Raw genomic sequence first — 115,343 nt, forward strand, 5'->3', positions numbered from 1 at the left:
AGGCGAAGCGGTTTTAATTTTTCCGGGAGGAGGATATGGTATCTTAGCTTATGATTGGGAAGGAACAGATATTGCAAAATTCTTCAATAGTAAGGGTATTGCCGGTATAGTGGTGAAGTATCGTTTACCTTCAGATGTTTCTCAGAAAGATAAAAAATATGTACCGTTAATAGATGCTCAAAGAGCGATACGCTTAGTTCGTAGTAATGCTGAGCAGTTTAATTTAAAATCAAATAAAATAGGAATAATTGGTTTCTCTGCTGGCGGACATTTAGCATCTACTTTAGGAACACATTTTAATGAAAAAGTGTATAAAGCTGTTGATGATATTGATAATGAAAGTGCTCGACCAGATTTTATGGCATTGGGGTACCCTGTAATATCATTTGGAGAATTGACACACCAAGGATCAAAAAGGAATTTAATAGGGAAGAACGCATCGATTCATATAGTCGATTACTTTTCGAATGAAAAACAGGTTACAGAACAAACACCACCAACATTTTTACTTCATGCCACCGATGATACGGTAGTACCTGTAGAAAATAGCTTGTTATTTTATAAGGCAGTAAAGGAAAAAGGGGTTTCGGCAACCATGCATATTTACCCAAAAGGTGGTCACGGATTCGGATTAGGTTTGCATGATGAGCATTTGAAGGATTGGAGTGATCTACTGATAGATTGGATGGTTTCCTTGAGATAGTATTTCAAATTTTGATAAAAGATAGAATCTAATTAATAGAACTTCTCTATTTTTGCAATCGGAATTTTCGGGATGTAGCCCTTCAACTACGCTTAAGCTAAACTTCATTGCAGGGAATCTTAAGTAGCTGAAAAACTATATAAAATTAGGGAGATATTATTCCATTAATATTTCGGGATGTAGCGCAGTCCGGTAGCGCACTCGGCTGGGGGTCGAGTGGTCGCAGGTTCAAATCCTGTCATCCCGACTGAATAAGAAAATGAACTGTGAGAACAGTTCATTTTTTGTTTCCAAAAGCGTCATAAACATAGTTTATGAAAGCAGTTGGGAACAAAAAATGAGAAGGCGTTAGCCTTCATTTAGTTATTTGCACCGAGGGTTCATTAGGATTATCCAAATCCCTTTTTGTCTTGCTTTTGTAAGTGATTGGGAATCAAAAAAGTTAAAAGGCGATAGCCTTAATTTAGTTATTTGCACTGAGCGTTCATAAGGATTATCCAAATCCCACTTTAATTCATGAAAGCCTTAAAAAGGGAGTATTTGTCTTGAATAGTATTTTATTTCCCTACTAGTTGCTATAATTTTATTTTAAAAAATGACTTTTTGAGACTTTGAAGATAAAATATTTTTAAACGGAACGTATTTTGAGGCGAAAGTTGAATTTTGTTTGGCTGCCGAAAAGTACTCTCGTGTTTCTGGAAAAGAAAAGGTTTTAGCATTCAAAATAAGACGTTTTTACAATTATTTCGTAAGGAAAGATAAAATCTAAAACAACGAACAGCCTTTGCACTCCTGCAATTTTATTATGTTAAGAAGTTATAATTCTGATTATCAATACAAATAATTTTTTTAGGGTTGATATATATGTGATCTTCAAGTACCTGATTTTATAAAAAAACCCCCAGGTTTTAACTGAGGGTTTGCTTAATTTGCTAAAACACTATTTTTAATTTGCTCTAAAAATTTGAACTTGATTCTTGTTGCTGTAATAAATATCTTCATTAACACCATCAATATCATATACAGGTTTATTATTGACCATTAAAATATTGTCAACTTCTTCACCTGTTTGTTTGTTAACCTTTACTAGTTGTTTTTCTCCTGATTCACTTTTAGAAAAGATGATAGAAAAGTCATCAGTTTCTTGCATTGCCAAATAACGATCTTTAACAAACTGAGAACCTATAGTTCCTGTTAAATAACCAGCTTCGCCTATAGCCTGTGCCTTTTTACCAAAAACGGCAACATTACCTACTTCTTGCTCCTTTAAATTACCTTCACTATCTCGGTATTGAGTATAAACAGTAACTTGTGCAGCAGCAACTGCACCACCAATTTGCGACGCAATTGCCGCTCCCTTAAGCATTTTTCTACCAAACTCGCCAGGTTGCTTATAGGTATTATGAAATTTTAACTCACCAGCTCTACTTACCCCTAACACTTCATTTTGTCCGGTTATAGAAATAACTTCTGGGTATAATTGCATAGAACTTATAGTTTTTTCATCCTTTAATTTCAGCTTAGCAAAATACTCTGGACGCTCATTATCATTTTCGTTGAATTTGTATAATTTTTCGTCATTATAGATAACAAAATTACCCGATTTTTCGTCGTAATCTGACATGGTAGGGCGTTTTTCGTTTAATTTCAAATTCTTTTTCCAAATTTTTTCACCGGTACTATAATCTACTAAATTGGCGTAAGTTGCAGTAATATAAAGTACACGACCGTTGTTAGTTTTTTCTAAAAAGAAAATTGGGTCTTCGTCGTTATCAGAAATCTCAACATCTTTTTTCCAAGTTTTTCACCATTTTTGTCAAGCAACATCATTTCATTATCATATACATATAAAAAGTCCTTACCAATAGGAATAACAGATTTAATACCTTTACCTTTAGGGTCTTTAGACCATAATTTTTCGCCTGTTTTATAGCTATAAAAATTAAATCCTTTATAATGGGCTAATAACATTTTATCTTCCCAGTCCTCAAAAAGAACTAAGTATTTTGTTACTAATGCTTTATCCCAAACTTTTTTACCATTTGCAGCTTCAAATAAATCAAATTCACTTTTTGTTCCTAAAAAACCTCCAGAAGTAATACTTACTACATAATCGCCATTTAACGATCGTCTAAAGTCTTTAATATTTTCCTCTTCTAATTTCCATAATAATTCACCACTATCCTTGTTTAAGGCGTAAAATTTATTTTTAATAAGTGCAAATATTTTGTCATCAGAATATTCTAATTTATCATATACACCTTCTTTACCAGCACCGGCTAATTTACCTAAACTTGACATAAAATCACCAAATGTGGTAGAAACGGTTGTTTTCCATACCATTTCTTTACTTCCAAGACTGTATTTTGCTATGATTAAATTTTTATCTTCTTTACCTCGTAATAAAAAAGCATTCTCGTCAAATAAATACGATGCTTCAAAAAACCGCTCTTTACCCTCGTTTGTAAAAAGTAACTCTCCGTTTGTACTATTAAAAACATACATACTATCGTCAAAAAACTTCTGAACAAATGGCGTATCCTCAATAGCCATAAAATCAGCAGTTGCACCTGGTATTCCTCCCGTCATATTAATTTCGGATATTACATTAAGAGAAGTACGCTTTGGAGCGTCTGCAGACCAAATAATTTTGTTGTCTAATGGACTATAACCGTGAATTTTATCACCTTCAGTGATTACGGCAATACCTGTTGTCGGTACTACCAACAGATCCTTTACAGGATTATCAAATGTCAATACCTCGTCCGCTTCTCTTTGAGCTACTGTCGAAAAAGTTATAGTCAAAGCAAATGCTAATAAAATAATTTTCATAAAAATAAATTAAGGGTTTGTAAAACTTATGTATCCTTAACTATTAAAAGTTCATTTTAGTACTTACACGAAGCAATAAGTATTGAAAATGATTAACTAATTGAGCTCTAAGAAATGAAAAATTAGTTAAGAATTATACAGCTGATTTTAAATTCCCCTATTGTTTTATAGACTAAGGTAAAGTGCATTTTTTTCTAGTATTCCAAGTTTCTATCCATTTAATACATGGATAATTTGGATTCTCCCCAAAGGTTTAAATTATAGCTTTATACCCAAGACTTATAAATTTAATATCAATAGCATTTTTTAATCAATGCGAGCTAAAACTAACATGACCATTGTCGATAAGTAGTAAATCTTTAGTGTTGCCAGAAAGTATAAATTTACTTTTAAGGGTAACAAAACGTCTTAAGTCTTGCAGCCATCTCACTTTGGTGTCTTTCATTTATTTTGGACTTGAATATTTATAAAGCTTAGTAATAGCTTTTAATTCAGCGATACCAGTCGTTTAATATTTTAAATAGAAAGCATTTTGGGTACTCAAATATAATTGATTCTATTTGAAAATAGTTTGAGTAGTGTAATATTTAGGTTACACTATTAGGAATAAAATGGCATAGATAAAAATTAAGCTTACTTTACATCAATGGCAGATAAATATGGATGTAATTTGACTACCTCAATTCGAAATCACAGCATATAGCACACCAATTATAATAATACCCGCAAAAGTATAGCCTACTAATTTACCGGTGACTTTAGAACCTTTAAATACCGTAATACCTAATTTAACCAGCATATTACTCATGACTGCGGTAACAATTACCGACGATGCAAGCTTTATTTTTTCTGTGTCCGTAGCTAATTTTGCTAGGCTAATAGTAATAGCATCGGTATCTGCCAAACCGGCAATGAGCGCTGAATAATATAATCCGCTTTCTCCAAAGAATTGATTGCTGTAAAAAACAGCAAAAAGAATAGCTACATAAATAACACCGAACCCAATGGCATTAAGAAGGTTCATAGGGTTGCCAAGGTTAATATTGGTGTCCGGTTTATTGGTATCTTCTTTAATTAGGGTAAGAGATACAATAAGGCATATAACAGAGAATACAGCAAAAGGTATGGCTACGTACGTGAACAGCTCACTATTAAATATAAAAGTCAATAATGCGAGTCGCGGAAACATAATCGCCGAGGCAATGATAATACCGGCGGCATATTTTCTAGATAATTCTGGCGATTCAATGCTGCGCGATGCATAGCTCCAGGTTACCGCGGTACTTGAAATGAGTCCGCCAAGAATTGCTGTTAATAGAATTCCTTTTTTAGAGCCTACAAATTTGACCAAGAAATAACCAATGAAGTTTAAGAAAGATACAATGACAATGATTGATCCTATCTCAAACGGATTAATTAATTCATTTGGACCAAAATTTTTATTGGGTAAAAAGGGTAAAATCAGTAAAGCGATAATAGAAAATTTTATCAATGCAAAAAGCTCGTCAGAAGTAATGTTTCTAATAACAGTATGAAAACGAGTCTTTAGCGAAAGTAAGGTCACAATAATTACTGCTGTAGCAACAGCATTTCTATACTGTTCTGCAGAAACCATTAAGCCCAATATTAGGGTAGCAATTAAAGCTATGTTAGTTGTAAAGCTTCGTTCATATTCAACAGTCTCTTTATACAAATGATTGAAGCCTAAAAAGAAAATGAAGGCACCTAAGCCAATAATTGTCAACCAGGTCGAGTAGGTTTCGGTAAGTCTACCCAAGGTAAAACCTAAAATAGCCACAATAGGGAAAGCGCGTATACCTGCAAACCCTTTATCTTCTTTTAAGTTGTTATATTCTCGCTCAAGTCCGAGAATAAGACCAATGCCCAAACTAATAAGCACCCCTAAAATATAAGGGTCCAATACTTTTATTATTTTATCAACTTCGTCCATGTATTTACCGTTTAAAATTGATCATTTCTGAAGATAGAAATGATAATATAAAAACCTAAAATAGCAGAAAGTACAAACCCAATAGCACCCAAAAGAGGTATGCCATTTATTAACGGTGGCATTTTTGCCATTACCAATAATGACGATCCTATTGAAAGCGTAGCGATGATCACTGCGAAAACCAAACGGTTTACAGCCTTGCTCGTAGCAGTCTGAAACTCTTTAAGACCTTTGTGTTCGTGTATAATTTCTAACTTGCCATCTTTTATTTTTTTTACGATGGTGTTTATATCATCGGGTAGGGTATCTGCTAAGGCATTGATATCTTTTAAACGGTTTAGGTTCTTTTTAAACAGGTATTTTAAACTAAATCTCTTTCGTAAAATCTTTGCTGTATACGGTTCTAAATTTTTGGTAATATTAAATTCGGAATCAAGTTTAAGACCGACACCTTCAATAAGAACAATACCTCTTATGAGCATGTATAGGTAATGCGGAATTATAATTTTATTCTCATATAACACAATTTTAAACTGCGATAAGGTATCGCCAAGTTTTATGTTTTGAATAGCAGTATTGCTAATACCTTCCAATAATTGATAAAGGTCTTGTTCTAGTTTTTTATAATCGGGTATGTTCGTTCTAATGGCGATTTTCTCTAGTAAAGTGATTATTTTTTTAACGTCTTTACTTAAAAAATAGAGTAATAAATCATTTATAGATTCTTTTTCATTGGGTAGAATAGTACCCATCATTCCGAAATCTAAAAAACATATTTTTCCGCTTTCCGGAAGTATAAAAATGTTACCAGGATGCGGGTCTGCATGAAAAAAACCAAAATCTAATATTTGTTCTATATAAAGGTCCACCCCAATTTTTGCAACCGCTTTGGGGTCTATGTTAGCTGCAATCAATGCTTCTACATTAGAAACCTTAATACCATCTATAAACTCCATACAAATAATCTTATCTGTAGAAAGTTCTTTATAGACTTCTGGAACATGAATAAACTCATTACTCGCAAAATTTTTGGCAAAACGCTCGGTGTTGTCTATTTCTCTTGCAAACTGAAGTTCTTCTTTTATACTGCGTTCAAAAGATTCTATAATACGAATCGGCTGATAAGCTTGTGCCTGTGAGCTATATTTCTCTAGACTATCTGCCACCTGTTTCATGACCATAAGGTCAGCTTCAATAATCTCGGTGATATTTGGTCTTTGAATTTTTAAAATTACCTCTTCGCCATTTATGAGCTGCGCTCGATGTACCTGTGCTAATGATGCAGCAGCTAATGGCTCTAATTCAATAGTAGCAAAATACTTGAATTTTTCAATACCTAATTCTTCTTCAACAGTAGTTAAAACATCGAAGTCTTTAAGTTTGGGTACATGATCTTGTAACTTTTCTAGTTCGTTTATTAGCTCAAGCGGAAGCATATCTTCACGAGTACTAAAAATCTGCCCGAGTTTTATATAGGTAGGTCCTAATTCCTCTAAAACCATTCTAATGCGTTCATATTTAGAAAGGGAAAGATTTGTTTTCGTTTCCGGATGTTTTTCTAAATATTTTTTAGGAATTATTTTAAGAATGGGACTATGCGATAACACATCTTCAAAACCGTATTTAAACAGTACATTGAATAGGGTAGCGTACCGATTTATTTCTTTTTGAGTTGGAATTCTTAATATGGCCATGATATTTGGTATATGATGCTTTTTTAATTCAAATTAAGCATTTAGAGGAATAGGAAATTTTGGTAGAGATAACATTTGAAAATAAGATAACTAGACATTCAAACTCTTATGCTCCTTTAAATAATGATATAACATTTGTTTTAAACTTTCTAAATATTCTTGCATAACAACCTTGTCCATATGTGGATGCTGACTTACAGGTAAGGTCATGGGGTTCTCGTCTAACGAACGATACAGTTCTGGATAGTCGGTTTCTATATTCGTAGTAAATTCTGTAATTTCATTTAAGACTTTATGTAATTCCTTCATATTTAATAAAACTTTAATTCTTCATTATAAACAGTCATATCTGATTTCTAATGTGCGGCTAATACAAAAAGCGATTTCCAGTCAGCTTCATGAATATAATTGTCTTTTAGTCTAATTCTAAAATTACTCATGTCCACACTTAATTAAAGTATAAAGTTATCACCTCAAGGGTTGAAAACTTATGACCAAAATCATGAATGGTTAAAGTTGGCATGAATGTTACGTTATTACTATTAGCATAATTTTAATTAGTCTTAGGCTTTTTGTATAAGAGCGAAATTGTAACGCAAATCATCTAGTAGAATTTGACTAGTAAAAGTTTAATACTACTTTTAGAACACAAAGAATAAAAATGATTATGGCTTTAGAAAATAATAATGAGGTAGCGGATAAAAAGCCAATATTAGAAGTAAATACAACTGTTAAACAGGACTGCACAACCATTGTAGACGCCATAGAAAATCTAGAGGCAGAATTTCAAAATGAGATAGTGCAAAAAAATATCAAAAACAAAAACAATAAGAAAAAGGCAGCTTCTGTAAAGAAGAAACAAATAAAGAGGAATGCTAACTCAAGTAATTTTAAATTAAGTAAAAAGATGAAAACAGCGATTAAACAAGTTACGAAATCAGCTAAAAAAGTAGATGATTTAAAGAACAAGTTGAAGAAAGCTAAAAAGAAAAACGCAAAGAAAAGTAAGATAAAAAAAATAAAAAGCAAGCTAAGCACCTCAGTTAAAAGACTGAAAAGTAAGCTGAAAAAACTTAGAAAAGCTTTAAAATAAATTAGATAAACCGAGATGAAAATCTCGGTTTTTTTATGCTTTGAACTCGCCAAATTTAGTTGAATTTAAAGTGAATACTATTTGAGTGTTCATTTCATTTGCCTTCAATACTTAGTTGCGTTTTTATATAGATATTTTCAAGCATGATTTTACTCATATATTACCTAAAAGATTTCCTGTTATTTTGAATTATAATAATCTATAATTCATGCGATATCTGAACATTAGTCTACTGTTTCTATTATTTCTTTCTTGTGGAGAGAAACAAGAAAAGGTACTTCCGCAAAAATCTCAATTGATATCTTCAGTATATGCGTCTGCCACTATACAGCCAGATAGTATATACCAAGTTTATGCTGTTGTAGCCGGTATTTTAGACGATAATCTTGTAGAAGAAGGAGATTTGGTTAAGAAAGGAGACGCTATTTTACAGGTGTATAACCGCACTCCTAAATTAAATTCAGAAAATGCATACTTGACCTTACAGCAGTCCAAAGAGAATTTTCAAGGTAATGCTGCCATTTTAAAAAGTATTGAAGACGATATTTATGCTGCACAACTAAAATTCAATAATGATTCGGTAAATTTTGCGAGGCAGAAACGACTTTGGGATCAGAATATAGGATCAAAAGCAGAGTTTGATACTCAAAAGTTAGCCTATGAGCTTTCAAGAAATCAACTACGTCAGCAAAAGTCTAGCTATGACAGAACAAAGAATGATTTAGAGACTGCTTTGCAGCAGGCTAAGAATAGTTATTCATCCTCAAAAATCATAGCTGAAGATTATACCATTAATAGCAAAATCAACGGAAAGGTTTATGCCTTGTTTAAAGAACCTGGTGAGCTAATTAATACGTTAGAACCGTTAGGGGCAATTGGCAGCGCTACCGACTTTAAAATAGAAATGTTGATAGATGAGGTCGATATCATTAAAATTAAGTTGGGTCAGAAAACATTAATAACTTTAGATGCTTACCCCATGGAAGTGTTTACGGCTACGGTGAGCAAAATATATCCACAAAAAGACGAAACATCACAAACATTCAAGGTTGAGGCATTATTTAAGAGTCCGCCTAAGGTATTATATCCTGGTCTTGCCGGCGAGGGTAATATTGTAATTTCAGAGAAAGAAGATGCACTTACCATACCTAGAGAATATTTAGTCGATGGTAATAAAGTAATAACAGAAGAAGGTACGGTAACGGTAGAAGTCGGAGCAGAAAATTTAGAAAGGGTCGAGATTATTTCGGGTATAACCGAAAATGATATGATTTTAAAGCCAGTTAAATAATGAATTGGCCCGTTATACTAAATATCGCCAAAACACATCTTTTGACCAAGATGAAATCTACCGCAACGGCAGCGTTGGGGGTTACTTTTGGTATAGGTGCTTACATTACCATGGTAAGTTTTATGACCGGTCTAAACGATATGTTAGATGACTTGGTGTTGAACCAAACACCACATATTCATTTGTATAATGAAATAGAGCCCACCATAGATCAGCCAGTTTCGCTGTATGAGCAGTTTAATAACTCTGTTCATATGATCAGTTCCATAAAACCGAAAAACGGACAGAAGAAAATCCATAATGCCCTTCCTATTTTAAATCATTTAAAACAAATGGATGAGGTAAAAGGAGCAACGGCACAAGTACGTGCACAGATATTTTATTTATCAGGTTCTATAGAATTATCGGGTAATTTAATAGGTGTAGATATTATGGAAGAAACACGGCTTTCTAATATGCGCGACTATATCATTGAAGGTGCTCCGGAAGCTTTGAATACTATGGATAACGGAATTCTGTTAGGTTCGGGTCTTGCCAGTAAAATGTCTTTGAAAATAGGTGATAGGGTACAGGTAAGTACTGCCCGAGGAGCTGTTTTTCCATTGAAAATTGTGGGTATATATCAAAGCGGCGTAGCAGATATCGATAACTCTCAAAGCTATTGTAACTTAAAAACGGTACAACGAATTTTAGGAGAGGCACAAAACTATATCACAGACATCAATATAAAACTAAACAATATTGAAAATGCCCCAATATTGGCCAAGGGTTTCGAAAAACAATTTGATGTTACGGCGACCGATATTAATGAAGCAAATGCCCAATTTGAAACCGGCACCAACATTCGTAATTTAATAACCTATGCGGTTTCAATTACTCTTTTAATAGTAGCAGGCTTCGGAATATATAATATTCTAAATATGCTTATTTATGAAAAAATGAAAGATATCGCGATTTTAAAAGCTACAGGTTTTTCAGGTAAAGATGTACAGTACATATTTATGAGTCAGGCAATGATAATTGGTGTTGTGGGTGGCGTTTTAGGTTTAGTTTTAGGTTTTATTCTATCTGTTCTAATTGATGGAGTTCCTTTTAAAACGGAAGCCTTGCCAACGATGACAACGTATCCTGTTCATTTTAGCGCTATGTATTATGTAATAGGTATTGTCTTTGCGTTAATATCAACTTTTATAGCAGGTTGGTTACCCTCTATCAAAGCAAAACATATTGATCCGGTAAAAATTATAAGGGGTACTTAATAAATAGTAAATGGATATTGTATTAGAAGCAAAAGGTATAAATAAGCACTTTCATAAGCCTAAAGATTTTCATGTTTTAAAAGATATTTCATTTAAAATATTTAATGGAGAATTTGCTTCTATAATGGGTAAATCTGGTTCAGGAAAATCTACGTTGTTATATATTTTATCAACGATGGATACCGAGTATACTGGCGAATTATTATTGAACAACAAGTTAGTAACTGGTTTAACTGCAACCGAATTATCACTTATCAGAAACGAAAACATAGGCTTTGTATTTCAGTTTCATTACTTATTATCTGAATTTAGTGTAGTTGAAAATGTAATGTTGCCGGCAAAAAAGTTAGCTCGTAAAAGCCACCAAGAGATAGAACATGATGCTATGCAGAAATTAAAAATGTTGGGTATAGAATCTTTAGCGTTACAAAAAGCATCTCGAATTTCAGGAGGGGAAAAACAACGTGTAGCGATCGCTAGGGCGCTTATAAATAATCCGTCAATACTTATGGGTGACGAACCCACCGGAAATTTAGATAGTTACAACTCTGATAATGTTTTTAATATCTTCAAACAATTGAAGGAAGAAGAAGGCTTGTCATTACTTATTGTTACGCATGATGAGGACTTTGCCAAACGAACAGATTACATCATTCAAATGGAAGATGGCCGTATTGTTGGTAAATCTAGTAACTTGTAACAAATCACATTTAAAATATTTTAATTAAATAGCACTAGAGTCTAAAGTGATTTCTAGAATACGAACCTTATGTGGACTTCAATTTTTATTGGTATTTATGTATTAATAGCATTGTCTATCGTGTTGTCTATTTTATTATACGGAGCAAAGCCTACAAAAAGTCTGGCTTGGCTTTTAACCATTTTTGCACTACCTGTGGGTGGTATTTTCCTTTATTTATTATTAGGTCGAAATAGAAGAAGGTACAAGCTTATTCAGAATCAAAAAGACTTGTTTAAAAAGTTACCTAAGCCAAATACAGAACAGATCAACGTTTTTGAGGGTAAGTATGGTAAATTAATGACGCTTAGTTATAAGAATTCTCATTTTCCGCCAACTTCAGGCAATGATTTAAAAATACTGAAAGACGGCAGAACAACTTTTGAAACTATATTCGAGGCCTTAGAAGGAGCAAAGGTTAGAATACATATTCAGTATTATATTTATGAAGACGGAGATTTAGCCAATAGACTACTAGCGTTATTTGAAGAAAAAATAGCGCACGGTGTTGCGGTACGAATGATTTATGATGGTATTGGTAGTTTCTCATTAAGCAAGAAATACTTAAAGAAACTAATAGAAATTGGTGTAGAAGTATATTCTTTTCTGCCATTTAAATTTGGTAGGTATTTTTATTCATTGAATTTTAGAAACCATCGAAAAATCATCGTTGTAGATGGTAACGTCGCTTTTACCGGCGGTATCAATGTTTCAGACAAATATTTAAAAGGTCAAGTTGGGTTGGGTAAATGGCATGATATGCATTTAAGACTAATAGGTGCTGCTGCTACACAGCTAGATCAAGTTTTCTTGACAGATTGGTATTTGGTAAGTACGCAATTACTAGAAGCTATAAAACTACCACTGCCTGCTGAACCAGATCCTAACCCAAATGAGTTGGTGCAAATTGTAGCTGGCGGTCCAGATGATGATTTTCCTGTACTAGAGCAAACGTACTTTTCAATGATAAATATGGCCAAGAACTATATTTATATCACCAACCCATATATTATACCAGGGCAGGCATTGGTAAGAGCGTTACAGACTGCAGCGTTGAGTGGAGTAGATGTTAGGTTGCTTGTTTCAGAAAAGGCAGATAACCAAGTGGTAAGTTGGTCGGTACATTCTTATTTTGAGTTGTTTTTAAAAGCAGGTATAAAAATATATCTTTTCCCAGACGGATTTCTACATAGTAAAATAATGGTGAGCGACGATGCCATATCTTCTATAGGTACAGCAAATTTAGATGATCGTAGTTTTGAGCAGAACTATGAGGTAAATGCCATAATGTATCACAAACAGATGGCCAAACAATTGAAAGAAGACTTTCTAAACGATTGCCTTATTAGTAATGAATTGACCTATGGTGAATTTATAAAAAGACCTTGGAGCAAAAAGCTGAAAGAAGGTGTCGGCAAAGTACTGAGTCCGTTGTTTTAGAATTACTTATTCAACTTGAGAAGTAAATACCAAATCTTGATCTTCCATGGCAACTATAATCATTTTCACGTAATCTTTAATCGCTTTTTTGATGTCGTCAGGCTCTGTAATTTCGATGATTCCCCTCCAAATCATAGCTCTTTCTTTACCTTCACAAATACAATATAGTGTTGTCTCTGCGTGGTAAATTGTATATTTTTCGTAGTAGTTGTCGTCGTAATAAATACCTTGGTGCTCTAAATAATCATCATTAAATCGAGACTGGTGATCATCCCATCTAGAGATAGATTTTACAAAGCTTTCACGATTTTCAGATCCTATTATTTTAGTAAGTAAAATGGCATCAAAATCTTTGTCTAAAAGGCTTTGTTCGACATCGTCTAGTTCTTTATCGGTCTTGCGAGAATCGGTCAGCGAAAGGTCAAAAATATCTACGCTACGCCATGCTTCTACATCTCTACTAGTAAATTCTTTTTGAAGTTTGCTTTCAAAGTCTTCTCGTGTATCATCATTTTGTGCCATACCTACAATCAAAACTTTGTTGGCATTGAATATTACGATATCTGGGTTTTTCCAGTTTTCTACTAAACTAATAGAAGAACAACCCATTAACATCAATGATAATATTACAATTAACTTTTTCATAAGGCAGGTGTATTTATTACTAATATTTTTCGAAGATACTATATAGTAAATGCACAAGATATGACGATTGTCAGTTCGCTTTAAGGGTACGAGAAGTTGAAAATTCGGACTATATCAGTAAATCTATCGTTTCTTCTAACTTCGGTATATGACAGTCCCACCCTTTGGTATCTCTTATTTTTACTTTAAAAGCATCTAAGGCACCTGGTTCGCCGTGAATTAAAAATACATTTTCAGGTGTGTTTTTAATACCGTCAATAAAATGAAGAAGCTCAGCTTGGTCTGCATGTGCAGAAAGGCTTTCGATAAAATGAATACTTGCTTTTACGGGATAATATTTTCCGAATAACTTAAGTTCATGCGTGCCCTCTAACAATTGTCTACCTCGTGTACCTTCTGCTTGGTAACCGACTAACAAAACTCTAGTTTTTGGCTCATCTATTAATTGTTTTAAATAAGTGAGTACACGCCCGCCTGTAACCATACCACTACCTGCAATTACAATTTTAGGTCTTGGGTCATCTATAGTTTTCCAGGTATCTGCGTATGATGATATAATGGTAAAGTGATTGCACATGGCATTGAAATCGCTTTGGCTAAGCTTGTGCCAATCTGTATATTGTTCAAATACATCTAGAACATTACTGCCCATTGGGCTATCTATAAAAATGGGTATGTTGGGTATTTTGTTCTTTTTATAAAGATCCCAAAATAAGAACATGAGCAATTGTAATCTTTCAACGGCAAAAGAAGGTATGATTAGCGTACCACGGTCATTAATGGTTTTTTGAACCAAATCGCTTAAAATAGCTGTAATATTTTCTTTAGGATGTAGTTTATTGCCATAAGTACTTTCTAAAAATAAATAGTCTGCCCATTCGGGTCTTTCTGGAGGCATTAATAGCTCGTCATTCAGTCTGCCTATATCGCCAGAGAAGACGAACATTTTTCCAAATATCTCCAATTCAATAAAAGTAGAACCAATGATATGTCCGTTATATCTATATTTAAAGCGAATGTTTTCTGAAAGCTGAATCCATTCATCTCTTTTTCTTCCTGAGAATAATTTAATGGTTTTTTCAGCTTCTAAAATATTATAAAAAGGAAGCGCTTTCGGGTGTTTAGAAAAGCCTTCTTCATTTGCCTTTTTCGCTTGCTCTTCTTGTATTTTAGCACTGTCCAATAAAATAACACGAGCAACGGATAAGGTGGGGTAGGTACCTATAATGTCTCCTTTAAAACCTTCTTTTACCAATCGTGGTAAGTAGCCAGTGTGGTCTAGGTGACCATGTGTTAATAATACGACATCTACTTTACTAGCATCGATAGTTAAGGGCTCCCAGTTTTTTTTACGTAACTCTTTAAGACCTTGAAACATGCCACAATCTATCATGATGTTCAGTTCGGGAGTTTCTAAATAAAACTTAGAACCGGTAACCGTACCAGAAGCGCCTAAAAATTTAATGCTAACTTTTTTCATACTATTAAGCTTTACAGAGTTGTGAGATTTCGTCTAAAATTTTTGATTTTCGTTCGTTAGAAATACCAAGGTGATCCAAGTAAAATTTGTCTTCTACGAGTTGCCGGCACAGTACTATATTTCTACTAAGAAGAAATTGTTTTTCTCTTTTAGATAATAAGCTAGAGACTGTAATGGGGTAGAGCCCAAGCCTATCAATTCTATCTTTTAATCCGTCGTTTTCTGGAAAATCCCAACTTAAAAGATAGAGGTCTGCACATTTACCATAGGTTAGGGCATCTTGGGTAAACCTAGTATTGGTAACCACCCAGCCTTTATTTAATGGTTTGTTATTTTTGTTTGTAACCCAATGTGCTTTTACATCATTATATCTAGAATGTATGTATAGCGGAATTTTAACGTTGCAATTACGACCTTCTTCATTATGAAATTTACACTCTATAAGAGTAGCCGTATCATTTTTTTCGGCAATAACATCTATTTCATGAGTAACGCAGGCACCATTTACTACGATGTCTACTTCAACTTCATAACCTGAATATTGCAATATTGCGGCTATAAAACGTTCAAAGGGAAAACCAGTCGGTCCCAATTCATAGATAGCCTTCTTGAGTTTGTATTTAGAGGCAAATACAGATTTGTTCTTTTTTAGCAACGAATACGCCCTATTGTAGATTTCATTAGAGGTAATGCCTTCGAATAGCTCATCATATACTTTACTAACAATTTCTTCTACTAGTTCATGATTTGCACCACTATGCTTAAGAGAGTTACGAAGTTTGTCTAACGAGAACTTCATTTTCTGCCCAGAAGATTTTATAATGTCAATAGATTCTTTAGTGTCCATATTACTTTTTTAGATTAACATCAAGTGGTGGTACCTCTAGTAATTGTAATGTTGTAGAAGCCAATGTAACCTTACCATCTGTTTTCGAAATAGCTTGTTCGATATGTTGAAATAGCGTGTGTTTTGTATTTCTTCTTCTTTTGTAATCTGTTATATATCTTAGATTTAATTGAATCCAATTATCGGTAAGGTTCATGGCTATCGTAGGTTCGATCGTTGCATCTTCTATATAATAATGAGCTACCATTTGTTGCCATTTGGCTTTTGATTTTTCAGTATAATCAGACAAAAATTCAGTAGCTGTATTGAGCATAATGGTTTTGGCAAGTTCGGCATCAGAACCATAGGTGATGAGAATGTTCAGTTCGTCCCAAACGAAAGGAAAATCCATCGAGTAATTCTTTATCGGACCTTTAAAAACAAAGGCATTACTAATTTTTACAATTCTACCAGAATAGTTATCGCTGCTAACCCATTCTCCCATTTCCATAATGGTGGTGTAAATACTGTCAATATCAATAACATCGCCTTTTATATTATTAATCTCAATACGGTCACCAGGTTTATATACGCGCACGAAAAAGATATAAAAAGAGCCTGCAATACTTAATATTAGTTCTTGTAAGGTGAAGGTAATACCAGCAGTAAATAAGCCAATTATTATGGTGTAATCTTTTATGCTGTCGACAGTAAATGCCATTAGAACTAAGAAAATTATAAGTACATAGCCAACAATTTCAACACCTTTTTGTGCTTTGTATCTAATAGAAATATCTTCAATTCTCTTTTTAAGTGTTTTTCTTACAAAGCTGATAATGAAAACAATAAAGAGTATCCACGCAAATAACTTAAGCATTTTAATTAGCGTTGTATTCTCTAATAAACTCGAAAATGTATCCATATGAATTATTTAAAAAAACCGCCAATGAAGCGAATTCTTTGACGGTTTAACTTTAGACATCAACCAACCAAAGATGTCTAAAATGTTTTATGAATTTTACTTGCTGGTACTCATCAATTCTATTAACAAATTAATGCAAAGCTAGAATAGGTACATCGCTATCATAACCAATTTCCTTAATTAGAGGTCTAGAAAAAACATTACCAAAAAAGAAATGTTTACGGTTAATGAAAGACACCATATCACTTTCTCTACTTTCAATAAATGTCTGAATACCTTTACCCAAATTCTTTTCTGTAAGTGAGTGAAATTGGTGTGCAGTCTCACTTAAGATAGATGATAATAATTTTTTATTGCTTAATTGGGTTTCAGTAAGTTCTTTATTCTTTTCTAAATGTAATATGGCAATTTCAGCATTATGCATTTTAGCCAATTCTATAAGGTATCTAAACTCCGATCGTTTATAAGCGTCTTTAAAATCTGTCGGAAAAACAATCTCTTTAGGTGACATAAAAGATACATGTTCGGGTATAGCCAATACAGGGCATTCCCTTATTTTTTCCATAGCCATAACTGTATTACTACCAAATAGTACCCCTTTTAATCCTGTAGCACCTTTGGTCCCCATGGCAACTAAATCGATATCTTTTTCTGCTATAAGTTTTTTAATAGCTTCTGATAGAAAATTGGAAGAAGATACGGTGTAATAATTGTGTTTAGGGTTGTCTATATGTAAAGCAAGCGTATCTATTAACTTAACAAAGTTCTTTTCAGAATCTTGTTTTGCTTGTTCAAATTCAGCACTGCCTTCTTCGGGTATATTTAGACTATTAGTAGTGTACTTTTCAAAACTAAAAACATTTAAAAGATAGAAGTCACAGTTTAATTTTGCGTATAAATCAATAGTATATCTAATTGCGTTCAATGCATTCTTAGAAAAATCGGTAGGTATTAGAATACGCTTATTCATTGTTTAATGATTTAGATTGTTCTATAAAAATATAATCTTAGCAATTGATGTACTATGATAAATATCAGTCTTGTACCGGTAGAATTAAAAACGGAATAGTGGCATAAATACTTAAATCCATGATTACGGGTTCATGTAAAAAACGCTCAAAGAATTTTCTTCTATGATACGCCATTGCCAATATGCTAATCTCTCTTTCAGCTATAAAATCTTGAATAACATTTGCCTTATCGGCATAGTTCCAGATCTCATCATAGCTATGCGGTGTATTCAGTAAGCAAGTATCTAATAGTTTTTGGTTAGACACTTGTTTAGAGGTCATTACTTCTTCTTCATTAATGTGCAGCACAGCAACAGATGCATCTGAAATTGATGCGATCTCTAAAAGCATAGGAATAGAGCTTTTAGTACATCCTTTTTTATAATCGGTAACAAAAGCGATTTCTTCAATAGGTTTAAAGGCTATTTCTCTAGGTATGGCCAGAATAGGACAGGTTGTAATAGTATTTGCAATTTGTATGGTATTACTGCCCATAAATAATTCTTTGGCGCCCGTTTTACCTTTGTTGCCCATAACTACCAAATCGATATCATGAGTATCTATCGTATTAGAAATTACACTAGCAAGACTACCTTTACTAGAAATAGTATTGAATTTGTGTATCTCTTTACCAGTATCAAGCACAATTTTATGCGCTGTTTTTGTTAAGTTTTCTTGAGACAGATTCTGTAAATGTTCCATCTCTTTCTGCCCTTTTAATAATGCATTTTTTGCACTCAAGACAATATCATCATAAGCATGAACTATATGAAATGTGCATGCTGTTGATGCAAAAATTTGGGTAGCATAAAAAAGGGCGTTATACGCTTCATTAGAAAAGTCTGTTGCTACAAGTATGTTTTTAATGTTCATATTTTTTATTGAGGAATTACTAAAAATGGTACTGTTACATGAAAACCGATTTTCTTAATTACGGGCTCAATAAACAAGCGTTCTAAAAAGGTATGCTTGTTTTGTACCATGACTAATAAGTTTATTTTTTGCTTAATTTGAAATTCATTTATTGCCGCTATAGTCTCATTACTACTTACTTCATGAAAAAATCCGCTTTCAGATAATACTTTAGCTAATTGTTGTTTATTTTTTTCTTGAACAGGTGTAAGGTCGTTACCTGTATATACATGCATAACATTTACCTGCGATACATGAGAATTGGTGATTTTAAGCAATTGTGCCAAGCTTTTTTTATCTAGTGATACTTCAAAATCATTAGGAAAAAGAATCTGCTCTGGTGCTTCAAATTCAAAACCAGATGGAATGACCAAAACAGGGCATTTGGCATTTTTAATAATATGAACGGTATTAGTACCCAATAAAATTTCTTTTGCACCTGTTGCGCCTTGCGTACCCATTACCACAATATCTATACCTTCAGCCTCTACGGTTCTGGTAACCTCGCTAGAAAGTACATTTAGAGCAGAATGCGTAATAAAAGTATGTAAAGGATTTTCAAATTCTTTTTGTAATTTTTCTTTCAGGTTTTCAAGGTTGTCTTGAGAATTCTGTTGAACGATATCTCCAAGACCTATTTGCGCAGGGCTCCCCATTAAATATTCGGTATGGTAAACTGGTGGCATATAACTATTAAGAAGATAAAAAGTACATTTTATATCTTTATATAAGGTGAGTCCGTAACGTATTGCAGTTAAAGAGTTTTTAGAAAAATCTGTGGGTAATAAAATACGTGTCATAGTACTGTCATTTGATGAATTAAAATTAGGCACTGTAGATCACAAATAGTATGATATTCGTCATTACCAATCTTTTTATTAATACCTATTATTAAGGAGTAAATACAAATTGATGAAAATGAAATTTAGAAAGACTATAGGTTCTGCCACCCCTACGTTAGTTTATTTTTATGCGACTTGGTGTGTACCCTGTAAATTATTAAGACCTCTGGTAGACGAGGTGGTGGGGGAGTTGGGTGAAGTAATAAACAGCATTGAGGTAGATGTAGAAATTAAGAAGGGAATTGTAAAAAGATATAAAATAAAAGGTGTACCGACTTTAATACTATTTAAGAGCGGTACACCCCTTTGGCGACATACTGGTGTTATGCCAGTTGAAGATATAAGAATAGCCATTAAAGAACATTTGTGATACTTTTATTCAAGCTAATCAATACTATTCGTGTATCACTAAAAATGGAACTTTCGTATGATAGCTAATTTTTTCAACGGTCGGTCTAAATAGAATACGCTCTAAAAAATTAAGGTTTTTGGCGACCATAATGAGCATATCTAAATTTCTACTTTCGGTAAAACATTGTACGGACTCATCTATATGTTTTCCGGTAACTTCATGAAAGGTGCATTCCATTTCCTTATAATAATCAAGCAATAAATTTTTAATTTTTAGTTGATTGGCATTTAGCTCTTCACCTTTACTAGAAACATATAACAATCGTAAAGCAGACTTTTTTAGTAGAATGATATCTTTGATGGTATCAAGTATTCGAACGTCGTAGGATAAATTTAAATCGGACGGAAAACCTATTTCTTCAACTTTTTCATAAGTAGCATCTTCAGGCACAGCCATTAATGTGCATGGTACTTTTGTAATAACATTACCAGTATTGCTGCCCATGGATACAGATTTAAGACCAGATGCCCCTTTTGTGCCCATTATTATAAGTTCAATATTCTTTTTTTTGACCAAATCTTTAAGCTGATCCGTTAGAAAACCATAGATAGCTTTAAAATGAAATTCATGCTTAACGTTTAATGGTAACTGCTCTATTTTTTTGCTAAGCGCTTTAAGTTGCTCTTTACTTTCGGCTAATATCGTTTCCTCAAGAATATCTGGGGCAATGAACATGGCGGCTTCTCCACTAACATTGGTATCAATGGCATTAACATGTACAATATGAAAAGTGCAGTGCGTTTTCTGGTAAAAAGAAATTCCGTACACCAATGCATTCCAAGCGTTATCTGAGAAATCTGTAGGGATTAGTATATTTTTCATTGTAGTAGTTTAAATATTAGAAAAGATGATGTGTTATTGGGGTAAGAATATTACCGGAATTTTAGAATGAAAAGCTATTTTTTTAACGACAGGTTCGCCTATAACATTCTCCCAAAAAGTATGCTGATGGCGTAGTATGGTCAAGAAGCTTGCCTTTTTCTCTTCAGCATACTGGTCAATACTCTTAGAGATATTGATTTCAAAAGGTATGTTCTTAAATTTAATATCGAACCCAGATAACCGTTCCTTTAAAACTTCTTTATGTGCCTCTTGATGAACATTTAAATTGAATTCTATAGCAACGTGTACTATTTCAATATTGGCACTCCAAAGCTTACTAAGCTCGATAATGGGGTTAAATAAATTTTTCGTGTAGGGTGCGCTAAAATCAGTCGCAAAAAGTATCGATTGAAGACTTTGAAAGTTAAAACCGGTCGGTACCACAAGAATGGGAATACTTTTTATAAGATTCAATACTTTTACAGTATTGCTACCTAAGAAAACTTCTTTGGCACCAGTGGCACCTTGGGTACCCATAATCAAAATATCGATATCGTTCTCTGTAAGAACAGATTCCACTGCATGTTCTAAATTTCCTGGTTTTGATATCGTCGTAAATTGGTGCTTTGCATTTTTGTGGTTTATTCTAAGATATGAAAGTACTTCCTCTAACTCTTTTACCGAGTATTTAGAAAGCGAATCATAGATAACACCAAGTCTCTGTTGGGTTTTAGAACCCATCATGTTTAATGGCGAAGGTTCAAAAGCGTGCAATAAGTAAAAATGACAATCTACTTCAGAGTATATTTTTAATGCTGTAAAAATGGCGTTCCAGGCATTATCAGAGAAATCTGTAGTAATCAATATCTTTTTCATAGCAGTATATTTTTAATTAACGGGGTAGATTTTGCATTACCAAAAACGGAATAGTAGGTGAAAGACCAATTTTATCAATAGTTGATTGGTACAGTAAATCTTCTAAAAAAGAATGTCTTGAGTTGACCATCACTAGTAAATCGATATCGTTCTCCTTAATATATTCAGTAATCGCATTTGCCCTATTATGAACACCAGTTCTTACAAATGACAACCTAGCATTTGGCAAAGATTCTTCTAAGAATTTTTTGTTATCTAGCTGTCTAAGACTTAAGTCTTCAAAATCAGAGATGTACAAGCTCAGAACTTCTGCTTTGAATTCTCCTGCCATAATATCTAGCAGTTTCAATTCTCGACGTTTATAAGGAAGCATATAGTTACTAGGGAAAAGTATTTTCTTAGGTTGACTATAATCATATTGATCAGGTACAGCCAAAACGGGACATTTCACATACTTGAACACTTGTACAGTATTGCTGCCAAAGGTTATTTTAGAACTGGCTGTTTTACCTTTGGTACCCATTATTATTAAGTCAATATTTTTTGAATCTGCAAAATCATTAATAGCATCGACTAAAGATTCGAAAGAAGAAATTCCTTCGTATTTATGAAGTGGATTGTGCGTTTTTGTTTGTGTATCAATAACAAGCTTGTTTAATTTTTTCTCAGATTCATCGGCAATACTATTCTTTTGTTTGTCGAATGTTTCCTTATCTACATTGTGGTAAGGTCCATAAACTTCATCTGCATAGGCATGTATAAAATAGAAATTGGTGCGTTCACATTTAAAAACATTAAGGGCATAAGCAATCGCGTGATATGCATTGCTCGAGAAGTCTGTGGGAATGAGAATATTTTTCATGGCTTTCGTTTATTGATACTTTAAAAGTATTGGAGAGGGCGAAAAAAACCTATGATAAATATCATGAAGGATAAATACACAAACCCTGTATATCTATTTAGTCGCTCTCCAGGTTACTATTTTTTTTACGCTACCGGCAATCGTTTCGCCATAGAATGGTTAATGAATTAGGTATAGAACTGATTTTAAAAAAGCGCACTTGTTCAATAAATTTTTATAAGCTGAGATTTAGATATGGATGATATTTGTCATAGTAAAAGCCTGCTCAACTAAGTACATTAGTGAAACATTTTAAGAAATAGAAACCAAAAATACGTAGCGATGAATAGATTAAAAGATAAAGTAGCCGTTATTACAGGTGGTACAGGTGGTATTGGTTTGGCAACTGCCAAACTATTTTTAGAACAAGGAGCTAAAGTTGTTTTAGTAGATATTAATGCAGCTGCTATTGAAGAATCTCGAGCTAAATTTAATAATAAAAACGTTTCTTTTTTTCAGGCAGATGTTTCTAAAAAAGAGGACACTTTAAAATTCCTGAACCATGCAATAGCCACTTTTGGCAAAATAGATATTTTCTTTGCCAATGCCGGTATTGAAGGCACACCAACTTCGATAGCGGAATATCCAGAAGAGGTATTCGATAACGTAATTGCTGTAAACTTAAAAGGGGTTTGGCTGGGTTGCCAATATATAATTCCTAAAATGGAAGAGGGTGGTAGTGTCATTATAACATCTTCAGTTGCCGGCTTAAAAGGGTTTACAGGTTTAGGTGCGTATTGTGCTACAAAACATGCAGTTGTAGGTATAATGAGAGTAGCCGCTAATGAAAATGCTAGTAGAAAAATACGAGTAAATACCATACACCCTGGTCCGGTTGATAATGATATGATGCGTAGATTAGAAAGCGGTATGGCTCCCGATAATCCAGATGCTGTAAAAGACGGATTTACGGCGACAGTCCCTTTTGGGCGTTACGCTACTTCAAAAGAAATAGGAGAATATGCCTTGTTTTTGGCTTCTGATGACAGTAAATATATTACCGGATGTACACATCGAATTGATGGTGGTATGTTAAGTGCATAAGCACTAAAAGAATAAGATTGAAAATAGTGAAACTTGAATATAAAAATGGTAACATTGATATGTTTAAGTTTTTTATTTTAAAATAGTACCTTAGAATTAAATACAACACTCATGATCATTCATAATTTAGGCGACGAAAATTCAATACTAAATACTTTTATTTCAGAAATACGAGATAAGCACATTCAAAAAGATGCCATGCGTTTTCGAAGAAATATAGAACGAATAGGAGAGGTGTTAGGTTACGAAGTAAGTAAAGAATTAGAATACACCGTTAAAAATGTTACTACTCCGCTTGGTCACAAATCCATGAATTTAAGTCAAGATCAGGTAGTTATATGCTCTATCTTAAGAGCAGGTTTACCCTTACACCAAGGACTTTTAAATTACTTCGATAATGCTGAAAACGGATTCATATCTGCATTTAGAAAGCATGAAGGCGATGAAGATGATTTTGAGGTGATTGTCGACTATTTTGCGGCACCATCTTTAGAAGGTAAAGTACTTATACTTACAGATCCTATGTTAGCAACAGGCAGAACTTTAGAAAATGTTCTAGAGGGATTAAAAAAGCACGGAACACCCAAGCAAATTCATATCGTGTCGGTGATAGGATCCCAACAAGGCATTGATTTTATTGAGAACATTTTCCCTCAGAACACACATTTATGGATCTCTGCAATTGACCCAGAATTAAATGCTAGAGGTTATATTATACCAGGTATCGGCGATGCTGGTGATTTGGCATATGGACAGAAATTATGATGATATGTTCTTTTTAGAACGCTTTATCCCTTTTACAAATTCATACCAAAGTACAGAAACAGCACCTATAAGAATAGTTGTACCTAACTGAGCTATGGATAAAGGTTCAAACTCAAAAAAACGCGTTAATACGGGGACATACATTAATGCTAAAGAAAGTATGATGGTAAGACCTATAATCAACGGAACCAAATTATTCTTGTATTTCAAGGTTGTAAATATCGAATAATAAAAAGATCGGTTTACCAAAGTCAAAAAAATATTGGCTACAATTAAAACCATAAATATCATGGTTCTAGTAGCATTCTCAGAGAAGCCGACAGCCACTGTATATTGATAAATTACTAATGCGCCAATAGTTATCGCTAAACCCTGTAAAACACTTGTCGTTAGTTCTTTGTAATTGAAAAAAGTAGTAGAAAAAGGTCTCGGTTTTTTAAACATAAGGTTCTTTTCTAAAGGTTCGTTTTCAAAAATTATAGAGCATGTTGGTCCCATAATTAACTCTAAAATAATGACATGAGATGGTGAGAATATATTCGGATAAATCCACCGTAATGCTAGTGGAATAAATACCGTAAGGATGATTGGTATGTGTATAGAAATGATATACTGAATTGCCTTTTTCAAGTTGGTGTATATTTTTCTGCCCATGGCAACGGCATCAACCATTCTTGATAAGTCATCATCAACCAAAATCAATGAAGCCGCTTGTTTTGCAATTTCAGTACCTTTTTTACCCATGGCAATGCCAATATGCGATGCTTTTAAAGCCGGACCGTCATTTACGCCATCGCCCGTCATGGCAACCACCTCATTATTTTTCTTTAATGCATTTACAATTCTCAGTTTCGCATCGGGAAACATTCTAGAGAATACGTTGATGTCTTTTACTTTCTCTTGTAATTCGGCATCTGTAAGTTGCATTAACTCATCTCCAGAAATACATTTTTCGAATCCTTTAAAATTAATCTGTTTGGCGATTGCCATAGCGGTATTTGCATTATCACCGGTAACCAGTTTTACTTGTATACCTGCATTGTCAAAGTCTTGCAGTACTTGTGAAATATTATCTTTTGGAGGATCGTAGAAAGCGATAATTCCCTTAAAATCAAATTTAAAATCTTGCTGCTCTTTCGGGTAATTTTCTCCTTCAAATATCGCTCTACCTACCGCAAGCATTCTATAGCCATCTTTACCTAATGCTGTAAGTGTGTTTTGAATGATTTCAATTTCAGAAGTAGTCAAATTCGATACCGCTATAATAGCTTCAGGGGCACCTTTGGCGGCAATAATTTGGTTACCTTCTTTATTCTGAAAAACATGGGTCATCATGGGCGGCTTACCACTTAAGGGGTATTCATGAACCATTTTATAATTGGGGCGTTCATCGTTGTCGGTTAACCTACCGTATTCATTATGAATGGCAATTTCCATAGGGTCAAACGGTATAGGTTCACTCGCCCACATAGAAGTTGTTATAAGCTCTTTTTCATTGCCGCCTAATATATCTTTAGTGTCTACTATGTTACCAGTCTTTAAGGTAAACAGTTTGGCTAAAGCCATTTTGTTCTGTGTAATAGTACCTGTTTTATCAGTACAAATAACAGTTGCACTGCCTAAGGTTTCAACTGTCTTCATCTGCTTTACCACAATACCCATTTTCATTAATCGCCAGGCGCCTAATGCCATAAAAGTGGTAAATGCAACAGGAATTTCTTCGGGTAAAATACTCATGGCTAAGGTCAATGCCTTTAGTAAACTGTCGAGTATAATGCCCGAACGCAGATAGTTTATTCCCCAAACCAATAGAAATATAACTCCGCCCCAGATGGACATTAATTTTACGAAATTGAAGATTTTAAGTTCCAAAGGTGTTTTTTCTTCGGTGATATCTTCAAGGCTTTTTCCTATTTTTCCGAGTTTGGTTAAGTTTCCTATTGCGGTAATTTGAGCAATGGCTAATCCGCTGGCTACGGTACTCCCTGTGAAAATTAAATTATCAGTACTTGTAGCATCCTTATATACAGAAAGAGATTCTCCGGTTAATATCGATTCATTTACAGAAAAATCATTTGAGTGAACTATAACACCATCCGCAGAAATGGTAGTGCCTTCTTCAACCATTAGATAATCACCAACAACAATATCTTGACTATCAATTTCAACAACTACACCGTTGCGTATGACCTTACTTTTAGGGTGGGTAAGATTTTCGAGATTCTCTAAAGCCTTTCTACTTCTAGAATCTTGGTATAATGATATGGAGCCCACAAGAACAATGGCAGAAGCTAAGAAAACGCCATCACCATAATTACCAGTTATAAAATATATAGAAGAGGCAATTAGTAGTAAAATAACCATGGGCTCCTTAGCAATGCTTTTTAAGGCATCTAAAAAGCTATTTTCTTTCTTATAATTAAAAGAATTTAAGCCATGTTCTTTTTTAGAAGCTTCAACCTGTTGGTCTGTGAGTCCGGTAATTCCAAAATCTTTAGGGTTGATCATGTGCTAGTTTTGGTTCCATTGAAATTAATAACTACTAAAGTATCTGAAATCTTTAGGTAACTCCCTGATATTTATCATATGTTTTGCGGCTATAAGTTTGCAATTTTATAGTATAATAATCTTAAAAGTAAACTATAATGGAAACTGCCATGAGTGATATAAAAATAATAATGAAAGAAACATACTCTAAGTTAGTTACGTTTAAGCGTAAAGAGAATAGAGAATCATTTAATAAAGAATTATTAAAAGTGTTGCCTCAAATTTACCGGTACGTTTCTAAAAGATTGAATAGTGCTGTAGCCAATGGCAAGCTGAATAAAGGTATGTTTAACCCGAGCGATTTTACCGATCAACTGTTTATTGAGGTATATGATAATATCGATGATATAAAAAGTGAAAACGAGTTACATGTTTTTCTATTTAAAAAAGTAGATGAGTTATTAGAAGATAGTTTGGTAGAAGAGGAGTTTGATCATGTCTTTTTTGATAATATAGATACCTATTCTAAACCAGAATGGGATGCTATGGAAGAAAATTATACGCAAGATGGAGATGGCGATTTTTTACTATTAGAAGAATTGGATGACAGTTCTTTAGACAAAACGAATTATACCCTTAATCATGTCTTTATAACTGATGAAGAAAAAAAATTGGCAGATAAGCTAGATGCATCTTTAGATAAAGAACGTATCTATAACCATATACAGCTAGTGTTAGATAAAATGAACTTACCAATGAGAACGGTATTTGAACTCTTTACAAACGAAGGTTTAACGACCGAAGAAATAGCTGATATTCGTAAAACAACATTAGATCAAGTAGAAGAACTATTAGCTTCGGCAAGGCTGTTGCTTAAAAATAGTTTTGAAAAACGATTTCTTATAGATAGCAATTAGTGACAAAAAAAAGCTCTCATTTTAATGAGAGCTTTTTTAATACATTTATATGATATATTATTATTTATAATTCTGTTACTCTAATTTTTCCGGTTATCTCGTTGATGTTAATTCTAAAAACAATAGAAGCATCTTCTGCATCAATTTTAGCGGAAAATTCACTTATACATTTTGGATGTTCTCCGTAATTATCAGCTAATACTTTTTTAACTCCCTCAGAAAACTCATGAAGCATATGCTTGGCGTCAATTCTAGAAAGTTCTTCAAAAGTACCTTGAACCAATACAGATTTCCAATTAGAAATGGAAGCAATCTCATCTATAGACAGACAAACTGCAGTGTTTTTTCTCATTTCTTGAATCTTATGTCCTTCAGAAGAATAGCTTGTTATGGTATTGGTTTCTGAATCGTAGAAATACGTAATAGGTACAATATGTGGGCATCCACCAGAAATATAGGCCAGTCTACCAATGTAGTTTTGCTTCAGTAATGTAGCACATTCTTTTTCATTTAAATTTCTTCTCATGACCTATTGTTGTTTGTTGATTTGATAAAAGTATAAATCATTGAATTAGTGGCACATGATATTCGTCAGTAGTTGAAAAACTTTGGTGGACAACGAATTCTAGTTCAACCCCAACGAATACTAAAAGGTACCCATTTTACAAGTAGTTCGCAGTTAGATTTGACTTCAAATAATAATAATCTAAAATTACGATCATGAAACTACTTTACACATTTTTACTGTGTTGCACCATCTTCTCAGGCTTTTCTCAAGATAATGATAGTCCGTATTTATTGGTATCTACAGAAGATGCGGTCATACCCTTAAAATCTTCAAAAACAGAAGTTGAAATATCTGGTACTATTGCTCATGTTCGGGTGACACAGTTATATCAAAATAAAGGGGCAGGGGCAATAGAAGCTACATATGTTTTTCCTCTTTCTACTCAAGCAGCGGTTCATAAAATGCAGATGACTATTGGCAACCGTATTGTAAATGCTAAAATATTTGAAAAGCAAGAAGCCCAAGAAGTTTATGAAACCGCTTTGAGCGAAGGCAAGCGAGCAGCGAAGTTAGACCAAGACAGACCCAATGTGTTTAAAATGAACGTAGGTAATATTATGCCTGGCGATGAAATTGCTATAGATATCTATTACACAGAAATATTGGTGCCTGTAAATGGGGAATATCAATTTGTAGCACCAGGTGTTGTTGGTCCTAGGTTTACTAGCGAGAGCACTCTAAACGAAGAGAGTTTCAATATGCCATACACGGCAAAGGGTATTGCAGATAGTTTTGATTTTGATATGACAGTGACCTTAAATGCGGGTATGATCATTCAGAATATAAACAGTACAAGTCATAAAGTAACTGTAAAGCATCCTGATGCGAAAACAGCAGAAGTCTTTTTATCCGAAGAAAATGAGAATCCTTCGAACAGAGATTTCATATTGAATTACAACTTAAGAGGAAATCAAATACAAACAGGGTTATTGATGTATGAAGGGGAAGATGAGAGCTTTTTTACTTATCAAATGGAGCCAAGTAAGAATGTAGAATTAGATGATATTCCGTCACGAGAGTACTTGTTTATTGTAGACGTATCTGGTTCAATGAACGGATACCCATTAGAAGTATCAAGACAATTAATGCGAAACCTACTTTGCAATTTACAAATGAGCGACACCTTCAATGTTCAGTTATTCGCTTCTAGTTCAACTGTTTTCAGTGCCACACCGGTAGAATCGACTGAACAGAATATTGAAGCTGCCATTCGTTTTCTGTCTGATGGTCAAGGCGGTGGTGGTACCGAATTATTGAGTGCATTGCATGAAGCATACAGATTACCAAGAAAAGATTTGGGCAGTGCCCGTTCAATGGTCATTATTACCGATGGCTATGTAAGTGTTGAAAAAGAAGCTTTTGAGCTGATCAGTACTAATCTAGACAAAGCCAATGTATTTACCTTCGGTATAGGTTCTAGCGTCAATAGATATTTAATAGAAGGTATGGCTAAAGTGTCGAACAGCGAATCGTTTATTGCAACGACATCAGAAGAAGCGGCAGAAGTAGCTAAAGACTTTGCAGAATATATTTCTACGCCATTATTAACACGAGTAAAAATTGAATCGAAAGGCTTTGATATGTATGACCTTGCTCAAAAGAGTATACCAGATGTATTTGCTGCTAGACCGGTAATTATTCACGGCAAATATAGAGGCAAGGCTGAGGGTAAAATTATTGTAACCGGGTATCAAGGTAAAAAACGATTTAGAGAAGTGTATAATGTATCTGACGGGCACTTAAGCAAGTCGAATAAAGCATTACGTTACTTATGGGCAAGAAAGAAAATAGGGGAGTTAGATGATTATAGTAACCTATTTAATGAAGACGTAAAAGCACAAGTAATTGAATTGGGATTGAAATACAACTTACTTACCAACTACACCTCTTTTGTAGCTGTGGATGAAGCCATAGTAAATGAAGATGGCACATTTACTAAAGTAAAGCAACCATTGCCAATGCCTAATAATGTAAATAATTCAGCCGTAGGTGCAGAAGCTGAGGTCAAAGAAACTAGTAAATTCAAACGCACTTTTACCATAGATTTTGAAAACGAAATAGAGAAGATTGTAAAAAGACAATTAACGATGGAGTTCAAAGTAATGTATAGCAAACTGGTAACTGAGTACTTAGAAAAGTATGAAAGCCTTCGTATAAAATTCAATGCAGAAGGTAAGGTGATACGTGTAGAAAAATTAGAGAATGGAAGCTGGACAGTTGATGAAACCATTCAATTAGAATTGGAGAAAATCAGTTTAAGGTCTCTTAAAAAAGAAATGACCATAACTCTGAAAGGATAGGTAGTTAGTTTTTGTTAGTTGGTTCTCCGGAGGGAGAAGAAGACCTGTGAGATTTGTAAAATCTTGCAGGTTTTTCTTTTGTAATAAACTCAATAAAGAACAGGTTGAGAATAAATAATTACAGCATGTTCAACGAATACTAGATGAGGTACTACGAATACTAGAAGACCCACTTAAAAGCCCTGTCTCTACTGTAATTTAGTAGTGTAGAAAGAAAACAACTTAAATAAATATCATGAAAAAATTAATCCTAATCGCCTTTTTATTCAGCACTTGTATCACCAATGCGCAGCAGTTCGAATTAACCGATACCTATGATATCACAAACCAAAGAAGTAGTGGTCAAGAAGACGAAGACACTTGGTTGGTAGATGTAGTAGCATCACAAAATCCAGAAAGACATGTGGCGACATTGGCCATTGCCGATTTCGGTTTGTTAGATGAAATACGCATCTCGGTTTTAAGCAATCCGGATTTAGAAGATATCAATGAAATTTTAAAAGTAACACTAGCGTATAACGCCTGCTGTTCAAGCACAGAAGAATTCTATTATTTGGTAAGTAATGACAATGACTTTATCGCGCTGCCAAGTATTAAAAACGAGTATGCCTACGAACCTATTTCAGACATACACTACATTTTTCCTAACCAGTCATTTGGTAAAGAAGGAACCATATTAAGAGCAGCATTGGAATACACAGAAACAGCTACAATTAAAGATATTAAAGTACTTAGAAGCATTGCCTGGAACGACGATGATTTTGATACTGAAGACGCTATAACAGCAATTAATTATTAATAACCCTTAAAATTTAGAATTATGAAAAATTTAAAGAAAAGTGCCTTATTCCTATGCTTATTTGCATTTGTAAACATGTTCGCCCAAAGTGTAGAACAAGTAGAATTTGAAGTAATGGATAAAGATATTCCTGCCGAAGAACTAACGTATGAGTATTTATTGGCTCACAAAGTATTTCTTCGCGAAAAGCCATCTATTAGAAGTAAAAAAGTAACACTTCTAGATATCGGAACTAAAATGGTATTGTGGGAAAAAAGCATGTACTCTAAAGAAATAGATGGCATCAATAGCCACTGGTACCGAGTAACCACAGAAAACGAAACCGGATGGGTTTGGGGAGGGATGATTGCTCAAAAATCTTTCGGGAGTATTGCAGACAACCAAGTAAAGTTTGTTTATGGGTTTGAAAGTAGTGCTAAAAACGAATCGGGAGTTACAGAGACAAAATTCCAGTTACGTGCCTTTAAAAACGGACAACAATTAGATAAAATGGTGTTGGATAGTCTTGCTGCGATTCCGGTTCATATTGAAAACCACGGTAGTTTAGGTTTGTTCAATGTTGAAGATGTTATCACGGTAGATTTAGCAGATAAAGATACAGGTTACCAAGTAGGTAAGAGCTACTTGTTCTGGAACAATGGTAGATTCAAGAAAGTGGCAAGTTTAATAGACTATGCAGATACTAATTATTTAAAGACCGAGTCTTTTGTTTTTCCGTCTGATATGCAAGGTGTTAAGAGTACTATTTTGTTGAAAACGACCATTACAAAAAATATTAAAACCTTAGATGATGCTTTGGCTCAGAATAATGTTGAATTCATCACCACGAAGTATGTATGGAACGGGTCTAAGTTGACTAAAAAAGAAGAAGTTCGTGAAATTAAAGATGATGCTGTAGTAAGTATAGAATTTTAAAAAACAACTATGAACAAGTGTTTAATTATAGTATTGGTTAGTGTGCTAATGCTTAGTAGTAAGAAGCCGTTTTCGCAACAGTCGGAGGCGGCACTTACTTCACCTGCCAAAAAAGAAAAGGTACAAGAATCCATCGTTTTTATTGCTGGTTTTGATGAAGGTGATAACACCTATTACAGCAATGCGACCCAGTATTTTGAGAACCAAAATTTACAAGTTGTAGACAGTTTATATACTATTGATGAAATCATAAATTATATAAACAGAGCAGGGGTACAGCACCTAAAGTTTAAAGAAATACATATTGTAAGTCACAGTAATGCCTGGTTGGGCATGTCAATGAAGACTACAGAAACTGGTGAGCGTATTACCGTAAAAAGTTTACAACAAGCAATGCGTGCCAATAACATCGAAACCATCTGTGATGGTGTTACGAGCAATTCTAAAATTATTTTTCATTCCTGCGGATTAGGAGAAAATCAACCATTACTTCAAGAGTTGAAAAATACCTTTAAAGCTGATGAGGTTGTAGCATCGCCCTATTTCAATGTATTCGGCGGCAAGTATGCAGAACATTATTTGGCAAAACCTTATTATGGTTACTACCCAACAGCAGAATCTTTAGGTCCGGCGCATTTATCCAAAGAGTTCAAGCAAGCGTATCCAACGGTTAATATCGATTGGTTTACCGCACTAAAAACAAGACACGAATCTTCGTTTGGTAAAGCCTATAGTTTCAAATTTAATATTCCGGTAGATTGGGAGTTTACTTTTGATTCCGCTAGCGATATACTTACTTTAGAAGGCAAAGAAGAAATAATGGATTGGATTTCAGAATCCCCAGAAATGGCTGAGGTATTATTTAAATTGAATATTCCGATAGAAAAATTTAGATGGAGAAGTACTGTCCAAGGAAATAAACTAATAATAAAAGGAAAAACAACCGTACTCTGCGTATTGGCACCTATTTTGCAGGCTAATGATACCACTGAGTACCAAAACACAAACATACAAGACCCATTATTATATCAAATATTATAGACTTAACAACGTTAGATAATTACTTAAAATAGAACACATATTTGAATCTGCTTAGTAAATACTTCTTATTGGTATTTTGTTTCTTTGGAACAATGTACGTAGCTGCGCAAAACAGTCAGCTACGCGCATATACCATTGCAGATGGTTTGCCACAATCTCAAGTTTATGATGTGTTGCAAGATGAAATGGGCTACCTATGGTTAGGAACCCAAGGTGGCGGATTAGCAAATTTTGACGGAGAAACCTTTGAAGTATGGAACGAAAGTGACGGATTACTGTCTAATTATATTGACGCCTTACATACCGGAAACGATTCCCTTTTTGTGGGAACCAGAAAAGGACTTTCTATAAAAGTAAAGAACAACTTCGTAAATTTTAATTCTCCACAAATTCTTCAATTCTACACTGCTGAAAATGTGCTGTATGTGGGTACTAAAAAGGGACTCTATAGTTATTCTAAAAATAAAGAATTAAGTAAGGTTAGTATTAATCCTGAAATAGATTCCAGCGAAATTAATTCCATTCTGTTTGATGGAAATTACTATTGGCTAGCTACTAATAACGGACTGTGGAAATTGAATGCATTGAGTGAATCAGCTGCTGAAAAGACTAAGGTTGAGGTAAATAACTTTAAGTCTGTCATTCAACATAATAACAAAATACTGGCAGCGACTTTTGATGATGGCGTTTTTATAATGGACAGCGAGAATACTGATAATCAGTTTCTAATGCCAGAGCCTTCTCGTATAAATTCAATGTCCATTCAAAATACAGATGAGCTTTGGATAGCCACTGATAATGATGGTATTACGGTGGTAGAAACCAATAAATTCTCTGAGCTAAAACGACTAAATAAATCTAGCGGATTAGCGACTCCCCATATCAGAAAAATCATAAATGATGACAATGGCAATCTTTGGATTGCGACTTCTGGTGGCGGACTCTTCAAATACTTTCAAAACAACTTTAAGCATTACGACCAAAGAACCGGTTTAAAAGGAAATCGTATTTATGCGGTACATAATGCCCCAGACGGATTATGGTTTTCATCCTCAGAAGCAGGGTTAACGAAAATAGATTCTTTGGGTATTCAACCCTTACCAAATGAAGGTTCGTTTTTCGATGTAAAAATTAAAACAATCGATAGCGATGCAAAAGGGAATATCTGGGCAGGTTCAGATAATAGGGGACTCCTATTTCGGGAGACCAAAATGGTAGATAGTTTGGTGTTCTCATCAAGTGAAAATTATCTCATTCATATTGATACGGTGTCCATTGAAAGAACCGCCAATCATATCATAGATGAAAGCAAAGGTTTTCCGTCAGATTGGGTACGCATCGTAATTGCAGAAGAAGATTTTATATGGGCAGCGACCTATGCTCACGGTATCGTAAAATTCAACTACTATTCGGACAACGATAGTTTAGTTGTCAGAAAGACTTTTTCCAAGCGAAATGGCATTACAGATATGCTGATAAAAGGCATGGTTAAAGGTCCTGATGGTAAACTCTGGTACTCCACACAAAATGGTCATTTGGGCTATATAGAAAATAATAAGGTGACCAGTATCGAGACAGGCTTAGAACAACAAACCGCAATCGGTACTATTTTGTTCCATGACGATACCATGTATTTGGGTACATCGGGTAAAGGTATTTGGTATGCGAACAGTAGCAATCCCGTAAATTTTCAACAGTTGCAGGGCGCTAAAAAATTATCTTCAAATAATATCTATCAGCTCATTTTTGATGACCAAGGTTTTCTGTGGGCAGGTTCAGAAAGGGGAGTCGATAAAATAGAATTAAACAAAGCCAATGAAATTGCCGACGTATATCACTTTGGTAGAAATGACGGATTCTTAGGCATAGAAACCTGCTTAAATGCTGTTGATATAGATACTAATGGCAATATTTGGTTTGGTGCTATTTACGGGCTAACCAAACATATACCTAGCGATGGTAAAAAAGCTTCAACAGCACCAAAAGTTTATTTTACAGGTGTAGAGGAGCGTTATAAAAGTATAGATTCCATTGTTCTAAAAGACTGGACGAATAGTAACAAAATACTGCAATTAACTCCTGAGCAAACGCAATTAGGTTTTTCGTTCAGAACAGTAGATGTTGACCACCCTAATGAAGTAGAATACAGAACAAAATTAGATGATACCGATTGGAGTCCGTGGGTGAAGGAGAACAAGCAAAATTTCGCCGGACTCGCATATGGTGCACATACCTTTTCCGCGCAATCTAGAAATTACAGATGGCAAGAAAGTGAGCCTATCAAATTCAGCTTTTTCATTGATAGTCCGTTATACAAAAAAGATTGGTTTCAATGGTCGGTTTTAGCATTGGCGATATTGGTGTTATTGGGTATTGGTTTGTTTTATATCCGTAAGATAAAAGCAAAAAACAAAGCAGCCCAAGAGCATTTAAAAACTCAGAATTACCTATTGACTTTAGAGCAGAAAGCACTGCAATTACAGATGAATCCGCATTTTATATTCAATGTATTGAATGGGGTAAAAGCAATGGCTGGCAACAAGCCAGAAAAAATGGATGCCACCATCAACAGCTTTGCCATATTATTGAGAGAAACATTACAGAATTCTAGAAAAGAACACATAAGTTTAGACCAAGAAATAAAGGCATTACGACATTATGTAGAGGTAGAGCAATTGATGGCTCAGCAGCCTTTTGAATGTTCTTTTAATATAGACACCAATCCCGATGCAGAAGAGATATTGATTCCGCCAATGTTAATTCAACCTTTTGTAGAAAATGCAATTCGCCACGGAATATTAAAAGGAGATAAAGCAGGAAAACTTGAAATAGGTTTCACGACCACAAAAACACATTTACAGTGTAGTATAATTGATAACGGATTAGGTATTTTTAAATCGCAAAATGAAAAGCCAAAAACAGACCATCAATCAATGGCATTGACAGTGACCAAAGAACGATTAGAATCAATAGCAGGAAAGAATACCCTGCACATAAGTGAAATCCAGAATGAAGACGGTAGCATTGATGGTACCAAGATTACCTTTAAAATTCCCTTACTAACAGATTATTAAAGACCTATGCATACAGCGATAATAGTAGAAGACATGATTGACGCCTTAACCCTTTTAAAGAAGGATATAGAGACGCAACATCCAGATATTGAAATTATCGCCACGGCACAGAGTGTAGTGGAAGCAGCGAAAGTGTTACGCAAAAATCAGCCCGATATTCTGTTTTTGGATATTATGTTAGGCGATGGTACAGGCTTTGATATTCTAGAGATTTTTCCCGATTTAAAATCCAAGATCATATTTGTAACTGCAAGTGATGAGTTTGCGATCAGGGCTTTCAAATTCGCAGCTATCGATTATGTGTTAAAACCGTATTCTAATGACGATTTAAGCTTAGCAATAGCTCGCGCAAAAGAGCAGTTGCAGCCTAATAAAGAGCGTTTGCAGATTTTAAAGGAAACTATAGCAGCACCAGAGAAAAAGCCAGATAAAATATCGCTGCATACGCTAGATCAAATTATCATCGTGAGTTTAGATGATATTATTCGGTGTGAATCGGATAGTAATAACACCATTTTTCACCTTCAAGACAAACGCAAGATATTCGTAACAAAGACCCTAAAGTACTTTGCAGATTTATTAAGTAGTCACGATTTTGTGCGCGTACATCAAAGTCATTTGGTCAACCTGCAATGCATCAGTGCCTATATAAAAACCGATGGAGGTTATTTAATGTTGAAAAATGGGGAAAATGTGCCAGTATCTGTCCGTAAAAAAACTGAGATTATTGATATTTTGGATAAGATGCATAGGTAAGGGAATAGAATATGATGATTACTTTAAAACTCATAAACATTTAAACTAATTTTTAGAATTGACAGAAACTCTACATTTAATTTCCGAGAGACTAAGAGTTGATATAATCATTGCATTCGGGTTTTATACTATAGTATTCATTTTGATTGTGGGTATAATACATCTATTACTTAGCTGGGTAAAAAACGAACTAAAAAAATGAGAGAGATAGATATACTCTTTGTGGATTGGGGTTTTTCAAAAAATGATATTTCCAAAATTATTTCTGAAACTAAGAACCTACAAATATTTAATATTCAAAACATTATTAGAAAAGAGTCTCAGGATAAAAGTGAAATAGGCAACGAAATTCTGAAAATTATAAGTAATGGAGAACTACTTAACAATAAGCTCATTGAAAAGTTAATAACCAAAAATTTAAGAGAATCTACTGAAAATTTATTATTGATATTTTATCCTAACGTCGTTGAACAGTTTCATGAATTACAAAGAATAATTGTTAAAGAAAAAATAGTCTTAAACAAGATTTGGTACTTTAGGCATAGTGATTACTTGGAATTTATGAAAAATCATTTCGAGTTGCCAATGAATAAAAAGTACCTAGATAAATTCGGTAATAAGTTAACGGACGAATGGATAAAAATGTTTCAAAAAAGAAGAGAAAATATTAATATCATTAAAAGTGTTGCTACATCAGTGGAATGGATGGAGATTGAATTGCATTATTTATCTCTTTTAAATTCTGAATACATAAATAAGCGAATAAAAGAATGAATTTAACATGTACTCATTTAGAATGTTATCCTTGATTATTAAAAAACAGTTTCTTTTTTCGATTTTTGTATTGATTTCTATGCAACTATTTGCACAAGATACTTTGGTTTTTAATCAGGTTGAATCAGAGTATAAAAAGGAGACTGGCAAATACTTTGTTCACAAGGACTGCAAAGACTTATCAAATAGTTGGGATAACAATTCATGTTCGAAGAAAAAAATTACGGACCATATTTTCAAATACTTTGATTGGGAAAAAATAGAAAGTAAGGAGATAGAATATAAAATTTGGTTTAAATTTTACTTTAATGAGGAAGGATTAATTTCAAAGTATGAAATTCAAACTGATGAATTAAAAGTAAAATCTCAAATTGTAAAACTCTTGAATCCAATATTATCCGATTTTTCTTTGGTGGACAATAATAATCAACCTATAGCGGGTCAGTACGGCTTTCCTTGTCGAATCAGTTTAGTTAAATAATTAAAACCAGCCCAATCCCAAATCCCCTTCACCATCCTTCCGAAGAACAGAAAATCAAGGGGCTAATTTTCCATTATTCCCAAAAACATCATTTTCCGTTATATTTTATGTTAAGGTTAACATAATTGTTACAAAACCCTGTCTATTTTTAGAGGACTAGAATTTGAAGGTTGAAAATGACCTTTTAATCTTCTGGTATATTTTAGTTTTCATATCACATTAAGAGAACCAAAATATTACGAATTGAACTCACTATATATGTTATTCTTTGGGGTTGCATATTCGATTATAAAGAACCAATTTAAAACGAACACATGAAAAGAAGAGATTTTGTACAGTACGCCGGGTTGGGTGCCGGAGCATTAATGATGCCGTCATTATTGCTAGGAAAAGACATCCCGACGGAAGCTTTACTAGAACCTGGTATGGATGCCTTGATTAAAAAGAACATGGCAGATGTTGCCCTAAATACGGCAAAGTCCTTAGGCGCTACATATGCTGATGCTAGAATAGGCAGGTATTTAAACCAATATGTGTTCACTAGAGAAGACAAAGTACAAAACGTAGTAAATACCGAATCTTTTGGTATTGGTATTCGTGTTATCGCAAATGGTACTTGGGGTTTTGCATCAACAAATAGTGTAACCGCAGACGGAATTAAGAAAGCAACAGAGCAAGCAGTTGCTATTGCAAAGGCAAATTCTAAAATTCAAAAAGAACCGGTAAAGCTAGCTCCCGTAAATGCATACGGAGAGGTATCTTGGAAAACTCCGATCAAAAAAGATTTTAAAGAAGTTCCTGTTTCAGAAAAGGTAGACCTTTTATTAAGTGCCAACGCTGCCGCTTTGGATAACGGAGCAAACTTTGTGAATTCTGCCTTATTCATGGTGAACGAGCAAAAGTACTTTGCATCGACCGATGGTTCTTACATTGATCAAGATATTCACCGCTTGTGGCCAACCCTAAGGGTAACGGCTGTAGATAAGGCTGCGGGTACTTTCAAGACCAGAGAGAATATGAGTGCTCCCGTAGGTATGGGCTATGAATATTTAGACGGATTGGAATCCGAGAAATTAGAAGGTCCTGCAGGGTTGCGTTTATACAGAAATAGCTATGACATGGTTGAGGATGCTACTATGGCAGCGAAACAAGCTAAAGAAAAACTAACGGCAAAATCTGTTGATGCCGGTAAATATGATTTGGTTTTAGAACCGAATCACCTAGGGTTGACCATTCATGAATCTGTGGGTCACCCATTAGAATTGGATCGTGTATTAGGCTACGAAGCCAATTACGCCGGTACAAGTTTCGCCTCTTTAGATAAATTAAAATCGGGCAATTTTAAATACGGTAGCGATATTGTAAACCTTGTTGCAGATAAGACTCAAGTTGGTTCTTTAGGCGCTGTTGGATATGATGATGAAGGAGTGAAAGCTAAGAAGTGGGATTTGGTACGTAACGGAGTATTGACAAACTTTCAAGCGATACGTGACCAAGCACATATGATCGGAGAAGAGGAATCTCACGGTTGTTGCTACGCACAAAGTTGGGACGATGTTCAGTTTCAACGTATGCCTAATGTTTCTTTAGAACCAGGTAAAGACAAGTATTCTATATCAGAAATGATTAAAGATGTAGAAAAGGGAATTTACATAGCAGGTCGTGGATCGTATTCTATTGATCAACAACGTTACAATTTCCAGTTTGGTGGTACTGTTTTTTACGAAATTAAGAACGGAGAAATCGTTGGCATGTTAGAAGATGTAGCATATCAATCGAATACCCAAGAGTTTTGGAATTCATGTGTTAAGATTTGCGATAAAGATGACTACCGTTTGTTCGGTACATTCTTCGATGGTAAAGGGCAGCCTTCTCAGGTGAGCGCTGTATCTCATGGTAGTTCTACTGCCAGGTTCAATGATGTAAACGTAATTAACACTGGTAGAAACATTTAATTGTTTCACGTAAAAAAGACAACAATGGCAATTTATACAAAAGAAGAAGCAAGAAAAATATTGGAGAAAGCATTGAGTTTTTCCAAAGCCGATACCTGCGAGATAAATTTAAGCGGCTATAATAGCGGCAATATCAGGTACGCAAGAAATACAGTGTCTACATCAGGTTTTAGTTCAAACCAAAGTTTGGCTGTACAATCTAGTTTTGGTAAAAAATCCGGAACGGCAACTATAGATGAGTTCGATGATGCATCATTGGAAAAGGTGGTGAGAAGGGCAGAAGAATTGGCGCAACTTTCTCCAGAGAACCCTGAGTTTATGGAGCCATTAGGTCCGCAGATGTATGATGAATCGGTAACGTACAGTGAATCAACAGCAAATGTAACTCCGGAATATCGAGCAGAAGTAGCGAGTAGTAGTATTGTTCCTGCGGATGCAAAAGATGTTACCGCTGCAGGCTTTTTAAATGATTCTGCAGGCTTTAGTGCCATGATCAATTCCAAGGGACTATTCGCTTACAACCAATCTACAGGTGTAGAATTTACGGTAACCATGCGTACCAATGATGGTACAGGTTCTGGCTGGGTATCAAGAGATTTCAACGATGTAGATAAGTTCGATGCAGATGAAGCAGCAAAGACTGCTATTGACAAAGCAGTACTTTCTAGAGAGGCAAAAGCAATAGAGCCGGGTAAGTATACTGTGATATTGGAACCAGCTGCTTCGGCAGATTTGTTGCGTAACATGTTCCGTTCCTTAGATGCCCGTTCTGCAGATGAGGGTAGAAGTTTTATGTCTGCAGCAGATGGTAAAAATAAGATAGGAGAGAAAATAGTTGACGAGCGTGTTAATATATATTCAGATCCATTGAATACTGAGGTGCCAACGGCAACTTGGAACGGTGAAGGACAGCCATTAAAGAAAACCAGCTGGATTGAAAACGGAGTGGTCAAAAACTTAGCGTACGACCGATTTTGGGCAAAGGAAAAAGGTGTTGAGCCAGTTCCTTTTCCGTCTAACGCAATTATGACCGGTGGTGATGCCAGTTTGGAAGAGTTAATTAAGAGTACTAAAAAAGGAATTTTGGTTACACGTTTATGGTACATACGTAGCGTAGATCCACAAACCTTATTGTATACGGGACTTACAAGAGATGGAACATTCTATATTGAAAACGGAGAAATTAAATACCCTGTAAAAAACTTCAGGTTTAATGAGAGTCCGATAATCATGCTGAACAACTTAGAAACCCTTGGTAAGCAAGTGCGTATAGATGGTAATTTAATACCATATATGAAAGTTCGTGACTTTACGTTTACGAGTCTTTCAGATGCAGTATAATTGATATTTTGATTAGGTAAGCTGGTTGTTTGTGTTGTATCACAACAACCAGTTTTCTTTTTTCAGAATGAATAAAAACACAAATTAATCGCCCTTGAGCAACGAATTTTTCTTTACGAGATTACAATACGAGTCCGGCGATTGGGACGTTGACCAACGTATGCCCTCGAATCTGTTGAATTCATTGGTGGAGTATACCACTTTGAAAGTAGATACGCAAGAAAAGATTATTTCGCTGGCAAGCGATGATATTTTTAAGAGTCCGTTTTGCTATATCTCCGGGCACAAATTGGTGGAGTTTACCAAAAAGGAAAAAGAGAATTTTGAAAAATATGTGCGTAACGGCGGATTCATTTTCGCAGATGATTGCAATCACGATATTGACGGATTGTTTGCCAAATCTTTTGAGCGGCAAATGGAAGAAATATTTGGTCCGTCCGAATTAAAAAAAATACCCAACGACCACGAATTGTATTCCATTTTCTTTGATTTCGAAAATGGACCGCCAACCACATCACAAGAATTGAATGGTTGGGGCGATGACTTGGTGCACGAGTACCTGAAAGCTATCGTAATTAATGGTAGAATAGGGGTGCTCTATAGCAATAAGGATTACGGCTGCGAGTGGGATTATGATTTTAGAAATAAACGTTGGTATAAAATAGACAATACACGGTTTGGGGTCAACATCGTCATGTACGCCCTAACCTCCTAAACACATTTTTGCATGGATAAAGAATTACAACGTATTGCAGATGAGGTAGAAATGCTTTCCGGTAAATTGAGTGCCCTAAAGCAAGAGATTGGAAAAGTGATTATTGGGCAAGAAGAAACCGTATCGCAATTATTGATTACGTTTTTAGCCGGTGGTCATGCTTTGTTAGAAGGTGTACCGGGTTTGGCAAAAACGCTAATGATCAGAACTTTGGCGAATGCTATCGATTTAAAGTTTAAGAGAATACAGTTTACGCCCGATTTAATGCCTTCAGATATTATCGGGACCGAAATTCTAGAAGAAGACCATACTACGGGTAAAAAGTTCTTTAAGTTCAACAAGGGACCTATATTTTCTAATATTATCCTGGCGGATGAAATAAACCGTACACCACCAAAAACACAGGCAGCATTGTTAGAAGCGATGCAAGAATTTGAGGTTACCTACGGAGATAAAACCTATCCGTTAGATAAACCCTTTTTTATTCTAGCCACACAAAACCCAATAGAGCAATCAGGTACTTTCGTCTTGCCCGAAGCACAACAAGATCGTTTTCTACTTTACATTAAAATAGGATATCCTACTCAGAAAGATGAGGAAACCATTTTAAAGGCAACTACGGGAGGTATAAAAAAGAAGCTGAACAAGGTAATTTCTGGGGATGATATTGTACGATTGCAGCAGTTAGTTCGCGAAGTTTCTATTAGCGATGCACTGATCACTTTTGTGAGTGATATTATTCGTGCGACACGACCAGAAACCACAACAGATGCTTATGTGAAAGACTGGGTAGATTGGGGAGCAGGTCCGCGTGCAGGTCAAGCAATGATTCTAACGGCAAAAGCTAATGCATTGCTAGAAGGTCGTTTAGCTGTTACATTAAATGATATTAAAAGTGTAGCATTGCCTGTACTTCGCCATAGAGTGTTGGTGAATTTCAGGGCAGAAGCAGAAGGCATCACTTCAGATAAAGTGGCAACTCATTTATTGAATGCGATAGAAATAAAAGGCAAGTAAACAATCCTCGATTAACGAGTACATGGCAAAACAAGACTATCACGATTTATTAAAACCAGAAGTCATCAACACCGTTTCCGGATTATCATTGATATCTAGAATTGTCGTTGAAGGCTTTACCTCTGGTTTAAATAGAAGTGCCAGTGTGGGTCCTGGTATGGAGTTTAGTCAGTACAGAGGGTATCAATCGGGTGATGATTTACGATTGTTAGATTGGAAAATGTTGGCGCGTTCTGGCAGGTATTACATCAAGCAATCTGAAATTGAAAGTCAGGTGATCATCAAGTTCATTGTAGATGCCAGTGCATCGATGTTACATAAAGAAGATACCTTATCCAAAATGGATTTTACCCGTGTGCTCGTCGCAACACTTGCATATATGGCACAGAAGCAGGGTGATTCTGTCGGACTATTTGCACTCAATGAAAGTGATGTGGTCAGTATTTATCCTAAAGCAGATAAAAAGCATTATAATCGGTTATTGCTAGAACTCATTAATCTTTCAAATGCTGGCAAATGGCCAGAAACCCATATTTCGAATAAACGCATACCGAATAGAGGTGGGAAAGAATTGATTTTTTTCTTGACCGATATGTATGAAACGGGAGCGGAGATTTCAAAGTTTGTTAAAGGATTAAAATCCGCGAGAAATGAAGTGGTCGTACTTCAAATTATGGGATCTGCAGAGATGGATTTCAATTACGGTTCGAATATCACTTTTGAAGATTTGGAAACAGGAGCACGAGTAAAAGTAGATACCGAAAAGGCAAAAACAGAATATTTGGCTGCTTTAGAAAGTAGATTGAAAAAGGTGAAAGACGAATTGCTTTCAAACGGAATCGATCATTATGTCTTTCGCATGGATGAACACTTGGGAGAAGCATTGCAATTATTTTTAAAACAACGTAAAAGACTCGGTTAATATGTCATTTGCACATCCTTCGTATTTATGGGCTTTATTGGGACTTCTGGTTCCAATAGCTATCCATTTATGGAGTAAGAAAGAAGCGAAAACTATAAAGATTGGTAGCGTTCAATTGTTATCAGAATCAAAATCGAGACAATCTAGCAGTATACAATTAAACGAATGGTGGTTGTTGCTACTGCGTATGGCGATTATTTCGCTGATTACTTTGGTTATGGCAAAACCGCAATGGCAATCAAAGGTGAACAACAGTAAACTAACCTATATTATAGAACCTCAATTAGCAAGGAATGAAAATTTCATGGCTCGTTTTTTTGATGTACAGGCAGATCAAGAAATAAGGCTTTTACAATCGGGTTTGCCAATAAACGATATTGAGAATGCCAATTCAGAAGATTTTAGAAGCGCAGATAATTGGTCGTTGGCTACAGAAATGAATGCGATAGAAACCGATAGTATTATTGTCTTTACCCACGGATATGCCAAAGAACTAAAAGGAGCTAGACCAGAAACCAATCATCAGATCAACTGGATAGTTTTGGATTCGACTCAAACTGTAGAGAAGCCTTTGTTAGCATATCAGACAGAGAAAAATATAACATTATTTACAGCCAATAATAGTCCGGCAGCTTCAAAAATAGCAAAGAAGAATATTGAAATAGGAGATGTATATCAACTGACATCAAATGGTGATAGTTTACAGGTTTCAAGTTCAAGTCAGGGCGCAACAAAAATCCCTTTAATTCAACAAAAGGCGTTAGAAGTTTCTTTGGTTTATGCCGATAGTTTAAGTACAGATAAAACCTTTATAGAAGCAGCAATGGCGGCTTTATCGACTTATTTGGATAGAGAAATAAAAGTCGAAAGCTCTTTGGAAAATGAAGTAAATGAGAATAAGGAAACAGACTTAACGATTTGGTTGAGTACTAAGCCTGCTCTTGTTTCAGCTCGAAAGACACTTGTATATAAGAACGATTCCATTTCTAATGCGCTGATAATAAAAGGAGAAGATGTAAATACTTTTTATATAACAGAAAGAATTACCACAGAAAATGCGGTAACTGGGCGATTAACAGAGAATCTACTAAACATTTTAGATGTCGATAAAGAGCTACGTGAACTTCAAGCTAATGCTGATATTCGCTCGGTAACGGAAGCAGACTTAAAAACTAATTTCATTAAAAATAAAACATCGAAAACCCACCAAGCCAGCTGGAATCTGAATCCGTACTTATGGGTTTTTCTTTTGGTATTATTAATTGTAGAACGATTTGTAGCTTATAAACGAACACAGTAATGGAATCAGGCAAACTACACTTGATGAAATTTCACAGGCGCTGGCAAATCTTGTCATACGCAGAAGCTGTTTTGTATGCTGTTGGCATCGCTATTCTTTTATATTTAGTATCTAAAAATCTATGGGTTGGCATATTAAGCTTTGTGGCTGCATTGGTCGTTTTGCTTTTGATAAAGAAGCCTTGGAAACATAATTTAGTAACCACAGGAACTTATGTAGATGCACATGTAGATGAAGCATCGTTTAGTACAGGGTTGTTGCTGCAACCAGAAGATTCATTATCTAATCTTGCCAAATTACAACGCTATAAAGTATCTGAAGAGCTTACGAAAAGACTGGGCGCTATTCATCCGCCAAACAAATTGAAACAAGCGTTACTGGTTACGCTGGGGTTGGTATTGCTTGGTGTTGGGGTTCAACAATTAGACTTGTTTAAAGGAGTAGAAAGTGTTTTAGGGGATTCTACTAACGAAACACAAATTCAGTTTATAGCAACTGACAGTATTAATGAGAAATCTATTATCCCGAAGATTAGTAAGCAAACTATTAGTGTCACATATCCATCATACACACGAAAGGGAACTATTGCAGTAAGCGACCCAAACATAAAGGCGATTACAGGTGCTACAGTTCTGTGGACGCTAGAGTTTGATAATCTCGTTACCGAAGTTTATTTAGATCGCATGGGAGAACTAATTCCACTGCAAAAAAGCGAAAAGGGATATAGCCTAAGACAACTGTTATCAGAATCGGGCTTCTATAGTTTCAAATTCAAGAATGAAGAAGGCATTGAATTTACGTCAGATTTATTCTCGTTGGAGGCAGTAGCTGATAATCCGCCAGAAATAGAGATTTTAGGGTTGGAACAATACACGTATTTTGATTTTTCAGATGAAAAGATTTTCGAGCTAGAAAGTGCAATTACTGATGATTACGGAATTGACGAAGCCTATATCATAGCAACAGTAAGTAAGGGGTCGGGAGAATCGGTGAAGTTTAGGGAAGAGAAATTGAATTTCAAGGAAACTATATCGAAAGGTGTAAAATCGGTGAAGGCTACAAAAACACTAGATTTAAATGCCTTAAAAATGGAAGTAGGCGATGAGCTCTATTTTTATATCGAAGCCTTTGATGAAAAACAACCCAAGCGAAATGTTGCGCGTAGCGAAACGTATTTCGCGGTTATAAAAGATACCGTTGGTGAGCAATTCGGCGTAGAAGGAACTTTGGGCGTAGACCAAATGCCCGATTATTTTAGAAGTCAGCGACAGTTGATTATCGATACCGAGAAGTTGATAAAAGATAAGCCGAGCATTACAAGCAAAGAATTTAAGTCCAGAAGTAATGAACTGGGGTTCGACCAAAAAGCACTGCGTTTAAAGTACGGACAGTTTATGGGCGATGAATCTGAGATGGAAGAAGCACCAAGTGAGATTGAAAGTCATGAAGAAGGTGAGGACCATGATCATGCTGAAGATCAAGAAAATATATTAAAAGAATACTCGCACGACCATGATGGTGATAACGAGCATAATTTGGTTGCCGCTGAAAAAGCAGAAGAGGCAGAAGACCCTTTGCACGACTACCTTCATAATCATGATGACCCAGAGGAATCCACTTTATTTGAAGAATCGCTGAAAACGAAATTGCGAAAGGCATTAAGTATCATGTGGGATGCCGAATTGCATTTGCGTTTGTATGAGCCAGAAAAGTCGTTACCGTTTCAATATGACGCCTTAAAATATATTCAAGAAATAAAGAACAGTGCCCGTATTTATGTACATAGAATTGGTTTTGACCCACCACCAATTAAAGAGGATAGCAGACTTACCGGTAAATTAAAGGATATTAAGAACTACCGAAAGAACGAAACCAAAGAGGTGGAAAATCCTTTTGAAGCACTTGAGTGCGCGATTGCTCGCTTAGAACAGTTTATAGAGAAAGAAAGCACTTTTAATGAGGCTGATAATGCACTTTTTACTGCTGCAGGCAATGAATTGGGGCAACTGGCAATAGTTAACCCAAGTAAGTATTTACAAGTTTTACAAGGCTTAAAACGTATTGAGAATAATACGGGGCGAACAATGAATAATTATAAATTCGTTCAAAAGGGATTGTTATCAGCATTACCAAAAACATCACAAATTCCTGGGGCTAAAAAAGAGTATACAGACGATATCAATTCATTATTTCTAAAACAACTAGAGGTGTATGATTGATGATTTCTCATTTTTGCAAAAAGAGCTCATAATCCCCATCTTACTTGGCGGATTAGTAGTTTTTAATATATATGTTTGGAAAGAATGGCAAACGAAACAAAGGGGGCGATTTGTTGTAAATGCTATTGTTGCTTTGATAACAATCTTGGCACTGGCTATGTTAATTCTAGAGCCCACAAAAGAAGTTGAAATCAATGATAGTCAGGCATTAGTACTGACCGATAATTTTGATGAAGTAGTAAAAGACAGTCTTTTAAACCATTATAAGAGTATAAAAGTTTTAGATTATAATCCTAAAAAATCGATTCGTAAAGAGCTAGATTCCCTTACGAATGTTATTGTACTTGGTGATGGCGTTAAGCCGTATGATTTTTATTTGTTCGATAGCATTCCTACAGCCTACATTCCAAATGGAGCGCCAACGGGAGTTACGCGATTGAACTATACAGAACAGCTGGTATTGGGTAATGAATTAAAGGTTTCTGGCAGTTATTCAAATCCCATAGAAAAGTCATTTTTAGTGCTACAAGATTCAAGAAATAACGGGTTAGATTCTATACAATTCGTTGGAGATAAGAATGCAGACTATAACCTGAGCACTCACCCAAAAGTATCTGGGACTTATGTGTATCAATTAGCGGTTAAAGATAGTACTGGATCGGTTTTAGAAACGAATCCACTTCCTATAAAAGTGCTAAAAAAAGAGCCATTACGAGTTCTGATTTTAAATACCTTCCCCACGTTTGAGACAAAATATCTAAAGAATTTTTTGGCTGAATCTGGCCATGAAGTTATTGTTAGAAGTCAGTTAACAAAGGGGAAATACAAGTTTGAATATTTCAATACGCCTACGCAACCAATATATCAGTTTACCAAAGAGACCCTTGAAAGTTTTGATATTGTAATTGTTGATGCTGAAACTTATACGGGTCTTAGAAATACGATTAGAAAAAGGTTTGAAACTAGCATTGAAGAACAAGGTTTAGGACTATTTATTCAACCAAGTGATTTTCTTTTTAATAGCCGAAGTAGCGATGCTTATTTTAAATTTAAAAATGATAGGATAAACACTGTGAAATTACCAGTTTATGCCGCAGAAACAGAAAAGTACCCGTATCAGTTTAATGAACAATTATTAGTAGAGCCAATTCATTTAGGTGGAACATCAAACTTGGCAGCGTATAGACAAATAGGAAATGGTAAAATTGCAACTACTACATTATTAAATAGTTATCAGTTTTTGTTGAATGGTAAAACTGAAGTATACCATGGTGTTTGGACCACCATTTTAGATAAGATAGCAAAGAAAAAAGGGCAGGTAGTTTCATGGCAATCCAATACGAAATTTCCTAGAATAGACGAGCCATTTCAATTTGAGATTCGAACAAATTTAGAGGAGTTCAGTATTATAAATGAAGATAGTATTTCAGTATCGCTTGTTCAAAGTGTATTGCTGCCTAGTCACTATTCAGGTACGGTGTATCCGAAGAAAACAGGGTGGAATTCAATACAAGTAGAAAATGATAGTACGAGTTTTTCATACTATGTTTTTGAACATAAAGATTGGAAGGCTTTAAAAAGTACCGCGGACATAGCAGCAAATAAAAATCAATTCGAAAAAGAAACGCTAAAAAACAGAACGGTTGTTTTGGACCGTCCTGTTTCTCTACTAGTATTTTATATCCTCTTTCTGTTAGGAGTAGGGTGGTTATGGCTTTCGCCAAAACTATCCGCCGAAGGCTAAATCACTTTATTGATTTAGTGAGGTAATTTATTTTTTACCAATCCGTACACGAAAGTACCTAAAAGTGCTCCGCCAATAACAACAAGAATAGAGTAGTAGCCAGCACCAACAAGTACATACATTGGTCCGGGGCAAGCACCAGCCAACGCCCAGCCTAATCCGAAAATAATACCACCAATTAAATAACGTGCGACACTTTTAGTTTTAGGGTGTAAATTCATTTTATTACCACCGATCGCCTTGATCTTATATTTTTTGATGATTTGCACACCAATCACTCCGATAGCTAGGGCAGAGCCGATAATACCATACATGTGGAAGGATTCGAATTGAAACATTTCATAAATACGAAACCACGATGCAGCTTCAGATTTATACATGATGATACCGAAAAAGATACCTATGGTTAAATAACTTATATATTTCATATTAACTGAATATTAGGGGGAATAAAAGATGAATCATAATTAGACCACCAATAAAGAAACCGATAACGGCAATTAAAGAAGGTAACTGTAAATTACTTAGTCCAGATATGGCATGTCCACTAGTACAACCACCGGCATATCGAGCGCCAAAGCCCACTAAAAATCCGCCAATAATTAAAATAGCCAAAACAAAAGGGTCGGAAAGATTTTCAGAAGCAAAAAGTTCTGGTGGTAAATAAGCTTCACCGGCACTTTCAATTCCGTAATCGGTAGAAAGTTGTTGTGCAACATCTGGATTTATAACTACTTTGTTATCAGACATAAACTGAGAAGCGATAAAGCCGCCAATTACGGCACCAACCACAACAATCAAATTCCAACGTTGCGCTCTCCAATCGAACTTGAAAAAATCTGAGTATCTGCCTGCACCGCCAATAGAACACATGGTTCTAAGGTTAGATGACATACCGAATTGTTTACCTGCATAGAGCAGAATAAACATGGTGAGGGCAATTAAAGGTCCGGCCACATACCATGGCCATGGGTCATATAGTAAATTCATTATCTATTTAGTTCAAGTTCAAAACCGCTAAAGAAAGCGCAAAGAAAATCATTCTTATGTAACTAAGGTTACATAAGAATGACATTAACTAAAATGAATTACTATTTTTTGAAGGGTAAGCCTTATGGTGACAAAAGGGTTAGGCTGTGTAAAATTCTGAAATGTGCTATGTTACGAGTAGATGATGACTTTCTTATTTATCTTTTTGAGAATAAAACCAGCTTTACAAGTTTAACAAAATATCAATCATGTTTTAAAGCACGTGAATTTAGAATGCTACTCATTTTTAATTCCGAATGTTTTAAGAATAGTCTCTAATAAGCACCATTTCGTAAAAGCCGACTGTATAATATTTACACCTATAAATACTGTAAACCATAACCAGTTTATATCTACATAAACAGCTAATACAACACTTAATAAAACCATTGTATCTACTATAACTCTAAAATATGTGTTTAACATGTTATTCTATTTTTAGAAGAATCAACAGCACAATAGTTGCGCTGTTGAATCCTATTTTTTTATTTATTAATTTCTGTGTTATCTGTTTCTGGATAGTTTTTCTTTTCGATCATATAATACACCAATGGTACCACCAATAATGTAAGAACTGTAGATACAATAGTACCGCCCATTAAAGAGATAGCCAGACCTTGAAAAATCGGATCAAATAAAATTACAAAAGCTCCAATGACAACGGTACCGGCAGTTAGTAGAATAGGAGTGGTACGTACCGCACCAGCTTCGATAGCAGCTTGTTTTATAGGCACACCTTCGGCTAAACGTAGATTAATGAAATCAATGAGTAGTACCGAATTCCGCACCATAATACCTGCGAGGGCAATCATACCAATAAAAGAAGTAGCGGTAAAAAATGCTCCCATGATCCAGTGACCTAATATAATTCCAATTAGAGATAATGGTATCGCAACCATCATTACTATTGGCGCTTTAAAGTTTTGAAACCATCCTACAATTAAAATATAAATTAGAATGATAGCTCCCAGAAATGCAATTCCTAAATCACGGAATACTTCAAGCGTAATTTGCCATTCCCCATCCCATTTAACAGTATAGTCATCTTCAAACTCAGGTTGACCTAAGTACATTTCGGTAATTTCATATCCTTTAGGTAAATCAATTTCTTTCAGCTTTTCTTCCATTCCTAATATCGCGTATGCGGGACTCTCCAATTCCCCGGCCATATCTGCCATTACATATATAACACGTTTTTGATTTTTGCGGTAAATACTCTTATCGCTTATAGTTTCTTTAATATCTACTAAATCGGCAATAGGCACCATATTACCCTGTTTAGAGGTAATCTTCAATTGAGAAATATCTGTAATAGTCGACTTTTCTTTTTCATCTAAAGCGAGCACCAAACCAACTTGGTCGATAGCATTTTCATCATATAAATTTGTGATGGCTCTATTTGATAAAGCCATATTCATGGTATAGGCAATTTGCTGTGGTGCCACGCCATAAAGCATTGCTTTCTCTTTGTTAATTTCAAACTTATATTCAGTTTGGTCGGCTTCTACTAGCCAATCGATATCTACAACATCATCAGTGTTTTTTAAGATGTCTTGTACGCTATTCGCAATTTTAATCTGTTCCTCATAATCAGGTCCATATACTTCTGCTACTATTGTAGAAAGCACAGGAGGCCCAGGCGGAACTTCAACCAACTTAACATTTGCATTGTATTTAGCAGCTATTTTCTGAATATCTGGTCGTAGTAGACTCGCTATATCATGGCTCTGCGCTGTACGTTCTTCTTTGTCAATAAGGTTTACCTGAATATCTGCCATATTGCTACCACCACGTAAATCATAATGGCGTACCAAACCGTTAAAAGTAATAGGGGCAGAGGTACCTACATAGTTCTGGTAATTAACGACCTCTGGTCTAGTAGATAAATATTGAGCAATTTCTTGAGCAACTACACCTGTACGTTCAAGGGTGGTACCTTCGGGCATATCAATAACCACTTGAAACTCATTTTTGTTGTCAAAAGGCAACATTTTTACAGCTACAGATTTGGTAAAGAACAATACCATTGATACCATGAGCAGTAGAAAAGTTAAGCCCAAAAACAACCATCGTTTGCTTTTGTTTTCAATTAATGGGCGTTCATATTTATTATAAATTTTGTAGATGAAAGTTTCTTCTAAAGGCTTTTCTACCTTTTCAACTTCACCTTTTTTATCTTTTTCTCTCAAGAAAATATACCCCAAGTATGGTGTTATGGTCAAAGCCACAAAAAGTGATAATATCATGGCTATAGAAGCTCCAATTGGCATAGGTGCCATATATGGACCCATAAGTCCAGATACGAATGCCATTGGTAATACAGAGGCAATTACGGTAAACGTTGCTAAAATTGTAGGGTTACCAACTTCGTTAATGGCATAAAGGGCCGCCTGTTTAAAGGGTAGGCGTTTCATTTTAAAATGCCGGTGCATATTCTCGGCAATGATTATGGAATCATCAACCACAATACCTGTTACAAAAACTAAAGCAAATAATGTAATTCTGTTTAATGTATAGTCAAGCATATAATAGCTCAACAACGTCAAAGCAAACGTAATTGGCACGGATAAGAATACCACCAAACCACCACGCCAGCCCATAGCCAACATAACCACAAGTGTTACCGCTATAATAGAGCCAATTAGGTGTAATAAAAGTTCAGACACTTTATGAGATGCCGTTTCACCATAGTTTCTAGTAATTTCTACATGTACGTCATCTGGTATTAAAGTGGTACGTAAATGTTCAACTTTATCAATAACAATGTCCGCAATTTTCATTGCATCGGCACCTTTTCTTTTTGCCACAGAAATAGTTACGGCAGGGTATTCAGATTTGTAATCTGATACCTTATCACTTGCCTGACCAAAACCTAAAGAAACATAACTTTGAGGAATTTCTGGTCCGTCGATAATACTGGCAATTTGCTTTAAATAAATAGGCTGATTTTGTTGAACACCAACAACAAGGTTTTCAACATCGGTGACAGAAGACAGAAAATTACCGGTATTTACTAAGAACTCGGTATCATTTTTATCAAAACTACCAGAACTCAATTGGGCATTATTAGCTTTGATCATTTCAGAAACTGATAAAAAATCTAATCCGCTAGCGGCAAGTTTATCTTTATCTAAAACCACGCGTAATTGGCGGTCTTGATTTCCAATTTTATGGGTTATAGCAACATCATTTACCTTCTTGATTTCACTTTCTAATTCCTGTGCCATTTGGCTTAACTGATACCCATCATAATTTTCGCTCCAAAGGGTAAGTCCGAGCATAGGTACATCATCAATAGCACGGGTTTTCACTAAAGGGAAGGTTACACCTTGCGGCATAATATCCATATGCTTATTGATTTCGTTGTATAATTTTACGAAAGAACGCTCTATATCTTCGCCCACATAAAACTGAACGATGACCATACCTTGTTCTTTCATCGATGTGGAGTACACATATTCTACACCTTTAATATTTGAAATTAATTTCTCTAAAGGTTTAATGACCCGCGATTCTACTTCTTCGGGACTCGCACCAGGGTAGCCTACAAAAATGTCGGCCATAGGCACATCAATTTGTGGTTCTTCTTCCCTAGGGATTAAAAACGAACTGTACACCCCAATGACCATGAAAACAATCATTAAAAGTACCGTTAACTTGCTGCCTATAAATAATTTGGCAATTTTACCAGCTAAACCTTCCTTCATTATTTCTTTATTTTATTTGTGTGTTCCCACCTGTAAAAGACAGGCGGTCGGGCTTTTCACTTTTACTCCTCGGCATAAAAAATGCCTGTGGGGTAACCGCTACAACTTGCCTGCCGTCAGGCAGGTCCCTAACCCAGACTCGTTTATTGATTTGAAATTTTGGCGCCGTTGAATAATTTTCCTTCAGCAGAAACTATATATTGCTCGTCTGCCGATAAGCCAGATAATACTTCAACTTGGTCACCAAAAGTTCTACCCAGTCGTAACCAGCGTAGTAATGCAGTATTGCTTTGACTCACGGTATAGATGCCAGATAGTTGACCTTTCTTAACTATAGCTTCTACCGGAATCATTACAGCAGAACTTGTTGTTTTTCGTGCAATAGGAAATTGTACTGTAGCGTACATACCAGAAAGTATTTGTACATCTGTTTTGTCCAAAATGACCTTTACCATATACTGTCCGCCTGTGTTCTTTGAAGACGTACTTACTTCGGTAACTTTTCCTTTTATGCTTTTATTCAATGCTTTGATTTGTACACTAACTTCAGTGTCATTTTTAACAGTAAGAATTTCAGATTCAGGTACCATGGCAAGCACTTGGTACGAACCAGGAGATTCCACTTCCATCAAAGGCATGCCTGGGTTAGCCATATCACCTGCATTTATGAATTTATTGGTGACTACACCGTTAAACGGAGCCCGAATATTCGCATAGCCCATTTGGGCATTGACACCGTTTTTCATTTGCTTGGCAGATTCTACTCTTGCTTTTGCCATATTGTAATTGGCAGTAATATCATCTAGCTCTTTTTGTGATGCACTATTCTCTTGAAATAAGGCAGTAAAACGATTAAAGTCTTTTTCTGCGTTGGTATATGCAGCTTCAGCTTCAGTAATACCGGCATTTACCTGAGCTAATTGCGCAGAAACATCTGCATTATTAACACTCATTAATAATTGACCTTTATTTACTTTATCACCAACACCAACATATATTTTATCAACGTATCCCATCATTCTAGTGCTGATGTTTGCACTTTTGGCTGCTTCGATTTTTCCGCTTACCGTTAAAAACGGACTACTACTATCTTCAGAAACAGTTTTTGTTTGAACGGCTACAGCAGGTGAGTTATCGACTACCGCTTTTTTATCATCGTTACCACAACTAGAGAACAAGATTGTTGCACCTAAAATAGCTGTAATTATATATTTTTTATTTTTCATCTTTATGAATGGTATTAAGTGATTGTGGTACTCTATTCTTTCGTTAAAAACTGTACATACGCCAAGGCGTAATTATGTTGAAAAATTGTAGCGTAATATTCTAATTGCTTTTGAGAATATTGTGTTTCAGCTAGTAATAAATCAGTTGTCTTTTCTAAACCTTGCTTAAATCTATTGGTTCGTATACGCAAAGATTCTTCAGATTGCTCTAGAGCAAGTTTGGTAAGATTGAGTTTATTTTCTGCATCTTTAAAACCTCTTTTTGCTTTGTTAAGCTCTAATTGACTTTCAGATTTATACTGCTCTAATTGTAATTTAGATTTGTCATACTCCGCCTTGCTCTTTTGAGATTTTCCAAAACGTTTGCTACCTTCAAAAAGATTCCATTTTAACTCTGCTCCGAATAAATACCCTTGCGCTTGACCTTGAAAAATTTCATCGTCATGCAACTCATAAGTACCAAAAGCATTTAAACGAGGTAAGAAAGCCATTTGGTCTGCCTTATGCATTTGTCTATATGCCTCGGTAGCAGAATTCATCGCTAAAATATCTTTTCTGTTTTCAGATAAGTTAACGGTCGTGGTATTAGCATAACTAGTAATTGCAAGTGAATCTGAAGGCTTTAAAATTTCATTTTCATCAGTATTCATTAGTACCGATAAATAGTTGCTTGCATTTAGAATGTTACTTTTTGCATATTGCAGTTGATTATCGATTTCGGTAACTCTTACTTCTACAGAAAGAACATCAGATTTTTGTAGGTAACCTTGCTTGTAACTATTGTCGGCAATGCGCTTATTTTCTAAAGCAGTTTCTTGAGCTTTCTCTAAAACGGTAACGGTTTTATAAGCAAGTTGTAATTGCATATACGCCTTTTCAACCTCAAGGGCTAAGTAATCTTCTGTACGACCAGACTGTAGTTCGGTAGCGGTCAATTTTGCCTTTGCCGCTTTGCGCTGGTAGATGCCATCGAAGTTTATCAATGGTTGTTGTACTTCTACTCGAGTTGCAAAATCTTCGATTTGACGTGGGTCATTTAATACATCTGGATTAAAATCTGCAGCAGTCAAAATTTCTTGATTCAGTTTAGATCCAAATGCCATTAACGGATTAGTGGTGGCAATACCAGTATGCGATACGCTAATGTTTGGCAATAGAATAGCATTGGTCTGATTGAAATCGCCCTTGGCAACTAACACATCTTGTTCAGCCATTTTCAGTGTATTATTACTTTCTTTTACCTTAGTCAGCACTTCATCTTTTGTAATAGATTTTACTTCTTGTGCCAAGCCAGAATAAAAGACGAACAACAATATCCATCCTAGTTTATATTTCATGGTATTCATTTATTTGATACAAAATTAGACCAGTAAAAAAGACTGCACAGTAACTAATGTTACCTAAGAAGATTTGCCGGTAAAAAAAGTTTCTAAATAAAAAAAGGTATTTCCATTTTAGAAATACCTTCGTTGACCAATAAAATTAAAATTTATTTTTTAGGAGACTTCACAAATGTATTAGCGAGTAAACCACCCATTAAACTACCGTATAACGTACTATTTAAAGGTTTTGAAGTTATAGCGCAAGTATCACTTATACAGCCGATTTCGGCATAGTATAAGTAACCGGCTATAGCGCCGATAACTATGCCTATAGTAGTTATGAGAAGTGTTTTCTTATGCATTAATTATTGACTTTTCTAGTACCGCCATGACCACCGGCCACCACTAGCATTATTTTGATACTCAACCAGATGAATTTGAAGAATTGAATGATAGGATTCATCATATAAAAGCGTTTAGATTTCGATATTCTTTGTGTCATTTTTTTAGATTTTAAGTGTTATTCTTTCAAGTTTTTAAGATGTCGAACTTGAAATTATTCCGGAATTAGCCACCAGAAAGGCTTCATTTTTGCCTTGTATATAAAAGCATAATGCAACGCTAGTTTTAGCCAGTGACCAGCTAAACCTATTTCTCCAAAGGTTTTACCCAATTTACGACCTTGAGTATCGGGGTATTTGTTATAATCAGGTACAATGGGGTAGGTGGTAATACTCACACCACTACCTTTTGTCATACCATAGCCAGCAGATGCTATACATGCAGCACCCATATTGCCCAAAGAACCCTTATGGTGTAAATCTTTTTTACCGTTTATGGTATCTATGATATTATCTGCAACCAACTTAGCAGTAATACCAGAAGGCATACCCGTACGAGGTGGGGCAGGAGATATCGAAGTACCATTTTTTCTTACTCGAGGTTTTGAAATTGCATGTGGTGGAGCGAATGCAATACCAGGCGCGAAAATATTTTTGTATGACGGATTCTGATAAGTTTCAGGCCAATCTTGTACGCTCCATTCTTCATAAGGTTTAGCAGTATAATCTGCATCTACTAACATAAAACCTTTAAAAAGTTTTTCGGTAATGTCTTCATTGTTCTTGCCAAAGGCTTTAAAACCATGTCCGGAAAATGCAGGTATTAACATGGCAAAATCATATGTTTCAGATTTATACTCCCCATCTAATGTTTCATAATGCGCTATACCATCTTCAATTTTGTTTACTCCGGCACCAAGAATCCATTTAATACCACGGTCTTCAAAAACCATTTCAACCATTTCGCTAGATTTCATGATGTTGTCTCCATAACTAAGTAGGACACCATCCATACCAAAATCACCTAACTGATACTCATTGGCAATCCAAATAACTTCAGCTTGGTCACGTACATTATGTCTTCTAAGCTCTTGCTCTACATTTAAAATATATTCAAAAGCAGCACCTTGACACGTAGATTTTGCGTGTCCGGTACCAATTAAAATTTTAGCTTTCTTACCCTGTTTCATTTGTTGAATCAAATCATCTAAAGCATGCCATGCATGTTCTGCATGACTATAAGTACAAACAGAGTAGGCTTTATTAGTACCAGGGTTTAGACCCTCGGTCATGTCAAAGGCTAGTTTTGGTCCGGTGGCATTAATGAGATAGTCATAAGTTACCTTTTCGGTATTTCCTTTTTGTTCGCCATTAACGTATTTGATGTTTACGAACGGACTAGCTGATTCTGTATCACCTTCTGGATGAAAAGTAGTGACTAGAGCCTGCTTATAACCTATATTTTTTTTCTTGTATAATGGAGGTAATGGAAATAGAATTTCTTCAGACTTCATACGACCGATACCTACCCATATATTAGATGGTATCCATTGGTAATTGCTATTCGGTGAAACAACCAGAACTTCATGTTCTTTTGATAGTTTTCTTCGAAGGTGCGCAGCAGCAACATGCCCTGAAATTCCTGCACCTAGTATGACTATTTTTGACATTATGACAAGGTTTAAAGTTTATACGAAGTTCAACTTAAACATAGCGTTACACAGCAACCTTTGTTACATATAGCTCTTTATTTTATTGAAAGATTTTGAGTAAATAGTGATAATCAATTTATAGTCTAAAATTGATTAATATCATATTTCTATTACTGTATGATGATTAGTTTTGAACGTATTTTCTAATATAGATTACAAATGAGAGGTAGTTCAAATACACTGATTTATGTTATTGCAGGTATCATCTTGCTTCACTTTGTTGTAGGTTTTATTTGGCTTATTTATAAGCTCAATAAGAAAAAAGAAGAGAAGGAATAGGTCTAACCTGAACTAAATACGAAGCCATGGTTTTAAAAGGTAGTTTATGAATCTATTTTTATTTAAAACCGTCTAATTTTTTTGGTGTCTATTGATTAATAGCTCGTATCGTCTAATTGTACTTTTCCATTAAATGTTTTATAGAGGAAAATAAGATAACCCGCTAATAATGGTGCACCTACAACAACCATGGTCAACATAATACCCAAAGATTTTTGAGATGATGCTGCGTTATAAATAGTAACACTATAAGTTGGGTCTATGGTAGACGGTAATAGAACGGGATATAATTGAAAAGCAACCAACATTAGTAAAAAAGCCATTGTCAATGAAGAGAATATCAATGCTTGAAAATATTTTTTCTTCGAAACTAGTCTGGGTACATTCGCCACTGCCAAGAAAGCCAATATGGGTAAAATAAAGAATAACGGCTGCTCTTTAAACTTGTCTGTTACTCCGTGTATAAATATTAAAGTATACAAAGAGGTTATTGCAAAACTTGAGATAAAAAAAATCATTCCTTTTTTAAGTAAAAAGGTTAGTCTTGCATGTAAACGACCTTCGGTCTTTAGAAGTAAGAATATAGCACCTTGCGTCATAAATAATGAAAGTGTTGTGAAACCGGCCATGATTGCATACGGACTCAAAAATGCAAAGAATATGCCTCCTTTGTAGCTAAAATTTTCGTGCAATTCGAAGCCCTGCAGTACATTACCTAAAACAACCCCTAATAAAAAAGCGATTAAAACATTCGACCCAAAATAAACAATATCCCATGTTTTTCGCCACCATAACATCTTTTCAGCACTTCTAAACTTAATTGCAGAAGAACGTAAGACCAACAAAAGTAAAAATAACATGAAGGGAATGTACATAGCCGAAAGCATAGTAGCGTACATAACTGGGAAACCTGCAAACAATGCTCCACCACCTATAATAAGCCACACTTGATTAGCATCCCATAATGGACCAATGGCATTGATGGCGATACGCCTGCTTAAATCTTTTTTGAAAAAAAGATGCCACGAACCTGCACCATAATCAAATCCTTCTAAAACTGCATATCCAGAAAATAATAATCCAACGACTAAATACCATAGTGTAGGGTAATCTATACCTAAAAAAGTTTCCATAATTTGAGATTAAACGTATTTTAAAAATTCATCAGGATTTTTAGCTTCATCATATGGTCCATGCTTAATCTTTTTATTTACCGAATAAATAAATAATAGGAATAGTACGGCGTAAACGACTAAAAAGAGTATCAATGAAAATAGAATTTGATTGGCAGATACTTCTTGCGAAAAGCCTTCATCTGTTCGTAAATGTCCGTAAACAATCCACGGTTGTCTTCCCATTTCTGCAGCAAACCAGCCTACTTGATTTGCTATCTGCGGTAATAATACGGCGAACGCAAAGATCTTTAAAAGCCATTTCTTTTCAAATAATGTACCACGCCACCAAAGAAAACTTGCATATAAGGTTAAACCGATCAAAAAGATACCAATGGAAACCATAATGTGATAAAACTGAAAAACAGCATTTACCTGCCCCGGTCTTTCATTTTCAGGGAAGGCATTTAACCCAGTAATTGGTTCTTCGAAATCTTGATGTACCAGAAAAGATAGTCCTTTTGGTATTTTAATTCCTGTGACTTCTTGTGTGTCATTATTTACCCAACCGAATAAATACATATCTGCAGGAGCAGATTTGTCATAATGACCTTCCATTGCGGCTAATTTTGCAGGTTGGTTTACGGCAACACCATCAGCAGAACTATGCCCAGATAGTAGTTGAGTCAATGAAAAGATGGTTGCTACGGCAAGAGCAATTTTAAAAGCTTTTTTTGAAATTTCAATATATCTACCTTTCAATAAATAATAGGCATGAACGCTAAGAACTAAGAAAGTTCCCGCTAGAAATGCGCCTTGCCAAACGTGAATGATTCTGTCAACACTAGAGGGATTAAATACCATAGCCCAAAAATCTGTTACTTCGGCTCTGGCATTAAAACCTTCGCCTACAATATGATAACCTGCAGGTGTTTGCTGCCAGCTATTGGCTACAACGATCCATACGGCAGAGAACATAGAGCCAAAGAAAACCATAATGGTTGAAAAAAAGTGAACCTTAGGCGATACACGGTTCCATCCGAAAAGTAATATACCTAAAAAGGTACTTTCTAAACCAAAAGCGAACAAACCTTCGGCTGCTAAAGCGCTACCAAAAATATCGCCTACGTATCTAGAATAAACGGCCCAATTGGTACCAAATTCAAATTCCATTATAATACCAGTGGCAACACCAATACCAAAAGTAATAGCAAAAATTTTTAACCAAAAACGGGTTAAGATTTCATATTGTTTATTTCCTGTTTTTAGGTATAAACCTTCCATAATCACCATAATTAAACCAATTCCGATACTTAAAGGCGGATATATGTAGTGAAAGGCAATAGTAAAAGCAAATTGGATACGGGCAAGAATTTCAACATCCATAACAGGTAATTTTTATACAAAATTAGGGAAATTGATAGGGTAGTTAGGTAACCAATGTTACATATTTGAAGAAAAATCAAAATTAAATAAGTATTTAAATTCTTATTTAATACTATGTATTTATGAGTAGAATAACTATTCATGAAATAAGGGCAAATAAAAATCCCTAGAAATTATATGAACAAATTCTAGGGATTCAGAGATTTAAGTGTCCTTATTAATCTTTATATGCAGATAGCATCCAAACTAATTTTTCTTGTTGTGTAATATAATCGCTCATTAAAGAAACGGTACCTTCATCTTCTGCCTCAGCAGCAATTTTAAGGGTAGCTCTTTCCTTTTTTAATAAGATACTTAAGCTTTCTAAAATATTGTCTACAGCCTTGTCGCCATCTACAACATTTTCACTGGCTTTGATTTCAGAATTATCAATATACTTTGTGAACGTATGAATAGGAGTGTTGCTTAGCGTTAACACACGCTCTGCAATTTCATCGACTTTTATCAGAGCGTCATTATACAACTCTTCGAATTTAAGGTGAAGTTCAAAAAATTTCTTTCCTTTAATATTCCAATGAAAACCTCTTAGATTCATGTAAAACATTTGATAATTAGATAGCAAATCATTTAAATGATTTGCGATATCGTTAGAATCTTTTTTATCTAAACCGATGTTTGATAAGTTTGAATTTGTCATAATTTGTAATTATTTATTTTTTCGCTTAGGTCGTATACCTTGGTATTATGAATTTGTTTTGATACAATACTTGAACCTGCAGCACTTCTATAGCCGCCGGCACAATGTATAACAATTGGTTTGTTCGTCGGAATTTTATCGATGGCATTACGTAATTCATTTAAAGGGATATTAATTGCGCTATCAAAAAAATGACCTTCATTGAATTCACTTTTATTTCTAATGTCTACAATGGTATAGTTTTCTTTATTTTGATCAAAGTCGTTAAAATCAAATTCATCTTCTTTTTCGTAAACCTTATCTAACGTTAAAACAGCTTTTACTTGACTTTCATAACCTATTTTTGCTATTCGTTCAAGTAGTTCTTGCTTGTCATTTATGCTTGCCACAACAATATAGAATGGTTCTGAAGGTTCAACAATAGACCCTAGCCAGGTTTCAATTTTATCATCAATATTTCGAGCCATAATATTAATGGAATTTGGCATATGATTTTTCTTGAATTCAGCTTCATCTCTGGTATCTATGATCAAAATATTCTTTTCAATTTTGAAAGCTCCTATTTTTAAAGGTATTTGAGAAATAGCGCCTATAAAATTTGGAGCACCTGTTTTATTGATAGCTACATCGTGCCCAAAGTAAGATGGAATAAAAGGTTGGTCTTTTAAAATATGGTCAACAAAATCTTCTTTCGATAATTTTTTAAAAGCCCAATTACTAATACGTTCATTACCTAAGGTACTAGAAGAATCGCTACTCATATTCTTGCCACAAAGAGAACCGGCACCATGCGCCGGGTAAACTAAAGTGTCATCAGGTAAATCATTGAATTTGGTCTGCATTGTAGTAAACATAGCCTCAGCCAGTTGTTCACGTTTCGCTTTCATATTACCGGCTTTTTCTCTTAAATCGGGTCTACCAACATCACCTATGAATAAAGTGTCACCTGTAAATATGGCTTGTTTTGCATTTTTATCTTTTGCTACAATAGTAATTCCGTCAGGAGAATGTCCGGGAGTGTTAATTGCCATGAAGGTTACCTCATTCATTTTAAAAGTAGCGCCATCGTCAAATGCCTTATGCGGATAATCAGCGCCTACTAACTCACTCACATAAATTACGGCTTCAGTTTCTTTATGAATTTGTAAATGTCCGCTAACAAAATCAGCATGAGGATGCGTCTCGAAAACAGCAACAATTTTAGCATCGTTTTCCTCGGCAAATTTATAGTACGGTTCTGGATCTCTAGATGGATCTACTAAAGCCATTTCATTGCCACTTAAAATTGCGTATGAATAATGAGCCAACGGTTTATCTTCAAATTGTTTAATTATCATAAGAACAGTTTTTAACGATTAAAAAAGAATCGGTTTTGAAAACTGTTCAAAACCGATTTCTATATAATTATAAAGATTTTTTGGCAAGGTACCAATCAACTTTCTCTAAAGTATCATCTTCTAATCGAGCATTAAGCTCATCTAAAGTTTTTGGTGGAGAAACAATAACCTTATCACTTCTTTTCCAATCTAAAGGCATCGCAACTTTATGTTTGTCAGAAGTTTGTAAAGCATCTAAAGCACGAAGTATTTCATCCATATTTCTACCTACGTTAAGTGGGTAATACATGACCAATCTTATTTTTTTCTTAGGATCGATAAAAAATACAGCTCTTACTGCAGCCGTTTCACTTTCGTTAGGTTGTAACATGCCATAAGCTTTTGAAACCTTCATGTCAAGATCTGCAATAATTGGGAAGTCGAAATACACTCCCGTATTTTCTCTTACATTCTGTACCCAACCTAAGTGTGCGTGAACACTATCAATACTCAAACCTAAAAGTTCAGTATTTAGTTCATCAAATTCACCTTTACGAGTTGCAAAGCCGCTCATTTCTGTTGTACAAACGGGAGTAAAATCTGCAGGATGCGAAAACATGACAATCCATTTGTCTTTCGCAAAATCAGACATTTTAATTTTTCCCTTAGTAGTAACTGCTTCAAAATCTGGAGCCAAGTCACCAATTCTAGGCATTGAAATCACTTGTTTCTGTATAATATTTTCGTTATTCATAATAAGTATTATTTATAGTTTTTTAATATTCGATAAAATTAAACTATGAAATAGATTTGTAATGTAACCTTGGTTACACACATCAATTTTTAACATTTTTTTACAAATAAAAGCAGACATAACCTTATAGTATAGTTTTAATAAATAATATGAAGTGCTACCAAGATTATGTTAGTTGTGTGACTAATGTCACATTTTAAACCAGCAAGGTCATTTAATTTTGCAGCATGAAGTTGTCAAGCTTTACGATATCAATTCTGTTCACATTCATTTCTTTGGCAAGTAGTTTTAAGACTGCCAGCGTTATGAGCTATTATGCGGTGTTTACAAATGATTTCGTAGAACGATTTTGTGAGAATAAAGAACGACCAGAATTAAAATGTGATGGTAAATGTGCTTTATCACAAATGTTATCTCAGAAAGCTGATGATGAAAAAACTCCCATTAATTTAGACTTGCTTAAAAACGAAACAGTATTGTTTATTGGATCGTTGACTACATACGAGTTTGTACAACAACCTAGAAAAGTGTTGCAAAATGTACTGTATCGTGTGCTATATGATTTTCATTTCTTTGAACGTATTAAACATCCGCCAGAAGTTTAATTTTTTTATTTCCATGTAATGTGTCTAACACCTAATTAACAGCGTGTTAGATTGTATTTCTATTAATTTAAAATTTAAACAATGAACCTAAAATATCTTTGGGTACTAGCGGTATTATTATCGACCCCCTTACTTTACGCACAAAATTTATCAGGAAAAATCATCTCTGAAATAGACCAGCAGCCACTTGATGGGGCTCACATTTTAGCTAATAACGGATCAGCAACATATACCAATTTTGATGGTGATTTTGTTTTAAAAAATGTTGAAGCGAATGTAATCTTGACCATATCTTATGTTGGCTATAAGACCATAGAATATCAGGTAATTAACATTAATTCCCCAATAGTAATCACCTTACAAGAAGCGCCTATTGCCATTAACGGAGTTTTAGTGACAGGAAATATGAAAATTGATCCGGTACTTACCTTAGAAACCAATGATTATGTCAAGAGAATAGTTCAACCCAGAAATGTAGCTGATCTATTTAATGATGTTAATGGTTTTTCGTTGATTAAAAGAGGTAATTATGCAATTGACCCTAGTTTTAGAGCAACACAATATGAGCAGTTAAATGTACAGTTTGATGGTGGTACAAAAGCCATGAATGCCTGCCCTAATCGAATGGATCCAATTACTACTCATGTGATACCAGAAGAAATTGAAAAGATTGAAATTATAAAAGGACCATACTCCGTTAGATATGGTGCTACTTTTGGTGGTATCGTAAATATGGTTACTCAAAAACCAACTGTTGATGATTATGGTCTGCATGGTAGTGTAAGTGGTGGTTATGAAAGTAATGGTAATTCTATGGTATCTATGGCAAGGTTGCAACAGGCAACTGAGAAATATGACGTAGCAGGTAATATAGGTTTTCGTGATTTTGGTAATTATGAAGATGGTGACGGTACAGAAATTCCGTCTTCTTTTAGAAGCTTAGATTATGGCATAAAAGCAGGTGTAAATTTTACTGAAAATCAAAGACTACAAGCACATTGGCGACAGTCTTTTGGGCGCGATGTTTTACACGCCGGTTTACCTATGGATACCGAAGAGGACAACAGTAGTATTCTCTCTTTAGATTATAAATTAGGTAGTCTGCCAGGTCTTATTGAAAGTATAGATTCTAAAATTTATTATAGCTATGTTGATCATTTAATGACTAATTACAATAGACCAACTTTTATGATGACATCTGCGATTTCTGCAATTGATGCTACTACGGCAGGTGGTAAAGTAGAATTAAAATTAAAACCGACAGACAATCTTGCGCTATTTACGGGTGTTGATGTTTTGCATATTGCACGAGATGGCAATAGAACACGATTAGTGAAAAGAAATGCTATGGGAATTTTAGATACACCCTTAACAATTGAAGATAAGGTATGGCAAGATTCATTTATAAATGATATTGGTTTATTTGCAGAAGGTAAATACCCCTTAACAGAAAGAACTATGTTAACTGCAGGTGTACGTTATGACAATGTTACTTCTGAAGCTAAAGACCCAGAAGCTGACTTTGCTGCTTTATACACTGACCTAGATAAAAGAACCGAACATAATTTTAGTGGGACAGCTTCAATTAAATATGTGTATTCTCCTCAATTTATTATGGAAGTGGCGTATGGTCGTGGTGTTAGATCGGCAAATATGATTGAACGTTTTATTAATCACTTTAGCGTAGGTCAAGATGCGTATGAATATGTTGGTAATCCTAATTTAGATGCAGAAGTAAATAATCAGTTTGAGTTAGGTTTTAAAGGGAAGATGCCTATTTCAGAAAATACTTCTGATATGTTCAGTTATAGTACTTCTTTCTATTACTCGTTATACGAAAATTATATAGTGGCTGTAATAGACGAAACACAGACAAGAAAATTCATGCCAATGAACCAACCATCTAATGCAAAAGTTTTTAGGAATTTAGATGATGCATATAAGACAGGTTTTGAAATTATGGCAGGTTTAGACTTTTGTAATCATTTTAATTTTACAACCGAACTTGCTTATGTATATGCTAAGAATAATGACTTAAATGAGTCATTACCTTTGGTGCCACCTTTAGTTACAAGGTTTAAATTGGGCTATGAAAAAGAAAAGTATTGGGTGAATGCAGAATATAGGCTGACTGCCGAGCAAGATAATATTGCGTATTCTTTTGGTGAGCAGGTTACACCAGGTTATGAAATAATGGATTTACGTTTGGGTGTAATACCAATTAAAAACCTAACCTTAGGTGTTGCGGCATTAAATGTTTTTGATAAAACCTATAGTAATCACCTCAACTTCGCATTTAATAACCAGGCAGATTTTGGAACAGAACCCATTAATGACCCAGGAAGAAACCTATCGGTTTTTGTTCAATATGAATTTTAATAAATGGAATATAAAAAAGGGACCAAATATGGTCCCTTTTTATGCTTTAGTACCGGTAAAACGAATAACCGAAGCATCACCAATATGGTAAAGTCCTTCGTTCAATACTATTTCCTTTTCTTCTAAAATTTCAAAATCTATTCCCTTAAACTCATCTTCAATTTCATCAATGGCATAAAGCATGTCTATATTTTTAGGTCCACCAGAAGATTTTCCTAATTGATTCTTAGAGAACGCCTCAAAAATGACATGTCCGTTTGGTTTTAATGATTTTAAAAGATGTTGGTTTGCTTTCTTTCTAATAGCTACTGGAAAATGCGCATAACAGAATGCGATGACATCAAACTTTTTAGAACTTTTAAATTTAAGAGCGTCAATTATTTGATATTCAATATTAAAGCCATTATTTAATGCAAGCCCTTGAGCTTTGATTTTAGCAGATCCGCTAAAGTCGAAAGCCAATACTTCCCAACCTTTAGATAGTGCATAGACGGCATTTCTGCCTTCACCTTCAGCAGGGAGCAAAATAGAACCTACTTTTAATTTATCTAGCTGTTGTTTAAAGAAATCATTAGGCGAGCTTCCGTACGCATAACTTTCCTCATCATAACGCTCGTTCCAAAAATCTTTCATGAAGTAATTATTTAAGGCATTAATATATACCCATCCATTTGATAATTGGCAAGTACCATCATTGCAGATAACCCCAATTCTGTATTAGGGTTCAAATCTTCGGCAACAATGCCTCTAGATGCTGTTGCTTGTGCACATACATAAAATTTTACTCCGTAGTCTTTTAATAATTTTATAACGGCTGCATCAGGATTTTCCTTTTTATATTTTTCTTGGTATTTCGCATCATTTAAAGCAGTAAAAGTTGCGCCACCATGTATAGCTGCAACGATGTTCACTTTATCGGCAGAAACACCACCGGCACCTAACATATTAATCATTCTGGCAATTTTGAAATACCCGATATTTATGCCCTCCAATTCACGGTCGTCTTTAAGGTCAAATACAAGATTATATTCTTTGGTTGGGTTTGCCTGAACGGCGACTTCTTTAAATTCTTTAATTTTTCCGTAACCATCAATAACAGGTGTGGTCCATTCTTGGGCAGTTGTAATTTGTGTTGCCATAAGTACTATTGCAATTAGAAATGCTTTTTTCATGTGTTCGTCAATTTTATAAAGAATGTAATTTGGTTGAAATAAAATTTTGATTACTACTAATGTCCGCTATTTTTGAAAATAATAAAAGTAAGTTAAAGTAATTAACGTTAGTGTAACTATGGTTACTGTAGTTATCATGTTTAAATTATAGTTTCGTTATTTAAATTCGCGTAAGATTACAGTTCTATGAATGAATTACGAATATTGGCAAAACAATTTTTTAAGCTATTTGCGATAGTATTCGTTGTAATTGGTCTTGTTTTTACATGGCTATTAACGTATGAGCCAAGTGTAAATAGAGAGATGATTATTGAAACTGAAGAATTTGTGGCCAAAGAAATTTGGCAGCCTAAAGATGCCATGGCAGAGTTGGCTACTATGCCTGAGACAGTTAAGGAAGGGTACTATCTTATTGCAGAATCTTCGAAATATATGGGTCCGAATGCTGCGCGAGCCGAGGATAGATATAGTGGAAATAATTTGGCTTGTGCCAACTGTCATTTACAAAAAGGGGCACAAGCAGGCTCTGGTTCTTGGGTAGGTATTATTGAACGATTTCCACAGTTTGGTGGTCGTGGTAATAAAGTAGGTACTATTGAAGATCGAATAAATGGGTGTATGGAGCGTAGTATGAACGGCAAAATGCTTCCTGTAGATTCTGACCAAATGAAAGCGATTGTAGCCTATATGAATTGGTTGAGCGAAGATGTACCAGAAAATAGAAAGGCTGAGTTTAAAGGATATCCAAAAATAAAGATACCTGCTGTAGCGGTAGATCTAGAAAAGGGAAGTCAGGTGTATCAAAAAGAGTGTATCATCTGTCATGGTAAAAATGGGGCGGGTGTACTAAATATGGTCGATGGTAAAAGCTACACGTATCCTCCACTATGGGGTCCAGATAGTTTTAACGATGGTGCAGGTATGAATAGGGTAATTACTTCGGCAGAATTTATTAAAAGCAATATGCCTTATTTACAAGCGACTTGGGAAAACCCTAAACTGACCGATGAAGAAGCGTATCATGTAGCAGGATATATCAATAGTTTTTCTAGACCACATAAATTAAATACCGAAAACGATTACCCAGACAAGAAACTAAAACCGGTTTCAACGCCCTATGGTCCATGGGTAGACGATTTTTCTGCAGAACAGCACAAATACGGACCTTTTCTACCGATAATGGACTTTTACAAAAAGGAATACGGAATTACCAAAACAAAGTAACCCCATGCGATTAGTATATCTGTTCATTTTTTGTTTGCCCATATTTTCTATGGCACAAGATACTGTGGCGGTAAAGAAAAAAGGAACCCTATCTGGGCAATGGCGTACGTATTATATGATGACGTCAAATAAAGGGGAGTTAAAAGATTTTAATGCTTTGGCAACAGGAGGTAAATTAAAGTACCAGTATAATCTATTAGAAAACTTAGAAGTAGGTGTAGCATTATATAACGCTACGAATTTAGGATTGCAAGATTTAACCATACCCGATGCCACAACAGGAAGAATTAGTAGATATGAAGAAGGATTGTTCGATAGATTAGATTTAGAAAATGATGCTGTTTTTTTATTAGGAGAACTGTATGCGAAATATCACCTAGCTCAGCACTCATTTACGCTTGGGCGGATGAAAATTAATACGCCATTGATAAACCCTGAAGATGGTAGAATGATACCCACTTTGGTTCAAGGGTTTTGGTATAATTTTAATGAAGAAAAGACAAAGTTTCAATTGGGCGTATTAAATGAAATAGCACCTAGATCAACAGGGGAGTTTTATGGTATTGGGGAAAGTATTGGAACCTATCCCGTTGGTAGAAATATTTATGGTAATGCATCGGCATATGCTGATAATACTGAATCTGACTATGTATTAATGGCAAATGCCGAGTTTAAATTATCAAAAGAATTTAGTGTAAAACTCTGGAACCAATATGTGGATAACGTTTTTAATTCTATCTATATAAAACCTAAATTAGAATTATCTAAATCTATTATTTTAGAAGGGGAGTGGTTGCATCAAAATAAGTTAGGTGATGGGGGTAGCAGTATAGACTCACTTCGCTATTATAATCAAAATTCGTCGGATATATTAGGATTAAAAATCGCGTATAAAAGTAAAGCAGGTCTAGTTTCTTTGAGTTATAATAGAATATTACCGCATGGTCAATTTATCTCGCCAAGAGAATGGGGCAGAGAAGATTTGTTCAGTTTTCAAAAGCGAGAACGTAGCGAAGGTTCAGCCGATAATCATGCTTTAGTTTTAAATTATAAAAAGAACTTTACCCTATTAAAAGATCTAAATCTTATGTCGATCTTAAGTATTGGTAAGCACTGGAAACCAGATCCAACCAATGCTACTTTAAATAAGTATGCGATGCCAGATTACACCCATATTAATTTAGATATTTTCTTCAATATTAAAAAGTTAAAGCGCATACGACCAGAGCTGTTATTGACCTCTAAAATTGGAAATGGCGATATACCAAACAATCCTAATTTCTATTTTAATAAGGTAGATATGTTCCATTTAGATGTCATTCTGAATTATAACTGGTAACCGGGCATTAAAAAATCTCTGTGTAAACAGAGATTTTTTAACGTTAAACATTTTGACCTTTCATCATCTTGTTCCAGTATAAGTAGGGTAGTCCGTATTTTTTAAGCATCCATAATCTCCAATGTTCTTTAGAAGAATCGCTTATGAGCATTCTTTTTAATTTAGGATCTGGCGTAAAATTATTATCGTAATCAAATTCTGCCAACACCATTTTTCCGTAGTCTGTAACCAATGGGCACGAAGAATAACCGTTATAGGCTTTTGTTCCCATTTTATCATTGTTCATTAACAAGTTTAAGTTGTCAACTACGATAGGCACCTGCTTACGAATTGCTGCTCCGGTTTTAGCAGTAGGCAAGGCAGCTACATCGCCTAATCCAAAAATATTAGCGTAGGTGTTATGTTGCATAGTTTGATGATTTACGTCTAACCAACCCGCTGCATTAACTAAAGTTGAATCTTTTACAAATTTAGGAGCCACAGAAGGCGGAGCAGTATGCATCATATCATAATGAATGCCATATCTATTTCCGTCAACTACTACTTTTACATCTTTATAATTATATTGAAACTTTTCATCTAATTTCAAATCATCCATTTTATTACTTGAGATTACTACACAACCACCAGCAGTAATTTCTTGACCCATTTCATACCATGCAATTTGTTTATCACCATCGACAGCTACAAGTTTATGATGAAATCTAAGGTTAATATCTTTTCGGTCAACAACCTCCATTAATGTTTTGGCTATTTTCTTTACACCAAAAATAACCGTACCACCTGTAGCAAAAATCACATCGGTTTTTTTACGGATTCCGTTTTTTCTAAAATGACTTTCAGCCAGATACATTATTTTTTGTGGTGCTCCACCACATTTAATTGGGGTTGTAGGTTGCGTAAAAAGTGCAGTACCGCCTTTGAAGTTTTTAATAACATCCCAAGTATGCTTAGGGTCTGTGTAATTACTACAAACCACTCCTTTATCTATAGCATCACCTAAGCCAGGTACTAAACTGAAATCATATGCAAGACCTGGTGCAACTACTAAGTAATCGTATGTAATATCTCCTTTAGAAGCAGTGTGAACGATATTATTTTCTGGGTCGAAACCGGTTGCCTTATCTTTTATCCAAGTAGCATTTTTAGGTATAACCGATGACATCGGTCGGGCAGTTTTGTCAAAATCATAGGTACCGGCACCTACTAGAGTCCATGCAGGTTGGTAATAATGGGTATCTGCCGGTTCAATAATTGCGACGTCTTTAGCTCCTTTTTGAGTTAGAAGCTGGGCTGCTACCATGATACCTGCAGTACCACCTCCAATAACTAATACCTGATGATGTGAACTCATTTTGTTGTTGTATTTATGAATATGATAAATATAGCAGATACAAAATGATTATTATGTAACAAATGTTACATAGCATTATCAACACGCAAATTAGTCGTCGATTTCTTTAGGTAATATATTTTAGAGTAATTAAGGTAATCTTACTTTTTTATTTTGCATGTGTTAGCCCCGAACAATGTGTAAAGAGGGCAAAAACTAACAAATGAAGTTAATACGAAAATGGCTGCAACTGCTAATGCTACATAACCTAAAACACCGGTTACGGTATCTGTCAAAAATGCAATTAAAAGTATAGCGGCAATTATGAATCTTATGAATTTATCTGTGGTTCCCATATTTTTTTTCATAATACTAGTATTTAAATGTTATTTGTAATGTTGATACTATAAAGTAGACTTACTCAACAGTTATAGTGGTTAATAAATCTTTTACTTTACCAAAGTACTATAAACTAAGAAACTGGCATATGACATTGGTCAGCTCAAAATTAATGGTTAATCGTCGTTTCTAAAGTAACTTTGGTTACTGCGAAGCCATATTTATTACAGTATTTTTGCAAAAAGCGTTATAGGAATGGAAGCATATATAGATGCGTTTTTAAATGCGATAACAGGAACTTTAAGTTGGACATGGAAATCAATCATTTTTCAAGTGCCTTGGTATCTTAATTACTTTTGGGGCTTAATTTCTATATCGCTTATAGTTTGGTTTTTAGAAATTGCTTTTCCTTGGAGAAAACAACAAGGAGTTTTTAGAAAAGACTTTTGGTTAGACGGTTTTTATATGTTCTTTAACTTCTTTCTATTTGCAATTGCCATAAGTGGTATTTATAAATTATTGCAGGTGTTTTTTACTGACATCGGTATAAAAGCAAATAGTTTAGCACTAATAGATATATCTGGTTGGCCGATGTGGGGTCAGCTTTTATTATTCTTTATCGTTTTAGATTTTGTACAATGGTTTACACACACATTATTACACAAATATGCATTTCTTTGGAAATTTCATCAAGTACACCATAGCGTAAAAGAAATGGGCTTTGCAGCTCATTTACGATACCATTGGATGGAGAATATTTTGTACAAACCTTTGAAGACCTTCGGAGTTATGATTCTTGGTGGTTTTGAACCAGAACAAGCTTACATTGTTCATTTTGCAGCTATAGCAATTGGGCATTTCAATCATTCTAACATAAAAATTACTTGGGGACCTTTAAAATATATTTTAAACAATCCAGTAATGCATTTATATCATCACGCATATGATTTACCAGAAGGAACATATGGTGTAAATTTTGGAATTAGCTTAAGCCTATGGGATTATATATTTAAAACCAATTACATACCAGAAGATAGTGGAGATGTGAAATTAGGTTACCCAGGAGATGAGAATTTGCCAGAAAACTTTTTAGGTCAGCTGACCCACGGCTTTAAAACAAAGAAGAAGTAATTTATAATTACTTCTTCTTTAGATTCTAAAAATTAGTCAGATAGTTTGCCCGTAGCACAACTTACAAAGGACTTCGCTTTTGATAGTACTGAATTATCTTGGTCTAGACTTGGGTAGCCAATCGACTTTAATTTGTTTTTTGCAGTAGCTATATCTTCTTGCTTTAATGCATCAAAAGAAACCGATGATGATTCTACTGATACCGATACATTACTTATGGTAGGTATCTCTTCTAATTTTGAGACAATTGTTTTGGCACAGCCACCACATTTTAAATTTTGAATAGGAATTACTGATGTCATTTCTTATTTATTTTATTCGTCTTTAAAACTTATACTCCAAATGCCTCTTACCTCATTTTCTTTATAGCCTATGGCTTCGTCATATGGGTATTTATCGTTCAAAAGTTGGGTAACCTTTGGGTCTATATTTGTTTGTGGAACACCATGGCAGTTTAGGCACATGGTATTAGTAACGATAGGAGAATAGAAATTAGTTTTTCCATTTTCATTAGTTACTATAGGTTCGTAAGACTCGTTATTATTAATTTTTGATTTAAAAAAAGCAATATATTCAAGCTCTTTTTTGCTTGCTTTATTATTTTGATTTCTTGGTTTATCGGTTACTCTTTTAATTTTAGCATGATGTACTAGTGCCATACTATCCGTTAGCGGATATGCCTTTTCATTACAAAACGCGACAGCACCAATAGGTCCATTTTTCTGAATGTTGAGCATAAGATTCTTTCCTAAAACTTTTTGGGTAGTTTGGGCATACAATTTACCTTTTTCCATTGTAGATGGTTCACTAGTGTTGAGAACCCCATTCATTCTTTTACCTTTTTGATGATAGTTTTTATCTCCGTGATTTTGTTCCCAATGTTCTTTAAACCAAGAAGGTTCTTCAATTTGGTAATCGAAGATATAATCTGAAATTTTACGTATGTCATTTTCGTTAAACGATTGATATGGCATTAGACCAAAACGATTAACAGCTCCTTTCATTTTAACCTTTTCATTGGTGGGTTTTTCTACAAAGTTCCATATAGCATCTGAAAAAGACTCCTTAGTAGAATGGTTTCTAAGGTATCTAGCCTTTATAGCAGCCATAGGTGGTGCCAGTACATTGTTTTCATCTGATTTAGAATTATGACAGATGTAGCATTTAGCTTCTAAAAGTTTTTTGCCTTCATTAGGTATTTCTTGAGTATTATATTCACTCTCGCTTTCTGCGAGCACCTTAATTTTACTACTAGGGGAATCTTTACAACTAGAAATTAAAATGATAGATAAAAATAGAAGTGCATTCTTCATTTTTTGATGTTAAAGATTAAATGAATATTCTATGATTAATTCCAAGAATCATATCCCCCTTTTAGATCATATACTTGTGCAAAGCCCATTTTTAATAATTTACGAGCAGCTTTTTGACTTCTTGCCCCTGATCTGCAATAGACATAAACGGGTTTTTCCTTATCAATCTTTTCAAAATAAGTATTAAAATTACCTGCATTAAAAAAATCAACGTTTATTGCTTTTTTTATATGCCCACTGTTATATTCAGACGGAGTTCTAACGTCAAAAGGTTTTATGTTATTAGCTACAATTTGCGTAGCATATTCGGTTTTGTTCAACACGGTAATATTACCAGTGGTTTCCTCTTTTTTACCAAAGAGTGTGCTTAAAAATGACATAGTATCTTGTTTATAATTAATATTTAAAATAGAAGGAAACGGTCTTTTGTATATGACCGTTCCCTTCAAAACCAACCAATAAAAAATTTTTATAATGTAGTAGGACAAACAAATTCAGTAACTGGTATACCAACTTCTTTAATATCTTTAAATCCGCCTTTTACATCTATAAGGTTATGAATACCTCTACTTTTCAAAATAGAAGAAGCAATCATGCTTCTATAACCACCTGCGCAATGCACATAAAATGATTTTTTGTTAGGGAACTCGGCTAAATGGTCGTTTAAAAAATCTAGCGGTGTGTTTTTGGCATCGATAATATGTTCAGAAAGATATTCAGATTCTTTACGAACATCGAATACCGGTTCCTGATCAGTTTCAATAGCTTTTTTAAGTTCATCTGCATCAACCTGGTTTACGGTGTCATACTCCATCGCCGCTTTTTTCCAAGCATTGAATCCGCCTTCTAAATATCCTAGCGTACCATCAAAACCAACTCTAGATAATCGAGTCACAGTTTCTTCTTCCATACCTACAGGAGTTACTAATACAATTGGCTGTTTTACATCTGCAATTAAAGCACCTACCCATGGGGCAAAACTACCATCTAATCCTATAAATATGGAACGTGGAATATGACCTTTTGCAAATTCATCTTGATGACGAACATCTAAAACTATGGCGCCAGTTTCATTTGCTGCAGCTTCAAAAGCCTTTGGCGAAAGTGCCCTTGTACCACGAACCAATACTTCTTTTATATCTTCATAACCTTCTTTGTTCAGTTTTACATTTAAAGGAAAATATTGAGGTGGCGGTAGTAATCCGTCAATTACTTCATCAATAAATTCTTCTTTCGTCATATCTGAACGTAAGGCATAATTCATTTTCTTTTGGTTACCCAATGTATCTACCGTTTCTTTCATCATATTCTTACCACATGCAGAACCGGCACCATGAGCAGGATAAACGATGACGTCATCTGCTAAAGGCATAATTTTTTCACGTAAACTGTCAAATAAGAATCCGGCAAGGTCACGCTCTGTCAATACGCCCATTTTCTGAGCAAGATCAGGTCTGCCTACATCACCTAAAAACAACGTGTCTCCGCTAAAAATTGCATAGTCTTTACCATTGGCGTCTCTTAATAAATACGTGGTACTTTCCATTGTATGACCAGGAGTATGTAATGCAGTAATAGTAATATCACCTAATTTAAACTCTTGATTATCTTTTGCGATAATAGCTTCGAAAGACGGATTCGCTTTTGGTCCGTATATAATATCAGCACCAGTTTCTTTAGCCAAGGTTACATGACCACTTACAAAATCGGCATGAAAATGTGTTTCAAAAATATATTTGATTTTAGCATTATCTGCCGTAGCTTTCTTTATATAAGGCTGTACTTCTCGTAGAGGATCAATAATGGCGACTTCTCCATTGCTTTCAATGTAGTAAGCACCTTGCGCAAGACAACCCGTATATATTTGTTCTACTTTCATAAGTTCATATTTATTATTGAACCAAAATTACATTTGTAAAAAGGACTACACAGTAACTTAGGTTACATAGGCAGGAAAAGTAAAACAGCCCTGAAAAATCAGCGCTGTTTTAGTAGTACCTTTTACAATAGTGTTGATGGGCAAACGTATGCTGTTTTAGGTAGTGTTGTTTTTGAAATAGCTTCAAAACCGCCTTTAACATCAGTAAAATCTTGCCATCCTCGTTGTTTTAAAATCGAAGCTGCTATCATACTTCTATAACCACCGGCACAATGTAAAACGAAATGCTTGTCTTTAGGGAATTGAGATAGATGCTGATTGATTTCGTTTAAGGGAACATTGATGGCGCCGACCACATGTTCAGAATCAAACTCACTCTTTTTTCTAACATCGATTATTAAAGGTTTATCAGCGTTATATTCAGCCTCTAATTCATCGGCATCAATTCTGTTGCTTACCTCAAAATCTTTTCCTGATTGCTTCCAAGTATCAAAACCACCATCTAAAAAGCCAACGGTATTGTCATAGCCAACTCTTGCCAAACGGGTAATGGCTTCTTCTTGTTTGTCTTTGTAAGTGACCAATAAAATTTCTTGTTTAATATCGGGTATCATTTCACCGACCCATTGGGCAAAACTACCTTCGAGTCCGATATTGATACTATTAGGAATAAATCCTTTTGCAAAATCTTCTGCATTTCTAGTATCTAAAACTAACGCGCCAGTTTCATTGGCAACAGCCTCAAAAGCCTCGGGAGTGTATGGGGTAGTGGCACGGTCCATGATCTTGTCTAAACTTTCGTACCCTTGAATGTTCATTAAAACATTTTTAGGAAAATACCCAGGAGGCGCTGTGAGTCCGGTTAAGAGTTCTTTGATAAATTCCTCTTTGGTCATTTCTGGTCTCAGCGCATAGTTTACTTTCTTTTGATGCCCTAACGTATCGGTAGTTTCTTTACTCATCATTTTACCACAAGCAGATCCGGCACCATGGTTAGGGTACACAATTAAATTATCGCTCAGTGGCATAATTCTATTACGTAGAGAATCGTATAAATACCCGGCTAGCTTTTCTTCGGTTAAATCTGCAACGACATGCTGTGCTAAATCTGGTCTACCAACATCGCCAATAAACAAGGTGTCGCCAGTGATAATACCATGTTCTTTTCCATTTTCATCAATTAATAGGTAGGTAGTACTTTCCATTGTATGACCAGGTGTGTGAATTACTTTTACCTTATAATCACCAACTTCAAATATTTGATTGTCTTTTGCTGTGGTAGCTTTATAAGCAGGTTTAGCACCAGGACCGAATACAATTTCTGCACCCGCTTTTTTTTGTAAATCTAAATGACCACTTACAAAATCTGCATGAAAATGGGTCTCAAAAACATATTTGATTTTTGCATTGTCTTTTTTAGCACGGTCAAGGTATGGCTGTACTTCACGTAACGGATCAAAAACTGCAGCTTCACCATTACTTTCTATATAATAGGCAGCGTGTGCCAAACATCCGGTATAAATTTGTTCTACTTTCATGTTGTTATTTATTTGATTAATACTATAAAATTACCCTTTGTATAAGACGTGTACAGTGACATTGGTCACATAAGGAAAATTTTTTAAAAGAATTCCATGTAAAAAATAAAGACAGCCATTACAAGAATAAAATAGCCGAAACCTTTCTTTAATTTTTTGCCATCTATGAAGTTACTGAGGTAACTACCAATAAAAATACCTACAAAAGATAGCGAGGTAAAAATGGCAAGAAACTTCCAATCGATTGTCATGGTCATCGCATCACCTAAAAAGAAACCCATTAAAGATTTAATAGCAATTATAATTAACGAGGTACCAACGGCAACTTTCATTTCAACATTTGCCAAGATGACCAATGCAGGAATGATTAAGAATCCGCCACCGGCGCCAATCAATCCTGTTATGCTACCAACTATAAGTCCTTCTAATAAAATTAAGGGATAATTATAAGAAACATCTCCGCCTTTAATAACACTTTTTTCCTTTTTTAGCATGGAATATGCAGCAGGAATCATCAAAATAGCGAACAGCCCGAACATTGCCATTCTACGTGTAAATTGAAAGTGTTCAACTTCAAATAAAACATCGGGCATTGCAGGTACCACATAGTGCCTAACAAGTGTAACACCAATAATTGCTGGTGTACCAAAAACAATAGCAGTTCGCCAATCTACGTAACCCTTTAGATGCTGTTGCCAACCACCGACCAATGCACTTGCGCCAACAATAAAAAGGGAGTAAGCGGTTGCAGCTTTTTCGTTAATTGAAAAAAGGTAGGCTAAAACAGGAACAGCTAATATGGAACCACCACCGCCAATAAGACCTAATGAAATACCGATAATTAAGGCACTGATATAACCAAGAATTTGCAAAATTTCCATGTGATGTATTTGATATCACAAAAGTAGAACGGTGCGGAAACCTGCGCAGTAACATTAGTTACAGAGGTATTATAAATCTAATATTTCTAAATAATTACGGTGGAGTTTAATTTTGCCCATTTCTTCAAGCTTCTTTAAAAGCCTAGAAATTACAACTCTAGAGCTATGAAGGTCGTAGGCAATATCTTGGTGGGTACTATGAATAATATTATCTCTTGTTACTCTAGATTTTTCTTTTAAGTAGCCGATTAGGCGTTCATCCATTTTTTGGAATGCGATATTATCTAAGGTGCTTAAAAGCTCATTTAATCTAACATGGTAGCTATTAAATACAAAGTTTCTCCAAGATTTATATTTGGCGGTCCATTCTTCCATTTTCTGAATAGGCACCATAATCAATTTTGCATCTGTTTCTGCAATAGCTCTAATCTCACTTTTTTTGTCGCCCATACAACAAGCCATTGTCATAGAGCAGGTATCACCTTTTTCTAAATAGTATAGTAAAAGCTCATCGCCATCTTCATCTTCTCTCAAAATTTTAATGACTCCAGAAATTAATAAAGGCATACCTCTGATGTAGTCACCGATCTCCATGAATCTATAACCTTCGGGTACCTCTTTAAAAGTACCTACCTGTACAATTTCATTGATGAGCTCTTCTTCAAAGATATCTCCGTATTCTTCCTTTAAGTTTTGAATCATTCTTGGCTAATTAATTTTCTGAGCTATTTCCTTATCAAATTTAAAAAACATATTCGCCCAAATCGATTTAGATACTGCAGCTATCCATGGCATTGTTACCACTAATGATGCAACGATAACAACAAATAAAGCACCTATTGAAAGTTGAAGTCCGAATAGTAAAGTTAATACATATGCAGCAACTGCCACAGCAATACCTACTGCGTACGAAACATACATTGATCCCGTATAAAAACTAGGCTCAATACTATATTTTAAATCGCACTTTGGGCAACGTTCTTTAACCTTATTGAAGTTACTTAATTTATAAGGATTAGCCTCAAAGAATTCACCTTTATGACATCTTGGGCATGTCAAAAATATAATACTGTATAATTTGGAACCTTTTGGTAGCATGGGTATAAATTTTAATCAAAATTATTGGATCTGAATAATTTATTAGGTAACAAAGGTTACATAGTACCACTATTCATTATGTAATTTCTGCGGAAGTTATTTTTTTTCGATGTGCTGTGAACTGATATAAATCATATTATATGCTGACTTAGACATGTAAGTTTGTGACTAAATAAGAAGTTTATGTGTTCGCTTGTTCAAAAGTATAATGTACCAGGACCTAGATATACTAGTTACCCAACAGTTCCTTTTTGGGATATCAATACCTTCTCTGGAAAAAAGTGGGAAGCGTCGGTAAAAAAGAGTTTTCACGCAAGTAATTCGATATCAGGTATTAGTCTGTATATACATTTACCATTTTGCGAGAATATGTGTACGTTCTGCGGATGTCATAAGCGTATTACCAAACGACACGATTTAGAGCTACCCTATATAAAAGCGGTATTGAAAGAATGGCAATTATATAGCGCACTGTTCGATGAAAAACCGATTATAAAAGAGCTACACTTAGGTGGTGGTACGCCTACATTTTTTACTCCAGAAAACTTGAAGTATTTAATTGATGGTATTCTAGGAATAGCCGATAAGGCAAATGATGCCGAATTTAGTTTTGAAGGTCACCCCAATAATACCACTAAAGAACATTTACAAGCATTGTACAATGTTGGTTTTAGAAGAGTAAGCTATGGTGTTCAAGATTATAATGAAACGGTACAAAAAGCAATTAATAGAATTCAACCTTTTAAAAATGTAAAAAATGTAACCGAGTGGGCTCGTGAAATAGGGTATACATCTGTTAGTCACGATATCATTTTCGGTCTACCACATCAAAAGCTAGAACACGTAATTAATACGATAGAAAAGACCAAAGAATTAAAACCAGACCGTATTGCTTTTTACAGTTATGCACATGTGCCATGGTTGGCAGGTAACGGTCAACGTGGTTATAATGATGCAGATTTACCTGCGGGCGATGAAAAGAGAACGCAGTATGAAGTTGGTAAAGAATTGTTATTAGAATATGGATACCATGAAATAGGAATGGATCACTTTGCGTTAAAGAGCGACGGATTGTTTCAGGCGATGGAGAATGGAAAACTTCATAGAAATTTCATGGGCTATACCAGCTCTAACACCAACTTAATGATAGGGTTAGGCGCATCGAGTATAAGCGATAGTTGGTATGGTTTTGCACAGAATGTAAAAAATGTAGAAGAGTATCAAAGTCTTGTAGAAAATGATATTATTCCGCTTTATAGAGGTCATATTTTAACAGAAGAAAATCAAATTATAAGAAGACATATCTTAAATTTAATGTGCCAGTTTAAAACAACTTGGAGCGAATTTAAATTACATCTACCACAAATAGAAAGTATTCTAAACAGGTTAAAAGAAATGGAAGAAGATGGTTTAGTGACCATTACAGAAGGTAGTCTTCAAATAACAGAAAAGGGTAGGCCATTTGTTAGAAACGTATGTATGGCTTTTGATTTGCCATTGCAAAATAAGAAACCAGATACCAAGTTGTTTTCAATGACCGTTTAATTTTAAAAATAGAAGTTCCTAATCTTAATAATTGCTAAATAAAATTACCATGAAAAAAATAATCGTACTTACAGATTTTTCAAATCAGTCAGAACAAGCGCTAAAGGCAGCTGCAGATTTGGCTAAAAAACATAAAGTTGAACTATTGGTAGTTCATATGCTAGAACTCAATCAGGCAATAATTACTTCGCCAGATGGTATGTACATCGAGCAGACAGTTTTCTTGGTGAAATTGGCAGAAAAGAATTTAAAAGAATTTTTAGAAAAGCCTTACTTAGAGGGTGTTACCGTAACTCCTGTAATTAAGCATTATAAAGTATTCAGTGAGCTAAATGTTATAGCTAAAGAACATGATGCGGACCTAATAGTAATGGGTTCTAATGGAGCTAGCGGATTTGAAGAAATGTTTATTGGCTCTAATGCAGAAAAAGTGGTTCGTAACGCTACAGTACCAGTTTTAGTGATTAAAGGCGAGGTTACAAATTTAAGCTTAGATCGTTTTGTATTCGCGTGCGATTTTAATGATGATAATTTACCAGCTTTTCAAAAAGCTAAGGAGTTTGCAGCGATGCTAGGTGCTAGCATGGAGGTTGTTTTTATCAACACGCCAAACGATGAATTTATGAGTAATAGAGATGCTTATCAAAAAATAAATAAATTTTTGTCCAAAGCCAATTCGGCACAACAGGTTGAAATTTATAATGACTACAGTGTAGAGCAGGGTATTATCAATTATGGTAAAACCATATTAGCAGATGCTATAGCAATGCCTACACACGGTCGTAAAGGTATTTCACATATGTTTAACGGCAGCATAGGCGAAGATGTTGTAAACCATTCTAAAATACCGGTTATTACTTTTAAAATATAGATACTAACGTCTTCTATAGACAAGAATAAACCCAAGGCATTTGCCTTGGGTTTATTTGTTTTTACAAATGATTTAGTTACCTAAATGCTCATTATAGAATTTCCAAGCTTGTTGAGCTACATCTCTGCCTAATTCTAAGCCTGCAATATTATCAGCTTGAATATGATAACCGCCCATAACTCTAGACATACCTGCCATATTTGCGGCTTCTGTAAATGTCGGGAAGGTTATGGTTACTGGTTTTCCATAGAATGTAGAATCAATTTCAGTTAAAGTTCCGGGAGTCAATTCTACAGATTCACCAAAGTACTCATCTCCTGTAAACAAACGTAATACTTCTGCACAGCCGCCACTTATGGTACTATGTCCAGAAGTATAACTAGGAAATGGCGGACATAAAAAGATATCTGGAGAATAAGGTCTCCAATTTTGTCCTTTCATTTCTACAACGCCAACTCCGGGTCCGCCCCAAGCTTTAATAGTTTTGTCTTTGTAGTATTCGTGAACCAAAGCATATGGTCTGGCATAATCGTAGAACATTTTAGAATCCCAGGAAGCTATAAAGGCATCCATAGCGGTAATTTCGGTTAAGAAATACATTTTTACGTCTTGGTCTAGAGTATGGTTATCACGGCGAGAAACATCTTGAGCGAATTTTAACCAGTGTCCCGCTTGTTGAACAGACTGTGGTCCGTCACGCATAAATTCTACCAACGCTTTATCTTCATCAGAAAGGTTGGCTTGCAGATCAACCACTTCTTTAACCTCCTTTTTTAATTGTTCAGAACCGTACATTGGTGGTGGTCCTGGTCTAAACTGATCAGCAGATGTCATGGTAATCGGTATTACTTTCTGCCAGTAGGGCGTAAGGCACCCTGGGGCATATTGACTGCCTTTGCCATCAGAGAAATATTTAGGCTGCCAACGGTTGATATCAGTGCTTTCATCTGCAGTATTTACGGGACTGTAGTTGGTATAATCAAAATAAGGCTCTCCATCAGAGCCATTAATAGTACCGTATTGATTGCTTCCGTCATTTTTTCTAGCTTCAATGGTTGCCTTTGCAGCTAAGTTGCCAATACCTTCTGGGGTGTTTGGATCCATAGAAGTATTATCAGGGTCTAGACCTAATTCTACCATGAAATTTCTGAACATTTCGGTATCAGAATAGTAGTATTCTTTCATAGCGCCAAAAGCGGCATAGCTAATAGCAGTTTCTTTATTAGATAGCGTTTGCTCGGCTAAGGGTCTTCTTTCTATGGATTTTAAATATACCGGTATGGCACTTTCATCGTATCTAGACCAGGCATCGAAAATAGAGATAAAGATTAATCCTAAGTATCGAGAAGTAATTGTAGGTCTTGGTTTAAATTTTTCGGTATCAGAGGCTGTTGCATCCAAAGCCATTTTACCCCATCTGTAAGCTATATTTTCAGTTCCTTTTGGTTCTTCTGGTTTTTCTTGGGCAAGAGTGAAACCCACACAAAAAAAAGTAAGGGTAAATACTAAAAATAAAATGCGTTTCATACGTTTATTAGATTGGCTATTTCTGAGTATTAAATATAGCGATGTAAGAAGGGAATATAAAATTTATGCTGTAAGAACATTCGTCATAAAATCATGTAATTGGTGCATTTGTGGTTTTCCTTTTTTCTTACCACTTCTACCTGCAAAATATAGTACAAACCATAGCGCTGTTAGCATAATCATGACACCTACTTGAATGTGATATTCTTTACCTAATGATGCACTTGAATATGCCCAAATACCTATGATTATAAAAAGTGTTGCAATGACAAAGTGTATGAACATAAAAAAGGTCCAAAGGGTAGGGTTGGGACCGAAAACGCCATATAATTTACAACTAATATCATCTACTTCATCAATTTCTAAATGTAACTGCGGAGACCAAAAGTGATGCTCTTTTTGGTTGAATTTAATGAACACATGCTCATCTAAACGTTTAATCAAAAACGGATTTTCTTTCAATCCCTCAAATTTGCTAAGAACCGTTTCTTTGTTTTTTGATAGATGCATTTGAAACCTTGGGCGAAGCACTATTTCGTTCGGTAATGGTTTCATATGAATTTGTGTTTGGCCTCAGCCATTAATTATGACATTCTATTGCACTTGAAGCTAATTGGTTAACTGGTGCAGGCGATACGTACGGTATACCTAAACCAAGACCTCTAAGAATAAAAAGTGCACCGATAATAACAACAAATACCGGAATTGCTTTTTGTATTTTTTGACGTATACCACCTTTTAGTAAATTACTAAAATAAATGGCAGCGGTCATAAGGGGTAAAGTGCCTACGCCGAAAAGCATCATGTATAAACTACCTTGTAAAGCATCGCCCATAGCTATAGATCCAAAAAGTGCCATATAAACGAGACCGCATGGTAAAAATCCATTTAAGAATCCGATAGTTAAAAAGGTATCGGGCGATTTTTTCTTTAGCTCTTTGCCTAATTGGTTCTTAACTTTTGATATGATTTTATAGATGGGTTTAGACAGGTTGTATTTATTGAATGTTTTATACGGAATCAATACTATCAGAATCATAATAATACCAATACCAATAGATAGTTTTTGTTGTATACCAAAAATGGAAAGCCCTTTGCCTAGTAGTCCGAATATGAGACCTATAAGTCCATACGCCATTAATCGACCAAAGTGATAGATAAATATCTGTCCGAATTTTTTGTAGTTATTTGTTCTATCTACCGGAAGCATAAAGGCAATGGGTCCACACATACCAACGCAGTGCAAACTACCCATTAGACCTAATATGAGAGCAGATAGTAGCATATTTAAAAGGTAATACTCTCTTTATGTAGAAAATCTTTTCCTTCGTGTTCCCAAGTAATTTTAATGTCCCAGCGACCGTCCAACAATTGATTGTCAGGTATGAGCAAATGTGAATTGGATAAACTAATGGGCAAATTAAAATCCAAATTCTTGTTGGATGGTCTGTATAGGGACACTAAACCTTTAACATTGGTATCATCATATCCTTCAGGAAAAAGTATCATTAACCCTTCAGAAGTTTTTTGTATTTCTATTTGTGTAGTTGCAATTTGAGCATTTTTCTCTGCATCTATTTCCTTTTGATAACCAAGCTCCGCTTTATAATAATCTTCGGTAACCAAATCATGGTTAGCATCATGACTGGTAGTCATTGTAACTACAAAAAACATAATAAAACTAATGAATGCAACAATGGCAATCACAATACCGGTACCCCAATTAATCTTCATGATTTCTATTTTAAATATTATTTATAGCTACGTGGAGCCAAAAAGCGAGCCGTAGTGGTCTCAATTAACTTATCGTTACTATAAACCCCAATTTTAAGGTTGTTCTTATCACCACTTAAAGCTGAAGCGTTTATTTCTATGAACAAGGTGCCTTCTGCCAATGCTTCTGCGGCAACATCAAAATTCTCATGACGTACCAGTTTAATTTCACCTTTTGGCGATATCAGCTTAAAGTGAACATCTTCAACCGGTTTAGTGGTTTTGTTCAACAGTTTATAAGTGTACACATTACTAATAATGTTCCCTTCTTTGTGTTCGTACAATTGCCCAGGCAGTCTTAATATATTTGCTTCAAGATCATTTCTTAAGAACATCATACCTACTAATACACCCGTTAAAATAACTAATACAGCAGTATATCCTTTTAAACGAGGCGTAAATTTAAATTTCTCTTTCTTGGTAATTTCATCTTCACTTGCATAGCGAATCAAGCCTTTAGGCAGATCCACTTTTTCCATGATAGTATCACACTCATCAATACACGCGGTACAGTTTACACATTCCAGTTGCGTTCCGTTTCTAATATCTATTCCTGTAGGGCAAACATTTACACATTGGTTACAATCTATACAATCGCCATTGCCTAATTCTTGGCGGTCTTCATTTTTGCGCCATTTTTTTCTGCCATTTTCGGCTTCACCTCTTTTATAATCATAGGCAACTACAATCGATTTATTATCAAGAAGCACCCCCTGCATACGACCATAAGGGCAAGCAATGATACATACTTGTTCTCTAAACCAAGCGAATACAAAATAGAATACACCAGTAAAAATTAATAGCGAAACCATGGTGCTTACATGCTGTGCAGGACCATCGGTAACGTATTGAATCAATCTATCGCTACCAATAAGGTAGGCAAGAAAGACATTGGCTATAATAAATGAAATGATGAAAAAGATAATCCACTTTAAAACACGTTTACGAATCTTTTCTGCATTCCATTCTTGTCTATCCAATTTAATTTGCGCGCCACGGTCACCATCTATCCAATATTCTATCCTACGAAAAACCATCTCTAAGAATATGGTTTGCGGACACATCCATCCGCAGAAAATACGTCCGAATGCTACTGTAAAGAGGGCGATAAAAACGACCCCTATAATCATTGAGATTACAAAGAGGTGAAAATCTTGAGGATAAAAAGGAAATCCGAAGATATTGAAACGTCTTTCCAAGACATTGAACATCAAGAATTGGTTGCCGTTTATTTTTATAAATGGAGACGCGATCAAGAAAGTAAGTAGCACATAACTTACATATTTACGATACTCATAAAGCTTACCACTCGGCTTTTTAGGGAATACCCAAGCTCGTTTACCATCTTCTTTGATGGTACCGATGGAATCTCTAAAATTATCTTGATCTTGTGACATTGTATCTCTCTTTTTTGGCTTGAGAGGCTTTGGACCTCTCAATTAACTCAGTTCATGGTAACCGCTGCAGAATCAATAACTACTTCGGTAGCTTCTGCTTCAGCTGGAGTTTCTTGTTCCGGCGCATTAGGGTCAACCCAAATATCACCTTCTGCCGCTTTCGGGTTTGCAGGTGTTGTACCTTCAAAACTTAATACATAACTAGCTACTTGTGCTATTTCTGCAGGTTTTAAGTTTTGTTTCCAAGCGATCATACCTTTACCGTCACGACCACCTTCAGAAATGGTATGGAAAACGTTTTTGATACCACCACCAAGAATCCAGTTTTGATCCGTAAGGTTGGGACCAATACCACCGCCACCATCTGCCATGTGGCAAGCAACACAATTGCTTTCAAAAATTCCTTTACCGGCACTAATATCTGATGCATCTGTTAATAACTCAACCGTATTGGCATCAACAAGACCTTTTGCAGTTTTCTTATATGCTTCAATTTCTAATTGAGCTGCAGCAACTTCTTGTTCGTATTCCAATTTTTGATTGTAGTCATTGAAAACATGAAAACGAAGTAAGTAAACTACCCCAAATACAATAGAAGCATAGAAAAGATACACCCACCAAGGCGGTAAATTATTGTCTAACTCACGTATACCGTCATAGTTATGGTCAAGAATGATTTCTTCTTCTGACTCAATGGGTTTACTGCCCAACATTTTGTTGTACATGTTTTTACCCCAGGTCCATTCCCATTTTTCATCTTTGGCTTCTAAGTAACGCACCTTTGCTTCTTCGTCAAGCGTATTATAAAGTACATTTTCAATAGCTTGTACAATAAAGGCAATCGCTATTAATAGTAATAGGATAAGTGCCATAAAGCCAAACATCAGAGTAGGATAGGCTAGAAAAGCAGGTTGATCACCACTATCAATATAAACTTCCATAAGTACAATGACCGCAAAAAAGGCCACTGTTATTCTTAACCACCAGGCTGTATTGTTTTTCATAATTGGTTGTTTTGTTGGTTATCTTCTTCTAAAGGCAATTCGCTAACTTCTTTGATGTATGATTTTGAGGCTGTAATTACCCACCAAAATAATAAGGTGAAAAACACAAAGAAGATTAGTAATGATATCATGGGGTAGGTTGCTACGCCATCAATAGTTTCCATGTAACCTTTTACAAATTTGAACATGTTTTTATATTTTAGTTATCAGATAATAATTCGCCAGTTTCTTTGATCTTGATATCGGTACCTAGACGTTGTAGGTAAGCAATCATAGCTACAATTTCACGGTCTCTCATTTCAATGAATTCTTCACCATTTTCAGCAGCATATTTTTTATCTGCCTCATAAGAGTTTGCAAAATCGGGATCGCTATATAAGTTCTTCTCGATCTTCTCTGCTTGTGTATCCATTAAAGTTTCGGCGTTTGCTATATCTTCTTCGGTATATGGAACACCTAGAGTGACCATGGCTGCCATTTTAGCTTGAATGTCGCTTCTATCGTGCTCATCACGAATAAGCCAAGAATAGGAAGGCATTATAGAACCAGAAGAGGTACTTTGAGGATCGTACATATGATTTAAGTGCCAGTTGTCAGAGTATTTACCTCCAACTCTCAATAAATCTGGACCAGTACGCTTACTACCCCAAAGAAATGGGTGGTCATAAACGAATTCACCAGCTTTGGCATATTCGCCATAACGTTCTACCTCACTTCTAAAAGGTCGAACCATTTGTGAGTGACAGCTAACACAACCTTCACGTATGTATAAATCACGACCTTCTAATTCTAAAGGTGTATATGGTTTAACACTGGTAATAGTTGGGATGTTAGATTTTACCAATATGGTAGGTACAATTTGTATAATACCACCGATCAAAATAGCTACAGTTGCTAAAATGGTTAATTGAATAGGCTTACGCTCTAACCAAGTATGAAAAGTTTCACCTGCAGTTCTACGTTTAGATACTACGGTAAGTGCAGCTGCTTCTGCTAATTCATCTTCTATAACGCTACCAGATTTTATGGTACGTACTACGTTATATATCATAACACAAGCGCCAACAATATAAAGGCTACCACCAATGGCTCGCATCCAATACATTGGCATGATCTCGTTTACTGTTTCTAAGAAATTTCCGTAAACCAAAGTTCCGTCAGGATTAAAATCTTTCCACATTAGCGCTTGAGTGAAACCAGCAACATACATTGGTAATGTATAAAGAATAATACCCAAGGTGCCGATCCAGAAGTGGAAGTTCGCCAATGCAACAGAGAATAATTTATTCTTGGTCATTTTAGGTACCAAATAGTAGATCATACCAAAGGTCAAGAACCCGTTCCAAGCCAATGCACCTACGTGAACGTGAGCAATGATCCAATCACTAAAGTGGGCAATTGCGTTTACATTTTTAAGTGATAGCATTGGTCCTTCAAAAGTTGCCATACCATAACCGGTAATGGCGACCACCATAAATTTTAAAACAGGATCTGTACGAACCTTATCCCAAGCACCACGAAGTGTTAGAAGTCCGTTGATCATACCACCCCAGGATGGAGCCAATAACATAATAGAGAAGGCAACTCCTAAATTCTGAGCCCAATCAGGCAAAGCAGAATATAATAAGTGGTGCGGACCTGCCCAGATATATATAAATATCAATGACCAGAAGTGAACGATAGATAGTCTGTATGAGTATACTGGTCTGTTCGCTGCTTTAGGCACAAAATAGTACATAAGCCCTAAGAACGGCGTAGTCAAGAAAAATGCAACCGCATTATGACCGTACCACCATTGCACCAATGCATCTTGTACACCGGCGTATACCGAGTAACTTTTTAAAGCACTAACAGGTAATTCTAAACTATTGAAAATATGTAGTACTGCAACTGTAACAAAAGTTGCTAGATAAAACCAGATAGCCACATAAAGGTGACGTTGTCTTCTCTTTATCATGGTGCCAATAAGGTTTACACCAAATGCTACCCAAACAACGGCAATAGCTAAATCTATAGGCCATTCAAGTTCGGCATATTCTTTGGAACTTGTATACCCTAAAGGCAATGTAATTGCAGCTGCAACGATGATTAATTGCCATCCCCAAAAGTTGAACTTACTTAAAAAATCGCTGTACATACGCGCCTTTAACAGACGTTGGGTAGAGTAGTAGACTCCCGCATAAATAGCATTTCCTACAAATGCAAAAATTACCGCGTTGGTGTGCAACGGGCGTAAGCGACCAAAACTTAACCATGATATACCATCGGTTACGTTGGGGAACATGAACATGAAGGCTAACAATAAGCCGACGGACATACCCACAATACCCCAGAACATGGTTGCATAAAGGAAATTTTTCACGATTTTGTTATCGTAATAAAACTGCTGTACTTCCATAATTATACTTGTTTATTTAGTTGGATTTTATTTTTATAAAGGGAGAACAGAGAGAAAAGACTCTTATACTTTTGCTTTGTTCAACACCTTCTTTTTTATTTTTTTGTACTTTTTAAATCTTGTATTCTCAATTAATTTGAAATATTTTACTCTTTACTCTTTACTCTTAATTCTTCACTCTTTACTCTTTACTCTTTACTCTTAATTCTTCACTCTTTTCATTATTACCGGTTTTCACCAATTCATCTTCAAAAAGCATTCGAACGGAAGGAGTGTATGAATCTTCATATTGCCCCTGTTTGACAGAAACAATAAAAGCGACAAAAAAGATAATTGCCACCACCAGGCTTATCGCCAATAAAATATATATAACACTCATATCTACCTTAATTATTTGGTAAAAATAAGTGGGTTGTAAACCTTAGAAAATGACAAATGTCATACTTTAAAATTTTTCTTAAAAAACCTAAATATTTTAAGGAGTGGAGCATGATGAGTGAAGATGTAATATATTGTATTTAAGTAAGTTGGATGATATTAAAAAGCGAAGTGACTTAATTCGATTTTGTTAAAAGTTGGGATTAAAATTTTTAGAACATGATGAACGATAATCAAAAAAATGATTTAATTCTCATTTATAATTTTAGAGGAATGTTATAATCTAATTACGGAAGTTTTCTACCAATAAGATTTGTCATTACCGTAGTAAAAACAACAATGGTAATAGAGCTTAAGGGCATGAGAATAGCAGCGATAACAGGCTCTAGTTGCCCAGTAATGGCAAAATAAAGTCCAACGCAATTATAGAGCAGCGATAACATAAAGCTCATTTTAATAATACGCATCGCCTTTTTAGATGCGAGAATATAGCTATACAATTGCTGAAATTTAGAAGCATCTAAGATAGCATCACAAGCAGGGGAGAATACATTGATATTTTCAGATATAGCAATACCTACATTACTTTGTGCAAGCGCTCCGGCATCATTTAATCCGTCGCCTACCATCAATACTTTTTTATCATGATCTTGTAACGTTTTTATGAACTCTAGTTTTGTTTCGGGTTTCTGATTGAAGTACAGCGGAGTCAATTTTGGCAACAATTTCTCTAGTCGCTCTTTTTCTCCTTCATTATCACCAGAAAGTATCGCCAAACTTAACGTTTCAGACATCTCTTTGAAAACAGATGATAGTCCGTCGCGATATTGATTCTGAAAAACATATCTGCCTTTGTAAGCATTATTAGAGCTGATGTAAATAGAAGTATCTAGCTCATTTTCTGTAATGTTATTACCTACAAAATTAGCAGAACCAATCTTCATATTTATATCATCTTTAGAACTTTCCAGCCCCTTGCCAACATGCTCTTCGTACTCATCTAAGGTAATGATATTCTGTTCTTTAAGTAAATCATATAAAGATCTGCTTAAAGGGTGGTTAGAAGCTCTAATGGTATTCTTAAGTATCGATTCTTCATCGGGAGTTAAAGGCATACCTTCGTAGTGTGCCGTGCTTTTTTGGGTGGTGGTTATGGTACCGGTTTTATCAAAAATTGCGGTATCAATTTTAGCCAAGCGCTCAATGGTTTGCGTGTCTTTAATGTAGAATTTCTTTTTGCCAAATATGCGTAGCATATTTCCTAAAGTAAATGGTGAAGCTAATGCTATGGCACAAGGGCAAGCGATAATCAATACCGCCGTAAACACATTCATGGCTTTAGAAGGGTCGTAGAACAACCAAAAAGCAGTAGATATAAATGCGATAGAAAGTACGGCAATGGTAAAGCGTTTGCCGATACTATCGGTAAGGTTTTGAAAGGCGGTTACTTTGTCCGTTTTAAAAATAGAATTTCCCCAGAGTTGTGTCAAATAGCTTTGAGAGACCGATTTTAAGGCAATCATTTCGATAACGCCGTTGAGTTGCTTTCCACCAGCAAAAATCTGTTCTCCGATATTTTTAGAAACGGGTTCAGATTCCCCCGAAACAAAACTGTAGTCAATTTGTGCATTGCCGTATACGAGAGTACCGTCAACAGGAATCATTTCTTCGTTACGGATCAATATACGATCTCCCTTTTCAATTTCTTGAACAGGCACGGTTTCTTCTTTACCTTTTAAGTTCAGTCTGGTGATAGCAATAGGGAAGTATGATTTGTAATCACGCTCAAACGATAAAAAGCTATAGGTTCTTTGTTGAAAAAATTTACCTAATAATAGAAAGAATACCAGCCCGGTAAGAGAATCGAAAAACCCGCTACCTAAATTAAAGGCAATATCATAGGTGCTTCTAAGAAATAATACCAAAATACCAAGTGCAATGGGTACATCAATGTTTAAAATTTTCGCTCGCAGTCCTTTAAATGCAGAAACAAAATAATCCCACCCGGCATAAAAAACTACAGGTAAAGAGAAGATGAACATCATCCATCGAAATAAGCCTTGATATTGGTTAAGCCAATATTCACCACCAGAAGCGGCACTTGAATTTAAGTCGAAATATTCAGGAAAAGAGAGGAACATAACATTACCGAATGCAAAACCGGCAACACCTAATTTGTAAATAAGTGTTTTATCAGAAACTTTCTTCTTGCCTTCAAAGTCCTCTAAAGAAATATAAGGTTCATATCCTATTTTAGCTAAAAGCAAGACAAGCTCTTTTAAGCTGAAATCCTCTTGTTTGTAGGTGATACGAATTGTTTTCTTGGGGAAATCTACTTGAGAATTCGTAACATTCTTATTCAGTTTGTTCAAATTTTCTAGAATCCAGATACAAGAACTACAGTGAATAGTGGGTATATAAAGGTTGATTATCTGAATGTTACCATCATTAAATTCTGTTAGTTTCGCTATGATTTCTTCATTGTCTAGAAAATCATATTTGCCTTCAATAGCTTTGGGTGTAGTACCTGCCGCCGCTTGTAAATCATAATAATGAGACAAATCGTTTGTTGAGAATATCTCATAAACGGTTTTGCAACCGGCACAACAAAATGATTTTTCATCAAATGTTATAAGCTGTCTATCACAAGGATCACCACAATGAAAACAATTAGTTGCCTGCATAAATATTAAAGAATAATAAATACAAAGGTGAAAATGAAACAGTTTTTAAAACATGATAATTGTCAGTTACTACCATTTTAAGCTTGTGTAATTTTGTCTAAGCATAATTTATGAGGCTATGGAAACTAGATGTGAAAATTGCATTATCCGACAGTTTAATTCGCTCCGTGCATTGAGCAAAGACGAATTAAAAAAGGTGGCGGACTCAAAAATTTCTAAAAAGATTAATAAAGGAGAGGCACTGTTTATTGAGGGACAAAAGCTTGATGGTGTATTTTGTGTACGAGAAGGCGTTTCTAAATTATCTAAGTTAAGTAGCAACGGTAAAGAGCAGATTGTGAAATTGACCAATAGGGGTGAAATTATGGGGCAACGCTCTGTAATTGCTGAAGATTTTACCAATTTAAGTGCTACTGCTATTAATGATATGGAAGTGTGTTTTATACCCAAAGAGGTAATATCTAATACCTTAAATACTAACCCTTATTTTTCTTTAGAGGTATTACGACATATGGCGCATGATTTAAAAGAAGCAGATGACGTTATTGTAAATATGTCTCAAAAAACAGTGAAACAGCGTTTGGCTGAGGCATTTGTTTATTTGAAGAAAAACTATGGAGAAGATGAAAACGGTTTTTTATTATTGACACTTAGTAGAGATGATTATGCAAATATTGTTGGTGCGGCAACGGAGTCTTTAATTCGTATGATTTCTGAGTTTAAGAAAAAAGGACTGATCAAGACAGAAGGTAAAAAAATTGGAATCGTAGAAGAGGAAATGTTGCAAGAATTAGCCGACGGATTTTAAATATTTTAGTATTCTGATAAATGTCATAGTTTCAATTCTGTATGGAAACTACATTTATCATCAAATGACGTGTTTCATTTATGAAAAATATATTAATACCGACCGATTTTTCGCTAGCTGCATGGAATGCTACACAGTATGCCTTGCAATTATTCGCAGAATCTGAATGTGTATTCCATTTTTTAAATGCCTACACTCCAGAATTACACAGTAACCGCTTAATGGCGGGGAGAGTTACAGATGCCGCTAAAGATTATTCTGCACAAACAGCTTCGGAGAAAGGACTGAAAAAGACCTTTCAGCGCATTAAAAAACAATATCATAATCCGCTTCATAAATATAAAACGATATCTAGTTTCTCAATGCTAGTTGATGAGGTAAAAGAAGTTATAGAAAAACAGCATATTGATTTTGTAATAATGAGCGCCAGTGGTGGAGCAGACGATGAATCTATTTTCCTGGGTAGAAATACGGTAAGAATATTAAACCATGTCGATGCATGTCCGGTATTGATCATACCACCAAGGGCAGTTTTTGAAAACTTACATTCCATTTCTGTGGTATCAGAATTTAGCCATTTATTTAAGAGTGATGAATTAAACCCCGTGATAGAATTAGCACGCTATTTTAATAGTACCGTACAAATTGTGAGTATGCAAAATGCTACGCCTCAGATTGCGGAATTACAACAGATAAATCATGAGGTTATAGCAGAAAAACTAGGGTCTATTTATCATAATTTCTACAAATTAGATACCGAAAGTTCCTTAACAACCACTTTAAAAAGGTATGTTGATCAAACTAATTGCCAGTTACTTGTTATGTCTAACAATGCAAATAGCTATTTAAGAAATTTGTGTAACGATTATATTGTTGGTAAATCGATTTTCTGCTGCCATGTGCCCATGTTATCATTACAATTAATTGAAAATAACATCAGTATCAGCCATTAAGATCTTCCTTCAGAAAATCGTTTATTAAGGTTTAATCACAAAAGTTTAGGCATTACTTAATGCTTTGATGAATGCTATCGATTATTTCTAAATATCTTTAGAGCCAAATAACCATAATACAACCAAAAAGTGAGCGCGGTAAACGAGAAAAAAGTAGCAGCATTAGAAGCGGTAAAATATATAAAATCTGGTATGACCGTTGGTCTAGGCACTGGGTCAACTGCATTTTTTATGATCGAAGCTATTGGCGAAATGGTACAGAAAGGCTTAAAGCTTACAGCAGTTGCAACATCTGACGAAACTGAAAAACTAGCAAAGAAACTGGGTATACAAGTTATTACCCTTGCAGAAGCAAAAAGATTAGATGTTACCATTGATGGTGCCGATGAGGTCGACGAAGACTTTCAATTGATTAAAGGCGGAGGCGGAGCGTTACTACGTGAAAAGATAGTCGCCCATAATTCTGATATGAATATCATTATTGCCGATTCGTCTAAAAGTGTTGCCAAACTAGGTAAGTTCAAACTGCCAATAGAAACAATACCCTTTGCAACGCAATTGATTATTAAAGAATTGGAGGGAATGAAACTGGCACCAGTACAGCGTATGAGAGGTACTGACGATTACAAAACAGACGAGAATAACGATATTATAGATATCGATATTTGGGATACCGATATAAAGCTAACAGATTTAGAGCAGCTATTAAAGACCATACCAGGTATCGTAGAAACCGGATTATTCTTGACCACCACCGATTTAGTGATTATAGGTAAAGGGGAGGAAGCTGTTATAAAGAAACGATAATAAAAAACGAATGTCACTTCGAGTGATTTTTGAAATGCAATGAAGAAAAATTGTATCGAGAACTTATAGGCACTAACGGTTTTTGCTGGGTAAATAAAGCTTATTTCGAAGGTTTTAAAGCATTAATATAAAACGAAAGAAGACACATAAAAGGTTTTAGACGTTGAAAAAAGAACAAACTATGCAAGACGAAAAACATTATGGTACGCGAAGTAATTGGTTGCGAGCAGCAGTGCTTGGTGCCAATGATGGTATTTTGTCAACAGCAAGTTTGGTCATCGGTGTTGCCGCGGCAAGCACAACGAGAGAGCCTATTATTTTAGCCGGCGTAGCAGGTTTGGTGGCAGGTGCCTTGTCAATGGCAGCAGGGGAGTATGTATCTGTAAGTTCGCAGGAAGATCTAGAAAAAGCCGATTTAGCTCGCGAAATGAAAGAGCTAGAAGAAATGCCGGAAGAAGAACTTAAAGAACTCGCTTTAATTTATGAAGAGCGCGGTTTAGATTCAGATTTGGCGTTACAAGTTGCTACACAATTAACAGCCCATGATGCCTTGGGTGCACATGCTAGAGATGAGCTGGGTATTAATGATATTACACAAGCGAATCCGTTATTGGCGGCATTGTCATCTGGTGCATCTTTTGTTTTCGGCGGATTGCTTCCGGTAATAGTTGCTTATTTTGGTCCGCTTGAGGAGATGGAATATGTGCAATATGGTTTTGCAGTGCTGTTTCTAGCAGTGTTGGGTGCCATTGCTGCCAAAGCAGGAGGCTCAAATATATTGACAGCCGTATTAAGAATTAGTTTTTGGGGAACCGTAGCAATGGTCATTACCGCATTGATCGGGCATTTGTTCGGGGTAAATGTGGCGTAGTGCTATTTTTTACTAGATATGGGTGAGGTAATCGATTCAAAATCTTTCATAGTAGCATCACCACGTAGTACATCCGCTAAAAATTCATAAATCAATTCAGGAAATTTAAATCCGAGAGACGCCCATTCGTGTCCGCCTTCTTCATTGAAATACACTTTGTAACTCCCATCAATCTCAGAAAGCCGTTCGGCAATAGCTTTAGGTCCGTTGATTTGTAAATAGCCAACATCCGTAGGCTTACAAAAACGATGCGGATTCGTATCGTAAGGCACCACGGAATCTTTAACTCCGTGAAAAAATAGGATAGGCGTCTTATTGCTGGCATCAATATAATTTTCATCTAACACAGCACCAGACAAACTAACAACTCCGGCAATATTGGCATTGGGGTAGGGCAGTCTTTTAAAACGATAATCGTATCGCATAAATTTAAAGTTCAAAACGGTTTCGGCACCGGCACTACTACCGATTAAGAATATTTTAGTCGGGTCGGTCTTAAAAGGCAACGAATCTTTCGTTAAATAATTAATCGCTTTAGAAAGATCGGCAACCGCCTCCACGTAGATATCAATTTTTATAGAAGTAGGGCAGTCGCATCCAAAAGATTTTCCTTTCCGAGACAGCCTATAATTTATTGAAGCCACATTAAACCCTTTAGCCGCCAGGTATTTACTTAGTCCTTTTTCATCACCACCATTACGTTGACCCGCAGTAAAGCCACCACCATGCACTAAAACAACTGTGGGTTTTAGTTGCATGTCATTAGACGGAATGCTATAAAAATCGAGTTGTAGGGTGTCGGCATAGTTATAGGTTTTCATTTGTACGGCATCCGGTGTGGAGTTCAAACTTTGAGCAAATGCAGGGCTAATGGTAGAAATGAAACCAAATAATATGATGAAGTAACTAAATATATGCAATGTTGTTTTTGAGGTCATAAATAAAATTATAGTGTTTAGGGGAGCATCCGAAGTAAACAGAATACCATTAAAACGTTACATAACAAAGGTTGTTAGTTTTATAAAAGTTTGAATCCGATAAAAAACAAACATAAATACATTTGCTATAAAAAGGCATTAAGCGTGCAAATGTACAGCGTAAGTATCTTATTTATAGTAATTAAAGGTGAATTGGGTTTAAAAATGATTCAAAGAATGTTTTCGAAAACCCTTTCGCAACAATATAAACGTAAAATAGTGGCGTATGAGCGCTTATGACTTGAATTCTATAGAATTATGTTGGTCGAAATATTTTAATTAGCGCCTTATATAAAGTATCTTTGGGGGAGATTTTAGTAGATCATAAAATAAACACGAACCTGAAAAATAATCTAATAATATAATGAACAACGAACTAGATCAATTAGCAGCCGATAATATAAGGGCATTAGCTGTAGCGATGGTAGAAAAGGCAAACTCTGGACACCCAGGTGGGCCAATGGGAGGCGCAGACTACATGCACATTTTATATTCTGAATTTTTCAACTACGATCCTTCTGATATGAAGTGGCCGTTTCGTGACCGTTTTTTCATGGATGCTGGGCACTTATCTACTTTAATGTACGCTCAGTATTACTTATTGGGTAACTATGCAAAAGACGATATAGCTAATTTTAGACAATGGGGATCGGTAACACCGGGGCACCCAGAGGTTGATGTTGCAAGAGGAATCGAAAATACATCTGGACCATTAGGTCAAGGACATACTATGGGTGTTGGTGCTGCAGTAGCGGCCAACTTTTTGAAGGCACGTTTTGGAGATTGGATGAACCATAAAATTTATGGCTTTATTTCTGATGGAGGTGTACAAGAAGAAATTTCTCAAGGTGCAGGTAGAATTGCAGGTCACTTAGGCTTAAGCAACTTTATCATGTTCTATGATTCTAACGACGTACAGTTATCATCTAAAACCGATGAGGTAACTTCAGAAGATACAGCGAAGAAATATGAAGCATGGGGATGGAAAGTCGTAACTATCGACGGCCATGATCATGATCAAATTAGAAAGGCGTTAACAGATGGCAATGCAGAAACAGATAAGCCAACGTTGATTATCGGTCAAACGATAATGGGTAAAGGTTGTGTAACTGCAGATGGCACTCCATACGAGGGTTATACAGAACTACACGGTAAGCCAATTGGGGATACAGGTGCAGATTATGAAAAGACCTTATTAAACTTAGGTGCAGACGTAGCGAACCCTTTTGATATCTATTCAAAAGTAGAGGAGTACTACGAAGGTATTATCAATAAAAAGAAAGACGAGGCTCAAGCTAAGAAAAGAGAGATTGATGCATGGCGTTCAGAGAATGCTGAGCTATCTGCAAAATTAGACGGTTTCTTAGAAGGTAAATTACCAGACTTAGATTTCAGTTCTGTAGCTCAGAAAGAAGGTCAGGCAACACGTGCAGCATCCTCTAACGTTTTAGCTTACTTAGCACAGAATGTAGAGAATATGATCGTATCATCTGCCGATTTATCTAACAGTGATAAAACAGACGGATTCTTAAAGAAAACACACATTTTAAAGAAAGGTGATTTCTCTGGGGCATTCTTACAAGCAGGTGTAGCAGAATTAACAATGGCAACTATGGCAAACGGTATCGCGCTTCACGGTGGGGTAATGGCGGTAGTAGCAACATTCTTTGTATTCTCTGATTATATGAAACCAGCTATTCGTTTAAGCTGTATTCAAGAATTACCGGTGAAGTTTGTTTGGACACATGATGCCTTTAGAGTAGGTGAGGACGGACCAACACACCAACCAATTGAGCAAGAAGCACAAATACGTTTGTTAGAGAAATTAAAGAACCATAGCCACGAGCAAAGCTTCGTAGCATTGCGACCTGCAGATTCTCAAGAAACAAATGTAGCTTGGAAAATGGCTATTGAAAATCAAAAGACACCAACAGGTCTTATTTTATCAAGACAAGGAATTGGGGACGTACCTGCAAAAAGTGGTAACCGTTACGAGGAAGCATTAGGAGCAGAAAAAGGAGGATACTTAGTACAAGAAGTAGCAGATCCAGATGTAATCTTAATCGCTAATGGTTCTGAGGTATCTACTTTGGTAGCTGCAACAAAATTGTTGGAAGAAAAAGAAGGGTTAAAAGTGAATATTGCTTCTATTCCTTCAGAAGGTTTGTTCAGACAGCAATCTGAAGCATACCAGGAAAAAGTAATTCCGCCGAACAAACCAGTTTTCGGACTTACAGCTGGTTTACCAGTAAACTTGGAAGGTCTGGCAGGAGCTAACGGTAAAGTGTTCGGTTTAGAGCACTTTGGTTACTCTGCACCAGCAAACGTACTTGATGAAAAATTCGGGTTCACCGGAGATCAAGTATACCAACAAGTAGTAGATTTTTTAAAATAAATAATCTTTAGGGCTAGCCCAAAGACATACATTATAAATTTAAAATTAGAAAAAGATGAAATTTTTTATAGATACAGCAAATTTAGACGAGATCAAAGAAGCTCAAGATATGGGTATTTTAGATGGTGTTACAACGAACCCGTCTTTAATGGCAAAAGAAGGAATTAAAGGTGCAGACAACATTTTGGCACATTACAAGAAAATATGTGATGTAGTTGAAGGTGACGTTAGTGCTGAGGTTATTTCTACCGATTATGAAGGTATGATCGCAGAAGGCGAGAAGTTGGTTAAAATTAGCCCGCAGATCGTAATTAAAGTACCTATGATCAAAGAAGGTGTAAAAGCAATTAAGTATTTCTCTGATAAAGGTTACAGAACAAACTGTACATTGGTATTCTCTTCTGGTCAAGCATTATTGGCTGCAAAAGCAGGTGCAACGTACGTATCGCCTTTCATCGGTCGTTTAGATGATATCTCAACTGACGGATTAGGATTGATCGCTGATATTCGTTTGATTTATGATAACTACGGTTATGAAACTCAAATTCTTGCAGCATCTGTACGTCACGTAATGCATATTATCGACTGTGCTAAAATTGGTGCCGATGTTATGACTGGTGGCTTAAGTTCAATTGTCGGACTTTTAAAGCACCCATTAACTGATAGCGGTTTAGAGAAATTCTTAGCTGATTATAATAAAGGAAACTAAGTCGTTAGATTTAGTCTAATTATATAGAAGCCATCACTGAAAAGTGATGGTTTTTTTTGTTTTATATTAGTTGGCATATAAAAGATATAAAGTAACTTGTTACTTTATACAATTGTTGGCAACAAGCTGAAAAAAATCCGAACTATAAATTTAACTATTTTATACATCGAATAAATTCGATGTATTTTTTATATTTGCACAATGGATATTTTGGAAATAAATAAAGCTCTCTCTAACAAAACAAGATTGGAGATATTACAGTGGTTAAAAGAACCTGAAAAGCACTTTGAACCACATCAAGATTTAGGACATTTCAATGATGGTGTATGCGTACAACATATTAGAAAAAAAATGGGATTGTCACAATCAACCATTTCCCACTACCTCTCATTAATGCAAAATGTAGATTTAGTAATACCTACAAGACACGGAAAATGGACTTATTATAAACGCAACGAGAACACAATTAATCGTTATGTTTCCAAAATAACAATGGAATTATAATTTTTTATAATAATAAATCGATAAATACCGAATTATAAATATGATATTTAAAAACAAATAATGGATTTATAGCAAGCGACCTTCAGGACAAGTAAGCGAAGAAAACTATACCTTACATATTGAAGAACTAAATACAACAAACTTGAAAAAAGGAGAAATTGTAGTTAAAGCAAAATATATCAGCGTAGACCCTTATATGCGGATTCAGCAATCTGCACTAAATTCTTGGGAAGTTCCACATCCTTTAGGCGTGGTTCAAGGTTCTGGAATGGCTGGAGAAATTATAGCATCAAATTCTGATACTTTAAAGATTGGCGATTGGGTAAATTGTTATACGGGTTGGCAACAATATGCGATTGTAAAAGATACCGAAGTGCGTTTGCTAGATACCAAAATAGCAACTGTTTCAACATCGTTAGGTATTTTAGGTATGCCAGCTAGAGTTGCCTATTTTGGAATTATTGAAGCTGGAAAAATAAAAACAGGAGAAACAGTAGTTGTATCTGGTGCTGCTGGAGCAGTAGGTTCTACTGTGGTACAAATAGCAAAACTCAAAGGATGTCGTGTTATTGGCATTGCAGGTTCTCAAGAAAAAATGAACTTTTTAGAGCAAGAACTTGATGTGGATGCTACAATAAACTATAAAGAAAATAAGACACAAGAGTCGATGGTAAAGGCATTAAAAACAGCCTGTCCAGAAGGAGTTGATATATACTACGATAATGTTGGTGGAGTTATTACCGATGCTGTTATCGATGTCGTAAACGTTGGTGCTCGAATACTGGTTTGCGGACAGATATCACAATACAATCACGCTTTAGATAAGCCTGAAATGGGACCAAGATTTTTACACAAAGTTCTTTATAAAAGAATAACAATTCAAGGAATATTAGCCAGAGATTATAATGATAGAATGCCTGAAATGATTTCAGAGATGGGATCTTGGGTTAAAGATGGAAAAATTAAATATAAAGAAACTATAATTCAAGGTTTTGAAAAGCTTCCGAAAGCACTTTCAGGACTATTTGATGGCGAAAACACTGGTAAAATGATTGTAAAGGTTTAATGATTTGAATAAAGCCAGTTGCCAACAATGTGTATAATTCATTGCTAGTTATAGCCTACTTACGAAAGTCCTCGCGGACTTTCTATCTGTGATTTATTTGCTAACTTTAGTGCTTAAACACGCAACGAAACCATACACGAACACGTTACCAACAATATGAAAAAACATTTCTTCCTAGTTGCGTTTTTAACCATTTTCACGATTCAGGCGCAAAGATTCGATATAAAGGACTTTAATGAAAAGACAGCAATTGCAGAATGGTTAGTTGATTATGATTTAGCTGCTTGGTGGTCTACAGATTCACTCATGACCAAGGACAAGTCAAGAATTAACCGAATCGGAAAAGAGTGGTTTTGCTTCCAAGATTCAACTCAGACGTGGCATTCTGTTTATGGAAAATATGAAAATGGAGTTTACGACCAAGTTTTTCATTTTATCGTAAAATCAAGTTCTGATGTCAAAGAATCAACAAAAAAAATTAATTCAGAGTTTTTGAATTCTCATGCTAAGGCTCTTAACAAAGCTTTTGAGCAATCGAAAGGAATAAGAGATTCATCCGGACTTAGGTTCAACAACTACATTAGAAAAAATGAAAAAGGGAATTTCAATGTTTACATATTACCTGCTTTCCAGCCAGACGGAACAGCAATTTACGGTGGAGAATTTATTTACGAAATTACCCCTGAAAATCAAATTGTAAATGACCAGAGTTATTATCAAGGTAACTTTAGAGGTTTCAAAACAGACCCGCCAAGAGAAATTTGGATTAATTATCGGGAATTGGAAAAACCATCTTTGGGGAGTGTTTTCTTCGCTTGGTATTACCAACCGTACTTTACAAAAATTGTTATCGATAATAAAGAAAGTTTTTCAACTCCATTCAAAGGTGGAACAGAATGGACGTGGATTCATGCGGAAAAGGACTTGAAAAAAGAGGCAAAAGCGAAACGCAAAGAAGAGCGTAAAAAGAAAAAACAGCGCGAATAAAATACTGTTGGTAACAATGGCTATAATTAATGCGGACTTCGGTCTTTACGCCAAGGTCTGTGTATATTTATAAAGTCGCAAAATCTTTGGGATTTTGCATTTGAACAAAAAAAAGAAAAAACAAAACCAAAAGCTTTTGCTTAGCGCGAGACAGGAAATCCGCTGGATTTCCGCCCCGCACTAATCATAGCCGAGACGTTGTGTGCAATTTCCTGAATCAAGAAACTATATCAAATTTTATGTAAGAAAATTATACTAGATTTAACTGTTAGTCAGAAATAAGAGAATATGAATTTAAAAGAACTATTGAATATTGCAAAATCGGAATTAACGGATATGACAACTCTTAGTAATCCTGATTTTCGATTAGAACAAGCGGAATTTTTTAAAGATGAAAAATGCTGGGAAATAGTAGTTTCCTATCTAGTTGAAAATACTAATCCAAAAAATTCACCATTAGCAGCCATTACATCGGAATTCAAGTATCATCGGATTTACAAAAAACTAAAAATAGATGAAAATAAAAATGTTGTTGGATTTTTTATGTGGGAAAATTAATGAAACTGATTGACACTAATTCATTAATAATTTTGTTAGTTGGACTTATTGACCCTAAACTAATTCAGAAACATAAACGGACTTCAATTTACGAAGAGCAAGATTTTAATGATTTATTATCTTTTATCGGAGATATCGAAAAGTTAGTTGTAATTCCGAATGTTTGGACTGAGGTAGACAACCTTTTAAACAACTTTAATCGCGGTCATAAAGAAAGATATATCGAAGAAATTACTAAAACAATAAAAATTACAACCGAAAAATTTTTAGAATCTAAAACAGCGATTGAAAGTATTGGTTTCCTTGATTTAGGTTTAACAGACTCCTTGTTATTAGAATATTCTAAAGAATGTGAATTACTTATTACCTCTGACTCAAAACTTTCGGATTATGCAATTGCAAGTGGAGTAACTGTTTTTGATTTAGTAAAAAATAGAAATGAAAGAATATAAAAACTGCACACAACAAAGCCTATAAAACATAGCTAATTCGGGCTTTCCGAGAGGTTCGTCAGTATTTTCCAAAACCGCCAAATTTACAATTTGACGATTTAAAAGAAAAAAGTTAAAGCGAAAATTGTAAATTTAGCTAAGCGATATTCCGAAAGGTTCGTGCTTTTTTGCACGCTACGTTTCATAGCCCAAACGTTGGCAGTAATTAGACAAAGTTGAACATAACCATTATTGAGACTTGAATAAATAAGTATGACAACAACAACATTTCTAACATTTGTAGGCGACCAATGTGGAAAGGCTGTGGAAGCGATAAGCTTTTACACTTCCATCTTTCCGAATTCGGAAATTAAAAGCATAAAAAAATACTCGGAAGGAGAAGCAGGAGGTACACCTGAGCTTATTAAATATGGAGTATTTACATTAAATGGAACTGATTATATGGTTTCTGAAAGTAATTATAATCACGCTTGGTCATTTACACCTGCAGTTTCACTTTTTATATGTGACAATTCTGATGATTTGATACGAACACTTTTCGAAAAGCTTTCTTCAAATGGTGGTCAGGTGATGGTTCCTTTAGACAGCTACAAAGGTGATGGAGATTACGGATTCGGCAAGAAGTTCGGATGGTGCCAAGACAAATATGGTATATCGTGGCAATTTGTACTTACTGAATAACCAACTATAAGAAAACTATCGAAATATAAAATAACTACTGCCAACAAAACCTAAACGTAATGCGGACTTTAGGGTTTAAAGCCAAGGTCTATGTATATTTATAATGTCGCTAAATCTTATGGATTTAGCTTTGGACAAGAAAAAATAAAACTAAACAATAAGCTTTAGCTTCGTGCGCAGACGGAAACGAAAAGTTTCCTTGCCTCCGCACTGCGCTTAGCTCAAGCGTTGTGTGGCATTAGCGAAGTGAATAACTAATGAAAAAAATATATATGAATATTAGAGTTGGAAAAACAATACCGTCTTTTATTACTGTGTTATCTTTTTTTATCATCATGAGTTGTGAAAATGTACAAGAATCTGAAAAACTTAATGTTCTACTAATTTGTATAGACGACCTTCGTCCAGAATTGAAAAGCTTTGGAAAAAAATATATTAGTTCACCAAACATTGACTCATTAGCCACAAAGGGAATGACATTTCAGAAACATTTCGTCAATGCTCCTAGCTGTGGACCGTCCAGATATACCTTGTTAACAGGTAAGTTTGGTCCAGCAACAAACGACGCCCTTTTTCGTAGAGCAAGGAAAATAAACAAAGACACTCAGGGAATAGATAAAAGTATGCCTGAGTGGTTTAAAAAAAATGGTTATACAACAGTTTCAGTTGGTAAAGTTTCTCATCACCCAGGGGGGAGAGGTGGCAAGAATTGGAATGATAGTACAAAAATTGAAATGCCAAATGCTTGGGATAAAAATCTTATGCCAGTAGGCGAATGGGAACATCCGCGCGGAATGATGCACGGACTAGCGAATGGAGAGATTCGAATAAAATCAAATGATATGGATGTTTTTCAATCTGCAGAAGGAGACGATAATATCTATCCCGATGGTGTTATTACAGATGAAGCTGTGAAACAACTAAGAAAACTTGCTACCAAAAACGAAAAACCTTTTTTTCTTGCCTTTGGAATTATAAAACCTCACCTACCTTTTGGAGCACCAAAATCTTATTATGACAAATACGATAGAATTGAGCTTCCAGAAATAAAACACCCTCAAAAACCAACAGGGAAAACCACATGGCATGGGTCTAATGAGTTTATGAAATATAATCATTGGGGTAAAAATCCTAACAAAGATATTGATTTTGCTAATGAAGTACGTCGTCATTATGCTGCAAGTGTTAGTTATGCAGATGCTCAAGTAGGTAAAATCCTTGCAGAGTTGAAAAGAACTGGAGCAGATAAAAACACTATCGTTGTACTTTGGGGTGACCATGGTTGGCACTTGGGAGAACACGCAATTTGGGGGAAGCATAGTTTGTTCGAAGAATCCTTACATGCACCTTTAATAATTTACTTTCCTAAAATGAAGCATCAAGGATTTAACACAGATGCCATTGTGGAAACACTAGATATCTTTCCTACCCTATGCGATTTAACAGGCATTGAAATTCCTCAATATACCCATGGTGAATCGCTGAAAAACATATTAGAAAATCCTAGCACCTCTGGTCATACTTCCATAGCATACACAAATAAAGCTTCAACCATTAGAACATCAACGCATAGAATGACACTTCATCAGGATGGTTTTGTAGAGTTATATGACCATACTACTGCTGATAAGGAAACCAAAAATATAGCGGATAGTCATCCTAATTTAGTTGAAGAGTTAAAGTATGCGTTAAAAGCTAAATTAAAGTAATATATAACAACGCCACACAACAATGTATAAAAATAATAGCGGTTTTATCGCCAAATTGAATGTAATGAAATATAAAAAAGGTCTGTGTTTAACGGAAAAGTTAGTGCGTGAAAATCCGCTACTATTCTTATACTAGACCGTTACCAACAATAATGGTATGCTAAATGAACATCGAGCTAAAAGAAATATCATCATTTTTTGAAACCGAATATCCGTTAAATAAAGATGGCTTACGGAAGTTACTTTCGTTATTCACATTAGAAAATAGAAAAAAAGGAACGCAAATTCTTAACGCAGGAACAGAAGAAAAAAAATTAAGGTTTTTGAATAAAGGTGTAATAAGAGAATATTACGCAACTTCAGATAAAGAGACCAACATTAACTTCTATACCGAACCTCAATTTATTACGGATTTAACATCTTTTAACGCCAATTCTGCAACGAAAAAATATCAAGAGGCTTTAACTGATGTTGAACTTCTTGCAATCGACAAAAGTTCCTTTAGAAAACTGCTAAATGAGTACGACTGTGGAAAATCCTTTATAGATTTATCATTTCAACGATTGTTAAGAAACAAGGAACTTTTCGAATACAACAGGATAACCAAAAGTCCAGAAGAACTTTACAATGAACTTTTCATTTACAGACCAAATTGGCTCGAAAAAATCCCACAATATCATATTGCTTCTTACTTAAATATTACACCCGAAACTTTAAGCCGAATCCGTAAACGTATTTCTTGATTCAAATCAATGAATAGCATACTATGACATTCTAATTTTGAATCTTAAAACAAAATTATGAAAATACATCACTTACGAAATGCCACAATGGTTATAGAAATTAAGGACCAATTTATTTTAGTTGACCCAATGTTAGGAAAAAAAGGAACTGCTGGACCAACTTTTACTCTTTTTAGATTTAAACCAAAAAGAAATCCAATTCTTGATTTACCTGCTAATGCTATGGATATAGTAAATAAAACAACACATTGTCTTATTACTCATTTACATCCTGACCATTTAGACAAAAAAGCAGAGAAATTTTTAAAATCAAATAACACACCAATTACTTGTAGTACTAAAGACAAAAAAACACTTAAAAAACGAGGTTTAAATGTTGTTAACACAGTAAATTATTGGGAAGAATCCAAATTTTTAGATGGAAGTATAACAGGTATACCAGCAAAGCACGGTTACGGTTTTGTAGCTAAACCAATGGGAAATGTAATGGGTTTCTATATACAAATTCCAAATGAAAAAACCATTTATTTAAGCGCTGACACTATTTACACAGATAATGTAGATAAAGTTTTAAAGCAATACAAACCAGAGGTTAATGTTGTTGCTTGCGGAACAGCACAGTTAGATATTTTTAAGCCATTATTAATGACAATGGACGATATTATAAAATTTACCAAAAACGCCACAGGAACTGTTATAGCAAATCATTTGGAAGCTGTTAATCATTGTCCGACTACAAGAACGCAATTAGCAAATGAGCTTGAAAGACAAGGGCTATTGGAAAAAACAAGAATTCCGAATGATGGAGAAACAATTGTAATTGGTTAAAGCCAGTAGCCAATAAAGAACTGAGGTAATAAACAAACAAATTCTTCTTTGATCTGAGACAATATTATTCTAGCCTCATAGATTCAAAAAACAGATTCTTGAGCTTTTTTTTATTCAGTTTATCTGTTATTTAACTAGGCAATACAGAAACGTAAGTTCATTAAAAGACAGCGGTTTAGAGAAGTTTTAGGCAGATTACCAAAAAGAAAACCAAACCGTAAGATTTATGCTATTGATATAGAAAATCATCACTGAAAAGTGATGGTTTTTTTATTTTATATTAGTTGGCATATAAGATGAATATAGTAACTTGTTATCTCACATTATTATAGGCAGATCTTTAAGCATAGAGAGGAATGAGAAAATACATGGTTGTAGAAAAGTTTAAACCTAATTGTTTGGAGAAAAACAATGAATTATGGAATAAGAAAGGAAGAATGCTTCCTGAGGGACTTTACTATTTAAATTCTTGGGTTAATAAAGAAGAAAGTATTTGTTTTCAACTTATGGAAACAAATACACCTGAATTGTTTGATGAGTGGACTAATAAATGGAAAGAATATACCGATTTTGAAATTTTCCCAATAGATTGAAGCCTTTTAAAGAATGCTGAAGTAAACCGTGTAAAATCGTTTAATTATTATTTTTGAAAACATAAAATTTGAAAGCATTACACACCTATTTTAACACCATTTCAGCCATTGAAGAGTCTACCTGGCTTACGGTGAAAAGTATTTTTAGGGAATACTCATTAAAAAAAGGAGACTATTTTGTTGAAAGTGGTGATATTGCTACAAAAGTGGGTTTTCTTAGAAAAGGGGTAATTAGAGCCTTTTATCGAAATAATGAAGGCTCAGAATACAATAAACACTTCTTTGTTGAAAATAATATGGTTGGGGGTTATTCTTCATTGGTAAGTCAGCAACCAAATACTATAAATCAACAAGCACTTACAGATTGTGAATTGCTCATTGGTGAGTACTCAAAAATAACTGCACTGTTGAATCAGCACCAAGATTTGGAAAGGCTTTTAAGAAAGATGGCTGAAGGTTATTTTGTAGACAAAGAAAAACGTGAAGTAGAAATAGTACTATTAGATGCCAATAAACGATATGCAATATTTCAAAAAGAATATCCTCAATTAGAACAATTAATTCCTCAATACCATATCGCATCTTACCTTGGTATTACCCCAACACAACTTAGCCGTATTAGAAGTCAGAAATAACTTAGGCTTGATTTCTTTACATATGTAAATGTATTCCAGTAAAGGGTATACTTACTTTGTCTCATCATTTAATTATTAAATATGACACAAAGAATAATTTCTATTGTATTGCTAACAGTTTTGTTGGCGTGTACAGAATCAGAAAATGTAACCACTCAAAAAACGAATACGATGACAAAGAAAGCAATCAGTTTTATTAATCCTGATCAATTGTTCAATCCGCGACAAAATGGATTTTCACATATTGTAAAAATTCCCCAAGGAAATGAACACTATTATTTTTCAGGTCAATGGGCTTCTGACACTAACGGTAAATTAGTTTCCGAAGACTTTAAAGAACAAGTGAAAAAGACAGTAGCTAATGTAAAAACTGCTCTTGATGCGGCAGGGTTATCATTAAATGATGTAGTAAAACAAACAGTTTATATTGTAGATTTTACACCAGAGAAAAAAGAAATACTAATTGAAGTTGCGTCTAAAGAATGGAGGGTGAAAAATTTTCCGGCGAGTACCATAGTGCCGGTGCCACTTCTCGCTACAGCCCCTAATTGTTTAATAGAAATTGAAATTATTGCAGCTAAGTAGAATTATGAAAACACTAATCTTGATTACGTTTTTTATGGTAAGTATAACACTTTCATCACAACACAAAAAAGTATTATTTGTTCTAAGTGCGGCAGATACCTTAAAACTTAATGACGGACAAAAACTGCGACAAACAGGCGTATTCTTAAATGAGTTTTACCTGGCTTATAAATCTGTAGTTGCGCATGGATATAAGGTAGAGTTTGCAACACCTAACGGACTCATTTCTACGATTGATGAAGAAAGTATAGACGAGAAATACTGGAAGAACCAGATAGAAGTCAAGAGTGAAGCGTTAGCGTTTGTTAAAAGTGATAGTGCTTTTAAAAGCCCTATAAACCTTGAAAAAGCAATTGAAAACGCAGGTGATTATATTGGATTGGTCATTCCTGGTGGACAAGGATTGATGATGGACTTAATGTATAATGAACATATACCAACTTTGTTAATGAAATTTGCAAAAGACAATAAACCTACGGGACTCATTTGTCATGCTCCAAGCTTACTACTTACTATTCCTAAGGTTGATAATCCATACATTGGCTACAAAGTCAATTCCGTTTCTCCATTAGAAGAATTTGTTATTGAAAAATTTATAATGAAAGGCAAACCGAAGAATAGAAAAATAGCCAAACAGTTAAAGAAACTAGGTTTGAAATATAGAAGTGGTTTGCCGAAAGCAAATTTCGCAGTAAAGGATAGGAATTTGGTAACCAGTCAAAATCCTTTTTCGAGTAGTAGATTTAATGCACTTTATTTGCAAACTTTAAATGAATATTAAATCTATGTATCATTACTAGATAATTGCTTAGCTTATTTAGTTTAAAACCATCACAGAAAAGTGATGGTTTTTTGTTTTATATTAGTGAAGGTAGCAATTGAGTGTAGGTAAACAGCATTTTTATAGCATATTCTAGAAACGAATTAAATGATAGAATTTATAGTTTCAACTTTAGTAGAGTTTGGGTTACTACGTGAAGATTATAAACATCGAAAGCGAATCGGTAAAAAGGAAAAAGATGACGGAATAAAAAGACCGATACAAAAAATATTTATGCAACCAAGTATGTTAGTTATTATTATCATCTTAGTAATCACATGTATAAGTTCCTTTCTTTTTTTTACCTATCAAAGTAGATCCATTTATCCTGAAAAGACAAAAAATGAGATTTTTGAAATGAGCGATAGAATGGAAAATTGGTATGAGAAATTTGCTGTTTATCCAGTAGACCTAAATGAGTTAATTGGAAATAGTCCAATAAGGCAAGAATGGCAAACAGATGCATGGAATCGGGCATACAAGTTTGAAATAACGAATGATGGTAAGAGGTATTTAATTATATCTGCTGGTTCTGATGGAAAATTTGGAACTGAAGATGATATCAATTCAAATTAAACGGTACAAGAAAAATTACCTATGAATTTTAGACTAAGTACAGAAAACGGACTTTTTAAATGAAGATAAAACTTCAGAGCTTTTTAAATATATCTGTCTTTTCATATAATACAATGCCATCAAAATCTTAAAAGTATGGCTTGCATCAATAAATTTAATATATCAAAGTAAATTGCTTAGCTTTAGTCAGCTGTCATTTAGTTTATTACAGATTAGAAAATGACAATTCATTTATAGCTTTTCAAATAAATTAAACCACTGTTACCCAATGAAAGACTTGAAATATCTAGCTGCATTTTCTTTGCCCTTAGTTGCCTTTATAGGTTTATACTTTAAAGGTATTTTTACCTTTCTTACGCCTTTTTATGCATTTGTAATAATTCCCATTTTAGAGCTTTTACTTCCTGTAGAAACTTCCAATTTAAATGAAGCTGAAGTAGAAGATAAACTAAAACGAAAAGTTTTTGATTGGCTTCTGTATCTCAATTTACCGGTTATTGTTGGGTTGTTACTATGGAGTTTTTACACTGTGAATACGCAAAATCTTGCTACATATGAATTTTTAGGTTTAATTTTTTCAGTAGGCATAGTTCTAGGTACTAACGGAATAAATGTAGCTCACGAACTTGGTCATCGACAAAGTACCAACGAGCGTTTTATTGGTAAGGCTTTGCTATTACCTAGTTACTACATGCATTTTTATATTGAACATAATTTCGGTCATCATTTACATGCTGCAACACCTGAAGATCCAGCTACTGCCAGATACAATCAAAGTGTGTATTCTTTTTGGTTTACTTCAAGTATTCGGCAATACTTTAATGCCTGGAAAATTCAGAAAAGACTGTTGAAGAGTAATAACCAAGGTTTATTATCCTTTAAAAACGATATGCTTTGGTATACTTTTTTCCAGATGATGTACTTAGGGGCTATATTATTTTTCTTCGGGCCAAAAGTGCTACTGTTTGGACTGTTATCAGGTATCGTTGGTTTCATTATGCTTGAAACTGTAAACTATATCGAACATTATGGTTTATTGCGACATAAAACCAAATCTGGTCGATATGAGCGTGTTCGCGAAATGCACTCTTGGAACTCCAATCACGTAGTAGGGCGAATTGTTTTGTATGAGTTGACCAGACACAGTGATCACCATTATAAATCTTCAAAAAAATATCAAATATTAGATTGCCACGATGAGAGTCCGCAAATGGCATATGGGTATCCCACATCTATGGTACTCTCTTTATGTCCGCCATTATGGTTTGCAATCATGAATAAGCGGGTACCTAAAGATATGATAGTCTAATAGTTGATATGCCAAACGTTTGTAAGTTGATATTTTCTATAACAATGATAACTACTAATCTCATATAGGTTAGTTCTAAAAAAAAGATAAAAAATGAACATTAAAAACATTTCATTAACGGTAAGTATTCTTGGGCTTTTAACACTAATAGCAGTAGTAATTATAGAGCTGACCAATGCTAGTATGAACAATGGTTTTTTATCACCGTTGGGTATGGGGCTATGCTCTGTTGGTCTCATTTTATATGCAGTCTACGAAATGAAAAATAACGGTAAGATTAAGTTTTAAAAAGAAGTTTGTTATTTCTAGCCTAGCGATAATCAAGCTAAATTTATGATATGAATAAAACCTTGGTTCATCTTAGAAAACAACTACATCAAAATCCTGAACTTTCAGGTAATGAGTATAACACAGCAAAATGTATTGTTGAATTTGTAAAGCAATATAACCCTACGGAAATTATTAGCGGTATTGGCGGGACAGGGGTAGCGGTAGTTTATGAATTTGATAAAGACGGTGCAACTATTGTTATTCGTTGCGAGTTAGATGCCTTGCCAATAATCGAAGAAAATACATTTGCGCATAAGTCTGATAATTACGGAGTATCGCATAAATGTGGTCATGACGGTCATATGGCAATTGTTGCTGGTTTAGCTGAATGGTTGTCATTGGCTGAGTTCAATAAAGGAAAAGTGGTATTACTTTTTCAACCGGCAGAAGAAACAGGAAAAGGAGCTGCTAAAGTTTTAGAAGATGAGCGATTTTTAAATCTCGATTCTGATTATGTTTTTGCGCTTCATAATCTTCCCGGAGAAAAGATGCATTCTGTCATCGTAAAATCAGGTTTCTTTACGGCTACGGTACAAAGCTTCAGAATTCAATTAACAGGAAAGAAATCGCATGCGTCTGAGCCAGAAAATGGATTGAACCCTGCAATGGCAGTTGCAGAATTAATTCAAGTACTAAGTATATTTGCGAACCCAAATGCTAATAATGAAAACTTTGCGCTGTTGACTCCCATTTGTATTGATTTAGGAGAAAAAAATTACGGAATTTCTCCTGAAAATGCAGAACTACATTATACCATACGCACTTGGAGCGGTGAAGTAATGACCGCTTTAGAAAATCAAATAAAACAAGCGGTAAGTGAAATTTCAAACACTCATAAATTAAAAGCAGAAATAGCTTGGTTCGAGTATTTTCCGGCTTCCGACAATAATAGCGAGTGTGTTGCTATGATTGAAAAAGTAGCGAATCTAAATCAGGTTGCATTAGTTGAACATCCAAAGTCATTAAAATTCGGA

General features: G+C 35.0%; 110 protein-coding genes and 1 tRNA gene (2 of these 111 cut by a window edge). 57 read left to right on the forward strand and 54 right to left on the reverse strand.

The annotated features are described in order from the left end of the window. Window positions 1–703 carry the 3' portion of an alpha/beta hydrolase gene (locus tag CLV90_RS16205; protein WP_133688563.1) on the forward strand. Its footprint begins 209 nt before the window's first position, so 703 of the gene's 912 nt are visible here — the last part of the coding sequence; its start codon lies off the left edge, out of view; its stop codon occupies window positions 701–703. Window positions 704–876: 173 nt separating this feature from the next. Continuing rightward, window positions 877–950: transfer RNA gene (locus CLV90_RS16210), tRNA-Pro, on the forward strand. A gap of 699 nt (window positions 951–1,649) precedes the next feature. Here CLV90_RS16210 and CLV90_RS19470 read toward each other — a convergent pair. The 5 genes from CLV90_RS19470 to CLV90_RS16230 form a co-directional block, all read right to left on the reverse strand. Next, window positions 1,650–2,327 carry a hypothetical protein gene (locus CLV90_RS19470; protein WP_243835506.1) on the reverse strand — a complete coding sequence of 226 codons (678 nt, stop codon included), beginning with the start codon at window positions 2,325–2,327 and terminating at the stop codon, window positions 1,650–1,652. A 119-nt stretch (window positions 2,328–2,446) separates the two neighbouring features. Continuing rightward, a complete protein-coding gene (locus CLV90_RS19475) occupies window positions 2,447–3,535 on the reverse strand; it encodes an outer membrane protein assembly factor BamB family protein (protein ID WP_243835508.1) in 1,089 nt (362 codons plus the stop codon). Window positions 3,536–4,214: 679 nt separating this feature from the next. Further along, window positions 4,215–5,486 carry an MgtC/SapB family protein gene (locus CLV90_RS16220; protein ID WP_133688564.1) on the reverse strand — a complete coding sequence of 424 codons (1,272 nt, stop codon included), beginning with the start codon at window positions 5,484–5,486 and terminating at the stop codon, window positions 4,215–4,217. A gap of 11 nt (window positions 5,487–5,497) precedes the next feature. Next, window positions 5,498–7,180 carry an ABC1 kinase family protein gene (locus CLV90_RS16225; RefSeq protein ID WP_133688565.1) on the reverse strand — a complete coding sequence of 561 codons (1,683 nt, stop codon included), beginning with the start codon at window positions 7,178–7,180 and terminating at the stop codon, window positions 5,498–5,500. 90 nt (window positions 7,181–7,270) lie between these two features. Beyond that, on the reverse strand, window positions 7,271–7,489 hold the full coding sequence (locus tag CLV90_RS16230; RefSeq protein ID WP_133688566.1) for a hypothetical protein: 219 nt from the start codon (window positions 7,487–7,489) through the stop codon (window positions 7,271–7,273). 358 nt (window positions 7,490–7,847) lie between these two features. Here CLV90_RS16230 and CLV90_RS16235 point away from each other — a divergent pair, with 358 nt between their 5' ends. From CLV90_RS16235 to cls, 5 genes are all read left to right on the forward strand, one after another. Then, a complete protein-coding gene (locus tag CLV90_RS16235; RefSeq protein ID WP_133688567.1) occupies window positions 7,848–8,273 on the forward strand; it encodes a hypothetical protein in 426 nt (141 codons plus the stop codon). Between the two features lie 208 nt (window positions 8,274–8,481). Continuing rightward, on the forward strand, window positions 8,482–9,564 hold the full coding sequence (locus CLV90_RS16240; protein ID WP_133688568.1) for an efflux RND transporter periplasmic adaptor subunit: 1,083 nt from the start codon (window positions 8,482–8,484) through the stop codon (window positions 9,562–9,564). Further along, window positions 9,561–10,823: an ABC transporter permease gene (locus CLV90_RS16245; protein WP_133688569.1), complete on the forward strand. Its 1,263-nt coding sequence runs from the start codon at window positions 9,561–9,563 to the stop codon at window positions 10,821–10,823. The genes CLV90_RS16240 and CLV90_RS16245 overlap by 4 nt, the downstream gene beginning before the upstream one ends. Window positions 10,824–10,833: 10 nt before the next feature. Next, on the forward strand, window positions 10,834–11,523 hold the full coding sequence (locus CLV90_RS16250) for an ABC transporter ATP-binding protein (RefSeq protein ID WP_133688570.1): 690 nt from the start codon (window positions 10,834–10,836) through the stop codon (window positions 11,521–11,523). A 69-nt stretch (window positions 11,524–11,592) separates the two neighbouring features. Continuing rightward, window positions 11,593–13,002 carry a cardiolipin synthase gene (gene cls / locus CLV90_RS16255; RefSeq protein ID WP_133688571.1) on the forward strand — a complete coding sequence of 470 codons (1,410 nt, stop codon included), beginning with the start codon at window positions 11,593–11,595 and terminating at the stop codon, window positions 13,000–13,002. 6 nt (window positions 13,003–13,008) lie between these two features. Here the strand turns inward: cls and CLV90_RS16260 are convergent, their stop codons facing one another. The 7 genes from CLV90_RS16260 to CLV90_RS16290 form a co-directional block, all read right to left on the reverse strand. Next, window positions 13,009–13,647 carry a hypothetical protein gene (locus CLV90_RS16260; RefSeq protein WP_133688572.1) on the reverse strand — a complete coding sequence of 213 codons (639 nt, stop codon included), beginning with the start codon at window positions 13,645–13,647 and terminating at the stop codon, window positions 13,009–13,011. A 109-nt stretch (window positions 13,648–13,756) separates the two neighbouring features. After that, entirely contained in the window at window positions 13,757–15,127 is a 1,371-nt protein-coding gene (locus CLV90_RS16265; protein ID WP_133688573.1) for an MBL fold metallo-hydrolase RNA specificity domain-containing protein, read from the reverse strand. Window positions 15,128–15,131: 4 nt separating this feature from the next. Further along, a complete protein-coding gene (locus CLV90_RS16270) occupies window positions 15,132–15,974 on the reverse strand; it encodes an ATP cone domain-containing protein (protein WP_133688574.1) in 843 nt (280 codons plus the stop codon). 1 nt (window position 15,975) lies between these two features. Further along, entirely contained in the window at window positions 15,976–16,875 is a 900-nt protein-coding gene (locus CLV90_RS16275; RefSeq protein ID WP_133688575.1) for a mechanosensitive ion channel family protein, read from the reverse strand. Window positions 16,876–17,005: 130 nt separating this feature from the next. Continuing rightward, the gene (locus tag CLV90_RS16280; RefSeq protein WP_133688576.1) at window positions 17,006–17,845 is read right to left on the reverse strand and encodes a universal stress protein; all 840 of its coding nucleotides are present in this window, start codon (window positions 17,843–17,845) and stop codon (window positions 17,006–17,008) included. A gap of 64 nt (window positions 17,846–17,909) precedes the next feature. Further along, on the reverse strand, window positions 17,910–18,758 hold the full coding sequence (locus tag CLV90_RS16285) for a universal stress protein (protein WP_133688577.1): 849 nt from the start codon (window positions 18,756–18,758) through the stop codon (window positions 17,910–17,912). A gap of 5 nt (window positions 18,759–18,763) precedes the next feature. After that, window positions 18,764–19,597, reverse strand: a complete 834-nt coding sequence (locus tag CLV90_RS16290) for a universal stress protein (protein ID WP_133688578.1) — start codon at window positions 19,595–19,597, stop codon at window positions 18,764–18,766. Window positions 19,598–19,715: 118 nt separating this feature from the next. Here CLV90_RS16290 and CLV90_RS16295 point away from each other — a divergent pair, with 118 nt between their 5' ends. Next, complete coding sequence (locus tag CLV90_RS16295; RefSeq protein ID WP_166638608.1) at window positions 19,716–20,009, forward strand: thioredoxin family protein; 294 nt, start codon at window positions 19,716–19,718, stop codon at window positions 20,007–20,009. A 24-nt stretch (window positions 20,010–20,033) separates the two neighbouring features. On the opposite strand, the gene CLV90_RS16300 is transcribed toward CLV90_RS16295, so the two are convergent. From CLV90_RS16300 to CLV90_RS16310, 3 genes are read right to left on the reverse strand one after another with little or no spacing between them, the layout of a single operon-like run. Next, entirely contained in the window at window positions 20,034–20,873 is an 840-nt protein-coding gene (locus CLV90_RS16300; RefSeq protein WP_133688580.1) for a universal stress protein, read from the reverse strand. A 33-nt stretch (window positions 20,874–20,906) separates the two neighbouring features. Further along, window positions 20,907–21,749 carry a universal stress protein gene (locus CLV90_RS16305; protein WP_133688581.1) on the reverse strand — a complete coding sequence of 281 codons (843 nt, stop codon included), beginning with the start codon at window positions 21,747–21,749 and terminating at the stop codon, window positions 20,907–20,909. Window positions 21,750–21,765: 16 nt separating this feature from the next. Beyond that, the gene (locus CLV90_RS16310) at window positions 21,766–22,611 is read right to left on the reverse strand and encodes a universal stress protein (protein ID WP_133688582.1); all 846 of its coding nucleotides are present in this window, start codon (window positions 22,609–22,611) and stop codon (window positions 21,766–21,768) included. A 321-nt stretch (window positions 22,612–22,932) separates the two neighbouring features. On the opposite strand from CLV90_RS16310, the gene CLV90_RS16315 reads away from it, so the two are divergent. Both CLV90_RS16315 and upp read left to right on the forward strand, forming a co-directional pair. Beyond that, window positions 22,933–23,694 (forward strand): SDR family NAD(P)-dependent oxidoreductase, encoded by a 762-nt coding sequence (locus tag CLV90_RS16315; protein WP_133688583.1) that lies wholly within the window; start codon window positions 22,933–22,935, stop codon window positions 23,692–23,694. 111 nt (window positions 23,695–23,805) lie between these two features. Beyond that, window positions 23,806–24,459: a uracil phosphoribosyltransferase gene (gene upp / locus CLV90_RS16320; protein WP_133688584.1), complete on the forward strand. Its 654-nt coding sequence runs from the start codon at window positions 23,806–23,808 to the stop codon at window positions 24,457–24,459. Here upp and CLV90_RS16325 read toward each other — a convergent pair. After that, on the reverse strand, window positions 24,454–26,967 hold the full coding sequence (locus CLV90_RS16325; protein ID WP_133688585.1) for a cation-translocating P-type ATPase: 2,514 nt from the start codon (window positions 26,965–26,967) through the stop codon (window positions 24,454–24,456). The two genes, upp and CLV90_RS16325, sit on opposite strands and share 6 nt — an antisense overlap. A 170-nt stretch (window positions 26,968–27,137) precedes the next feature. On the opposite strand from CLV90_RS16325, the gene CLV90_RS16330 reads away from it, so the two are divergent. Further along, a complete protein-coding gene (locus CLV90_RS16330; RefSeq protein WP_133688586.1) occupies window positions 27,138–27,863 on the forward strand; it encodes an RNA polymerase sigma factor in 726 nt (241 codons plus the stop codon). 64 nt (window positions 27,864–27,927) lie between these two features. Here CLV90_RS16330 and CLV90_RS16335 read toward each other — a convergent pair whose 3' ends face one another. Next, window positions 27,928–28,389, reverse strand: a complete 462-nt coding sequence (locus tag CLV90_RS16335; protein ID WP_133688587.1) for a pyridoxamine 5'-phosphate oxidase family protein — start codon at window positions 28,387–28,389, stop codon at window positions 27,928–27,930. 194 nt (window positions 28,390–28,583) lie between these two features. Between CLV90_RS16335 and CLV90_RS16340 the strand changes: the two genes are divergently transcribed. The 16 genes from CLV90_RS16340 (at window position 28,584) to CLV90_RS16415 (ending at window position 49,784) form a co-directional block, all read left to right on the forward strand. Beyond that, complete coding sequence (locus CLV90_RS16340) at window positions 28,584–30,731, forward strand: VIT and vWA domain-containing protein (protein WP_133688588.1); 2,148 nt, start codon at window positions 28,584–28,586, stop codon at window positions 30,729–30,731. Between the two features lie 235 nt (window positions 30,732–30,966). Further along, window positions 30,967–31,530 carry a hypothetical protein gene (locus CLV90_RS16345; protein WP_133688589.1) on the forward strand — a complete coding sequence of 188 codons (564 nt, stop codon included), beginning with the start codon at window positions 30,967–30,969 and terminating at the stop codon, window positions 31,528–31,530. A 21-nt stretch (window positions 31,531–31,551) separates the two neighbouring features. After that, entirely contained in the window at window positions 31,552–32,445 is an 894-nt protein-coding gene (locus CLV90_RS16350; RefSeq protein ID WP_133688590.1) for an SH3 domain-containing protein, read from the forward strand. Between the two features lie 9 nt (window positions 32,446–32,454). Further along, complete coding sequence (locus CLV90_RS16355; RefSeq protein ID WP_133688591.1) at window positions 32,455–33,486, forward strand: hypothetical protein; 1,032 nt, start codon at window positions 32,455–32,457, stop codon at window positions 33,484–33,486. A gap of 92 nt (window positions 33,487–33,578) precedes the next feature. Further along, window positions 33,579–36,560, forward strand: coding sequence for a ligand-binding sensor domain-containing protein (locus tag CLV90_RS16360; RefSeq protein ID WP_133688592.1), 2,982 nt, complete (start codon window positions 33,579–33,581; stop codon window positions 36,558–36,560). Window positions 36,561–36,566: 6 nt separating this feature from the next. Further along, a complete protein-coding gene (locus CLV90_RS16365; RefSeq protein WP_133688593.1) occupies window positions 36,567–37,316 on the forward strand; it encodes a LytR/AlgR family response regulator transcription factor in 750 nt (249 codons plus the stop codon). A gap of 198 nt (window positions 37,317–37,514) precedes the next feature. Beyond that, a complete protein-coding gene (locus tag CLV90_RS16370) occupies window positions 37,515–38,090 on the forward strand; it encodes a nucleoside monophosphate kinase (RefSeq protein ID WP_133688594.1) in 576 nt (191 codons plus the stop codon). 79 nt (window positions 38,091–38,169) lie between these two features. Next, on the forward strand, window positions 38,170–38,571 hold the full coding sequence (locus CLV90_RS16375) for a hypothetical protein (protein WP_133688595.1): 402 nt from the start codon (window positions 38,170–38,172) through the stop codon (window positions 38,569–38,571). A 314-nt stretch (window positions 38,572–38,885) separates the two neighbouring features. Continuing rightward, window positions 38,886–40,526: a TldD/PmbA family protein gene (locus CLV90_RS16380; RefSeq protein WP_133688596.1), complete on the forward strand. Its 1,641-nt coding sequence runs from the start codon at window positions 38,886–38,888 to the stop codon at window positions 40,524–40,526. A 24-nt stretch (window positions 40,527–40,550) separates the two neighbouring features. Next, a complete protein-coding gene (locus CLV90_RS16385; RefSeq protein WP_133688597.1) occupies window positions 40,551–41,867 on the forward strand; it encodes a TldD/PmbA family protein in 1,317 nt (438 codons plus the stop codon). Between the two features lie 94 nt (window positions 41,868–41,961). Beyond that, a complete protein-coding gene (locus tag CLV90_RS16390) occupies window positions 41,962–42,582 on the forward strand; it encodes a DUF4159 domain-containing protein (protein WP_133688598.1) in 621 nt (206 codons plus the stop codon). Window positions 42,583–42,594: 12 nt separating this feature from the next. Then, complete coding sequence (locus CLV90_RS16395) at window positions 42,595–43,599, forward strand: AAA family ATPase (RefSeq protein ID WP_133688599.1); 1,005 nt, start codon at window positions 42,595–42,597, stop codon at window positions 43,597–43,599. 22 nt (window positions 43,600–43,621) lie between these two features. Next, window positions 43,622–44,521: a DUF58 domain-containing protein gene (locus tag CLV90_RS16400; RefSeq protein ID WP_133688600.1), complete on the forward strand. Its 900-nt coding sequence runs from the start codon at window positions 43,622–43,624 to the stop codon at window positions 44,519–44,521. Between the two features lies 1 nt (window position 44,522). After that, the gene (locus CLV90_RS16405) at window positions 44,523–45,821 is read left to right on the forward strand and encodes a BatA domain-containing protein (protein ID WP_133688601.1); all 1,299 of its coding nucleotides are present in this window, start codon (window positions 44,523–44,525) and stop codon (window positions 45,819–45,821) included. Between the two features lie 23 nt (window positions 45,822–45,844). Continuing rightward, window positions 45,845–48,040 carry a DUF4175 family protein gene (locus CLV90_RS16410; RefSeq protein ID WP_243835510.1) on the forward strand — a complete coding sequence of 732 codons (2,196 nt, stop codon included), beginning with the start codon at window positions 45,845–45,847 and terminating at the stop codon, window positions 48,038–48,040. Beyond that, window positions 48,033–49,784 (forward strand): hypothetical protein, encoded by a 1,752-nt coding sequence (locus CLV90_RS16415; RefSeq protein WP_133688603.1) that lies wholly within the window; start codon window positions 48,033–48,035, stop codon window positions 49,782–49,784. Before CLV90_RS16410 ends, CLV90_RS16415 begins: the two co-directional genes overlap by 8 nt. A 14-nt stretch (window positions 49,785–49,798) precedes the next feature. Here the strand turns inward: CLV90_RS16415 and CLV90_RS16420 are convergent, their stop codons facing one another. The 14 genes from CLV90_RS16420 to CLV90_RS16480 all read right to left on the reverse strand — a co-directional run bounded on the left by CLV90_RS16420 (window position 49,799) and on the right by CLV90_RS16480 (window position 64,665). Continuing rightward, window positions 49,799–50,212: a DUF6691 family protein gene (locus tag CLV90_RS16420; RefSeq protein WP_133688604.1), complete on the reverse strand. Its 414-nt coding sequence runs from the start codon at window positions 50,210–50,212 to the stop codon at window positions 49,799–49,801. A 1-nt stretch (window position 50,213) separates the two neighbouring features. Continuing rightward, on the reverse strand, window positions 50,214–50,774 hold the full coding sequence (locus CLV90_RS16425; RefSeq protein WP_133688605.1) for a YeeE/YedE family protein: 561 nt from the start codon (window positions 50,772–50,774) through the stop codon (window positions 50,214–50,216). A 276-nt stretch (window positions 50,775–51,050) separates the two neighbouring features. Then, the gene (locus CLV90_RS16430) at window positions 51,051–51,239 is read right to left on the reverse strand and encodes a YgaP family membrane protein (RefSeq protein WP_133688606.1); all 189 of its coding nucleotides are present in this window, start codon (window positions 51,237–51,239) and stop codon (window positions 51,051–51,053) included. A 59-nt stretch (window positions 51,240–51,298) separates the two neighbouring features. Then, window positions 51,299–54,520: an efflux RND transporter permease subunit gene (locus tag CLV90_RS16435; RefSeq protein ID WP_133688607.1), complete on the reverse strand. Its 3,222-nt coding sequence runs from the start codon at window positions 54,518–54,520 to the stop codon at window positions 51,299–51,301. 143 nt (window positions 54,521–54,663) lie between these two features. Continuing rightward, window positions 54,664–55,746 carry an efflux RND transporter periplasmic adaptor subunit gene (locus CLV90_RS16440; protein WP_133688608.1) on the reverse strand — a complete coding sequence of 361 codons (1,083 nt, stop codon included), beginning with the start codon at window positions 55,744–55,746 and terminating at the stop codon, window positions 54,664–54,666. A gap of 32 nt (window positions 55,747–55,778) precedes the next feature. Next, window positions 55,779–57,083, reverse strand: coding sequence for a TolC family protein (locus CLV90_RS16445; RefSeq protein ID WP_133688609.1), 1,305 nt, complete (start codon window positions 57,081–57,083; stop codon window positions 55,779–55,781). 152 nt (window positions 57,084–57,235) lie between these two features. Then, window positions 57,236–57,430, reverse strand: a complete 195-nt coding sequence (locus tag CLV90_RS16450; protein ID WP_133688610.1) for a DUF6132 family protein — start codon at window positions 57,428–57,430, stop codon at window positions 57,236–57,238. Further along, a complete protein-coding gene (locus tag CLV90_RS19340; protein WP_166638609.1) occupies window positions 57,430–57,570 on the reverse strand; it encodes a hypothetical protein in 141 nt (46 codons plus the stop codon). The genes CLV90_RS16450 and CLV90_RS19340 overlap by 1 nt, the downstream gene beginning before the upstream one ends. Window positions 57,571–57,624: 54 nt before the next feature. Next, the gene (locus tag CLV90_RS16455; protein ID WP_133688611.1) at window positions 57,625–59,079 is read right to left on the reverse strand and encodes an NAD(P)/FAD-dependent oxidoreductase; all 1,455 of its coding nucleotides are present in this window, start codon (window positions 59,077–59,079) and stop codon (window positions 57,625–57,627) included. Window positions 59,080–59,495: 416 nt separating this feature from the next. After that, the gene (cydB, locus tag CLV90_RS16460) at window positions 59,496–60,533 is read right to left on the reverse strand and encodes a cytochrome d ubiquinol oxidase subunit II (protein WP_133688612.1); all 1,038 of its coding nucleotides are present in this window, start codon (window positions 60,531–60,533) and stop codon (window positions 59,496–59,498) included. Between the two features lie 9 nt (window positions 60,534–60,542). Continuing rightward, window positions 60,543–61,898 (reverse strand): cytochrome ubiquinol oxidase subunit I, encoded by a 1,356-nt coding sequence (locus CLV90_RS16465; RefSeq protein ID WP_133688613.1) that lies wholly within the window; start codon window positions 61,896–61,898, stop codon window positions 60,543–60,545. Window positions 61,899–62,115: 217 nt separating this feature from the next. After that, window positions 62,116–62,595 (reverse strand): Dps family protein, encoded by a 480-nt coding sequence (locus CLV90_RS16470; RefSeq protein ID WP_133688614.1) that lies wholly within the window; start codon window positions 62,593–62,595, stop codon window positions 62,116–62,118. Next, a complete protein-coding gene (locus CLV90_RS16475; protein ID WP_133688615.1) occupies window positions 62,592–63,932 on the reverse strand; it encodes an MBL fold metallo-hydrolase in 1,341 nt (446 codons plus the stop codon). The genes CLV90_RS16470 and CLV90_RS16475 overlap by 4 nt, the downstream gene beginning before the upstream one ends. Before the next feature lie 67 nt (window positions 63,933–63,999). After that, the gene (locus tag CLV90_RS16480; RefSeq protein WP_133688616.1) at window positions 64,000–64,665 is read right to left on the reverse strand and encodes a peroxiredoxin; all 666 of its coding nucleotides are present in this window, start codon (window positions 64,663–64,665) and stop codon (window positions 64,000–64,002) included. Window positions 64,666–64,892: 227 nt separating this feature from the next. Here CLV90_RS16480 and CLV90_RS16485 point away from each other — a divergent pair, with 227 nt between their 5' ends. Together CLV90_RS16485 and CLV90_RS16490 are read left to right on the forward strand one after the other, a co-directional pair. Next, complete coding sequence (locus CLV90_RS16485) at window positions 64,893–65,270, forward strand: hypothetical protein (RefSeq protein ID WP_133688617.1); 378 nt, start codon at window positions 64,893–64,895, stop codon at window positions 65,268–65,270. A gap of 81 nt (window positions 65,271–65,351) precedes the next feature. Further along, on the forward strand, window positions 65,352–67,649 hold the full coding sequence (locus tag CLV90_RS16490) for a TonB-dependent receptor domain-containing protein (RefSeq protein ID WP_133688618.1): 2,298 nt from the start codon (window positions 65,352–65,354) through the stop codon (window positions 67,647–67,649). A 39-nt stretch (window positions 67,650–67,688) separates the two neighbouring features. On the opposite strand, the gene CLV90_RS16495 is transcribed toward CLV90_RS16490, so the two are convergent. Further along, the gene (locus tag CLV90_RS16495; RefSeq protein ID WP_133688619.1) at window positions 67,689–68,282 is read right to left on the reverse strand and encodes a class I SAM-dependent methyltransferase; all 594 of its coding nucleotides are present in this window, start codon (window positions 68,280–68,282) and stop codon (window positions 67,689–67,691) included. Window positions 68,283–68,293: 11 nt separating this feature from the next. Then, entirely contained in the window at window positions 68,294–68,821 is a 528-nt protein-coding gene (locus CLV90_RS16500; RefSeq protein WP_133688620.1) for a DsrE family protein, read from the reverse strand. Window positions 68,822–69,007: 186 nt separating this feature from the next. Between CLV90_RS16500 and CLV90_RS16505 the strand changes: the two genes are divergently transcribed. After that, window positions 69,008–70,045, forward strand: coding sequence for a c-type cytochrome (locus tag CLV90_RS16505; protein ID WP_243835511.1), 1,038 nt, complete (start codon window positions 69,008–69,010; stop codon window positions 70,043–70,045). Window positions 70,046–70,049: 4 nt separating this feature from the next. Beyond that, window positions 70,050–71,384: an OprD family outer membrane porin gene (locus CLV90_RS16510; RefSeq protein WP_133688621.1), complete on the forward strand. Its 1,335-nt coding sequence runs from the start codon at window positions 70,050–70,052 to the stop codon at window positions 71,382–71,384. A 43-nt stretch (window positions 71,385–71,427) separates the two neighbouring features. Here the strand turns inward: CLV90_RS16510 and CLV90_RS16515 are convergent, their stop codons facing one another. Further along, window positions 71,428–72,738 (reverse strand): NAD(P)/FAD-dependent oxidoreductase, encoded by a 1,311-nt coding sequence (locus tag CLV90_RS16515; protein ID WP_133688622.1) that lies wholly within the window; start codon window positions 72,736–72,738, stop codon window positions 71,428–71,430. A 140-nt stretch (window positions 72,739–72,878) separates the two neighbouring features. Further along, window positions 72,879–73,085 carry a YgaP family membrane protein gene (locus CLV90_RS16520; RefSeq protein ID WP_133688623.1) on the reverse strand — a complete coding sequence of 69 codons (207 nt, stop codon included), beginning with the start codon at window positions 73,083–73,085 and terminating at the stop codon, window positions 72,879–72,881. Between the two features lie 226 nt (window positions 73,086–73,311). Here CLV90_RS16520 and CLV90_RS16525 point away from each other — a divergent pair, with 226 nt between their 5' ends. Then, on the forward strand, window positions 73,312–74,187 hold the full coding sequence (locus CLV90_RS16525; RefSeq protein WP_133688624.1) for a sterol desaturase family protein: 876 nt from the start codon (window positions 73,312–73,314) through the stop codon (window positions 74,185–74,187). Window positions 74,188–74,219: 32 nt separating this feature from the next. Here CLV90_RS16525 and CLV90_RS16530 read toward each other — a convergent pair whose 3' ends face one another. The 8 genes from CLV90_RS16530 to CLV90_RS16565 form a co-directional block, all read right to left on the reverse strand. Then, window positions 74,220–74,489 (reverse strand): cation transporter, encoded by a 270-nt coding sequence (locus CLV90_RS16530; RefSeq protein WP_133688625.1) that lies wholly within the window; start codon window positions 74,487–74,489, stop codon window positions 74,220–74,222. 12 nt (window positions 74,490–74,501) lie between these two features. Further along, a complete protein-coding gene (locus tag CLV90_RS16535) occupies window positions 74,502–75,500 on the reverse strand; it encodes a c-type heme family protein (protein WP_133688626.1) in 999 nt (332 codons plus the stop codon). A gap of 35 nt (window positions 75,501–75,535) precedes the next feature. Then, complete coding sequence (locus CLV90_RS16540) at window positions 75,536–75,880, reverse strand: rhodanese-like domain-containing protein (protein ID WP_133688627.1); 345 nt, start codon at window positions 75,878–75,880, stop codon at window positions 75,536–75,538. Between the two features lie 89 nt (window positions 75,881–75,969). Then, a complete protein-coding gene (locus tag CLV90_RS16545; RefSeq protein ID WP_133688628.1) occupies window positions 75,970–77,379 on the reverse strand; it encodes an MBL fold metallo-hydrolase in 1,410 nt (469 codons plus the stop codon). A 122-nt stretch (window positions 77,380–77,501) separates the two neighbouring features. After that, window positions 77,502–78,917, reverse strand: coding sequence for an MBL fold metallo-hydrolase (locus CLV90_RS16550; protein WP_133688629.1), 1,416 nt, complete (start codon window positions 78,915–78,917; stop codon window positions 77,502–77,504). Window positions 78,918–79,000: 83 nt separating this feature from the next. Further along, entirely contained in the window at window positions 79,001–79,798 is a 798-nt protein-coding gene (locus CLV90_RS16555; RefSeq protein WP_133688630.1) for a sulfite exporter TauE/SafE family protein, read from the reverse strand. Window positions 79,799–79,867: 69 nt separating this feature from the next. Beyond that, window positions 79,868–80,500, reverse strand: a complete 633-nt coding sequence (locus CLV90_RS16560) for a Crp/Fnr family transcriptional regulator (protein ID WP_133688631.1) — start codon at window positions 80,498–80,500, stop codon at window positions 79,868–79,870. A 6-nt stretch (window positions 80,501–80,506) separates the two neighbouring features. Then, window positions 80,507–80,896, reverse strand: coding sequence for a DUF983 domain-containing protein (locus CLV90_RS16565; RefSeq protein ID WP_133688632.1), 390 nt, complete (start codon window positions 80,894–80,896; stop codon window positions 80,507–80,509). Window positions 80,897–81,079: 183 nt separating this feature from the next. On the opposite strand from CLV90_RS16565, the gene hemN reads away from it, so the two are divergent. Together hemN and CLV90_RS16575 are read left to right on the forward strand one after the other, a co-directional pair. Then, the gene (gene hemN, locus CLV90_RS16570; RefSeq protein WP_133688633.1) at window positions 81,080–82,441 is read left to right on the forward strand and encodes an oxygen-independent coproporphyrinogen III oxidase; all 1,362 of its coding nucleotides are present in this window, start codon (window positions 81,080–81,082) and stop codon (window positions 82,439–82,441) included. A 49-nt stretch (window positions 82,442–82,490) separates the two neighbouring features. After that, the gene (locus CLV90_RS16575) at window positions 82,491–83,312 is read left to right on the forward strand and encodes a universal stress protein (protein ID WP_133688634.1); all 822 of its coding nucleotides are present in this window, start codon (window positions 82,491–82,493) and stop codon (window positions 83,310–83,312) included. 72 nt (window positions 83,313–83,384) lie between these two features. On the opposite strand, the gene CLV90_RS16580 is transcribed toward CLV90_RS16575, so the two are convergent. The 10 genes from CLV90_RS16580 to CLV90_RS16625 form a co-directional block, all read right to left on the reverse strand. Further along, window positions 83,385–84,839 carry a vanadium-dependent haloperoxidase gene (locus CLV90_RS16580; RefSeq protein WP_133688635.1) on the reverse strand — a complete coding sequence of 485 codons (1,455 nt, stop codon included), beginning with the start codon at window positions 84,837–84,839 and terminating at the stop codon, window positions 83,385–83,387. A gap of 63 nt (window positions 84,840–84,902) precedes the next feature. Further along, on the reverse strand, window positions 84,903–85,394 hold the full coding sequence (locus CLV90_RS16585; protein WP_133688636.1) for a GTP-binding protein: 492 nt from the start codon (window positions 85,392–85,394) through the stop codon (window positions 84,903–84,905). 25 nt (window positions 85,395–85,419) lie between these two features. Then, window positions 85,420–86,124, reverse strand: coding sequence for a sulfite exporter TauE/SafE family protein (locus tag CLV90_RS16590; RefSeq protein WP_133688637.1), 705 nt, complete (start codon window positions 86,122–86,124; stop codon window positions 85,420–85,422). A 2-nt stretch (window positions 86,125–86,126) separates the two neighbouring features. Further along, the gene (locus CLV90_RS16595) at window positions 86,127–86,573 is read right to left on the reverse strand and encodes a FixH family protein (protein ID WP_133688638.1); all 447 of its coding nucleotides are present in this window, start codon (window positions 86,571–86,573) and stop codon (window positions 86,127–86,129) included. Window positions 86,574–86,590: 17 nt separating this feature from the next. Beyond that, the gene (gene ccoG / locus CLV90_RS16600; protein ID WP_133688639.1) at window positions 86,591–88,009 is read right to left on the reverse strand and encodes a cytochrome c oxidase accessory protein CcoG; all 1,419 of its coding nucleotides are present in this window, start codon (window positions 88,007–88,009) and stop codon (window positions 86,591–86,593) included. Window positions 88,010–88,056: 47 nt separating this feature from the next. Next, entirely contained in the window at window positions 88,057–89,013 is a 957-nt protein-coding gene (locus CLV90_RS16605; RefSeq protein ID WP_133688640.1) for a cbb3-type cytochrome c oxidase N-terminal domain-containing protein, read from the reverse strand. After that, window positions 89,010–89,201 (reverse strand): cytochrome C oxidase subunit IV, encoded by a 192-nt coding sequence (locus CLV90_RS16610; protein WP_076550414.1) that lies wholly within the window; start codon window positions 89,199–89,201, stop codon window positions 89,010–89,012. Before CLV90_RS16610 ends, CLV90_RS16605 begins: the two co-directional genes overlap by 4 nt. A gap of 11 nt (window positions 89,202–89,212) precedes the next feature. Beyond that, the gene (gene ccoN, locus CLV90_RS16615; RefSeq protein ID WP_133688641.1) at window positions 89,213–91,411 is read right to left on the reverse strand and encodes a cytochrome-c oxidase, cbb3-type subunit I; all 2,199 of its coding nucleotides are present in this window, start codon (window positions 91,409–91,411) and stop codon (window positions 89,213–89,215) included. 181 nt (window positions 91,412–91,592) lie between these two features. Further along, a complete protein-coding gene (gene ccoS, locus CLV90_RS16620) occupies window positions 91,593–91,790 on the reverse strand; it encodes a cbb3-type cytochrome oxidase assembly protein CcoS (protein WP_133688642.1) in 198 nt (65 codons plus the stop codon). A gap of 286 nt (window positions 91,791–92,076) precedes the next feature. Then, window positions 92,077–94,473 (reverse strand): heavy metal translocating P-type ATPase, encoded by a 2,397-nt coding sequence (locus CLV90_RS16625; protein ID WP_133688643.1) that lies wholly within the window; start codon window positions 94,471–94,473, stop codon window positions 92,077–92,079. Between the two features lie 118 nt (window positions 94,474–94,591). Here CLV90_RS16625 and CLV90_RS16630 point away from each other — a divergent pair, with 118 nt between their 5' ends. The 4 genes from CLV90_RS16630 to CLV90_RS16645 all read left to right on the forward strand — a co-directional run bounded on the left by CLV90_RS16630 (window position 94,592) and on the right by CLV90_RS16645 (window position 97,912). Continuing rightward, the gene (locus tag CLV90_RS16630) at window positions 94,592–95,281 is read left to right on the forward strand and encodes a Crp/Fnr family transcriptional regulator (protein WP_133688644.1); all 690 of its coding nucleotides are present in this window, start codon (window positions 94,592–94,594) and stop codon (window positions 95,279–95,281) included. Window positions 95,282–95,361: 80 nt separating this feature from the next. Then, on the forward strand, window positions 95,362–96,234 hold the full coding sequence (locus CLV90_RS16635; RefSeq protein ID WP_133688645.1) for a universal stress protein: 873 nt from the start codon (window positions 95,362–95,364) through the stop codon (window positions 96,232–96,234). A 129-nt stretch (window positions 96,235–96,363) separates the two neighbouring features. After that, window positions 96,364–97,041, forward strand: coding sequence for a ribose-5-phosphate isomerase RpiA (gene rpiA, locus CLV90_RS16640; protein ID WP_133688646.1), 678 nt, complete (start codon window positions 96,364–96,366; stop codon window positions 97,039–97,041). A 181-nt stretch (window positions 97,042–97,222) separates the two neighbouring features. Then, the gene (locus CLV90_RS16645; protein ID WP_133688647.1) at window positions 97,223–97,912 is read left to right on the forward strand and encodes a VIT1/CCC1 transporter family protein; all 690 of its coding nucleotides are present in this window, start codon (window positions 97,223–97,225) and stop codon (window positions 97,910–97,912) included. Between the two features lie 2 nt (window positions 97,913–97,914). Here the strand turns inward: CLV90_RS16645 and CLV90_RS16650 are convergent, their stop codons facing one another. After that, on the reverse strand, window positions 97,915–98,850 hold the full coding sequence (locus CLV90_RS16650) for an alpha/beta hydrolase family protein (RefSeq protein WP_133688648.1): 936 nt from the start codon (window positions 98,848–98,850) through the stop codon (window positions 97,915–97,917). 403 nt (window positions 98,851–99,253) lie between these two features. Between CLV90_RS16650 and CLV90_RS16655 the strand changes: the two genes are divergently transcribed. From CLV90_RS16655 to CLV90_RS16745, 19 genes are all read left to right on the forward strand, one after another. Further along, window positions 99,254–101,284: a transketolase family protein gene (locus tag CLV90_RS16655; RefSeq protein ID WP_133688649.1), complete on the forward strand. Its 2,031-nt coding sequence runs from the start codon at window positions 99,254–99,256 to the stop codon at window positions 101,282–101,284. A gap of 55 nt (window positions 101,285–101,339) precedes the next feature. Then, window positions 101,340–101,993: a fructose-6-phosphate aldolase gene (gene fsa, locus CLV90_RS16660; protein ID WP_133688650.1), complete on the forward strand. Its 654-nt coding sequence runs from the start codon at window positions 101,340–101,342 to the stop codon at window positions 101,991–101,993. A 201-nt stretch (window positions 101,994–102,194) separates the two neighbouring features. Then, window positions 102,195–102,497, forward strand: a complete 303-nt coding sequence (locus CLV90_RS16665; protein WP_133688651.1) for an ArsR/SmtB family transcription factor — start codon at window positions 102,195–102,197, stop codon at window positions 102,495–102,497. Between the two features lie 64 nt (window positions 102,498–102,561). After that, entirely contained in the window at window positions 102,562–103,563 is a 1,002-nt protein-coding gene (locus CLV90_RS16670; RefSeq protein ID WP_279586553.1) for an NADP-dependent oxidoreductase, read from the forward strand. A gap of 156 nt (window positions 103,564–103,719) precedes the next feature. After that, window positions 103,720–104,550 carry a hypothetical protein gene (locus CLV90_RS16675; RefSeq protein WP_133688652.1) on the forward strand — a complete coding sequence of 277 codons (831 nt, stop codon included), beginning with the start codon at window positions 103,720–103,722 and terminating at the stop codon, window positions 104,548–104,550. 288 nt (window positions 104,551–104,838) lie between these two features. Next, window positions 104,839–105,108, forward strand: a complete 270-nt coding sequence (locus tag CLV90_RS16680; protein ID WP_133688653.1) for a hypothetical protein — start codon at window positions 104,839–104,841, stop codon at window positions 105,106–105,108. Further along, window positions 105,108–105,560 (forward strand): PIN domain-containing protein, encoded by a 453-nt coding sequence (locus CLV90_RS16685; RefSeq protein WP_133688654.1) that lies wholly within the window; start codon window positions 105,108–105,110, stop codon window positions 105,558–105,560. The genes CLV90_RS16680 and CLV90_RS16685 overlap by 1 nt, the downstream gene beginning before the upstream one ends. A gap of 252 nt (window positions 105,561–105,812) precedes the next feature. After that, window positions 105,813–106,241, forward strand: a complete 429-nt coding sequence (locus CLV90_RS16690) for a VOC family protein (protein WP_133688655.1) — start codon at window positions 105,813–105,815, stop codon at window positions 106,239–106,241. A 272-nt stretch (window positions 106,242–106,513) separates the two neighbouring features. Beyond that, the gene (locus CLV90_RS16695; protein ID WP_133688656.1) at window positions 106,514–107,950 is read left to right on the forward strand and encodes a sulfatase; all 1,437 of its coding nucleotides are present in this window, start codon (window positions 106,514–106,516) and stop codon (window positions 107,948–107,950) included. Window positions 107,951–108,114: 164 nt separating this feature from the next. Next, window positions 108,115–108,693 (forward strand): Crp/Fnr family transcriptional regulator, encoded by a 579-nt coding sequence (locus CLV90_RS16700; RefSeq protein WP_133688657.1) that lies wholly within the window; start codon window positions 108,115–108,117, stop codon window positions 108,691–108,693. A 57-nt stretch (window positions 108,694–108,750) separates the two neighbouring features. Beyond that, complete coding sequence (locus tag CLV90_RS16705; protein WP_133688658.1) at window positions 108,751–109,521, forward strand: MBL fold metallo-hydrolase; 771 nt, start codon at window positions 108,751–108,753, stop codon at window positions 109,519–109,521. A gap of 356 nt (window positions 109,522–109,877) precedes the next feature. After that, the gene (locus tag CLV90_RS16710) at window positions 109,878–110,114 is read left to right on the forward strand and encodes a DUF3303 domain-containing protein (protein ID WP_133688659.1); all 237 of its coding nucleotides are present in this window, start codon (window positions 109,878–109,880) and stop codon (window positions 110,112–110,114) included. Window positions 110,115–110,182: 68 nt separating this feature from the next. Beyond that, a complete protein-coding gene (locus CLV90_RS16715) occupies window positions 110,183–110,749 on the forward strand; it encodes a Crp/Fnr family transcriptional regulator (RefSeq protein ID WP_133688660.1) in 567 nt (188 codons plus the stop codon). Between the two features lie 81 nt (window positions 110,750–110,830). Further along, the gene (locus CLV90_RS16720; protein ID WP_133688661.1) at window positions 110,831–111,334 is read left to right on the forward strand and encodes a RidA family protein; all 504 of its coding nucleotides are present in this window, start codon (window positions 110,831–110,833) and stop codon (window positions 111,332–111,334) included. Between the two features lie 4 nt (window positions 111,335–111,338). After that, complete coding sequence (locus CLV90_RS16725) at window positions 111,339–112,115, forward strand: DJ-1/PfpI family protein (RefSeq protein ID WP_208295140.1); 777 nt, start codon at window positions 111,339–111,341, stop codon at window positions 112,113–112,115. 147 nt (window positions 112,116–112,262) lie between these two features. Further along, window positions 112,263–112,730 carry a type II secretion system protein GspG gene (locus CLV90_RS16730; protein WP_133688662.1) on the forward strand — a complete coding sequence of 156 codons (468 nt, stop codon included), beginning with the start codon at window positions 112,263–112,265 and terminating at the stop codon, window positions 112,728–112,730. A gap of 268 nt (window positions 112,731–112,998) precedes the next feature. Beyond that, on the forward strand, window positions 112,999–114,039 hold the full coding sequence (locus CLV90_RS16735) for an alkane 1-monooxygenase (RefSeq protein ID WP_133688663.1): 1,041 nt from the start codon (window positions 112,999–113,001) through the stop codon (window positions 114,037–114,039). A gap of 93 nt (window positions 114,040–114,132) precedes the next feature. Beyond that, a complete protein-coding gene (locus tag CLV90_RS16740) occupies window positions 114,133–114,327 on the forward strand; it encodes a hypothetical protein (protein WP_133688664.1) in 195 nt (64 codons plus the stop codon). Window positions 114,328–114,377: 50 nt separating this feature from the next. Beyond that, window positions 114,378–115,343, forward strand: the 5' portion of a protein-coding gene (locus CLV90_RS16745; protein ID WP_133688665.1) for an amidohydrolase. 168 nt of this gene lie beyond the right edge of the window; the window shows 966 of its 1,134 coding nt (coding positions 1–966); the start codon lies at window positions 114,378–114,380; its stop codon lies off the right edge, out of view.

It is taken from the genome of Maribacter spongiicola (assembly GCF_004364165.1).
Taxonomy (GTDB): Bacteria; Bacteroidota; Bacteroidia; order Flavobacteriales; family Flavobacteriaceae; genus Maribacter; species Maribacter spongiicola.

Coding starts and splice junctions, on each gene's coding strand:
- CLV90_RS19470 (WP_243835506.1), bottom strand. CDS start 2,327: ATGTCAGATTACGACGAAAAATCGGGTAATTTTGTTATCTATAATGAC.
- CLV90_RS19475 (WP_243835508.1), bottom strand. CDS start 3,535: ATGAAAATTATTTTATTAGCATTTGCTTTGACTATAACTTTTTCGACA.
- CLV90_RS16220 (WP_133688564.1), bottom strand. CDS start 5,486: ATGGACGAAGTTGATAAAATAATAAAAGTATTGGACCCTTATATTTTA.
- CLV90_RS16225 (WP_133688565.1), bottom strand. CDS start 7,180: ATGGCCATATTAAGAATTCCAACTCAAAAAGAAATAAATCGGTACGCT.
- CLV90_RS16230 (WP_133688566.1), bottom strand. CDS start 7,489: ATGAAGGAATTACATAAAGTCTTAAATGAAATTACAGAATTTACTACG.
- CLV90_RS16235 (WP_133688567.1), top strand. CDS start 7,848: ATGGCTTTAGAAAATAATAATGAGGTAGCGGATAAAAAGCCAATATTA.
- CLV90_RS16240 (WP_133688568.1), top strand. CDS start 8,482: ATGCGATATCTGAACATTAGTCTACTGTTTCTATTATTTCTTTCTTGT.
- CLV90_RS16250 (WP_133688570.1), top strand. CDS start 10,834: ATGGATATTGTATTAGAAGCAAAAGGTATAAATAAGCACTTTCATAAG.
- cls (WP_133688571.1), top strand. CDS start 11,593: ATGTGGACTTCAATTTTTATTGGTATTTATGTATTAATAGCATTGTCT.
- CLV90_RS16260 (WP_133688572.1), bottom strand. CDS start 13,647: ATGAAAAAGTTAATTGTAATATTATCATTGATGTTAATGGGTTGTTCT.
- CLV90_RS16265 (WP_133688573.1), bottom strand. CDS start 15,127: ATGAAAAAAGTTAGCATTAAATTTTTAGGCGCTTCTGGTACGGTTACC.
- CLV90_RS16270 (WP_133688574.1), bottom strand. CDS start 15,974: ATGGACACTAAAGAATCTATTGACATTATAAAATCTTCTGGGCAGAAA.
- CLV90_RS16275 (WP_133688575.1), bottom strand. CDS start 16,875: ATGGATACATTTTCGAGTTTATTAGAGAATACAACGCTAATTAAAATG.
- CLV90_RS16280 (WP_133688576.1), bottom strand. CDS start 17,845: ATGAATAAGCGTATTCTAATACCTACCGATTTTTCTAAGAATGCATTG.
- CLV90_RS16285 (WP_133688577.1), bottom strand. CDS start 18,758: ATGAACATTAAAAACATACTTGTAGCAACAGACTTTTCTAATGAAGCG.
- CLV90_RS16290 (WP_133688578.1), bottom strand. CDS start 19,597: ATGACACGTATTTTATTACCCACAGATTTTTCTAAAAACTCTTTAACT.
- CLV90_RS16295 (WP_166638608.1), top strand. CDS start 19,716: ATGAAATTTAGAAAGACTATAGGTTCTGCCACCCCTACGTTAGTTTAT.
- CLV90_RS16300 (WP_133688580.1), bottom strand. CDS start 20,873: ATGAAAAATATACTAATCCCTACAGATTTCTCAGATAACGCTTGGAAT.
- CLV90_RS16305 (WP_133688581.1), bottom strand. CDS start 21,749: ATGAAAAAGATATTGATTACTACAGATTTCTCTGATAATGCCTGGAAC.
- CLV90_RS16310 (WP_133688582.1), bottom strand. CDS start 22,611: ATGAAAAATATTCTCATTCCCACAGACTTCTCGAGCAATGCATATCAC.
- CLV90_RS16315 (WP_133688583.1), top strand. CDS start 22,933: ATGAATAGATTAAAAGATAAAGTAGCCGTTATTACAGGTGGTACAGGT.
- upp (WP_133688584.1), top strand. CDS start 23,806: ATGATCATTCATAATTTAGGCGACGAAAATTCAATACTAAATACTTTT.
- CLV90_RS16325 (WP_133688585.1), bottom strand. CDS start 26,967: ATGATCAACCCTAAAGATTTTGGAATTACCGGACTCACAGACCAACAG.
- CLV90_RS16330 (WP_133688586.1), top strand. CDS start 27,138: ATGAAAGAAACATACTCTAAGTTAGTTACGTTTAAGCGTAAAGAGAAT.
- CLV90_RS16335 (WP_133688587.1), bottom strand. CDS start 28,389: ATGAGAAGAAATTTAAATGAAAAAGAATGTGCTACATTACTGAAGCAA.
- CLV90_RS16340 (WP_133688588.1), top strand. CDS start 28,584: ATGAAACTACTTTACACATTTTTACTGTGTTGCACCATCTTCTCAGGC.
- CLV90_RS16345 (WP_133688589.1), top strand. CDS start 30,967: ATGAAAAAATTAATCCTAATCGCCTTTTTATTCAGCACTTGTATCACC.
- CLV90_RS16350 (WP_133688590.1), top strand. CDS start 31,552: ATGAAAAATTTAAAGAAAAGTGCCTTATTCCTATGCTTATTTGCATTT.
- CLV90_RS16355 (WP_133688591.1), top strand. CDS start 32,455: ATGAACAAGTGTTTAATTATAGTATTGGTTAGTGTGCTAATGCTTAGT.
- CLV90_RS16360 (WP_133688592.1), top strand. CDS start 33,579: ATGTACGTAGCTGCGCAAAACAGTCAGCTACGCGCATATACCATTGCA.
- CLV90_RS16365 (WP_133688593.1), top strand. CDS start 36,567: ATGCATACAGCGATAATAGTAGAAGACATGATTGACGCCTTAACCCTT.
- CLV90_RS16370 (WP_133688594.1), top strand. CDS start 37,515: ATGAGAGAGATAGATATACTCTTTGTGGATTGGGGTTTTTCAAAAAAT.
- CLV90_RS16375 (WP_133688595.1), top strand. CDS start 38,170: ATGCAACTATTTGCACAAGATACTTTGGTTTTTAATCAGGTTGAATCA.
- CLV90_RS16380 (WP_133688596.1), top strand. CDS start 38,886: ATGAAAAGAAGAGATTTTGTACAGTACGCCGGGTTGGGTGCCGGAGCA.
- CLV90_RS16385 (WP_133688597.1), top strand. CDS start 40,551: ATGGCAATTTATACAAAAGAAGAAGCAAGAAAAATATTGGAGAAAGCA.
- CLV90_RS16395 (WP_133688599.1), top strand. CDS start 42,595: ATGGATAAAGAATTACAACGTATTGCAGATGAGGTAGAAATGCTTTCC.
- CLV90_RS16400 (WP_133688600.1), top strand. CDS start 43,622: ATGGCAAAACAAGACTATCACGATTTATTAAAACCAGAAGTCATCAAC.
- CLV90_RS16405 (WP_133688601.1), top strand. CDS start 44,523: ATGTCATTTGCACATCCTTCGTATTTATGGGCTTTATTGGGACTTCTG.
- CLV90_RS16410 (WP_243835510.1), top strand. CDS start 45,845: ATGAAATTTCACAGGCGCTGGCAAATCTTGTCATACGCAGAAGCTGTT.
- CLV90_RS16415 (WP_133688603.1), top strand. CDS start 48,033: ATGATTGATGATTTCTCATTTTTGCAAAAAGAGCTCATAATCCCCATC.
- CLV90_RS16420 (WP_133688604.1), bottom strand. CDS start 50,212: ATGAAATATATAAGTTATTTAACCATAGGTATCTTTTTCGGTATCATC.
- CLV90_RS16425 (WP_133688605.1), bottom strand. CDS start 50,774: ATGAATTTACTATATGACCCATGGCCATGGTATGTGGCCGGACCTTTA.
- CLV90_RS16430 (WP_133688606.1), bottom strand. CDS start 51,239: ATGTTAAACACATATTTTAGAGTTATAGTAGATACAATGGTTTTATTA.
- CLV90_RS16435 (WP_133688607.1), bottom strand. CDS start 54,520: ATGAAGGAAGGTTTAGCTGGTAAAATTGCCAAATTATTTATAGGCAGC.
- CLV90_RS16440 (WP_133688608.1), bottom strand. CDS start 55,746: ATGAAAAATAAAAAATATATAATTACAGCTATTTTAGGTGCAACAATC.
- CLV90_RS16445 (WP_133688609.1), bottom strand. CDS start 57,083: ATGAAATATAAACTAGGATGGATATTGTTGTTCGTCTTTTATTCTGGC.
- CLV90_RS16450 (WP_133688610.1), bottom strand. CDS start 57,430: ATGCATAAGAAAACACTTCTCATAACTACTATAGGCATAGTTATCGGC.
- CLV90_RS19340 (WP_166638609.1), bottom strand. CDS start 57,570: ATGACACAAAGAATATCGAAATCTAAACGCTTTTATATGATGAATCCT.
- CLV90_RS16455 (WP_133688611.1), bottom strand. CDS start 59,079: ATGTCAAAAATAGTCATACTAGGTGCAGGAATTTCAGGGCATGTTGCT.
- cydB (WP_133688612.1), bottom strand. CDS start 60,533: ATGGAAACTTTTTTAGGTATAGATTACCCTACACTATGGTATTTAGTC.
- CLV90_RS16465 (WP_133688613.1), bottom strand. CDS start 61,898: ATGGATGTTGAAATTCTTGCCCGTATCCAATTTGCTTTTACTATTGCC.
- CLV90_RS16470 (WP_133688614.1), bottom strand. CDS start 62,595: ATGACAAATTCAAACTTATCAAACATCGGTTTAGATAAAAAAGATTCT.
- CLV90_RS16475 (WP_133688615.1), bottom strand. CDS start 63,932: ATGATAATTAAACAATTTGAAGATAAACCGTTGGCTCATTATTCATAC.
- CLV90_RS16480 (WP_133688616.1), bottom strand. CDS start 64,665: ATGAATAACGAAAATATTATACAGAAACAAGTGATTTCAATGCCTAGA.
- CLV90_RS16485 (WP_133688617.1), top strand. CDS start 64,893: ATGAAGTTGTCAAGCTTTACGATATCAATTCTGTTCACATTCATTTCT.
- CLV90_RS16490 (WP_133688618.1), top strand. CDS start 65,352: ATGAACCTAAAATATCTTTGGGTACTAGCGGTATTATTATCGACCCCC.
- CLV90_RS16495 (WP_133688619.1), bottom strand. CDS start 68,282: ATGAAAGATTTTTGGAACGAGCGTTATGATGAGGAAAGTTATGCGTAC.
- CLV90_RS16500 (WP_133688620.1), bottom strand. CDS start 68,821: ATGAAAAAAGCATTTCTAATTGCAATAGTACTTATGGCAACACAAATT.
- CLV90_RS16505 (WP_243835511.1), top strand. CDS start 69,008: ATGAATGAATTACGAATATTGGCAAAACAATTTTTTAAGCTATTTGCG.
- CLV90_RS16510 (WP_133688621.1), top strand. CDS start 70,050: ATGCGATTAGTATATCTGTTCATTTTTTGTTTGCCCATATTTTCTATG.
- CLV90_RS16515 (WP_133688622.1), bottom strand. CDS start 72,738: ATGAGTTCACATCATCAGGTATTAGTTATTGGAGGTGGTACTGCAGGT.
- CLV90_RS16520 (WP_133688623.1), bottom strand. CDS start 73,085: ATGAAAAAAAATATGGGAACCACAGATAAATTCATAAGATTCATAATT.
- CLV90_RS16525 (WP_133688624.1), top strand. CDS start 73,312: ATGGAAGCATATATAGATGCGTTTTTAAATGCGATAACAGGAACTTTA.
- CLV90_RS16530 (WP_133688625.1), bottom strand. CDS start 74,489: ATGACATCAGTAATTCCTATTCAAAATTTAAAATGTGGTGGCTGTGCC.
- CLV90_RS16535 (WP_133688626.1), bottom strand. CDS start 75,500: ATGAAGAATGCACTTCTATTTTTATCTATCATTTTAATTTCTAGTTGT.
- CLV90_RS16540 (WP_133688627.1), bottom strand. CDS start 75,880: ATGTCATTTTTAAGCACACTCTTTGGTAAAAAAGAGGAAACCACTGGT.
- CLV90_RS16545 (WP_133688628.1), bottom strand. CDS start 77,379: ATGAAAGTAGAACAAATATATACGGGTTGTCTTGCGCAAGGTGCTTAC.
- CLV90_RS16550 (WP_133688629.1), bottom strand. CDS start 78,917: ATGAAAGTAGAACAAATTTATACCGGATGTTTGGCACACGCTGCCTAT.
- CLV90_RS16555 (WP_133688630.1), bottom strand. CDS start 79,798: ATGGAAATTTTGCAAATTCTTGGTTATATCAGTGCCTTAATTATCGGT.
- CLV90_RS16560 (WP_133688631.1), bottom strand. CDS start 80,500: ATGATTCAAAACTTAAAGGAAGAATACGGAGATATCTTTGAAGAAGAG.
- CLV90_RS16565 (WP_133688632.1), bottom strand. CDS start 80,896: ATGCTACCAAAAGGTTCCAAATTATACAGTATTATATTTTTGACATGC.
- hemN (WP_133688633.1), top strand. CDS start 81,080: ATGTGTTCGCTTGTTCAAAAGTATAATGTACCAGGACCTAGATATACT.
- CLV90_RS16575 (WP_133688634.1), top strand. CDS start 82,491: ATGAAAAAAATAATCGTACTTACAGATTTTTCAAATCAGTCAGAACAA.
- CLV90_RS16580 (WP_133688635.1), bottom strand. CDS start 84,839: ATGAAACGCATTTTATTTTTAGTATTTACCCTTACTTTTTTTTGTGTG.
- CLV90_RS16585 (WP_133688636.1), bottom strand. CDS start 85,394: ATGAAACCATTACCGAACGAAATAGTGCTTCGCCCAAGGTTTCAAATG.
- CLV90_RS16590 (WP_133688637.1), bottom strand. CDS start 86,124: ATGCTACTATCTGCTCTCATATTAGGTCTAATGGGTAGTTTGCACTGC.
- CLV90_RS16595 (WP_133688638.1), bottom strand. CDS start 86,573: ATGAAGATTAATTGGGGTACCGGTATTGTGATTGCCATTGTTGCATTC.
- ccoG (WP_133688639.1), bottom strand. CDS start 88,009: ATGTCACAAGATCAAGATAATTTTAGAGATTCCATCGGTACCATCAAA.
- CLV90_RS16605 (WP_133688640.1), bottom strand. CDS start 89,013: ATGAAAAACAATACAGCCTGGTGGTTAAGAATAACAGTGGCCTTTTTT.
- CLV90_RS16610 (WP_076550414.1), bottom strand. CDS start 89,201: ATGTTCAAATTTGTAAAAGGTTACATGGAAACTATTGATGGCGTAGCA.
- ccoN (WP_133688641.1), bottom strand. CDS start 91,411: ATGGAAGTACAGCAGTTTTATTACGATAACAAAATCGTGAAAAATTTC.
- ccoS (WP_133688642.1), bottom strand. CDS start 91,790: ATGAGTGTTATATATATTTTATTGGCGATAAGCCTGGTGGTGGCAATT.
- CLV90_RS16625 (WP_133688643.1), bottom strand. CDS start 94,473: ATGCAGGCAACTAATTGTTTTCATTGTGGTGATCCTTGTGATAGACAG.
- CLV90_RS16630 (WP_133688644.1), top strand. CDS start 94,592: ATGGAAACTAGATGTGAAAATTGCATTATCCGACAGTTTAATTCGCTC.
- CLV90_RS16635 (WP_133688645.1), top strand. CDS start 95,362: ATGAAAAATATATTAATACCGACCGATTTTTCGCTAGCTGCATGGAAT.
- CLV90_RS16645 (WP_133688647.1), top strand. CDS start 97,223: ATGCAAGACGAAAAACATTATGGTACGCGAAGTAATTGGTTGCGAGCA.
- CLV90_RS16650 (WP_133688648.1), bottom strand. CDS start 98,850: ATGACCTCAAAAACAACATTGCATATATTTAGTTACTTCATCATATTA.
- CLV90_RS16655 (WP_133688649.1), top strand. CDS start 99,254: ATGAACAACGAACTAGATCAATTAGCAGCCGATAATATAAGGGCATTA.
- fsa (WP_133688650.1), top strand. CDS start 101,340: ATGAAATTTTTTATAGATACAGCAAATTTAGACGAGATCAAAGAAGCT.
- CLV90_RS16665 (WP_133688651.1), top strand. CDS start 102,195: ATGGATATTTTGGAAATAAATAAAGCTCTCTCTAACAAAACAAGATTG.
- CLV90_RS16675 (WP_133688652.1), top strand. CDS start 103,720: ATGAAAAAACATTTCTTCCTAGTTGCGTTTTTAACCATTTTCACGATT.
- CLV90_RS16680 (WP_133688653.1), top strand. CDS start 104,839: ATGAATTTAAAAGAACTATTGAATATTGCAAAATCGGAATTAACGGAT.
- CLV90_RS16685 (WP_133688654.1), top strand. CDS start 105,108: ATGAAACTGATTGACACTAATTCATTAATAATTTTGTTAGTTGGACTT.
- CLV90_RS16690 (WP_133688655.1), top strand. CDS start 105,813: ATGACAACAACAACATTTCTAACATTTGTAGGCGACCAATGTGGAAAG.
- CLV90_RS16695 (WP_133688656.1), top strand. CDS start 106,514: ATGAATATTAGAGTTGGAAAAACAATACCGTCTTTTATTACTGTGTTA.
- CLV90_RS16700 (WP_133688657.1), top strand. CDS start 108,115: ATGAACATCGAGCTAAAAGAAATATCATCATTTTTTGAAACCGAATAT.
- CLV90_RS16705 (WP_133688658.1), top strand. CDS start 108,751: ATGAAAATACATCACTTACGAAATGCCACAATGGTTATAGAAATTAAG.
- CLV90_RS16710 (WP_133688659.1), top strand. CDS start 109,878: ATGAGAAAATACATGGTTGTAGAAAAGTTTAAACCTAATTGTTTGGAG.
- CLV90_RS16720 (WP_133688661.1), top strand. CDS start 110,831: ATGACACAAAGAATAATTTCTATTGTATTGCTAACAGTTTTGTTGGCG.
- CLV90_RS16725 (WP_208295140.1), top strand. CDS start 111,339: ATGAAAACACTAATCTTGATTACGTTTTTTATGGTAAGTATAACACTT.
- CLV90_RS16730 (WP_133688662.1), top strand. CDS start 112,263: ATGATAGAATTTATAGTTTCAACTTTAGTAGAGTTTGGGTTACTACGT.
- CLV90_RS16735 (WP_133688663.1), top strand. CDS start 112,999: ATGAAAGACTTGAAATATCTAGCTGCATTTTCTTTGCCCTTAGTTGCC.
- CLV90_RS16740 (WP_133688664.1), top strand. CDS start 114,133: ATGAACATTAAAAACATTTCATTAACGGTAAGTATTCTTGGGCTTTTA.